This is a genomic window from Nonomuraea sp. CA-143628 (assembly GCF_050942315.1).
GTDB lineage: Bacteria > Actinomycetota > Actinomycetes > Streptosporangiales > Streptosporangiaceae > Nonomuraea.
Window position 1 is genome coordinate 5,906,228 of record NZ_CP192072.1, and the last position, 115,343, is coordinate 6,021,570.

Here is a 115,343-nt window from a genome sequence, read left to right on the forward strand (position 1 = left end):
GTCCTCAGCCCGCAGCGGCCGCAGCCCGAGCCGGCGGATCCGCCAGGCGGGCAGGTACCAGTAGATCAGCCCGGCCACCAGGAAGAGCAGCGCGAGCCCGCCGGCCACCCAGACGGCCTTGGCCTGCTCGTACGGCGCCACGCACGCGAGGAGCCGGCCGGCGACCGCCCCGATGTCCGAGCCCTCGGCCCCGGGCGCGACCTCCCAGCAGCGCGAGTAGACCCGCTCCTCGCTCGCGCCCTGCGGCGACAGGCTGAAGTAGAGGATGTTGAAGGCGAACACGCTCGTACCGACGATCGAGCCCATCAACAGCACGAACCGCAGCGCCGTCTGAGAGGGCACGGCGAAGGGATCGAGCGGTCGCTCGCTCATGCGCTGAGGCTTTCGGCCGGGCCGAGCGGGAGCCTGTTCATGCGCCCAGACTCCCGATGACGGCGTCGGCGAGCAGTTCGGCCTTGTCCTCCGGCAGGTCCATCTGGCGGGCCTTTTCGAGCGCCGTCATGCGCACCCGGGCGAGCTGCTCCGGCGTCAGTGGCGCGACCGGCGGCAGGGCGTCGTTCTCGGTTTCGGCGGTGCGGCGCAGCAGAGCGCGCATCGCCCGGCGCAGCCCGTCCTTGCCGCGATCGGTCACCACACGGGCGACGTCCTGCGCCAGCTGGTCCAGGATCGCCGAGACGACAGGGAGTACCACGGGCGTCAGCAGGATGACCGCCGACTCCAGCCCGAACCCCAGCATCTCGTCGCGCCCAGCCCGCCCGGCTGGGAGACGGCCGCCCCTGTCGAAGTAGACCGTCGCCACCATCGGGAAGAGCGGCAGTTCCTCAGGAGCGGCGCGTCTCACCGTTTCGCGGGCGATCTCCTGAAGCAGATCGCGGTCCGCGAGATCGAAATCACCGATGCCGTTCATCTCCGTTCCGGATTTCGCGTAGAAGTTTCATCTTTCGACCCCGGTGTTAGCAATCCTGAACGTAGCTATAGCCGCTCAGGACAAGGGTTCGATAGGGATAGCCAAAACCGGCCGGGTCCTGACAGCCCTGCCATGACCATGACTCCCGCCGAGGGGCGGTGTTGGGAATGTAGAAGGTCATCTGAGTTCGCTCGACGACGACCGTGCCCGCCCATCGCAGCCGGCCTTTGGCGATGATCAGATCCCCCTCGGGGCCGAGGGTGACCGAGCCGTAGGCGGTGCCGCCGGACGTTCCGCCGCTCCAGGTCCCCTGGAGCTCAGCGGGTACGGCCGACCTGGGAAACGCCTGCTCAGAGTCATGGGGAACGCTCGTCCGCAGTGTGGGGACGTTCGTCCGCACCGTGGGGACGTACGAGCCGCCGCCTCCGTCGCCGGGACCCCCGCAGGCGCTCGTCGCCAGTACGGCGGCGCACACGAGCGCCATGCCGAGCCGTACACCGTCGGGGTATCTGGACCGCCCCACGCGGAGTCGTACACTGTCGGCGCGCCCGGACCGCCCTGCGCTGAGCTCTACACCGTCGGCATGCCTGGACCGCCCCACGCCCCGCGCGTGAAACCCCTCAGAGTGGTCCATTTCAGCATTTAGGCGTATTTCTGGCGTCGCCCCTGATTTTCCGCTGAACCGCGACCGAATTGTCTGCCGCGCCATGATTCACCCTCCCCTTTCCCCATATTCTGCGGACCGGATCCGGTGCCGCGGAATACGCTCTTTGACGTAGCCCGAGGGGGAGGACGCGCACATGGGCCGCTCATTGATGAACCCCATGGAGCTGAGCTATCAACTAGGCGACCTGCCCGGCCGCGAGGCCTATTTGGCCGCCGCGTCCGCCTGCCTCATCTCCGCCCTCGACGGCGACGTCGCCGGCTGGAACAATCTCGACCTCCCCGCCCACTCGGTGGAGCTCTGGTTCGACCCGCCGGACGCCGAGATCTCGGTGGATCTGCTCGCCGCCGTCATGGACGAGCACCCTCTCGTCCGCCACTACCTCGACCACCCCGGAGACGTCTCCCCGAGGCGGATCAGCGACTGTCTCGCCGAACGCGCATGGAGGTCGCACCGCGTCTACCGCGAGCTGTTCGTCCCGATGCAGGCCCGGCATCAGCTCGCCATCGTCGTCGGTACGTGGCTGCCGTCGGGCGGCCGCGGATGGGCCGTCAACCGCTCCGGCCGCGACTTCAGCCAGACCCACGTGGAGGTGGCGCAGGCGCTCCAGCCGGTTCTGACACTGCTCGACCGGATCTACACACCGGGACCGCCAGGAACGCGGGGAACACCGGAAATGCCGGGCGCGCCAGGAACGCCTGGAGCAGTGGGAATGCCTGGAGCAGCGGGAATGCCTGGAGCGCCGGGGGCACTGGGAATACCCGGAATGCCGGGAATCGCGCCGGAATGGGACAGCGCCCAGCGCGACGAGGCGCGGCTGCGCGCCGGCCTGACCAGCCGCGAACTGGACATGATCACTCTCGTCGCGAGCGGGCTCAGCGCACAGCAGATCGCCTGCCTGCGCCGGATCAGCGTCCGCACCGTCCGCAAGCACCTGGAGAACGTCTACGGCAAGCTCGGCTGCCACGACCGAATGCTGGCCGTCAACCGCGCCCGCCACCTTGGCCTGATCTGACCCGTCGGCCGTCCCCGCGTCTTTCCATCCATGGCAGAATATTGTTCGGTAGTGTTGTTGCCTATGACGGACATATTCGACGACCTCAAGGCCGAGTACGAGCAGTTGGACGTCGTCCTCGCCGGTCTCACCCCCGCCGAGTGGTCGCACCCGTCGGCCGCCGAGGGCTGGACCGTGTCCGACGTGGTCCTCCACCTGGCCCAGACCGAGGAACTCGCCGCCGCCTCGCTCGCGGGCGAGGACGTCACGATCAGGCGCGAGCCCGCCACCGACGGCGAGCCCGGCCGGGAGTCCGGTAGAGGGGTGGATGCGGCGGCGGACGCCATGGTGGCCGCTCAGCGGGACATCGCCCCCGCCGATCTCCTGGCCCGCTGGCGCAGGGCCGCCTTCGCCACCCCCGCCGCCCTACGCGCCCAGCCCAAGGGCACCCGGCTGTCCTGGGTGGCCATCCCGTTGTCCCCGGCGACCCTGGCCACCACCCGGCTGGCCGAACACTGGGCCCATGCCTACGACATCACCGCGCCCCTCGGCATCCCCTATCCCGACACCGCGCGCCTGCGCCATATCGCCTGGCTCGGCCACCGCACCCTGCCGTACGCCTTCGACGTCGCCGGCGTCGAGGGCGGGCCCGTCTACTGTGAGCTGACCTCACCCGACGGCGAGCTCTGGCGCTTCGGTGACCCCGCCGCCGCCTCCACCGTCACAGGCCCAGCCGCCGACTTCTGCCGTGTCGGCGCCCACCGCCTGGCGCCCGCCGACTCGATGCTGAAGACGACGGGCCCGTACGGCGCCAAGGCGCTCGCCGTCCTTCGCAACTATGCCCTCTGACAGCTCCCGCCTGCAGCCGTGGGGGTGAACCGGGGGCGGTCTGGTGGGTGCGAACGTCCGATCGCGCTCCCCACACCCGTGGGGTAAACCGAGAGACCGGCAATCTCACACGACCCCGGGTCGGTGCTTCTCACACCCGGTGAGGGTGAACCTAAACCGTCTCCGGCGAACGCCCACGACCGGGACTGTACGGTTTTCGGCTCTGTCCCGTAATCGGTGGTGGCGTTAAGTGATCTTCACTGCAGCAGGATTCGGTGGCGCAGAAGGTCGAACCCGGCACGGCCGTGCATCTGTCGCATGATCCTCTTCGTGCGGGTGTTGACGCCTTCGGTGCGGCCGTTGTGGTGCGGAAGGGTGAGGGCGGCGTTCACCGCGCCGCGGTCGAGTTCGAGGCCGTTGGCGAAGCCGTGCAGGTGGGGCAGATCAGCTGCTCGGACGGTGGTGATCCAGGCGGTGAGCGTGGCGTCGTTGTCTGCGGCTGGGGTGAGGAGTGCGGCGAAGCTGCGGACATGGCGGGCGAGTTCGGTCAGTTCAGGGCAGGCGGCGGTGACTTCCTGCACCAGCTGGGTGTCGCTGTCACGCAGCCGGTCGGGGTGGGTGAGCAGGAGACGAGCCAGGCGGCGCGGGGTGGTGACGGGCCGTTCTCCTTCGGCTCGGCCTTGGGTGATATAGCGGTAGAGCAGGTTGAGGCTGCCGGTGTAGCCGAGCTCTTTGATCTCACGGAACAACTGCTGGACCGGAACGGCGGGGTCGCTGGCGCGCCGTTCACGCAGGTGATCGCGGTAGGGATCGACGAGAGTGGGTCGGTAGCGCGGAGCGCGGCGCAAGGCCTCGGGCTCGCGGGTGCGGGCGTAGCGTTTGACGGTGTTGAGAGACAGGTTCAGGCGGCGGGCGCACTCCAGGAGGCCGACGCCCTTATCTAGCAGGTCGTGGATCTGCCGCCAACGCTGGCGAGTGGTCTGTTCGCGGACGCCGGCGGGCCGGGCCGGGTTGACCGTGGCCCAGCAGGCGCTGTGGGAACGAACCTCTGCGAGGGTCTTGTCGCACAGGTTCGCCCACAGATGCCATCGGTCGCTGACCTGCACCGCGTCCGGCAGGGCGCGTCGAATCGCCTCGCCGTAGGCGCCCGACCCATCGCGGCAGACGATCTCAACCCCGGGGTGGGAGCGCAGCCACGTCTCCAGGACGTCAACACCGCGGCCGGGCAGCACATCGATCCGCTCGCCCGTCTCGGCGTCGATGAGGACGGTGGCATAACGATGACGGCGCTTGAGCGCGAAATCATCGACGCCCAGCACGCGCGGGGTCCGCAGTGACGGTAGCGGCAGCCGCATGAGCAGTCGCAGTGCCGTGGACCTCGAGACCGCGACGGCCAGGACCGCCGAGAGCCGAGCCCCTGCCCGGCCGGCCAGCTCTTTGACCACCTCGCCCAGTTGCCCGGTGAGCCTGCTTGTCCGACGCTGGTAGCGCTCAAGCAGCCCGGGCACCTGCTCACGGAACGTCTGCCGAGGGCATCCCCGCACCGGGCAGACCAGACGCCGTACCTGCAGCGACACCACCACCCGCCGCCCATCGACCGGGACATCAGTGACCGTCCGGCCGGCATAGCCGTGCACCCGACCGGTCGGCGCCCCGCACACCGGGCACGGCACCGACTCGCCGCGAGTACGGGCCATCACCCGGATGAGGTCTTCCTCGTCCTGTACATCCTCGATGACCAGGGCAGACAGCCCCGCAAACACCACACCCACAAGATCGTCGATCTTCAGCACGGCCCAGCCTGGCAGGTGAGCACTCAGCGCCACCACCGATTACGGGACAGAGCCGGTTACCTGGACAGGCCCGGTCCCCCCCCGCATAAGGCCAAGAAACTGAAGGGGCAGAAGCGGCATGTCGTGGTCGACACGCTCGGGCTGTTGTTGTGTGTGATGGTCACTGCCGCGTTGGTGCAAGACCGTGACGGCGCGCATCCGGTGCTGGCGCTGTTGTGGGAGAAGTTCTCGACCATCGCTCTGGTCTGGGCTGGCGGCGGCTATGCCGGCCGGCTGGTCACCTGGGCCGGGCAGGTCCTGGATCTGGCCGTGTCGATCGTCCGGCGCAGCGACGACCTGCGCGGCTTCGTCGTGCTGCCCCGCAGGTGGGTGGTGGAGCGGACGTTCGCCTGGCTGGTGCGCTACCGCCGCCTGGTGCGCATCTATGAGCGCAGGCCCGACCACCACGAAGCCCTCATCTGGTGGGCCACCGTGCACCAGATGACCCGCCGCCTGACACGCGAACTGGCGGGCCGGCCACCCAGCAGCCGCTGGGGCGACCCGCCACCGCTCCCGCACCTGTCCAGCCCTGACCGGCACGGCAAGGTCCTGCAACTGCTGACCGCTCAGCCCTGGCGGGCCTGGAAAGGAAGCGAACTTGCCGCCATCCTCGGGATCGAGAACGTCAACAGCTTCCGCGTCCAACTGTCCCAATGGTCTCACCAGGGCTACATCAACAAGATCGGACCGGCCCTCTACGGCCCCATGCTCACCAGCACTTAAGCCTTCGTCAGCAGGCTCTAAAAGAGGTACGCATGCCGCCACCTGGCATGAAGAGGGTGGCAGGTGCGGCCGTCCGGCGGTACGGCCGTCCATCATGGCCGAGGACCGTCTGGTGGCCGGTCATGATGTCTCCCCCTCCAGCGAAGCGTTACCGCGGTCCTGCTGGAGGAGCCAAAGATCGCGGAAGAGACCGGCTTGGGTCGTCAGCTGAGAAAACGTGCCCTCGGCAGTCACACGCCCACCTTCCATGACCACGATCCGGTCCGCGACGACCGTGTTGGCGAGGTTGTGCGTGACCAGAACGATCGCCCGGTCACGCGCAAGCTCGCGCAGCCCGGTGAACACCAGATGTTCGGCGCGGGCGTCGAGGTCGGAGGTGGGCTCATCCATCACCAGCAGACCGGCGTCTCGGTGGATGGCCCGAGCTCCCGCGATGCGCTGCCATTGGCCGGAGGACAGGGCCTGGCCGCCCCACCATTCGCGGGCCAGCAGTGTGCCCAGGCCGCTGCGCAGCACGTTGATGACCGCGTCGGCGCCGCTGGCGGCCGCGGCGCGATGGACGGCGTCGTCCCCGCCGGGCTGGGGTTGGCCGAGGTGGATGTTCTCGCGGGCGGTCATCGGCCAGCGGGCGAACTCCTGCGGAACGACCGCGCACTGCTTCCACAGGGCGTGCGGGTCCAGGTCGCGGGTGCTGACGCCGTCCCAGGTGACTACCCCCTCTGTGGGCAGGTTGAGCCCGGACAGCAGCTTCATGAGCGTGGTCTTGCCGGAGCCGTTCTCCCCCACCACGGCGACGATCTCGCCTTGACGCACCTCGAAGTCCACCTCGCGCAGGGTGTCGGCTTCAGCCTCGGGATATCGGTAGGTGACCTGGTGCAGCGCGACCTGCTTGGGGCGGTCCGGCACGATGGTGCCTCTGTCCAGGCGCTGTCCGGCGGTCTCCTGTATGAATGCCTCCCAGTCGTCCATGTATCGGCCGGTGCGCATCAGCTCCGAGCCGTACCCGACGATGCCGTGCAGCCCTGAGGAGGCCGAGCGCAGCGCGAAGACCAGCGTGCCGGCCGCCGCGGCGGTGATGGCCCCGGTGCCGAGCAGCAGCATCACCCCGGCCCACATCAGGGCCGAGGCCAGGCCGCCGATGGAGGACCCGATGAGGTTGATCTTGGCGCGTTTCCAGGCGGCGTCATCGTTGACCCGGTCCACCCGCACCCCAAACGCCCTGTACTTGGCGAGCAGGTGCGGGGCCAGGGTGTCCGTACGGATCTGATCGGCTTGCTCTTTGTGGGTCAGGTGCCAGCGCAGCATGCTCAGCATCCGGCGCTCCTGGAAGGTCTTCAGTATCGCCAGGTAGGCGACCCGCTCACCGGCGAGGGACGCCAGCGCCTGCGGGACGGTGGTCAGCGCAAGCAGCGGCAGCAGGACCGGCGCCAGTGTGGCGATCACCACCGTAGCGGCTATCAGGGTGGTCAGGGAGGCGACCAGGTTCTGCGACTCGCCGATCATGTCCTGGCTGACGCTGACTCCTCGGTCGGCCTTGTCACACCGGTCATCGAACCCCGGGTGATCGTAGGCGGCCATCTCGGCATTGGTGGCCGCCTCTAGGAGGCGGTACTCGGCTTCGCGACCGATGCGCGGGCCCAGCCGGTTCGATAGGCCTCCTACCGCGATGCCTAGGAGCGCGCGCAGACCGGCGGCCCCGGCCAGGACCACGATCGAGGGCAGGGCCTCGCGCAGGTGCGTGGGGTCATGGGCGGACTGGATCAGCGCGCCGAGGGCCGCGGTCGTGGCAAGCAGGCCGAGCGCCTCGGCCAGGCCGGAGATGATCTGGCAGACCAGCAGGACGATCACTGCGCGCCGGTCCACGGCCCAGGCCAGAGCGAAGGAACGGCGGACCAGTTGCGGCAGGCGCCTGGTGAGTTGCCTCCAGGTGAGGTGATCGGTCCATTCGGTGTCGCCGCCGTTGAAGTTGAACGTCAGCTCTTCGTCGTGCTGCTGTTCTTCGCCGTGCTGGTGCTGTTCGGCGGTGGGATCAGCGACGGTTGCCTTGTCGGGCACGTCAGCGGCTCCTTCCAGTGCCGGGGCGAACGGGGCAAGGCCGTTACGTGTTATGCGGTTCGGCGCGTACGGCCTGGACGTCACTCGACTGGCTGTCTCACCTCCCATCGACATCACGAAGAGTGGCTAAGCAAGTTCTGTGTGTAACCGTCTCAGGCGCCACCGACAATTCCGCCGCTCACCGTGATCGACTCCTTCCTTGCATGATCAGGGGAGGGCCTGGAGAAGAAGGCCAGGATGGCGGGGCCTGAGATCCCTCACGCACTTGGAGTTTCATCGGTGCCGGTGAGGTTGGTGGAGATAGGGTTTCCCGCGTCGATGACGCATGGGGCTCATGTGTCCTTGGGTGTCTGGCGTGTCGGTCTTGTCGAGCCTCCAGAGGAGGAGCTGACTGTGTCAGTGCTCGTCGCTCGCATCCGAGCAGTCGGTCACGAAGAACTTCGCTCTCGCGCTGGTATGGGGGTGTCCCGTGGCGATCAGTGACTCCGACATCTCGAGCGCGCTTTCCGCCTACCTTGAGCGCTACCCGGACGAGGCCGCGCTGCTGTCTGAGTCGGCGCACCTGCTGTCTCAAGGAGGGGATTTCGCCTCGCGGCGGAACTTTCGCATGCACGTCACTGTCGGTGCGCTGCTGGTCCGCGGCGGTGCCAAGGTCCTGCTTGTCGAGCACCTCGCGTACGGGATCGTGTTGCAGCCCGGAGGCCACCTGGAGCCGACCGATACCACGCTGATCGATGCGGCAGTGCGCGAGTTGACGGAGGAGACCGGGATTGACCCCGCAGAGGTCGTCCCAGCGTCGCAGACCCCCGTCTACATCGAGTACGGCGCGGTTCCAGCCCGGCCAGCGAAGGACGAGCCGGAGCACTATCACCTCGACATCGGATTCGCCTTCGTGACAGATGCGGACGTGGGGCGTATCCAGGAGTCCGAGGTGACGGGTGCCGCCTGGTACCCGCTTGCCGAGGCCGAGCGCCTTGTCGGAGACCGCATTGCACGAGCGGTACCGGCCCGGATCGGTTGACGGGACCCGTCGAACGCTTCCGATCGGCAGCGGCGCCGGATCACAATGCGCACCGGTCGCAGCCGCAGCCGACGTCGGTGTCAACTCACTGAAAGGACGGTTTGACGGTTCGGTCCCGGCTCCGCTTGAGCTCGAAGAAGCCGTCCGTCCCGGCGACCATGACCAGGCCGTCCCAGAGCCGACCGGCAGCTTCACCGCGGGGTGCCTGCCTGAGCACGGGGCCGAACAGGGCCGTACCGGCGATGCGGAGAACAGGCGTCCCGACATCGTGGCCGACCTCGTTGAACGCCTCGTCGTGCGAGTCCTTGATGAGCTGATCGAACTCCGTGCTTGTGGCGGCTGCGGCCAGCGAGTCGGGCAGGCCCGCCTCCGTGAGAGCTTCGGTGATAACGGTGGGATCATCGCGACGTCCTTGGTTGTGCAGCCGGATGCCGATAGCGGTGTACAGCGGTCCGAGGACGCCACGGCCACCGTGCTCAGCGGCTGCCGCGCAGACCCGCACCGAACCCCATGCCTTCGTCATCAGGTCCCGGTAGGCCTCGCTGAGCCCCTGGCCCTCGCGCTGGACGAGGTTCAGGTAGGCCAGCGACATGATCCGCCAATCGGCGCACACCGGCCGGACCTGCTCGACCTCCAGGAGCCAGCGCGAGGTGACCCACGCCCAAGGGCACAGCGGATCGAACCAGAACGGGACCTCGTCGCGGTCCGGCTCTTCTTTGATCGTCATGATGAGGGCCGTCCTCTCTCAGGCCGGTTTCGCATGTGCCCTCTCCCGCCGGCAGGTTAGATGTCGAACACTCCTTGGGCGGGCATATTGCACTTGGCCGTGCGGCCCGCGATTTTCACCAAAGCCGCGAGATCGCTGAGCTGAGCATCCTCGTCCGCGGCGCTGACGAGCCGGACGAACACCTGCGCGGTGACCTCGACGTCGGCGTAGGCCCTGTGGCGATCCGCCGGCTGCTTGATGGCGAAGTGCGCCAGCAGCGTGTCGAGTTTGTGATTCGGCAGGCCGGGGACGAGGTGTTTGGCCAGCGGGATGGTATCCAGAAGGTCAATGCGGGCCAGCGCCGTGCAGTGCTCGCGCTGGTTGTAGATGATGTTGGCTTCGGTGGCGGCGTGTTGAGCCACCAGTAGGTACTGCTTGCCCGCCGCGAACCGCCGATCCAGTGCGCCCAGCGCTTCGGCCGGACTTGGGGCCTGCCTCACCTGCTCGGGGGTCAGGCCGGTCTGGGCCGTAACGGCTGGCGTCACCGGGGCGAACGCGGGCGGCCGGATGAGAGACGAACTCGTGCCGACCGTCGTCCACGCGCCTTGCTCATAGCGGAGTGCGAGAGCGGCCACCTCGATGGGCTGGGCCGGGTAGCCCTTGGGGGTCGTCGCCTCGAAGTCGATGACCACGAACGTTGTCGCCAGGAAGGCGGGGTCGTTTGTCACACCCATGAATCCACCGTTCGCAGAGGTTTCGTGGCGTTGCTGGCCCACGCCCGCCTCATCGAGGAGAGCATGCCTGAGTGCCAGCCGTCGTGTGCCGTCATTGACCGATGAGGCGGGCAACGTCCTGCACGGCGGTCTGTAGGTCCGGCGCGTTCCAGAGGCGCTCACCCGTCCAGGTCTCGCTCAGGGACCGGTACAGGTTCGACATCACCGGCAGGAACGCGGGCGGGAGTCGTGCCGGTCGCGGCCACTGGCTCCTGGGTACGCTCTCGGCGATTAGCCTGCTGACTGGCACCTCGAACCCGTTGTCCACGTACCAGTTCCGCAGGACCTGCTTGCCGCAGTGCAGTCCGCCGCACAGCAGGCGGCTCTCGTCGGGCGTGCCGGGGCTGTCGGCCAGCACCACGTGGGCATCGCTCGACAGCAGGAACTCCGCCTTGCCGTCGCTGTGGCTCAGCCCGACCTCGCGGGCGTGCCCGGTCAGCACCTCGTTGACCTTGACAGCGGTGTTGCACATCGTCTGGAACTGTTCGTCGCTCAGGCCGGCGAGGCGCTGCGCCTCAGGCGCGCTGATGAACCGGTTGACGTCTTCCAGCATGGACGCGTATTCGATCAGCGGCTGCTGCAGCTTCTCGCCGACTGCGGGGATGCGGTCGAACCCGACCTCAGCCGGTGTCAGTTCACCGCTGGCGAGGCGGCGGTGAACCGAGCTGCCCTGTGGGAGCTCGTTGCGGAAGAGGACCTGCACGGGAACGAGGTAGTTCCTGGCGCCCGGAGTGAGCGGCCCGGTGCCCGGGCCTGGGACGCGCGCGAGGTCGAATTCGATCCGGTTCGGGGTGATGAACCGCCGGAAGTGGGTTCGCACACCGGCCGCCTCCAGCATCGTTAGATTGAATACGGCCATCCGGCAGATCGCCTCGCCCTTCCCGGGAATCGGGTCCGGCATCCGGCCGTAGTGGAAGACCGTGAAGTGGTCCGTGTACTCGAAGACCCCCACGCCCTCTCTCGTCGCCGTGGGAGGTTCGAGGATCTCCAGGTTCTTGGTCGAATTCAGGACGGGCATCATGCTCCCCTAGTCCGACGGCCTCACGCCGTCATCGGGTGGACTCTGCGGATCGTGCCGGTGTGGTGTCCGGCGCCGCAGCATGCGGTGCGGCCCCCGCCCTGGGGCGGAGCCGAAGCGCTCTGCTTCCTCCACGCCTTCACCGGCAGGGGCCAGGTGGCCGTCGACCACCGTGATCACGCGCATGCCAGCTGCGCGGGCGGCCGTGACGCCGTCGGGGGCGTCGTCGACGGCGAGGCAGCACTCCGGCGGGACGTCGAGGCGTTGGGCAGCCGCGAGGTACAGGTCGGGGGCCGGCTTGCCGTGCATGACGTCTTCTCGCGCGACGACGGCTGTGAACTCCCACCTCAGGCCCAGAACGTCGATCCCGGGACGGACGAGAAGTCGGCTGGCGCCCGACGCCACGGCGCAGGGCAGTCCAGCACGTCGTGCGGCGCGTAGGAGCGAGACGACGCACGCGATGGGGGTGATGCTGTGGAGCTTGGCCAGCAGGTGAGTGCGACTGGCTCGGATGATCTCGTCGTGGGGCAGTGACCGGCCGCCCGATAGTGCGGCCAGCAGGTCGTGGATGGACAGGCCGACGTGTCGGCTATACCAGTCGTGGTCCAGGTCGATGCCATGTGGCTGCAGCGCCGATCGCAGCGCGTGCTCGTGGCTGGGCGTCGTGTCGGCGAGGGTTCCGTCGAAGTCGAGGACCACAGCCTCGATGCCGTCGGGGATCGCGGGCACGCAGTTCCTCGCTGAAGACGGGCCCGGGCAGGTCGAGGGGTGGGCCGCCGTGTTCAGCGCCCGTACAGCTCGTGGCCGAGCTCAACGGCCGCGAGTACGAGCTCGCCGCCGGCGACCTCGAGATCAACATCGCGGCCACACTCGACGACCGCACCGCGTCGGCGCACATCGCCGGCGCGCTGCGCGACCTGCTCGCCGACCTCGTCGAGCAGCTCACCACCGAATACGAAACGGGGGACACCTTGACCACCGATCAGCCGATCAGCACATGCCGGATGGTCCTGTACCGCCACCACGGCACCCCGGGCGGCGAGTTCCCACCCAAGGACTCGCCCGCCCAAGTGACCGGCATCGTCGACGGCGACACGGTCTCGCTGACCGTGTTCACCTCGGACGGCGGGATCCACCCGCACAAGGCCGTACGGCACGACGAGGACCTCACCGGCGGAACTTGGCACTGGCCCCCCCGCGTGTCCGTCTCCCCGAGCGGCGCGGTCTCCGGGCCCCGCTCGGCCTACGAAGCTTCGCGGCGAACCGTACTGGTACCGCGGAACAGCGAGAAGGGAAGGGAGGAACCGACATGATCAATGTCCTGAACGACGTGCTCAACCACTTCGTGATCATGGTCGACGTGCTGTAGAGCGAACCAATCGACGACGCCTCTTTTGCAGCGTGCGGATGCGGAGGGGCGTCGTCGATCCACCTTCAGGGCGCAGACCCCATGCCACAGCAATGATCATTCAACCATTTTGGTCATCCATATTTCTTGGACCGATCCAATTTTAATTACTGATTCGCCAATTGCAGCAGCCTAATAAATTCCTGACTTTCACATAAGGTTAGGTTCGGCTCTCCTTGTCTGAGAGTTGTTATTTGTACAGACTGCACCCTTGTGTTTTACTGGAGAGTAAAGAGCGATCGATCTTCCCAGGGGGTGCTGTGAATCGGGTAAAAGGCGTCGCGTTAGGGGTCGCACTGAGTCTCGCCGCAGTGATCGCAGTGCCGACGGCCGCTAGTGCGGACGATGTTCCTCACATCACTGCAAAAGCCACTTACACCATCACTCTGGACATGAGTGAATGCGGGACGATGTATCTAGGAACCGTCGGAACCTGCATCGTAAGCCTTCAAACATGGATGAACTGGGCAACAGGGAGCAAGATTCGCATAAGCGGCGTCTATGATGAGGAGCTGCGCCAGGCGGTTATGACTTTCCAGCGCAAACAGACCGGTTATAAGTTCCGCAACATAGCCCACGACGGGCACGTCGCGGAAGTCACACGCGAGGCATTGCGCAACTGGTACGACCGTGCAACTAGCCACGGCCGGCACGCTCCATGCGGTCCCGGGATCAAAGCCGGTTGCGACTACGGGCAGGCAATACCGGGGTTGGGGTTGGGCGACAAGGGAAAGATCGCGAAGTCAGTGTTCTGCGCCGTAGTTTCGGACAAATTCCGGAGCCCCTGGTCCATGGCGACCGGGATCGCATGTGACATTCTGGCGGACTAGAGCCGACGGTGAACCACTCCGGCCGCTGCTCGCCACGGTCGCCACACCACACGCCCCCGACCTCGCACGTTGAGGCGGGGGCGTTGCCGTACCCTGACCTACAGATCGCCGTTTGAGCTATGGGCCGGGCGCCACACGTACCCGCGCGGAGGCCCGACGGTGGATCCGGTCACACTCCAAGATCTTTTGAAGGCTCTCGGCGACGCCGACAAGCTCGCCGCCCTGCTCGCCCGCGACGACCTCGACCTCGGCGCCCTTGAGACCGCGGCTCTCGAGATGTTCCAGGAGATCCGCGCACGTCAGGGCGAGGGCCTATCAGGCGAGGACGTCGCCGCGCTCGAGCAGCTCGCCGAGGGCGTCGAGGCGCTGCGCAGCGAGGGCGCTCGCCGCGACCAGGCGGCGGCCGTCGACGCGATCGCCGCACGCATCACCCCGCCGGCACCGGCCGACGAGCCCGCCGACGACGAACCGGCGCCCGTCGACGACCACGCGCCGACCGACGCACCGGTCGACGAGCCGACGCTCGAGCCGATCGCAGCGTCGGGCGGACGGCGCCGACCGCCGGTCGACCTGTCGGCGATCGCCGCGCGGTCGCGCAAGCCCGCCGGCGGCCCGAAGGACAAGGCGGGCGGCCCGGCGCTGATCGCCGCGGCGAACGTGCCGGGCATCGGTGCCGGCGCGCGGTATCGCGACGTGACGCACATCGCCGAGGCCGCGATCGCGACGTTCGCGAGCTACCCGACCCCGGGCGCCGACGGCCGCGCGTCTGGCCAGCTCGCCGTGATCCGTAAGGACTTCGAGGAGGGCGTACTCGCGAGCGGAGGAGAGGAGCAGATCGAGGAGGCCCTCAAGACCGCCGTTGATCAGAGCAAGCTCAAGGGCGGCTCTCTCACGGCCGCGGGTGGCTGGTGCGCACCGTCCGAGATCCTCTATGACCTGTGCGAGCCCGAGACCACGGCCGGCCTGATCTCCGTACCCGAGATCGTCGCGACCCGCGGGGGCTTCCAGTGGACCCGCGGCCCGGACTTCCGGACGATCTACAACCACACGGGCAACTTCATACAGACCGAGGCTCAGGCCGAGGCGGCGACGCAGAAGCCGTGTTTCGAGATCCCGTGTGCCTCGTTCAACGAGGTCCGCCTCGACGCCATTGGGTTCTGTCTGTCTGCGGGCATCCTCACCAACAGGGCCTATCCCGAGATGATCGCGAGGTTTATCCGCGGGGCGTTGACGGCTCACGCTCACAGGTACGCCGCCTCGACGATCGCTCGCATGGTGGCCGGCTCGACGGCGGTCGCGCTGCCGGCAGCCCCGTTCTCGGCCGCGGTCGACCTGCTCGGCTCGCTCGAGTTGCAGGCGTGGGACTACCGATACGGCCAAAGGCTCGACCCCGACGCGACGCTCGAACTGATCGCGCCGTACTGGCTGCTCGGCGTGCTGCGCTCAGACCTGGCCAAGCGCAACGGCTACGACAACGCGCTCGACGTCAGCAACGCTGAGATCAACCAGTGGTTGACACTCAGAGGGTTCGCTCCGCAGTGGGTGTACAACTGGCAAGATCGTTTCGTTGACGGTGCGGCGACGATCGGAGCTCCGACCGCGCCGACCGTGTGGCCGGCCTCGGTCAAGGTCCTGATCTACGCCGCCGGCGTCCGGGTGCGCGCGACCCAGGACATTCTGTCGCTCAATACGCTCTATGACTCGACGAACATCCGCCTCAACAGATACAACGCGATGTTTAGCGAGGAAGGCCTCGCGATGATGCAGCGCTGCTACGACTCGCGTGTCGTCACGATTCCGATCTGTGCCAACGGCGCCTCAGCCGAGCAGATCGCCGTCACGTGCCCGTCGATCTGACCCTGCCCAGACCCGGGGCCCCGTTCCCTGTCGTCCACTACACGGCAGGGAACGGGGCACCCGTTCTCAGAGAGGGGCCGCATCATGCCCATGTGCCCAAAGCCCATCGTGGACGCGCCGACCGTCGAGCCGGCCGAGTATGGGCTGTTCAGCGTCGCTCAGCGACCCGCCCCCGAGGGGGCGCACTGGCGATGCGGCGTGCGCTGGGAGCCGTACGCATGCGACGCCGGCGACGCCTACGGCGACCAGTGCGACGACTCTGAGCAGGAAAAGAGCATCCGCGACGGCGTGCCGCTGGCCGAGGCCGATTCGTTCAGCGTGCACGACGGCTATCTGTGCCGGCTCCCGGGTCGGCCGGATGAGGCCGAGATCCGCGACCGCGCCGAGACTCAGCTCAAGCTCGGCGAACAGCGGCTCGTGGAGCGCGTCGTGTGGACCGGCGAGGCTGGCACGCAGACGGTCGACCCTCACCTCGCCGATCCGGCGGCCGTCGTGCTCAACGCGGTGCCCGTGCCGACCGCGGCCGACGCGCTCTCGCTGCTGGCCGCGATCGCTGCGCTCGAGGCGTACCTCGGCGCGAACTACGGGGGCCGGGGCGTGATCCACGCGCCCCGTCTTGCTGGCGCGCATATCGCGCACGCGCAGCTCGCCGCGTGGGCGGGGGCGACGATTCGCACGCTGCTCGACAACGCGATCGCCTTCTACTCGGGCTCGCCGAACACAGGCCCCGACGGCTCGCCGGCGCCGGCCGGTACGGCGTGGCTGTACGTCACGGGCGCGGTGTTCATCCGCAGCGGGCCCGTGCTGATCATCCCGAACGCGGTCGTGGCCGGGTTCAACCGCGCCACGAACGAAGTGCTCATGATCGCCGAGCGTGAGTACGTCGTCGGCTGGGACTGCGTACACGCCGCGGTGCTCGCCGACCTCGACCTACCTGAGCCTGCCTGACCTGAAAGGATCATGATGTCTGAGACCGACACGCCGCCCGCCGAGATCGCCACCGATGAGACCGAGGTCGACCGGCGCAACGAGTGGGTGACCCTGCTCGTCGACGTAACCGAGCGCGCCGACGTCGCCCGCAGGCTGCTCGCCGCTGCGGTCGTTGACCCGTATGTTGTGCTCACCACGAGCCACGGGTTCCGAGTGCCGCGGTGGGTGGCCGAGGACGCCGACCTGTTGTTCGCCGAGGAGGTCGACCCGGACGCCGACGCTGTGGCGCCCTCGGGCGGCCCCGAGGATGCTCCGGGCTCGGACGTTGAGAGCCCCGGAGGCGAGGCCCTCCACATTGAGCAGCCGGTCGACGAACGGGTCGTCGGCGATGCGGATGCGTTGGGGGCAACGCGGCCGGCCCGCGGCCGACGGAAGTAGTGGACCGCGGGTATTGCGGGTTCATCCAGCTACGAGAATCGGCCGCGCCGCTTCGTGATCTTGTGTTGGTATTGCGCCACACCAACGTACGGAGCGTGATCGATGGACTACAAACCAATGCTGTTCAAAAACGGCGAATGGCTGGACGCCGCCGAAGCCCATGCCGAGATGACAAAGGCCTGCGAGGCCGCCAATGGAGACTCCGACGAAGGTCTGAGGGCGCTGGGCTTCGACGTCTGGACAAGGATCGGCGATACCGAGCTCGGTCTCGTCGATCCCATTGCGTTCACGATCTACAAGCGGATCTATGCCACGCCGACGTTCTACATCTCGATCGACGGCCAGGAGTCGAGCTACCCAGATGAGCTCTACGTCGAGTCGGTGATCGACCTCATGGATCTACTCGCCCGCTGGGCTCCCGGACTCCAGGCCGCGGCCGTGGTCTCTCGAGGACCCCGCGTGGAGACGTAACGTACGTACGACTCCCCCTGTGCGCCGCGACACCCCGTTCCCCGGTGCCGCGGCGTCCGGCGGTTACGCTGGCATCATCTGATCGCCGCTGAGCTATGGGCCGGGCGCCACTTTTCACAGAACGGGCGGCCCGGTGCCTGCAACTTGTTGGTCAAGCATCTACGGAAAAGTCCTTCGCCTGACGCGGCTCGACTCGTGCGGTGTTCCCGTGATCGGAGCCTGCTCGACCGTCACGAGCGACGGGTTCGTGTCGATCGCCTACGCGAGCGAGCTCAAGGAGGGCACGGAGATCGAGGTCGTCAAGGCCAATGGTGCGCTGTGCGTCAGCGACAAGGCGTGCGACGAGATCAAGTGGATCAACCTCACGGCGACCTTCTGCAACGTCGACCCTGACGCGTTCTCCCTCATGACTGGCAATCAGACGGTTCTCGACCATACCGGCAAGGCCGTCGGTAACCGCATCAGCAAGAGCGTGCTGTGTAACGGCGGGTTCGCCCTCGAGGTGTGGTCGGACATCTCCGGTCAGGACTGTTCGGAGACCGCGCGACTGTACGGCTACTTCCTCGCGCCTTGGGTCACCAACGCGGTTTTGACGGGCTTCACACTCGACAACGACGCCGCCAGTTTTGAACTGACCGCACGGACCAAGCTCGGCGGGGGCTGGGACGTCGGCCCGTACGACGTCGACCCGACCGCGGTCCCGGCCACGCCCGGGCCGCTGCTCACGCCCATCGGCCCGAACGACCATCTCGACCTGCACGCGACGACGGTCGCCCCGCCGGCGCCCGTGTGTGGCTGCGTCGCCCTGGCGGCGTAGAGCGGCAGGTCGCCCGCGATCATGTACGAGGTCGACGCGTGGCTCTCGGCCGTGAACCCGAACGGGCTGCGACAGGGCGCTCGCGTCTACTCACCGGACCGCCGGCCACCGCGGGTGCAGACATGGCCGTGAACCTAGACAAGATGGCGCTCGGGCTCGCGAACGCGCTGCTCGCCTGCTTCTGCTCGGCTCTCGAGGGCAGCACAGGCGGTTCGCCCTGTCACTGCTGCCTCGCGGTCGGCCCCCCGCCGGCCGACTTCTGCTGTGAGTGCCCAGCAAAAACCCAGCTCCCACCGGGCGGCTTCGCCTCGGGCGTACCCCGCCTGCCGGACATCGATCAGGTGGCCGATCCTCCACATCGGCACTCTTGTACGCCTGGCCGTCCTTGCTAAAGAACTCGGTGCTGCAAGCAAGCACCCGAGTATGTCCCGGGATCAAGCCCGACACGATGCCGAAAGCGCGCCTTGCGAGGTTGGAGTACGGAACGCGGCCAGCGGCGGGTTCGATCTGATGCCGAAGGGGTCTTCGGCATCCTTCACGGACTGCGCGGAATCTAGGCTCACGGCCACCCCCGTCTTGCTGGAGGCCGCCATGTCCGGGCCTGATCAACTGTTCGCCAAGCGGCGAGCCAGGCTAGCGCGGGCCTGGCTCTGGGTGCAGACGCTGATCCTGCTCGTAAGCCCTGGATCTTCAGGTGAGAGCCCCGAGGGCGGCGTTGCGGATGATCGCCGCACGCATGCCAGGGACGAGGTACGGCGGGGCGGCGTGGTCTGGCTGGCCTATGTCACTGCGGTGCGGTACCTGATCCGGCTCGCAGTGCCTGCCGTGGCGGTATTCCTGCCGATCGGCCTGTTCGCGGCGTCGGCGCTGATTTTCCTCGCGGACGGGTCGGCGGCGGTGGTCAACGGCGACTTCGAGCTGATCGGCGCGCCTGATACGTCCTTGCTGGTGTGGTCGGCGGCGGTGCTGGTCGTCTTGGTGGCCGGACAGGCGGTGGCGCTGCCCGCGACGGTGATGCTCGCCACCGGGCGACTGGTCGGCAAGGACGTCTCGACCTCCGACGCGATGCGGGCCGCGGCTCGGCGCTGGCCCGCGACGGCAGTACTCGTCCTGGTCGGCGTGGTGGCGCTGACGGCGGCTCTGGCGGCCGGGCTCGGCATTCTTGCGTGGACCGGGGCGCAGGTCACGGCTTACGCCGTAATGGCGGTCCTGGCCCTGTCCGCGATGCCGTGCCTGCTGGCCGTGGCGCCCATGGTCCTGGAGGGCCGGTCCGCGAGGGGCGCGCTCGCTCGCGCCTACCGACTGACGGCCGGCGCCTCCTGGGTGACACCACTCACGCTGGCCTTCGGCGTCGTGCTCTTACCCGCGCTGGCCGCGAAGGCGGTGAACTGGGCAGTGTCTGGGCTGCCCATCGTGCCGGTCGTGGCCGGTTACCTGCTGGCGCTGGTCACCGTGCCATTCCAGGCAGCCGTGATCGCCCGCCTGTTCCTGCACCGCCTGGGCATCAAGGGGACGATCACCGAGTTCGAGAAGATCGTCGACGGTCTGCCGGCGAGCCCGCGCCCGGCCAGTCGGATGCCGGTGCTTGCGGCGCTGCTCCTGCCCGGCCTGCTGTACGGCGCTGCGGTGCTGATCAACCCGTTCGGGTGGCTGGAAGTCTCCGAGACGGCCGTCACGGAGAACTGGCCACGCGACCCGAACTCCGAGGTGCCTGAGGATGTGCGCTCGAAGCCGGAGCTTGACAAGTGGGATCTGCAAGCACTGCATGCGGGGCAGGGCGGGCGCATGGTCATGCTCATGGACGGCTCCGCCGAGGCGAAGCTGCTGACCTGCATGGACAGCACCTGCACTCAAACCCGGTTCACCTGGGTCGAGCCGGTCGGCGTCGTTGGCGGGTACACAGCGGCCAGTGCCCGGTTGGCGGATGGCCGTCTCGTCGTGTCGACGTGGGCGGAGGAGGGCGTGGACGACGACGGGCTGGTACAGGACGACGAGAAATGGCGCGCCCGGCTCGGGCTGCTGATCTGCGACGCGACGGCCTGCGTACCGGCACCGGGCGGCAAGCCGATCACGGAGGTGACGTCGTCCCTCCAGCACAGGACGGTCGCCCTGGCGGCACGGCCCGGCGGCGGTCTGCTGGTCGCCCAGCTCCACAGGCTCCCCCGGAGTAAGCGTGACGTCGACGAGGAGGGGCTTTCGCTCACCACCTGCGATGATCCGGCCTGCACCCGTCCACGCACCAAGGAGCTCGCCAAGTTTCCCGCCGACCGATACATGTTCGACAGGGCCGGCCTGGTGGCGGGTGTGGGTCCCGACGACCGTCCCGTTATGCTGCGCTTCGACCGCGACACCGGCTCGATCTTCGTGATCTCCTGCGACGATCCCGCCTGCGCCCAGGCACGCGTAGGACAGCCCGTCCGGGAAGTTTCGCGAGATTACTCCGGCCGCGCCCACCGATACGACACCGCCATGGTGGTCCGGGCTGACGGCCTGCCGCTGATCGCTTACCGGGACGTGAGCGACGGCGCGATCAAGCTGCTGGACTGTCACACCCGCGAGTGCACACGGGCCGACACGGCCACGCTGTCCGAACCCGGTCACGGTCACAACACGGCGTCGGCAATGGTGCTGGACCGGGACGGGCGGGCGCTGGTGGCCTATCAGGATCTCGACCGCGAACGGATCGTCATCGCCGCCTGCACGGGAACACGCTGCATGCGTACTCCGGTCACGACGATCCGGCGCGGCGGTGGTGACGGCCTGGCTATGGCGCTGGACGGCCACGGTCGGCCGGTGATCGCCTGGATGGACGTCTGGAACGACTGGGACCTGGTCGTGACCACGCCGCTCAATCTGCCCTGACCCGCGACAGCCGACACCCGTCAGCCCCGTTGAGTGAGCACGGCGATGGCGATTCCTCAGCTGATGCCGGGCCAGACCATTTACGGCGGGTTGGAAGCGAACCGTCCAAACGCCATGTCACCGTTTCACCCGTGATCTCACTGCCGTAGGTGATCTCGATGGAGCACGTTGAACGATTGCGCAAGGACGGTGTGCCGTTCCGGGGCTATCTGGATGCCGGGCGGCATCTGGTGCGGCTCGCGTTGCCCGGTGTGCTGGTGCACGTGCCGCTCGCCGCACTGTCTCTGCTGGCCCTAACAGTGGCGGCCGGCGACTCGGCGGCGCTAGTCAACCAGCGGTTCCAGCTGATCGGGACGTCCGATGCCCCGCTGCTGATCTGGACGGTCCTGCTGGCGGTGGTTGCTCTCGCCGGGGAGATCGTGGTGTTCCCCGCGACAGTGATCATCGCCACGGGACACCTGGTCGACCGGCACGTGTCGCCCGTTGAGGCGCTGCGAGTGACGGTACGACGGTTGCCGTCCCTGCTCGTCCTGCTCCTGATAGCTGTGCTGGCGTTCGGAGCGACCGGGGCCGTGGGGGTTGGCGTGCTGATGGCGACTGATCAGCAGTGGCTGGCCACAGTGGTGTTGGTGGTGGCTGCGTACGCGGCGATGCCGGGCCTGCTGGCCGTGCCCGGCATCCTGCTGCACGGCTGCTCGGGGCTGGGCTCGATCCGCCGGGCCTACCGCTTGACCAAGCTGAGTTTCTTGCCGACCGCGTTGACGATGGCCTTTGGGGTCTTCCTCGTGCCCGGCGCCGCGACGTGGGCTCTCGAGTCAGGGCTGCGCCTGCTCCCCGGCCCGTTCGCGACCCTCGGATGGGGCCTGGCCGGAACCGTGCTGGCATTGGCCATCACGCCTTTCCAGGCAGCCGTGGTCGCGCGCCAGTTCCTCCACTGCATGGCTTGGCGCACCGAGATGAACGACTCGGACCTGGCCCACGGTCTGCCCAATGGCCCGCCGTCGCGCCCGGCCAGGCATAGTCTCCTGCTGGCAGCGTTGCTGCCTGGGCTGCTGTTCAGTGGAGTCGTGCTGGTCAATCCGTTCGGCTGGCTGGAGATCGCCGAGACCAACATCACCAAGTCGTGGCGGCCGGCGGACCGCTCCGGCCGCTCCGACAATGAGCCTGAGTTGCGCCCCTTCGACCTGCGGGATGTGCACCCTGGCCGCAGCACGGGCCTGATCATGGTCATCGACGGCTTCGAGGACTATGCCAGCCTGCTGGCCTGTGCCGACGCCTCCTGCCGGACGCCGACTTTCACGTGGGCGGAGCCGCTTGGCGCCAACACGGACGGGGCTCCCGGCGCGGTCAGCGTACGCCTGCCCGACGGGCGGCTCCTGCTGACCACCTGGTCGCATCAGGCACTCAGACTACTGACGTGTGAAGCGGACAAGTGCGTACCAGCCCCCGGCAACTGGAACATCGCGAGGGCGAACTATCCGGCGGAGTACACCGGGGTGGCGCTGGCCGTGCGGCAGGGCGGCGGCCTGGTCGTCGCCTTCGCCGACAAGGAGCGGGTGAAGGGTGACACCAGTCCGACCAAGGACATCGTCTCCATCATCTCCTGCGCGGACATGGGCTGCTCGCGCCCGGAGCCGAGACAGGTCGCGCGCCTGGACGCAAGCGCGTACCTGCCCGATGTGCATAATCTGGCCGTCGCGATGGCGCCCGGCGACCGTCCCGTCGCCGCCCGGTTCGACACCACCAGCGGTCAGATCCACGTCATCTCCTGCGCAGACACTGCCTGCCTGCAGCCACACGTGACCAGGCCCATCCCTCCCTACCCGACGAGCGTCAACGATCGGATAGGCCGGGAGACCGGCCTGGCCCTGGCGGTACGAACGGACGGCCGGCCCGTGATTGCCTATCGCGACATGAGCGACCGCGCGACCAAGCTTCTCGACTGCCGCACGTCCGACTGCGCCCAGGCGGACGTGATCACGCTGGCCGCTGGAGGTCCGAACCGCGCCACCCCGGCGCTGGTCCTGGACCGGGTTGGGCGGCCGCTGCTCGCGTATCAGAGCCAGGACGGGACCCGGCTCATGATCGCTACCTGCACCGAACGTCGCTGCGTGAGCACTGCGGTGGCCAGGATGCGGGGCGCTGGCGACGGCCTGGCCATGACCATGAACGGTCAAGGAAAACCGACGATCGCCTGGATCGACGACGGCGGCTCGTTGTTCGGCGGTGAATGGGCCGTGATGCTCACTACCCCGCTGAGCCCCATCGCCAACTGAATCGCTCCTCTGTGGATTCGACGACTGAGTTTGAGAGCGAGCCTGGTGGAGCCTATGGCTGCTTCCAATCCTCCACCACGGCGATGACGTCCTTGCGCCCGATGGTGCCGCCGCCGGCCTTGTCCCTCTGGTACCGGGAATCGAGAGAAACACGCCGGTTGTCGCTCATGATCCAGATGCGGTCCTGCGGCACCTTGACATCGAACCACAGGTCCGAGGCCGGACCGCGCGTCACGAACGGCTCGTCCAGCGGCGCGCCGTTCACCTGGAGCCGTGCCTTCGGATCGTCGCAGCACGCCACCCTGTCTCCCGGCACGCCGATAGCCCGCGAGATATAGGTGTTACCCGGAGTGAGTTGGGACCAGTCATCAGGCGCGCGATAGACAACGATGTCGCCGCGGCGTGGGACGTAGTCGCCATCGGTCCGCCGCGCCGACACACGTGCACCTTTCTTGATGGTCGGCTCCATGGACTCGCTCGACAAGGTGAGGGTAAGTCTGCCGAGGGGCTTGTCGACGGGCCCGCAACCAGCAGTCGGCATCAGGAACAGGAGCAGGGACACGACGGTCAGGCGTCGACAGATCACCAGGGCATTGTTTACGGGGGAGTGATCGGTTCCGTCATAAAGGGATCACGGTCTCATCACCGAAGGGATCTGGCCGGTGGTGATAGCGTAGACCGGCGTCGGCAGCGATTCCGGCTCGGAACTGGTCATCGCCGGCCACGCAGTGAGCGCAGCAGGAGCACAGGCTTGAGCTGTCGGGCGAACTCCGCCGCGTCGGCCGCAGAGTCCCTTGCCGGATCGCCGTCTGGCAAGTAAACGGTGAGAAGCCTGCCGCCGTTCGGCGTCCACGTCCAGGCTCCGGTCTCCTCGCTGAAGCCCGGCAGAGCGTCCTCCGGCAGGGGGTCTTGCGAGGCCTGGAGGTCCCGCAGGCGACGCAGGGTGAGCCCGGACGGGTCGTGAGCCTCGATCCGCAGATCGACGTGGCTGTCCGGCCGGGAGAGAACGGCACAGGCGAACGTCACGTCGCCGTCGTTGTCGAAGGGTCTTCTGCGGACGACGAAGAACCGCAGGCCCAGGGCGCGTTCGACGGCCCGGCGCGAGATCACGTCGCACACCTTCGGCCCGTCGCCGAGGACGTCCAGCGGTTCGACGGGGCGCTCGGGTGGGCGTGGAGTGGACGAGGACGACAGCACGGCCAGGCACGCCGCCAGCAGCAGGGCGAGCGTCACGCGGGCAGGCCCTGTCATCTGCTCTTCTCCGGGGTCAGCATGATCGGCTTGAGGTAGCGGAACAGCTCGACGGCGTCGGCCTCGGAGTCGCGTGCCGGCCCCAGGACGATTCGGATCGACAGGAGCCGTTCGTGGCCGGGAGTCCAGCCGTACACGTAGGCGAAGGCCGGTTCCTTTCCGTCGGGCACGGTGGCGCTGTACCCGGGGCCCAGCTCTTCCGGCAGGGGACGGCCCTTGTCGAAGGCCATGGTGTCGGACAGTTCCCGGGGGGTGCCACGGAACGGATCGGCCAGGCCGACGTACAGCGCCCATTCGCGTGCGTCGGCCACCTTGACGGCGCACGAGGTGTAGCGGCGGCCCTTGGGCAGGTGCTTGTCGGGCAGCCCAGTGGTGGTCGTCAGGATGGGGAGCGCGCCGACGACGATGCGTAGGGTTCGGGCGGAGATCAGGCCGTCGCAGGCCAGCGGCTCCGCGGTCATGGCGCCCAGTGGCCGCGTGTCCCTCGGCGGCGACGGCGGCGCGGAGGAGCAGGCGGCGGACACCACGAGCAGCAGCACGGCGGTGAGCACGGGTCCTGTACGACGCATGGTGACCGCCTCAGCTCGGCGCGCCACTCGCGGGCGGCCGGGATGGAGTCGGCGCGGCGCTCGCGACGGGTTGGGACAGGTGCGGCCGGGGAAGGGCGGATCGGCAGGGGCAAAGCACCGCGGCGAGCATCAGCTGCCAATTGCCCTCATGAAGGTCACCCGTGCCGTCACTCCAGGCGATCATCAGTCGCCCCCACGCGGCGAGGACCACCGTCGCGGGGAACACGACGACTTGCCCGGTAGTCCAGGCCACCAACGCCGCGGCGCCCCAGACCCCCAGCGGCACAGACGCGGCGCCAGCCAGCTTCGGCCGCCCATCGACCACCACCAGCGCGTCACCGGCCAGCGGGATCACGCCCAAGGACGCGACCACGCCGGTCGGCAGGAGCAACAGCACCCCGGGCGTTGCCAGCCGCAGCACGGGGCGCAGTGCTGCCGCGTAGCACCACTGCGACACCCCGTCGCGCAGCAGCCACTCCACACCCCCAGACGTCCGGCATGTCCATGGTCTTCATGCCACGACTGTCCCAGGGTCTGTTTCGCACTGTCCCGGCTTATGCCAGAACGGCTATCCCCCAGCCAGATGCTGCCGACTTCCGGAGACCATGCCATGGGTGACCAGGAGCCGAGCCGACGTCCTGAGCGCAGCCCGAACGATGAGCACCGGGCCACGATGAAGACAGGAGCCGCACCGACGTGCCCCATGATCAATGTGCCGCCAGCATGCCCCACCTGGGCAGCGAGGACGTCACTTGATCCATACATCTCTCAGAGCCTCGATGCCGACCGCGAAGAGGCGCGCTGTCGCCCGCGCGTGCACCGGCGCGGCTGGCGCCGCTGGACCAGGCGGCAAACCTTGCGCATCGTGCGGCAGCCGGTGCGCAGCGCCCAGGTCAGCTCGCGCCGCAGCCCCCCGGCATGGAGGCGTGTCAGCTAGTGAGGAGCAGGTCCCTGCGGGCTTGTTCCAGGTCTTTGGCCCAGCTCCACAGCCGGTGCGGGGGCGGCACCTGGTGGTAGCCGTACAGGCTGACCTCGGTCAGGGTCGCAGTTCCATGCACGCGCGCTGGTAGGCCTCGGCGATCGCGTCCGCGGGGTAAGCCAGGTTGTGGGTGCCGAGATGGAGTACGTCCGCGAGGGAGTCGACGACCGGCGCAGGTCAGGCGCTGGTCCAGGCAGATGGGTGACGCTGGCCGTCGTGGACCTTCCATAAGCAGCTGGCCCACAGAGGGCTCTACCGCGTGGCTCGACCACTATCTCGACCACGCGGATCTGGTGGTCGAGATAGGTGGCGGGGTCGGCACTCTCCACGAGTTGGCCGCGGCGTTCTACTATGCGGGCACCATTCGCCCCGTCTGGTCTTGCTCGCCGGGCCAACCGCGCTCGCCTGCCGGCCTTCTTGCAGGAGGACGAGTGGCTGTTCGAGACGTCGACCCGGCCGCTGGGCTCTCTCACCCCGATCGCCTCGGCGGCGGAGTTCGCCACCGAACTCAGCACAACGGGTTTCAGCTCAGGCACAGCTACGACAGTCCAGCGGCCGACGCCGCATGACCCGAGAGGAGATTCACGCCGTGATGACCGCACTCGGAGACCTCGTCAAGGTCATCAAGGAGGCTGATCCGTTGGACAAGGCGGATCCCTATGCCCAGATCGGGCTACGCCTGACGTACAGGCCTCAGAAAAAGCTAGTGGAGGCTCAGGTTGTCTCTGGCCCCCACGTGTGCAAAAGGTATGTGTCCGAGGACGGAGTCTGGGGGAGGGCCGCACGGTGGACGGAGTCTGGGACGAGGGCCGCCGCACTGCTGACGGAGTCTGGGAGGAGGGCTGCCGCACCGTAGGCGGATCAGCCGAACGTGGTCGACAGTTCGTCGGCGAGCCGCTCGATCGTCTCCCGGCCCTCCAGCGGTCGTGACCACGCGGCCGGGAACGCGGCGGTCCCGTGCACGGCGCCCAGGAGGTTGCCGCAGACCGAGCCTGTGGAGTCGCTGTCTCCCGAGTGGTTGACCGACAGCAGCATCGCCCGTTCCACCGACGGCTCCACCAGCGCGCAGTAGACCCCGATGGCCAGCGCCTCCTCGGCCACCCACGCCCCGCCGAGCGACTCGACCGCCTCAGGCGTGTGCTCGCCGCCGCGGGCCAGCTCGACCGCGGCGTGGAGCGCGCCTGTCGTCTCCTCGTGCCGCGGGTAAGTTGACGTCAGATCCAGGGCATCCTGTACGGCGTGCGCCAGCGGTCGCCCCGCCGCCAGGAGCGCGACGATCGCCGCGAATGCCCCGGCGGCCAGGTAGCCGGTCGGATGCCCGTGGGTGATCTGCGCGCAGGCGGCGGACAGCTCGAACGCGGCCCGAGGGTCCCTGACGGCCAGGCCGAACGGGGCCGAGCGCATGACCGTTCCGCACCCCTTGGAATCGGGGTTCACCGGGCCTGGCTCGCCGAGGGGCGCCGGCCCGGGGAAGTGCCGGTGCAGGCCCGACAGGCAGGCGTTGCCGGGTGCCCGCCGGGAGTACAGCCAGCCCTCCTCGCGCAACCGGCCCGTACGATGCGGAGCGTCCGGCGGCGGAGGCGCGTGATGGTCCTGGGTGTCCAGCCAGCGCTGGTACGCCTGGCGTACCGACTCCACGGCGTCGGCCGGGGACTCGGCGCGGGTGAGCCCCTCCACGGTGAAGAGCGTCATCTGCGTGTCATCGGTGACCAGTCCGCTTTTGCCGCGCCAATCGGTGACATGCCCGGAAATACCGTCTTTGCCGTGATGCTTGCGGATCTCCCTGAGCGACTGGAACTCGATCGGCGCCCCCAGCGCGTCACCGATCGCCCCACCGAGCAGGCAGCCTCGAACTCGATCCCGGAAGTCCATGGGAAGATCCTGCCACTTCCTGCCGCTTCCTCCCGACCGGCCTCCCGGCAGACGGCGGACCGGCGAAGCGGCAGACCGGCAGACCTGTGAGGTCACCCACGGTCGTCGCAAAACCCCTCAGGTGGTGACGAAGTCCGCGATGACCACCGTCGCGTCGTCCTTCGGCTCCACGGCGGCCATCTCGTCGAACACCCTGTCCAGGCAGGCGGCAGGAGACGGACCGCCGGCGAAGAGTTCCGTCATCCGCGAGGTGCCGAGCGCCCGGATCGCCCCGTTCGTGATGATGACGACGCGGTCACCAGGACGGAGGGACACGGTGCCGACCTGCGGAGACAGACCGGTCGCCAGGCCGAGCCCGCGCTGCGGCGACCCGTCTTCCAAGGAGCGCGGCGATCCGTCCTCGAAGGAGTGCGACGTGGTGAGCCGCTGCGGCCGCGCGCTCTTCGGGCAGTGCCAGATCGCGCCGTTCCCGACATGAGCGAAACGCAGGCACGGGCTGTCCGCCGCGTCGAGGATGATCAGATCCAGGGTGTTGACCAGGCCGGACGTGGCGGGGTCGAGCTGGGCGGCGGTGCGCACGGAGTGGTGTACCGCCTGGGCCCAGCCGTTCATGTCCACCTTCCGCGCCCCGCCGTACCGGGGCCGGGCGGCGACCACGGCACCCAGGGCCACGGCGGCGGCGGAGACGTCGCCGAGCTGCCCGCCACCCCGTCCGCCGAGATGCCCGCCATCCTGCCCACCATCGTGGCCGCCGAGCTGCCCGCCGCTGGCCGTCGCGATCAGCCGCTCCTGGATGACGTACGCGTCGGACGGCCGGCCGTGCGAGCCCTCGTACGTACCGCCGACCGCCGACAATCGCGGCCGTGCCACCGGCATCCCGGGCGGCCAGGTCCCTCGCTGACCACGGATCGCCATCACGGTCAGGCAGGTGATCAGGATCGCGATCACGATGAAGGTCATGAGGTCCCCTCCGCGACATGTGCCCCCGTAGCCGCGGTCATCGCGACACGCGCCCCAGTACACGCTCGCGCGCGGTGATACGACTGACGGCCGATCGGCCGTCATGCGGCGCGGTGGCCGCGGGTTCAGGGTGCGTAGGACGCGGTGCATCCCGTAGTAGAGCCGGCCCGAGGAAACAGCAATGCGGACCCATGACCCCATCCGCCGCCACGACCGGAGAAAGCCGTTCCAGGTGCGTTATCGTGAGAGCCGTTTTGTGCTCCCATCGCGAGCGGACGGCGCATGGCTCTCCCCGGTTCCACGAGGTACGACTCGGCGGCCAGGCAGTTGGAGCAGGCCATCGCCCGTACAGGAGCGGCGGCCCGTGTCGCCGTGGGCCTGGTGGCGGTCGTCGCCGCGGCGCTCGGCGCGGTGCCGCCGGTCTCCGTCGCGTGGCTGGTGCCGATGCTGGCGGTGGACCTCGTGTGGACGGCGCTGTTCGCCCGGCTGGTGTGGCGCGGGGAGCTGCTGCCCAAGTGGCTGGCGGCCGGTGACGTGGCCATCACCATCACGTTGTGCCTCTCGCAGCGCCACCTCGTGGCCAGGGAGGCGCTCGAGGACGGAGCGAGCTGGATCGCGGGGCTGGTCACGATGACCATCGTCGTCGCCGGGGTCGCCTGGCCGCCCAAGGTGGCCGTTCCCACCGGCCTGGCCGTGTCGGGGGCGTACCTGGTCGGAGCCCGGCTCGCCTCCCCTCCCCAGGACGTGAGCATCACGCTGGGGACGCACGTCGTACAGATCCTCTCGATCGTGGTGCTGATGCTGCTGCTGCGCCGCTCGGCCGCCTCGGCGGACGCCTTCCTGCGGGAGAGCGCGCGCAGGGAGATCACGCTCATGGTGGAGCGGCTGCGGCGCGAGGACGAGCTGCGGCAGGTCGGCAGCATCCACGAGACGTCGCTGCACACGCTGACCATGGTCGGCCTGGGCACCTATGACGAGCCCTCGTCCACCCTGCGCGGTCAGGCGGCGAGCGACCTGTCGGCGCTGGAGAAACTGCGGGACACCCCGCGCGCCGCCGCCGGTTCCATCGCCCTGGACGCCCTGCTGGACGAGGTGGCCGAGCGGGTGACGGGCTTGGAGGTCCATCGGAGCCTGACGCCGGAGACGGTGCCGGGGGAGGTCGCGGAGAGCTTCGCCCGCGCCGTCACCGAGGCCCTGGCGAACGTCGCCCGGCATTCCGGCGTACACCAGGCTGAACTGCTCTCCAGCAGGCGCGACGGCGAGATCCGCGTGGAGGTCGCCGACGAGGGCCACGGGTTCGACCAGGACCGGCTGCCGCCCGACCGGTTCGGTGTGCGCGGCTCGATCCTCGACACGATGCGCTCCCTGCCGAACGGCGGCGCCGAGATCTCCTCCGGCGGCCAGGGCACCAGGGTGAGCCTGTGGTGGCGGCCGTGACCGAAGAGATCGAGCAGGTCGCGCAGCGCTATGCCCGCTACACCGCGATCGGTGCCGTGATGATCGCCCTGCTCTGGCACACCGGCTACGACCTCACGGTCACGATCACCGGCTGGTACGACTTCCGCTACCCGCTGGTCGCGGCGGCGGCCTGGCTCCTCTACACCGCGATCGCCGTGCTGGCCGCGGTGGCCCTGCTGCGTACCTCCAGCGGCCCGGCCCGGGGACGCGAGCTCGCCGTGCCCGTGCTGGCCCTGGACATCGCGGTGATCGTGGCCTGCTACCCCAAGGACCTGATCGGCCCCATCAACTGGGGCTGGGGCTCGGTGGGCTGGCTCGGCGTCATGCTCCTGTGGAACCGGCCGCGCGGGCGGGGCGAGCTGTTCGTCTTCCTCGCCGCCAACGCCGGCATCATGCTGGCGGCGATGGCCGCGACCGGGACACTTGACCGTGTCTCCATCGCCAAGTACCTGATGGTCGAGGTCGGCAGCATCACCCTTCAGCTCGGGTATCTGGCCGGCTGTCACACGCTGCGCGTGCGTGCCGAGGACGCGGTGCTGCTGGCCCGCCGGCTCGCCGCCGACGACGCCTGGCGGGTCTCCGCCCGGCGCATCCACGCCGACCGGCTGCGCAGGTACGACGCCATCCGCGACGTGGCCGAGTCGCTGCTGAAGCAGCTGGCCGACGGCGCCGATCCCGGCGATCCCCGCGTCCGCGCGGACTGTACGGCCGGCGCCATGCGGCTGCGCCGCCTCATCACCGAGCGGGAGGACGTGCCCGACGCGCTGGTGTCGGCGCTGCGCGAGCGCATCGACGCGGCCGAGCGGCGCCAGGTCCTGGTGACGGCGCCGCCGTTCGGCGAGAACCTGCCCGACCTGCCGGAGGGCGTACGCGAGGACCTGCTCAGAGCGCCGATCCGGGCACTGGACGGCGCCAGGTCGCGAGCCAGGGTCACCGTGTCCGCGATGTCCACCATGATGAGTGTGGCGGTCGTGGCCGACAATGATGATCTGCCCATCAGCACCACCCCGGTACACGAGCCGAGCGGCGTCGTCGTCACCTATCAGCGGCAGGGAGGGGAGTTATGGGTCAACAGCATCTGGCAGGGCCCGTGACCGTCGCCCTGGTGGAGGATCACCAGGTCGTGGTGGACGGCGTCAGGTCGTGGTTCAGCCCGCCGGGCCCGGTGTGCCTGGTCGCCCAGGGATCCACGATCGAGTCCGTCCGCGACGTGGCCGCCGACGTGCTGATGCTCGATCTCAACCTCAACGGCACCCTGGTCGTCGACCGGGTCGCCGAGTTATGCGGGGGCGGGCAGCGGGTCATCGTCTTCTCCGAGCACGAGGAGCCGGAGATCGTACGCGCCGTGCTGGACGCCGGGGCCTCGGCGTTCATCGGCAAGGGACGGGCCACGCGGGAGTCGTGCCTGGAGACCATCCTGGAGGTGGCCGCCGACAAACCGAGCATGACGCCGCCGATGGCGCAGGCGATCGCGACCGACGAGGGCCCGCACCGGCCGCAGTTGTCGGACAAGGAGCGGGCCGCGCTGCTGTTCTGGTTCCAGTCGATGTCCAAGGCGTCGGTGGCCGCGCGGATGGGGATCAAGGAGCGGACCGTACGCCAGTACATCGACCGGGCCCGCGTCAAGTACGCGGCGGCGGGGCGGCCCGCGCCCACCAAGGAGAAGCTGCTCATCTGCGCCATCCAGGACGGTCTTGTCCGTCCTGACGAGGTGACCGTCTACACCTCCCTGGCCGCGCGGTCTGGAGGGGAACCGCGCGGCCAGGAGAGGTGACCTAGGAGAGCCGTACGGGACCCCTTCTCGACGGGGTGATGCCGTTGCACCATCGAGAACATGCCCGCCCTTGTTCCCGGCGACCCGCGCCAGCTCGGTGAATACTGGCTCGCGGGCCGGCTGGGGGAGGGCGGCCAGGGTGTGGTCTATGAGGCGTACGACCCCGCCGGGCAGCGGGTGGCGATCAAGGTGCTGCATCCGGGTGCCGGGGCCGAGTTGCGGGACCGGTTCGCCAAGGAGGCGGCGGCGACCCGGCAGGTGTCGGCGTTCTGTACGGCCCGGGTGCTGTCGGTCGAGCTCGACGACCCCCGCCCGTACATCGTCAGCGAGTACGTCGGCGGCCCCAGCCTGCGCCGGGCGGTCGCGACCGCCGGGCCGTACCGGCCGGACGACCTGCATCGGCTGGCCACCGGCATCGCCACCGCGCTGACCGCGATCCACGAGGCCGGGGTGATCCACCGCGACCTGAAACCCGACAACGTCCTGATCGGCCCCGACGGCCCGCGAGTGATCGACTTCGGGATCGCCAGAACGTCGGAGATGTCGCTCACCCCGACCGGCCAGGTCGCCGGGACGCCGGCGTTCATGGCCCCGGAGAGCGTCATCGGCCAGCGCGCGAGCCCGGCCGTGGACATCTGGGCGTGGGGCGCCGTCGTCCTGTACGCGGCGACCGGCCGGGACCCCTTCACCGGCGAGAACCTGGCGGGGCTGCTGCACCAGATCCTCGCCGCCGCCCCCGACGTGTCCGGCCTGGCCGAGCCGCTGCGCGCCCTGGTCACGGCGGCCCTCGCCAAGGACCCGGGCGAGCGCCCCAGCTCCCGGAGCCTGCTGCTGGCCCTGGTCGGCGGCCGGGACGTCGTCTCACGCGCCGGTGGCGCGGATGTCGTCCCGCGTGACGGTGACCGGGATGTCGTCCCGCATGAGGACGGCGGGACGCGGGCGCTGCTGGCCGAGGGCAGCCGGGCGGCCGACGTGATCCGGCCGCCCGCCCTGCTCGCGCAGCCGCCCTTGGAGCTGGTGGCCGAGCAGATCTACCGGCGGCTGCGCGGCACCGACCAGGCGGTGGTGCCGCAGATCATGCTGCGTCTGGTCACCCCCGGCGAGGGCGCCGAGGACATGCTGCGCAAGGTGCCGGCCGGCGAGCTCGACGACGGGGTCGTCGACCCGCCCATGCTGGACCGGGTGCTGCTCGGGTTCACCCGGGCCGAGCTGGTGGTACGCGACGGTGACACGGTGGCGCTGGCCAACGCGGCCCTGCTGCGCGCCTGGCCGCGGATGCGCGGGTGGATCGACGCCGACCGGGCGGGGCTGCGCGTCCACCGCAGGCTCGGCGAGGCCGCCCAGAGGTGGGACGCGCACGGCCGCCGTACCGGCGACCTCTACCAGGGCGGCTCCCTGGAGGCCGCGCTGAGCTGGGCCGCGACGGGCCGTCAGCACGTGACGCTGAACCTCGTCGAGAACGCCTTCCTGGAGGCGGGCCTGGCCTACAGCCGGGTCCGGGCCCGTCGCCGGCGGCAGGTCATGGCGGCGCTGGCCGCCATGCTGGTCGTCGCGCTGGCCGCCACGGGCGTGGCCGCCGGGCAGCGGGCGGCGGCCGTACGCGAAAGGGACATCGCGGTGGCCCGCAAGACCGCGATGCTCGCCGAGACGCTCCAGACCTCCGACCCCGTCAAGGCCATGCTGCTGAGCGTGGCGGCCTGGCGGATCGCGCCGGTCCAGGAGGCGCGGGCCGTGCTGTACAGCGCGCTGGCGCAGCGCGAGCTGACCGTGCTGCCGCCCCCGGCCGCCGGGGCGGACGCGCGGTTCGACCTCAGCACCGACGGCCGTGTGCTGGCGGTCGCCGACGCGGGCCGGGTGACCCTGCGCGAGGCCGGCCGGACGATCCGCACGGTCGACGGCGTGGGTACGGGCGTCCGCGTGATCGCGCTGAGCGGTGACCGGACGAAGGTCGCGGTGTGCGGCCCCGACGGCGTCCGCGTCTGGGACGTCGCGACGGGCCGGGCGGGCCCGCGCATCGCCGGGACCGCGCTCGGCGCGGTGCTCAGCCGCGACGGGCGGCTGCTGGGCCTGGCGACGGCCGAGGGCAGGGGCGAGGTCCGGGACACCCGCACCGGCAAGCTGGTCATGGGCACCCGGGACGAACGGATCGACCGGATCACCCTCTCCGACGACGCCCGCTACGCCGCCGCCACCTTCACCGACTCCCGCTACGAGCTGTGGGAGCTGGGCTCGCGACGCCGCATCGGGGGAACGGGCGGCGCGGTCGCCTTCGGGCCAGGCACGGCCGCGATCGCCACAGGCGGTGAGATCCGGCTGTGGGACCTGGCCACCAGACGGTTCCGTCCGGACTCGCTGGTCGACGGCATCACGGCCGCGTGGCTGTCCTTCAGCGCGGACGGGCGGCTGCTCATCTCGTACGACCGCACGGCGATCGCCGTCTGGGACGTCGCGACCGGCGAGCCGACGCTGCACTACCCGCTGACCGACACCTCTGGCATGCCCTCGGCCCGGCTCGACGCCGGACACACGCGGCTCAGCTACCTGCTGGGCAGGGGCGCGGTGGCGGTGCTCGACCTCACGGCGGGCGTCCATGTGGCCCGTGCGGCCGGCGCGGCGGCGTTCGACCCCGCCGGACGGATCGCCGCGCTGCAGACCCCCGGCGGCCTGGTGCTGTGGGACGTCACCGCTGGCCGGTCACTGGGCACGCTCGGCCATCCCCATCCCACCGCCGACCACGCCGAGAACATCGCCGGAGCGCCCGAGCACGCCGAGAACACCGACGCCGTCCCCGACCACGCGGAGAACACCGCTGGAGCGCCCGAGCACGCCGAGGACACCGACGCCGTCCCCGAGCACGCCGAGAACACCGACGCCGCCGCCGACCACGGCAAGGACGCTGACGACGCCGACGGCGCGTACGCCCTGGCGTTCAGTCCCGACGGCCGGACGCTGGCGGCCGGATCGGCCGGTTCGACCACGGTGACCTTGTGGGACGTGGCGAGCCGGACCGAGATCGCGCGCCTGCCGGCGGGCGGCCGCCAGTACATCGACGGCCTGGCCTTCAGCCCCGACGGCCGAACCCTGGCCGTGTCCCCCGCCGAGGGCCGGGCCGAGCTGTGGGACGTCAGCAGTCACCGGCGGCTCGCGGACCTGCCGAGGGCCGGGTTCGACGCGATGGCCTTCCGGCCCGACGGCAAGACCCTGGCGATCGGCGGCAGCGACGCCGCCCTCATCGACCTCACCGCCGGGAACGTCCTGCGCGACCGGCCGTTCGGCGGCAGCGTCGACGGGGCGAGGTCGCTGGCATACGCCCCGGACGGCGCGACGATCGCGGTCGGCTTCCGACAGCTCGGCGTCGACCTGTGGGACGGGCTCGGCCGCCGTCAGCTGGGGCGGCTGGCGCCGGGACGCGGCGAGTTCGACACGGTCATGGCGATCGCCTTCCAGCCGGGCGGCGCCATCCTGGCCACCGGCGGGAGCAGCGGCCGCGTCCAGCTGTGGGACGTGGCGGCCCGTACCTCTCTGGGCGATCCGTTCAAGGCGCACGCCGGCGGGGTGCTGGCCCTGGGATTCTCCGCCGACGGCCGGCGACTGCGCAGCATCGCGGCGGACGGCACCATCCACGACATCCCCGTCGACCCCGCCCTGGCCGTGACCCGGATCTGCGCCCGCGCGGGCGCAGACCTGAGCCCGGCCGAGTGGGCCAGGTTCATACCCGAGATCCCCTTCAGAGAGGTGTGCTGACCATGGCGACCCTGAGGACCACCCCGCGGACGATCCTGTGGAAGCTGCTGCGTGACGACGGGATCATCGAGTCGATCGACATCACGCCGGCCCCGGTGATCTCCGGAGCGCCGCTGGTCGTCGAGGTCGCGACCGCCGGCGTACGCCGCCTCGACGGTCTCCTGTACGGCCCCGGCGGGGAGCGGGAGCGGCTCGCGTTCGAACATGTCGAGAGCGGCGAGTTCGGCGATCTGTGGCGGGCGGAGGCCGTGGTGAAGACCGTGGGGGTCTGGCGGGCGCGGGTCAGCGCGCGCGGTGACGCCGTGGAGGACACCTTCACGGTGGCGACCGACGACCAGGCGGGCGTGGCGACGCGGATCGACGACTTCCGCCTGGCGCCCGATCCGGTGCCCGAGGGCGACGAGCTGACCTTCACCGGGGTCCTGCGAGCAGACGACGCGAGACTCGGCGGCCGGCCGATCCTGCTGGAGTTCCGCGCCGACCAGGAGCTCGCGTGGACCGAGATCACCCGTACGGAGACGGGAGAGGACGGGAAGTTCAGCGCGGTCGTCATCGCCCAGAACTCCGGCTTCTGGCGGGCGGAGTTCCCCGGCTCTGGGAGGCCCGACTCCGGGACGCCCGGCACGGGGAGGGGTCTGTTCGCCGACGCCGACGCCGAGGCACTGCGCGGCTCGCGCAGCGCCCAGCAGCACTCGGAGGTGGAGAAGAAGGGCCTCTACCAGGTGTCCCACACGGTCAGCGGCCAGTCGGTCCCGAAGAACAGCACCGTCCGGCACACCGGCACGGTGCAGAAGCGTGACAGCGTCAACGACCCCTGGAGCACGCTCAACAACGAGACGGCCGAGCTGTTCTTCAAGGGATCCGGCACCAACCGCAAGAGCGTCACCAAGGGCAAGGGCAGATACCTGATCAAGGCCAAGGCGGTGAGCAGCGGTGCGTGGGGGGTGAAGATCTCCAGTTCCGCGAACGAGTTCGCGGAGATCAGGGTGACCGTCAACTGAGCCCCTCGCTTACTGACACCCACCCGGGGCGGTCCGGTGCGGCCACATCGGCCGCACCGGACCCGCACCGGCTGAGCGGGATCAGTCGCGATAAGTCCTGACGTAGTCGAACTGGGCCACGGCGCCTGACTTGTTCATCGAGACCAGCCCGATCTTGAGTCGCTCCTTGGCCGGCAGCGTCCACACGCCGTTGTGGACCCAGTGCTCGCCGTCCCTGCTGGTCGCCGCGCGCACCTCGGTCTCGCCGTGCGCGGTGTCGGCGTGGTGGGACAGCCGCAGCCACATCGTGTCGGCGGCCGGGCCGCCGAACATGGGGCCGTTGAAGACCGCGGTCGGCGGGGTGGTCGTCGGCCGCTCTCCTTCCTTGGCGAACTCGCTGAGCTGGACCACCGCCCCGTTGCCCCGCTGCAGCGGGACCACCGAGTGCACCATCTTGAAGTACCGGTCGTCATTCTCGTACAGCAGGATCCCGGCCTGCTGCCCCGCTTGCGCAGGCGCGAAGTCGATCTTCGTCTCCACCGTGTAGTCGCCCTCCGGCGCGTCCCGCAGCAGCACCGAGGCGGTGTTGGTGCCTTGGTACAGCTCGGCGTTCTGGGTCGGCCAGGACAGCGCGCCGCCGGTCATGGTGACACCGGCCGCCGGGCCGCGTACCCACTGCCACGGCGAGCCGGGGACGGTGTCGCCGTTGAACTCGTCGCTGTAGGCGGGCAGCAACGGACCCGGCCGGGGGTCGGGCACCCGCTCGGTGACGGGGGTGTACAGCTTCGCGGCACCGACGTTGTCGGCATCGGCGCCGCCGCCGCGCGCGACCGCGCCGACCGAGCCGTGACGGGCCGCGGCCTTCGGCAGGCGGCGGGTCTGCTCGGCGACCGGGTCACCGAGCTGGTCGGTGCTCACCTTGACCGTCAGTTGGGTGCCGCGCAGCTCGGCCACCACGGTGTGCCAGGTGCCGAAGTCGAACCCGGCCGGCAGCGCCGTCACCGACCTGCCGCGGCTCCTGCCGCCGATCACCACGTCGGTGACCAGCGCGCGGCCGTCGCGGTCCAGCCAGGCCACGACGTTGTTCTCGCGGTTGGCGTAGGCGAGGGTGAGGCCGACGGCGCCGTCGGTGACCCGCAGGTCCGCCTGCGCCCGTACGTCGGCGGTGGGGGCCTTCTTCGCGGAGACCAGGTACGCGGTGGCGCTTCCGGCGTGGCTCGCGTACCCCCGCGCGTCCTGATCGGTCCGCACCGACCAGCCGCCCTCGGCCCGCCAGCCGGTCAGGGAGCCGTCCTTGAACGCGCCGCCGGCGGCGAAGGAGGTCACCGGCGCGGGCTGGGCGCCTTCGGACGGTCCGGCTCCGGCGCGTACCACCGGCCAGCCGTCGATCCAGTCCAGCCGGTCGATCAGCAGCGGGCGCTTGCTCAGGCCCGCGAGCCGCCCGCCGCCGATCGGCGGGAAATCGGGGTCGGCCGTCGAGATGCCGTGGTAGACGAGCCAGTCCTGGCCGGACAGGTCGGTCTGGAAGCCGCTGTGTCCCGGGCCGGCCCAGCGGTTGCCGTTGGCGCCGACCACGATGGCGCCCTTACTGGTCAGGTCCATCAGGTTGACGCCCTCGTCGTCCACGAACGGGCCCGACGGGGTGGTGGCCCGGCCGACCTTGACCTGGTAGCCGCTGTAGGCGCCCTGGCAGCAGCCGGCGTCGGAGTAGAAGAGGTAGTAGAAGGCGTCATGCCGGACGACGTACGCGCCTTCCATCCGGCGCCCCCTGGCCACCTGGGTCGCCGCGCCTTCGACGCGGGTGGCGTCGGCGTTCATCTTCGCGACGCAGATGACCTCGTAGCTTCCCCAGTACATGTACGGGGTGCCGTCGATGTCGGTGAACTGCGCCTGGTCGATGTTGCCCGTGGGGCAGGTGGTCGAGGACGGCAGCACGTCACCCGCGTCGGTCCACGGCCCGGTCGGGGTCGGTGCCGTTGCCAGCCCGAGATCACCCCCGTTGGAGGACACCGAATAGTAGAGGTAGTACTTGCCGTTGATGTACCTGACGTCCGGAGCCCACAGCCGCGCGGCGTTGTGCCAGGCGGGCTGGGTCTCCGGGGTGAAGACCTGCCCGGCGTACTCCCAGCGCACCATGTCCTTGGAGCGCAGGATCGGCAAGATCCGCTCGCCGTCCTCGCCCTTGCTGTTGAACACCGGGTTCTGGGTGCCGTAGGCGTACCAGAACCCGTCCTTGCCGTGGATCATCGTCGGGTCGGGGAAGGTGTCGACCACGCCCGCCGATACCGGGTTGGCGTACGTGCTCGGCGCCTGCGCCGCCGCCGGCGGGCCGATGACCAGGCCGGACAGCAGGACGGTGAGGCCGAGGGCCCGGCTGAGCCGCGACAAACGATCATGGGGTTGGGACATGCCGCAGAGTCTGTCGACGCCGTATTTTTCCGTCAATAAACCGGAAAAATAGGCTAGACGCGCTCTGCGGGCCGGTCGCGGATCACCTGCTGATTCCGGCGGTCATGCCGTCGACGATGCGGCGGCCCAGCCAGAGGTAGAGCACGATCATGGGGTAGACCAGGATCACGATGCCCGCGAACATGCCGCCCCAGTCGGAGCTGTACTGCATGCTGCTGTACAGACCGAGGAGCGCGGCGGGCAGGTTGCGTTCCTCAGGGAGAGGAGCGATCAGCAGGGCGAGCAGGGTCTCGTTCCACAGGCCCATGACGTTGAGCACGAACACGGTCGTCAAGCCCGGCTTGGCCACGGGCATGATGACCTGAACGAACGCCCGGAGCGGGCCGGCGCCGTCGATCTCGGCCGCCTCCTCGATCTCGTGCGGCAGCGAGCGCATGTACCCGGTGAGCACGAACACCGCGAAGGGCACCGACAGCGCCACCTGGAAGACCAGCAAGGTGATGCGGTTGTCCCACCAGCCGGTGACCCAGTCCTCCATGAAGGTGTAGACCGACAGCTTGATCACCACGATCGGCACCAGGATCGTCTGGATCGGGATGCTCAGCCCTATCGCGAAGTAGTTGATCGCGGGGCCGGCGACGCGCCGGCTTGAGCGTGCCAGCACATAGGCGGCGGGGGCGGACACCGCCACGATCAGCACGGACCCGAGAAGGGTCAGCACCACGCTGTTCATGGCCGCGGCGGAGAATTCCGCCGCCTGCCACGCCGAGCCGAAGTTGTCCCAGCGCAGGGTCTTCGGCAGGCCGAACGGCTCCTGCCACACCTCGCCCGAATCCTTCAGCGACTGGATGCCCACCCACCCGATCAGGGCGAGGTTGAAGGCCACCCAGACCCACAACGCGATCGCCGTGGCCCGGGGCAGCAGGATGTCCCCGATCAGACGTCTCATGACAGCTCCACTCGATCACGTCTGGTGATGCGCCGGGTCAGCACGATCAGTACGGCCGTCACGAGGAGCGTCATCACGCCCATGGCGGCCGCGCTGCCCAGCTCCGGCAGGCCGGCGCCCTTCACCACGATGTACTGCTGCACCGCGATCGTGCGGGCGGGGATCGGCGGCGCGGCAGAAGTGCCCGCGGTGGTGAAGGCCAGCACGATGTCGAAGATCTTCAGGCTGCCGACCACCCAGAGGACGGCGGCCACGGCGAGGACGTCCCAGGTCAACGGCAGCGTGATGTGCCGGAACTGCTCCCATTTGGTGGCCCCGATGAGCTGGGCGTCCTCGTACACGTGTGTCGGGATGGCGTCGGCCGCCGACATCATCAGCGCGACGTAGAAGCCGGTGCTCGACCAGACCAGGCCGCCCACGATGCAGCGGAAGACCATGTCGGGGCCGAGCCAGGGCCGCGGATCCAGGCCGATCCACTCGAGCACGGTGTTGACCGCGCCCTCGGGGTTGAGCAGGAAGCCCACCGCCGCGCCGATCGCGATGATCGAGATCACCATCGGCAGGAAGACGACGGCCCGGATGAAGGCCCGCCCCTTGAGCTGCCTGAGCACGACCATGGCGAGGAAGGTGAAGCCGAAGACCAGGGCGCCGCCGACGGTCGCCATGACGAAGGTGTTGGTGAAGGCCGTGACGAAGACCTCGTTGTGCAGCAGCGCCACGTAGTTGTCCAGCCCGCGCCAGGTCATCTCCGAGCCGGGCCCCGACCATTTGGTGAAGCCGACCCAGATTCCGAACAGCGAGGGCGCGACGAACAGCAAGGTGTAGATCAGGAGCGCGGGCAGCAGAAAGGGCCAGAAGGCCCGTTCATAGGTTTTCATCCAGTCGCCAGGTGCTCGGCTGTGCTCTTCTTGCCCTCGCGGACGAATGTGGTCGCGTCGATCTTGCCGGACAGGAGCTTGTCGCTCAGCGGCAGGAACATGTCGGCCCACCAGGTCTTGTCGGCGCCCGCGTAGTCGTAGCTCAGGTGCGTCTCCTTGGCCTGCAGGACCGCCTTCTGCACGTTGGCCATGTGCGCGGGCGCGGGCACGTCGCCGCGCGAGGAGATGTTCAGCGCCACGGTCGAGAACTGCTCCATGTACTTCTTCTGCAGCGCGAAGGCCAGGAACTTCTTGGCCGTGGCGACGTTCTTGCCCTTGGCGTTCACGCCCCAGCCGAGGGTGCCGACCTCGATGGACTTCTTGCCGCCGGTGGGCACCTGGAACGAGGCGATCTTGAAGCCGGGAGCCAGCTGGGGCTGGACCTCGCCGGCCAGCCAGGTGCCGTTGAGGTTCAGGTCGTACGTGCCCGCCGCCCAGGCGTTCTGCGCGGCGGGGAACTTGGTCGCCATGAAGTCCCGCTGGAAGTAGCCGCCCTTGGCGAGCTGCTCGACCTTCTTCGCCGCGTCGAGCACCTGGGGTTTGTCCCAGTTGGCCGGGTCCTTGGCCAGCTCGGCGAGGCTCCCGGCGCCGTTGGCGCCCACCAGCAGGCTGTAGAACCAGAAGACGTTGTAGAGGGCGATGGTGCCGTCCTGGCCGATCGGGGTGCGGCCGGCCTTCTTGGACTCGTCGAGGAAGGCGATGAACTCCTCCCAGGTCTGCGGGTTCAGCCCGGGGTGCTTGGCCGCGTCGTACCAGATGGCGGTGGAGATGATCGTGTGCGGGATGTAGGCCAGGCCGTTCTTGCCGGAGGAGGCCCGCCGTACCGGCTCGGGGAGCACGTCCTTGACCGTCTCGCCCTCGCCGGGGATCTGCGCGTTCTCCACGTCGTCCATGGGGCCGATGATCTGCTGGGCGGTCAGCGTGTCGATGTCGCCGGTGGTGGTGTCGAACAGGTCGGGGCCTTGGCCGGAGGCCATCTCGGCGTTGAGGTTCTCGTTGCCGGTGCGGCCGACGAACTTCAGGTCGACCTTGGTGCCCGTCTCCTTGGCGAAGTCGTCGAAGATCGTCTTGATGATCTTCGCCTGGGGTTCCGCCGCGCCCCAGGTCGAGCGGTACGACAGTGACTGCTGGGCGGGTTCGCCGCTGTTCTTCTTGCCGCAGGCGGCCAGGCCGAGGGCGCCGATCAGGAGGACGGCCGTCATTTTACGCATGCTGGGGGGCCTTTTCTATCGAGACGACGGTACGGGTGTGCCTGGCCTGTTCCGCGGCCCAGACCACCCGGTGGGTGGCGAGGCTGGCTTGCGCGTCGGTCGAGACCAAGGCCGGGTCGTTGTCGCGGACGGCGGCGAAGAACGCCTTCAGCAGCGCCCCGTCACCCCCTCCGTGCCCGGAGGCGGCCGAGGCGTCCGCTCCGGCGAGGGCGTCGATCACCGACACCTCATTGGTGAGGAAGTCGTGCACGCGCAGCGTCTCGCCGTCGCACTCGATCGAGCCGCGCGTGCCGAAGATCCTGGTCTTCCTGTGCTCGAGCGCGCCGAACGCGGTCACGGTGCAGGTGGCGCTCGTGCCGTCGGCGAACTCCATGATCACCACCTGGCTGTCGACCACGTCGTTGTCGCAGGCGTAGACGCATCTGCCGTACGGGCCCTCACGCAGGGCCGTGAGCACGCCGTCCTCGGTGAAATCCCGGGTGATCGCGCCGAGCGGCCAGATGCGCCGGTTCGGATCGGCGAGGGAGTCCAGGTACAGCCGCTTGGCCGAGTAGGGGCAGGTGGGTTCGAGGGAGCAGTCCAGGCATCGGTCGGCGGCCCCTGCGGGCTTGTTCTCCTTGGTGAAGTGGACCAGCTTGCCGAAGGAGGAGACTCGCTCGGGCACCTCGCCCTTGATGTGCGCGATCCAGTCAAGATCATGGCACGCTTTGGCGAGGAGCATCGGGGCCGACTCGGCCTCGTTCCGCCAGTTCCCCCGCACGAAGGAGTGTGCCTGGTGCCACCAGCCGACCTGCTCCAGATGCTGGATGTTCATGATCTGGCCGATCCGGCCCTCGTCGAGAAGCTCCTTGAGCCTGGTGGTGTAGGGCGCGTAGCGCAGCACATGGCAGACCGCCAGGATCACGCCGTTGCGGTCGGCGGCCGCGGCGATGGCCGCGGCATCCTCCTCTGTCGGCGCCATCGGCTTCTCCAGCAGGATGTGGTAGCCCAGCTCGGCCGCGCGTACGGTCGGTCGGAGGTGCAGGCGGTCCTGTGTGGCCACGATCACCGCGTCGGCCAGCCGCTCTTCGGCCAGCAGGTCTCGCCAGTCGGCGAAGGCGCGCTCGGCCGCGATGCCGTGCTCCGCCGCGAACTCCGCCCGCCTGGCCGGGTCGGGCTCGGCGACGGCCACGACCTCGGCCCACCCGGCTTCGCGCGCCAGCCTCGCGTAACCCGCGCCGCGCAGGCCCGCTCCGATCACGGCAAGAGTGACCATCCACATCCCCTATAGTGAGACTTACTAATGAAGGATGTTTTTATTTCTGCCGCATAGCATCTGTCAAGGGGGCAAGCATGACTATCCGCGGCGGCGACACCTCGCGGCTTCGCCGGATCAATCTCGTGACGACGCTCCGCACGGTCCGGTCGCGGGGGCCGCTCGGACTGACCGACCTCGCAAAGGAGGCCGCGCTGTCCAGGCCGACCGTGGAGGGCCTGGTCGAGGAGCTGCTGGCGGCGGGCTGGCTCAAGGAGCTGCCGCCGGAGAGCGGCCAGATGGGGCGGCCGGCCAGGTTGTTCGCGTTCCACGCGGCGGGCGGTCACGTGCTCGGGATCGACATCGGCTCCTTTACGCTCCGGGTCAGCGTCGCCGATCTGGAGGGCACGGTCGTGGCCGCGCACGACGAGCGGACCACCGCCGCCGCCGGCCGCGCCGAGCGCCTGGCCGGACTCAGGAGGGCGATCGCGGGCGCCCTGGAGGCCGCCGAGCTGACCGCCGACGGCATCGCCGCCGTCTGCGCGGGCACCACCGGTGTGGTGACCCCCGAGGGCGTGGTGAAGCTGTCGGTCGTCCTGCCCGAGTGGACCGGCCTCGATCTGGCGGGTGAGCTGCGGGCGAGCTTCGACTGCCCCGTGCTGGTGGAGAACGACTGCAACCTGGCCGCGCTCGCCGAGCGCTGGCGCGGCCAGGCCCGCAGCGTCGACGACCTGGTGTTCGTGTTGTCCGGCGTGCGCACGAGCGCGGGCATCCTGGTGGACGGCAAACTGCTCAGAGGAGCCAGGGGCGGCGCGGGCGAGATCGGCGCGCTGCCGTTGATCGGCTGGCACCGCGCGCCCGTCCATCTGACCGGTTTCCAGGGCTTGCCGCCCGGCACGGCGCCACAGGACGCCGCCGCCCAGGTCTTCGCCGCGGCCAGGTCCGGCGACTCGGCCGCGCTGTGGGCGGTCGACCAGTACGCGCGCGACCTGGCCGAAGGGATCGCCGCGCTGGTGCTGACCGTGGATCCCGAGCTGGTGGTGATCGGCGGTGGCGTCTCGCGCTCGGGCAACGTGCTGCTCGAGCCGGTGCGCCGGCACCTGGACCCGTTCTGCCTCGAACCTCCCGTGGTGGCGATCTCCGATCTGGGGGAGCAGGCCGCGGTCCTGGGTGCGGTACGGCGCGCGCTCGATCACGTCGACGCCCGCCTCTACGACTTCGACGCACCCCTCCCGAAGCCATCCGCATGACGATCACCGCCCGTCCCCCTGGTTCGGCGACGGGCGGTGATCTGGTGGCTACCCCGTCTTACGCGAAGCCGGCAGGTTGTAGAGCTCCAGCTCATAGACGGCGTACATGCTCCAGCGGGTGTAGTTCGCGTCGTTGATCTTCAGGCGCAGCTTCCTGACGCCTTGCAGGTCGGGAAGATCGGCGGCCGCGTACTCCATGACCCCGTCGTCATCGTCGTGCGTCCACCGGAACGCGGCGCCCCGCACGGCGGTCGTCCAGTCGGTGCCGTTGGCCGAGACCTCGACGTCGACATCGGTCAGGCCCTGTGGAATGCCGCCACGGGTCGCGAGCACGAGCGTGTTGAACGCCTTCGGCTCGTTCCAGTCCAGCACGATCTCGTGCGGGAACGGGTTCGCGTCGGTGTAGCCCATCTTGGCGGCGAACATCGTGCCGTAATCGCCGTCGACCATCTTCTGCGGGCCGTACTGCGCGCCGCCGTCGCCATCGCGGGCCGCCGAAGCGGACACGGCCGAATAGCTGCGGGCGATGTTGGCGTCCGCCGTGTTCACCGCGCCCTTCACGAGGGTGAGCGCATAGGTCTTCGCGGTCTTGCCATCGCTCGCCAGCGTGCGGATCTCGACCTTGTTCTTGCCGTTCGCCACGTTGACGTCGACGCTCGCGCCATTGGCGACGGGGCTGCCGTCGACGGTCATCGTGCCGCCGGCGTCGGTCAGCGCCGGGGTCAGGCCGACGGTGCTCTTCCCCTCGTTGACGAGCAGCGTGTAGTCACCGCGATATCCCTCGAAGGAGAATTCCGAGACGTTGGTGAGCTTGAGATCCTTCAACGTCGCGTCGAAGTGCCGCTGCCCAGGTGCGAGTCGCACCCGGAATCCGTCGAACCGCACCTCCCTGTTCTCCAGGTTGGTGATCTGTATCCGGTGCCTGCCTGGTGTCAGCCCGGTCTTTCGATAGGCGGTGAAGCGGTCGTACTGGACCGCCTCATAGAGATCGAGCACTGTCCCCGGCCCGCCGTCGACCGACACGGACACCTTTCCGGTCGTCGTGTTCTTCTCGAAGAACGCGTCGATACCGGTGCCCTCGAACTCGTAGGTCGCCTTGTCACCGGCGCTCTTGCCGATGTGCACGCTGCCGAGGTACGCGGACTGCCGCTGCCGGGGCGCCCAGCCGGCGGAGTAGCCGACGCTGTTGTCGGTGTTGTCGACCAGGAAGGTGTTCGGGACGTCCTGGCCCTCATAGGGGCTGGTCGGCTGGGGAATGGCGCCGACAGGATCGCCCGCGGCCGCCCGCACGAGGTAGCCGTGCAGAGCGTCGAGATAGGCCGGGTCGAGTGTGTAGCGCCGCGGGTCCTCGGGGCTGATCGCGCTGTCGACGATCCGCTTCGCCAGAGCCGGGTCGCGCTTCTTCAGGATGTAGAGCAGCTCGTAGTCCTCCAGACCATCGCGATGCGCCTCGAAACGCAGGCTGCTCTTCACCGTCAGGTTGGCCTTGTCGGGATAGACGATGTAGGAGTCGCCCTTCCAGGGACCCACGTACCACGCGTTCCACGCCCAGTGCAGATGACCCTGCACGCCCTCGCGCTCGAGGTCCCAGAACAGCATCCGGCCGGTCATCGTCGGCTGCGTCCAGAAGCGGTTGAGCCACGGGGGAGTGTTGACCTCACACGTGTAGACCCACAGGTCCTGACCCGCGGCCTGTTGCGCCTGGTAACCGGCCTTCTTGCGCTCGAACGCCGGCGTCAGCGGAACCCAGGTGTCGACATAGGGCTTGGTCTTGTCGTCGAGCAGGATGCCATCGGGATCGGCGTCCATGGTGCGGAAATCGGCGCCGATGTCGGCATTGATCTGCTTGATCTTGCGCGCGACATAGGTCCAGAGGTTGCGCTGGTCGGCGGTGATGGGCTCGTCGCGGATGTGCTGGTACCACGTCAGGCCGTTCGTCCAGCCCTTGCTCTTGAGGTGCTGGTGCAGTGCGGTCAGATAGTTGGTCAGGAAGGCGTCGGTGACCGGCAGGCTGTCCGGCAGCTTGGCGTTCCAGCTGTCGTCGGGCTTCTCGTTGTCCGGCATCTTGTTCAGCGCGTGAACGAGATGCTGGTTGGCGAAGTTGGTGATCCCGTGCCGCTTGAACGTCTCGACGTAGCGGTCGAAGTTCGTCCAGTCGATGTCGCCCGGAATCCCCTTGACGAAGTCCGACAGCTCCGTGCCGGTGGACTGCAGGAACAGGTCAGTGCGGAGCCAGACCATGTTGGTGCGATATTCGGCGAGCTTGCGGGCGAACTCGTCCATGAGGCGGAACCACGCGTCGCTGTAGGTCTCGACGCCGTAGTAGTACTTGCCGACGTCATAGGCCTGGCCGGCCGCACCGTTCCAGCTGAAGCCGTCCCAGGTGAAACCGTTCGTCATCGTCCATTGGTAGTTGGTGAACGGTGACTTGTCGATCGTGGGGACCTCGACGGCGTGCACGCTGAACGTGATCGGGACCGGGTAGTCGCCCCGGGTCGTCTCGACCGTCGCCGTTCCTCGATAGGTGCCGGGTGCCGTGCCGCGTGGCACGAACCCGGTGACGAAGACCGGCTGAGTCTGGCCGGCCTCGACCCAGGTCTCCTGGTCGTTGGAGAGCGGGTCCGGCATGGCCGACTCGGGATAGAGCGGGTCGCTCTCACGGTCGGGGAAGAACGGGTTCGCCGCGACCTTGCTGTCGTCCTTGTAGGCGACGAAGTGGTAGCTCAGGTTGGCTCCCGCGATCGGCCGCCTGCCGCCCGAGGTCAGGTCGCCGAATCGGACGCGCTTGATGCGCAGGCGCTCTTTCGCGCGTACGGCGATCTGCGCGCTCTCGTACTCACCGCGGGCGGCTACGAGGCTGATGGAGGTGCTCGGACTCTGCGGGAGAGTCGTCGTGCGGTAGACGGTCTTCTGCGGGCTCTCGACCCATAGCTGTGCGGCCTTCGGACCAGCCATGGCAGCTGGAACGAAGGGTGCGAATGGGGCGAGCAGCAGGGTAGCGAAGAGTAAGGGGATGGCTCGACGTCGCATGGCCACTTATCATGGGTTCTTGTGTAAGTCTGGGTCAAGAGGGTGAAATGCGAAAAATCTCCCCCGGCATGGGGTTCGGCGTCCTCCGTCCGGATAGCCAGGAGTTGGGGGATGCGAATGTGGGAACGCGATCGGGAATGGCACTGTGTCGAGAGCCTGCTGCGCACGATAGAGGGTGGCGCGGCCGGGACGCTGCTGGTGGACGGCGAACCCGGGGCAGGCCGGACCCGCCTGCTCACCGAAGCCGCCCGCGCCGCGGGCGAGCGCCACATCAGCGTGCTCCAGGGCGGCCCAGGGGAGCTGGGCGAGCTGATCCCCTGCGGAATGCTGTACCAGGCTCTCGACCTGCGCTTCGAGCCCGCCGCCTGCGGTGATCCGGGCGACTCGCGGGCGCGTACCCTCGAACGCCTGAGATCCGGCCTCGAGGAACGGGCCACGGGACCGGTGCTGGTCGTACTCGACGACCTGCACTGGGCGGACCCGATGACGCTGATGGTGCTGCGCGCCCTGCACCACGTGCTCGCGTCCCGGCCCATCGGCTGGCTGCTGAGCCGATCCACCGCCGTGGAACAGGGCCAGGCCGCTTTCCTGTTCGACCTCCTGGAGCGAGAAGGGGCCGCCAGGGTCGAGCTCACGCCGCTCTCGCCGGAGGCGGTCGCCGGGCTGATGACGGAGACACTCGGGGCGCCACCCGAGCCGGCCCTGCTGGCACTGGCGGGCGGCGCCGGCGGCAACCCGCTGCTGATCAGCGAGCTGCTCGCCGGTCTCCGGGACGAAGGGCGGCTGGGAGCCGGAACCGTCCTGCCGCATGGGTACGTTCCCCACCGGCTGCGGATGGTCGTCCGCCACTGGATCGACCCCCTCAGCGCAGGTGCCAGGAATCTGGTGGAGACCGTCGCCGTGCTGGGCCGGTCCTTCTCGCCGGAACAGGCCGTGTCACTGCTGGGCACCACACCGGCCGCCCTGCTTCCGCTGGTCGAGGAGTGCATGGCGGCAGGCATCCTTGCCGCCACCCCGCAGGGCCTCACCTTCCGGCACGAACTGGTCAGGTTCGTGGTCGCCACGCGGGTCCCGCTACCGGTACGGCACGCGCTGCTGGACCAACTCGGCGTCCGCACCCACGCCGAACCGGCGAGCCGGCCACCGGACGTCTACCTCGAACCGGCGAGCCGGCCACCGGACGGCTACGCCGGGCCGACAAGTCAGCCACCGGACATCTCCCGCCTCGGCTCCGGCCATAGCCCCGGCCCCGATCCGCGCCACAGCCCCGGCCACCTGGTCGCCCTCATTGACACGGCGATCGCCTGGGGGCGGTTGCAGGAGGCCGAGCAGTTGGTCAACGGGGGCCTGGCCGATCGCGACCCGGCGGACGACACGGCCGAACTGCGCTGCCTCCTGTCGGACATCATGTATCTGACCGGCCGAATCGAGGACGCCCTGCGGCAGGCCGAGACGGTGCTGGCCGTGCCCGACCTGCCCGGCCACGTGCGCGATCGGGCGGTCCTGGTCAGGCTGTACGCCCTGACGCGCCTGCGGGATTCGGGCACGTCCGCCCGGGAGTACGCGTGCGAGATCCTGGACGGCGGCACCCGGTACGGTCCGTCGGCCCAGGTCGCGGCCCTGGTGGCGCTCGCGGTCACCGAGTGGGAAGAGGGCCGCCTCTCCGAGGCGCTGGCGTTCGCCGAGGACGCCCGGCGACTGGCCGGGACGGACGAGCCGCCCGCGCATCGCTATGACCCTGTGCACCGCTACGACCAGCTGCTCGTCTCCGCCGCGCTGCTCATAGACATCCACCGGCTCGACGAGGCCCGCGCGATCCTCCGGGAGGCTCGTGCGGACATGTCCGCCGACGGCCAGCTGCCCTGGACCGCGGACGCCTCCGCTCTGGAGGCGCGGGCCGAGCTCGCCGCGGGCCGTTTCGCCGATGCCGTCACCGAGGCGGAGAGAGCCCTGGACCTGGCCACCGGCTTGGGCACCCCGCTGCCCGCCATGGTGGCCAACGCCGTCCTCGCCACCGTCGCGCTGCGTCGCGGCGACCTGCGCGCGGCGTCGCGGTACGTCGCGGAGGGAGCAGGCGGTCCACTCGACGGCCATCCACGGCACACCCTCCTGACGGCACAGGTCGCCGAGGTACGCGACGGACCGCTGAGCGCGATGACGCTGCTCACGGCCCTTCCCGCCCCGCTCGGGCTCGCGGACTTCCCCGCACCACTCGGGCGGCTGCGTTCGATGCTCGCCGTGGAACCCACGGCGGGCGCGTGGATGGTCCGCGTCGCCCTCGCCGCCGACGACCGTCCGGCGGCCGAGGCGGTCGTGGCCATCGTGGAGGCGCTCAGCAAGGGCAACCCGGAGTTCGCCGCGCTGGTCGCCTCGGCCGCGCACGCCCGTGGTCTGCTCGACGGCGACTGCGACGCCCTCGCCCGGGCCGCCGAGCGGACGGACGACACGTGGGCGCGGGCCTCGGCCGTGGAGGACCTCGGCATGGCGCTCGTCGCGGCCGGACGGCATGAGGAAGCGGCCGGCAGCCTGGATCGCGCCCTCGAGATCTACCAGGACCTCGGCTCCGTCAGGGATTCGGCGCGCGTCCGCAAGCGGCTGCGTGGCATGGGCGTCCGTCACCGCCACTGGAGCTACGCCGAGCGGCCGGTCTCCGGCTGGGACAGCCTCACCGAGACCGAGCGGAACATCTCGCTGCTCGTGGCCGACGGATGGACCAACCGGCGGATCGCCGAGCAGACCTTCATCAGCGTGCACACGGTGGCCTTCCACCTGCGGCACGTCTACCGCAAGCTGCAGATCAACTCCCGCATCGAGCTCGTCCGTCTCGTGGTTTCGCAGGGAAGGGTCGAGTCCGGCCCGTCCGGTGTGGCGGGAGCCTGAGCGGACCCGCCTGTATGACCAAACAGACGGTGATGACTACACATCTGGGGGATGTGGCGGCTGGATGCCGGGAGAAGCCTCGAAAGCGTACGCGACTCGAAGGTGTGACGCACCCGAAAGCGTACGCAGAGGTATCCCGCCTGAAAGCGAGGAGGAGCCGTGTCTCTAGCATCTCCGGGCCCGATCACCGCGAACCGGGTCCCGGTCGCCAGTTATCCGACGTACGCCGAGGCCGAGAAGGCCGTCGACTTCCTGTCCGACCACGGGTTCCCAGTACAGGGCACGCTCATCGTAGGCGTGGGACTGCGCTCGATCGAGCGGGTGGTCTCGCGCATGACGTACCTGCGCGCCGCCGGATTGGGCGCCTTGTCCGGGGCCTGGTTCGGTGTGCTCATCGGCCTGTTCCTGGGGATCTTTTTCGCGCCCAGGCCCTCGGCCATGGTCGGCCTGCTGCTGTGGGGCCTGTTGTGGGGGCTGATCGCCGGAGCGATCTACGGCCTGATCTCGCACGCGGTGCACGGCGGCCGCCGGGACTTCGTCTCGGAGAGCGGGCTGGTAGCCGACAAGTACGACGTTCTCGTCGAATCCGAACACTTGGCCAGGGCCCAGGAACTGCTCGGCAAGACAAGCGGCTAGGGGGAGCTCGCCATGGCGAAAGCAGTCGGTATCGATCTCGGTACGACCAACTCGGTGATCGCCGCCACGGAGGACGGTCAGCCCACGGTCATTCCCAACGCGGAGGGGTCACGGACGACACCGTCGGTGGTGGCGTTCACCGACCAGGGCGAGCGGCTGGTCGGCCAGCTGGCCCGCCGGCAGGCCATACTCAACCCTAAGGGGACGATCTACTCCGCCAAGCGGTTCATCGGCCGCCGCTACAACGAGGTCGAGAGTGAGATCCACGCGGTCTCCTTCGACGTGGTGGAAGGGCCGGACGGATCGGTACGCTTCCAGGTCGGCGACAAGCAGTACGCGCCGGAGGAGGTCTCGGCCCTCGTGCTGAGGAAGCTGGCCGCCGACGCGGCGAAGTACCTCGGCGAGAAGGTGACCGAGGCCGTCATCACCGTCCCGGCCTACTTCAACGACGCCCAGCGCCAGGCGACCAAGGACGCGGGCCGCATCGCCGGGCTGGAAGTCCTGCGGATCATCAACGAGCCGACCGCCGCCGCGCTGGCCTACGGGCTGGACAAGAAGTCCAACGAGACCGTGCTGGTCTTCGACCTGGGCGGCGGCACCTTCGACGTCAGCATCCTGGACATCGGTGAGGGGGTCGTCGAGGTACGTTCGACCTCCGGCGACGGGCACCTCGGCGGCGACGACTTCGACCGGCGGATCGTCGACTACCTGGCCGACGAGTTCCAGAAGGACCAGGGCATCGACCTGCGCCGCGACCCGCAGGCCCTGCAGCGGCTGTTCGAGGCGGCGGAGAAGGCCAAGGTCGAGCTGTCGGCGGTGACCCAGACTACGATCAGCCTGCCGTTCATCACGGCGGACGCCTCGGGGCCGAAGCACCTCAACACCACGCTCATGCGCTCCACGTTCGAGCAGATCACCGCCGACCTGGTCGAGCGCTGTGTCCATCCCGTGGAGCAGGCGATGGAGGACGCCAAGCTCAGGCCGTCGGACATCGACGAGGTGATCCTCGTCGGCGGGTCGACCCGCATGCCCGCCGTGCAGAACCTCGTACGCAGGCTCACCGGCGGCAAGGACCCCAACATGACGGTGAACCCGGACGAGGTCGTGGCCATCGGCGCGGCGATCCAGGCCGGCATCCTCAAGGGTGAGGTCGAGGACGTCGTCCTGCTCGACGTCACACCCCTGTCGCTGGGCGTCGAGACGCTCGGCGGCGTCATGACCAAGGTCATCGAACGCAACACCACGATCCCGGCCCGCCGTACCGAGACCTTCAGCACGGCCGACGACAACCAGAGCGCCGTCGACATCGTGATCCTGCAAGGGGAGCGGGAACGCGCGGCCGACAACCGGGTGCTCGGGCGCTTCCGGCTGGAGAACATCCGCCCCGCGTCCCGGGGAGAGCCGCAGATCGAGGTCACCTTCGACATCGACGCCAACGGCATCCTCAACGTCACCGCCCGCGACAAGGACACCGCTGCCGAGCAACGGATCACCATCACCGAGAGCTCCAACCTGGACAAGCAGGACATCGAGCGGATGGTCGCCGAAGCCGAGCAGCACCGCACCGAGGACGCTCGGCTCCGGGAGGCGATCGACGCCCGCAACGAGCTGGACTCGGTCGCCTACCAGGTGGAACGCCGCCTGCAGGAGCTCGGCGACGGTGTCCCCGTCCACGAGAAGGCGCGTGCGGAGCAACTCGTCCAGGACGCCCGGCAGGCGGTCAAGGAGGAGGCGCCGCTCGACCGGCTGCGCGGCCTCAGCGGCGAACTCCAGCAGGTCTACCACGGGCTCGCGGTCAGCGGGCAGGCCGTACCGCCCCAGGGCAGGACGGAGGCCGCTTCCGGCCGCGACGAGGACGTGATCGACGCTGAGTTCACCACATCCGACTCGGAGTGACATGAACGGCCACGAAGACCGGACGGACCAGGCCGTTGCCTCCGCGGAGACCGACGCCTCCGCGGAGACCGACGCCTCTGCGGAGACCGACGCCTCTGCGGAGACCGACGCGAAGCTGGCCGAGCTGGAGAACCGCTGGCTGCGTTCGGTCGCCGAACTGGACAACGTCCGCAAACGCATCGCCCGCGACGCCGAACGGCTGCGGGCCGAGGAGCGGGACAGGGTGGCGGCCGAGTGGTTGCCCGTCCTGGACAACCTGGAGCTCGCCCTGGGCCACGCGGCCGGTCAGAAAGGCGAGGCGCAAGCCATCGCGGAGGGGGTGCGGGCCGTACGGGACCAGGCCCTGGCGGTGCTGTCCCGCCTCGGGTACGCCCGCCACGACGAGAGCGACGTGCCCTTCGACCCGGTCCACCACGAGGCGGTGGCCACCGTCGAACGAGATGACGTCGCGCCCGGCACCGTCGTCGAGGTGGTGCGTCCCGGCTATGGCGACGGTCAGCGGCAGCTGCGGCCCGCGGTGGTGGTCGTGTCGAAGAAGGCGGAGTGATGGTCGTCCGGCGGGACTTCTACGAAGTGCTGGGTGTCGACCGGAAGGCCGACCAGGACGAGATCCAGCGGGCCTACCGCAAGCTCGTACGCGCCAACCATCCCGACGTCAACAAGGATCCCGGGGCGGAGGACCGGTTCAAGGAGATCTCGGAGGCGTACTCCGTACTGTCCGACCCCCAGACGCGCCGCAGATACGACGCGTTCGGTCCTGATTTCCGCCAGGTGCCGCCCGACGTGGACCCCGAGCAGTACGCCCGCGCCCGGGGCGGCCGTCAGTGGCGTCCGGCGGGGGGAGAGGGCTTCGAGGGCGGCATCGACATCGAGGACCTGCTCGGCGGCATGTTCGGCGGGCGCGGGCGGAGTTGGGGGCCGGTGCCCGGCGCCGACCAGGAGGCCGAGCTGACGCTGACGGTCGAGGAGGCGTACAAGGGCGGGCGCCGCTCCATCACGCTGCCCGGCGGCCGGCGGCTGGACGTCACGATCCCCCCGGGCGTCACGAACGGCCGGCGCGTCAGGCTCGCCGGTGAGGGCGGCCACGGAAGCGGCGACGCGCAGCGGGGCGATCTCTTCCTCATCGTCCGGATCACCGACCATCCCCGTTACCGCGTCGAGGGACGCGACATCCATGCCGTACTCCCGCTGGCGCCCTGGGAGGCAGCGCTGGGTGCCACGGTCGCCATCGACACGCCGGGCGGCGAGGCGAAGCTCAAGGTGCCGCCGGGCACCTCGACCGGGCGCCGTCTGCGGCTGCGCGGGCGCGGCATGCCCGACCCGCGTGGCGGTGGCGTGGGCGACTTCTTCGCCGAGGTCCGCGTCATGGTGCCGCCCCGGCTCACCGAGGAGGAGCGGCGGCTGTTCGAGCAGCTCGCCGCCGTCTCGGCCTTCGACCCGAGGGGGCGTTCATGACCTACGCGCTCGTACGGCCGGCGCGCCTGGACCTGAACTCCTACGCGCGCGCCACCGGCCTGCACCCGGAGGCCGTCCGGCGGCTCGTGGCGCTCGGCCTGCTCGAACCGGTCAGGGACGCCAGGGGAGAGCTGTGCTTCTCACCCGCCCAGGTGGCCGTGGCCGCCCGGATCCAGCGGCTGCACCACGGCCTGTCGATCAACTACGCCGCCATCGGCCTGGTGATCGACCTGCTCGACCGGATCGAGGAGCTGGAAGCAGACCTGCGGCGCTTGTCTGAACGACACTAAGGGGGCAGGAGTGGACCCGAACCGGATGACGCAGAAATCGCAGGAGGCCCTGCACGACGCCCAGACCAAGGCCGTGCGCTATGGGCACACCGAGGTCGACGCCGAGCACCTCCTGCTGGCCTTGCTCGAACAACCGGAAGGGCTGGCACCCCGGCTGCTGGCGGCGGCGGGGGCGAACACGGACAGCCTGATCACCGACCTGGAGGCGGAGCTTTCGCGAAGGCCCAAGGTCAGCGGGCCGGGGACGACACCTGGCCAGGTCTTCGTCACCCAGCGGCTGTCCCGGCTGCTCGACAGCGCGGAGCGGGAGGCGAAACGGCTCAAGGACGAGTACGTCTCCGTCGAGCACCTGCTGCTGGCCATGATCGAGGAGGGTACCTCGGGCGCCTCGGGACGGCTGCTGCACGGCCAGGGATTGACCCGCGACCGCTTCCTGGAGTCGCTCACCGCCGTCAGGGGCAACCAGCGGGTCACCTCCGCGATGCCAGAAGTGGCCTATGAGGCGCTGGAGAAGTACGGGCGCGACCTGGTCGCCGAGGCCCGCGCGGACAAACTCGACCCGGTCATCGGCCGTGACTCGGAGATCCGCCGGGTGATCCAGATCCTCTCCCGCAAGACCAAGAACAACCCCGTCCTGATCGGTGACCCCGGTGTCGGCAAGACGGCCATCGTCGAAGGGCTCGCCCAGCGGATCGTGCGCGGTGACGTCCCCGAGGGACTGCGCGACAAGACGATCTTCAGCCTGGACATGGGCTCGCTGGTGGCCGGCGCCAAGTACCGCGGGGAGTTCGAGGAACGCCTCAAGGCCGTGCTGAACGAGGTGAAGGCGGCCGAGGGCCGGATCCTGCTGTTCGTCGACGAGCTCCACACGGTGGTCGGGGCGGGGGCGACCGAAGGCGCCATGGACGCCGGCAACATGCTCAAGCCGATGCTCGCGCGCGGCGAGCTGCACATGATCGGCGCGACCACGGTCGAGGAGTACCGCCGGCACATCGAGAAGGACGCGGCCCTGGAGCGGCGCTTCCAGCCGGTGCTGGTCGAGGAACCCTCCGTCGAGGACGCCATCTCGATCCTGCGCGGGCTGCGCGAGCGGCTGGAGGTCTTCCACGGGGTGAAGATCCAGGACAGCGCGCTCGTCGCGGCGGTGAATCTGAGCCACCGCTACATCGCCGACCGGTTCCTGCCGGACAAGGCGATCGACCTGGTCGACGAGGCGTGCGCGATGCTCCGTACCGAGATCGACTCCATGCCCGCCGAGCTCGACGAGCTGACCAGGCGGGTGATGCGGCTGGAGATCGAGGAGGCCGCGCTGGCCAAGGAGGACGACGCGGCGAGCCAGACTCGCCTCGCCGACCTGCGCAAGGAGCTGGCCGACCTGCGCGCCGAAGCCGGTGCGATGCGAGCGCAGTGGGAGGCCGAGCGCTCGGCCCTGCGCAAGGTCCAGGCCCTGCGGCAGGAGATCGAGTCCGTACGGCGGGAGGCGGAGCTGGCCGAGCGTAACTACGACCTCAACCGCGCCGCCGAGCTGCGCCACGGCAAGCTGCCCGAGCTGGAACGGCGGCTGCGTGGCGAGGAGGAGCGGCTGGACACCCGGCAGCACGGGCACCGGCTGCTGCGCGAGGTCGTGACCGAGGAGGAGATCGCCTCCATCGTCTCGCGCTGGACCGGCATTCCGGTGAGCCGGCTGAAGGAGGCGGAGCGCGAGAAGCTGCTGCGGCTGGACGAGATCCTGCACGAGCGCGTCATCGGCCAGGAGGAGGCGGTGCGGCTGGTGGCCGACGCCGTCATCCGGGCCCGCGCCGGTATCAAGGACCCCAGGCGCCCCATCGGATCCTTCCTCTTCCTCGGGCCGACCGGTGTCGGCAAGACCGAGCTGGCCAAATCGCTCGCGGCGGCGTTGTTCGACACCGAGGACAACATGATCCGCATCGACATGAGCGAGTACCAGGAGCGTCACACGGTCAGCCGCCTGGTCGGCGCCCCTCCGGGCTACATCGGGTACGAGGAGGGCGGCCAGCTGACGGAGGCGGTGCGGCGCAAGCCGTACTCGGTGGTGCTGTTCGACGAGATCGAGAAGGCCCACGCGGACGTGTTCAACACGCTGCTGCAGGTCCTCGACGACGGGCGGCTGACCGACGCCCAGGGCCGTACGGTCGACTTCCGCAACACCGTGGTCATCATGACCTCCAACATCGGCTCCCAGTACCTGCTCGACGGGGTCACCTCCGACGGCGAGATCAAGCCCGAGGCGCGCGAGCGGGTGATGGGGGAGCTGCGCCGCCACTTCCGGCCCGAGTTCCTCAACAGGGTCGACGACATCGTGCTGTTCAAGCCGCTGACCGAGAACGAGATCGAGCAGATCGTCGACCTGATGTTCGACGACATCAGGCGGCGCCTGGCCGACCGGCGGCTCACCCTGGAGGTCACGGAGGCGGCGCGGCGGCTGATCGCCAACCAGGGGTACGACCCGGTCTACGGCGCCCGGCCGCTACGGCGCTTCATCTCCCGCGAGGTCGAGACCAGGATCGGCCGCGCGCTGCTCAGCGGCGACATCCTCGAGGGCTCGACGGTCACGGTCGACGTCGACAAGGGCGAGCTGACCGTCACCTTCCACGGATCAGGGGGGTGAGCCGGCGGTGTGGTCCTCGTCGTAGATGTCGGACGCCGACCTGACGATGAGCGGGTCCGGCGTGCCGACCACCTCGTGGTCCTTGTTGTCGTAGTCGAAGCGGCTCAGCACGTGGCGCATCGCCTCCAGGCGCCCGCGCTTCTTGTCGTTGCTCTTGATGACCGTCCACGGCGCCTCGCGGATGTCGGTGTTGAGGAACATCTCCTCCTTGGCGCTGGTGTAGTCGTCCCAGCGGTCCAGCGAGGCCAGGTCCATCGGCGACAGCTTCCACTGCCGCACGGGATCCACCTGCCGGATGATGAACCGGGTGCGCTGCTCCGAGCGCGTCACCGAGAACCAGAGCTTGACCAGGTGGATGCCGTCGCGCACCAGCGCCCGCTCGAACTGCGGCACCTGCACCATGAACTCCCGGCACTCGGCCTCGGTGCAGAACCCCATCACCCGCTCGACCCCGGCGCGGTTGTACCAGGAGCGGTCGAACAGCACGATCTCCCCGGCCGCGGGCAGATGGGCGATGTAGCGCTGCAGGTACCACTGGGTACGCTCCCGCTCGGACGGCTTCTCCAGCGCAACCACGGTGGCCCCGCGCGGGTTGAGATGCTCCATGAACCTCTTGATCGTGCCGCCCTTGCCCGCCGCGTCACGCCCCTCGAAAAGGATCACCAGGCGCTGCCCGTTGGCCTTGACCCAGTACTGCAGCTTCAGCAGCTCGATCTGCAACAGCCGCTTGTCGTGGTCGTACTTCTCCCGCGGCAGCCGCTCGGGATAGGGATAGTGCTCACGCCAGGTGTCGACCCGGCTGCCGTCCGGCCGCAGCAGCACCGGATCGTCGTCGTCGCTGTCGTCCACCAGCAGCCCGGGGGTGGAGTCCAGCAGAGAAACCCGCTCCATAACAACCGACTTGCCCAAAAAACGCCCGGTAAAGCGGTGTGTGCGAGGCGGACAGTTGAACGCTTGATGTCCGTCCGAGGTCGCCCATCCGACCGCCAGGGGATCAATCGCGGCGGCGGGCGCTCAGGCGGTCGGGGTCCGGCCAGTGCACGCCGTAGGCCCAGCCCGCCAGCTCGAACCACCGGATCAGCCGGGCGCTGGGGTCGAGCTGCCCGCTGAGCACCCCGTGCCGCGCGCAGGTCGGCTCCACGTGGTGCCAGTTGTGCCAGCCCTCGCCGAGCGTCAGCAACGCCACCCACCGCACGTTCGACGAGCGGTCCCGGGTACGGAACGGGCGATCACCGAAGGTGTGCGCGATGGAGTTCACCGACCACGTGACGTGGTGCACCACGGCGTAGCGGACCAGCCCGCCCCAGAACAACGCCGTCCACGCGCCCGCCCACGACATCGACCACAGCCCGCCCACCGCGGCCGGCAGCGCGAACGACAGCGCCGCCACGGCCGGATAGGCGGCGTCGAACCGCCGTACATCCGGGTCGGCCAGCAGGTCGGGCACCCAGTGCCGCCGGCTGGAGCGGTCGCGCGCGGTGTAGAACCAGCCGATGTGGGCGTGCGCCATGCCGCGCAGCAGGGCCAGGCCACTGTCGCCGTAACGCCACGGCGAGTGCGGGTCGCCCTCGCGGTCGGCGTACTTGTGGTGACGGCGGTGCTCGGCCGTCCACAGGGTGACCGGGCCTTCGACCGCCATGCCGCCGGCCAGCATGAGCGCGACGCGCAGCGGCCGGTTGCACCTGAAGGCGCGGTGGGTGAAGAGCCGGTGGTAGCCGATGGCGATCCCGAAGATGCTGACCAGGTACATCACCACCGCGATCACCACGTCACGCGGTCCGACGCCCCATCCCCAGGCGGCGGGCACGGCCAGGACGGGAAGCAGCACGGGCAGCACCACCAGGACGATCAAGTAGACGGTCCGGCGACCGGTGGTGGCCGTCACCGTCTCCGCCGTGCCCGAATCCGGCTGCGGGGCTGATGACGAGCTCACGCTACCTCCCATGATCGGCGAGGACGATTGGGCTCCTCATTCAACGGCCGCGTCCCCAGCGCGCGGCAATGACCTGGAAGTGACGACTCCATCACTCAGAGGAATCAAAACACTCCATACGGTAGCCATCAAGAAATGGGTATCGCATGCCTAGTTGCGGCTACAGACCGTAATGATCTTTGTTCGCTCCGGCGTCGGACAGAAGGGCCATACGGCATGGGTGCTGTCGATCAGACAACCACGGGCGGCCATCTGGAGAGATACGACGAGGCGCTGGCGCGTGATCCGATCTCCGCGTTCGGCCTGGTCCGTGAGTGGTTGCGCAGCGACTGGCGAGCCCTGTTCGCCGAGCTGCGCGAGCGACGCCCCATCTTGGTCACGCCCGCCTTCACGGTCGTGACCCGCTTCGCCGACGTCACCGAGGTGCTCTCCCGCGAGACGGTCTTCTCCGTACGCGCCTTCGGCCCCCGTCTCGACGCCGCGCTGGGCGGCCCCTTCATGCTGGGCCGGGACGCCACCCCGATGAACTGGCGGGACAAAGGGCTCATGCAGGTCATGCTCGACCCGCGCGACGTGGCCGGGGTGCGCGAGCTGGCCGGGCGCCTGGCCGACGAGCGGCTCGACATCGCCTGGCCGTCCGGCGGCGTCGAAACGGTCCACGGGCTGTTCCGCCCTGTCGCCCTGGGCGTGTCCGCGACCTACTTCGGCTTCCCCGGCCCCGACGCGCAGACCCTGTCGCGGTGGACACGGGCCATCGTCACCGACGGCTTCGCCAACTTCCTGGGCGATCCGAAGATCCAGGCCGCGTCGGTCCGCGCGGGCTCAGAGATGATCGCCTACCTGCGCGAGCGGCTCACCGAACGCCGGGCCGCGCTGCGGGCGGGACGGCGCCTGCCCGACGACGTCTTCACCCGGCTCGCCGCCACCGCCCTGCCCGCCGAGATCGGCGTGGACGACGAACGCATCCTGATCAACATGGCCGGCCTGCCGCTGGGGTTCGTGGAGAGCGCGCCCGGAGCCATGGTCGAGGCGGTCGAGCAGCTTCTGCTGCGCCCGGAGGTGCTGGCCCAGGCCATCGAGGCCGCCGGCGACCCCGACCCCGCCCGCTTCGATCGCTATGTCTGGGAGGCGCTGCGGTTCAACCCGTTCTTCAAGCTGCTGCCCCGGCTGTGCGAGCGCGACTACGTCCTGGCCGCCGGCACCCCCCGCGCAACGATGATCCCGGCGGGCACGCTCGTGCTCGCCGCGCCGGCCTCGGCCATGTTCGACGCGGACGTGGTGGCCGAGCCCGAGGAGTTCCGCCTCGATCGGCCGGGCCACCATCAGCTCTTCTTCGGTTTCGGTCAGCACGCCTGCCTGGGCGTGCATCCGGCCAAGGTCGTCATCTGCGAGGCCGTACGCCGCCTGCTGCTGCGTCCCGGAGTGCGCCTGCTCCCGCCGCCGGAGGGGCGGGTCGTCCGCGCCGGCGGGATCTTCCCCGACCGGTTCGTCCTCGGGCTGGGCGCCGAAGGATGACGGCGGCCAAGGGTAGGACGACGGCGCGGAGCATCGCCACCGACGGGGCCGTCAACCGGCTCAGGTTCCTGGCGCTGACCAACGGCCGGCCGTTCTGGGATCTCGTCCAGTCCATCCGGCCCGTACGACGGCGCCTCAACGCCCTGCTGATCGACCAGGCGGTCCGCGAGATGCCGCCACGGCCGGAGCCGCTGAGCACGATGGCCGACTACACCTCATGGGCCTCGCTGACCGACCGTACCTACAGCGGCAGGCACCTGCCCCCGCTCGTCGTGCCCGAGAGCGCCCGGCCCACCCCCGAGAAGGCCGCCGACCTGTTCACCCGTGGCGAGAGCATGATCCCGTGCCCGCGCTCCACGGTGCTGTTCGCCTACTTCGCCCAGTGGTTCACCGACGGCTTCCTGCGCGGTGACGTCCACGTCCCCCGCGACCCCCGCAAGAACAGCTCCAACCACCACATCGACCTCAACCAGGTCTACGGCCTGCACGAGACGGCGACGGCCGCACTCCGTACCTTCCATGGCGGGCTGCTCAAGAGCCAGTTCATCAACGGTGGGGAGTTCCCGCCCTACCTGTGCGAGAACGGCAAGGTCAAACCGGAGTTCGCCGCCCTGAGCGTCATCCGCTTCGCCGAGCTCACCGACCAGCAGCGCGACACCCTGTTCGCGACCGGGAGCGACCGGGGCAACATCCAGCTCGGCTTCACCATGCTGACGGTGCTGTTCCTGCGCGAGCACAACAGGGTGGCCCGCCTGCTCGGCCAGCTCTGCCCGCGCTGGGACGACGAGCGCCTGTTCCAGACGGCGCGCAACATTCTCATCGTGCTGCTGATCAAGCTGGTCGTCGAGGAGTACATCAACCACATCACGCCCTACCACTTCCGCTTCACCCTGGACTCGCGGCTGTCGGCGACGCTGGCCCACGTGCCCTGGCACCGCGAGAACTGGGCCTCGGTGGAGTTCAACCTCGTCTACCGCTGGCACAGCCTGATCCCCTCCCAGCTGTCGGTGGGCGGCCACGACCTGCCGATGGCGCGGACGTTGCTCGGCGGCGCGCTGATCCCTGAGCACGGCCTCGGCCGGCTCTTCGAGGACGCCTCCCGCCAGCGCGCCGGCCGCGTCGGCCTGTTCAACACCGACCCCCTCCTGAGGGAGGTGGACGTGGCCAGCATCGCCGACTCGCGCACCCTCGGCCTGGCCCCCTACAACAGCTACCGCCAACACTGCAGGTTCCCCCGGGTGCGCGGTTTCGACCAGGTCTCCGGCGACGAGCGGGTCAGCGGCGCGTTGCGGGAGCTCTACCGCAGTGTCGACGACCTCGACCTGTACGTCGGCCTGTTCGCCGAGGAGCCCGGCAGCCCCGACGCCATCCTGCCGCCGCTGCTCACGAAGATCATCGCCATCGACGCCTTCTCCCAGGCGCTGACCAATCCGCTGCTGGCCCCAAGGGTGTCCAACGCCGCGACCTTCACCCCGCACGGCATGCGGATCATCACGAGCACGCGGACGCTGTCGGACGTACTGCATCGCAACGTCCCGGAGGATCCGAGCCCTCGCTTCGTCAGCATGACGCGACGGACGGCCCGATGAGCGGCCTTCCGGGCGGTCCGGTGAGCGGCCCTTCGGACGGCCCGATGAGCGACCAGGCCGCCGGGCCGCTGCGTGCCGCGGCCCGGGAGCTGGTCGACATCGGGGTCACGATCCGGGAGACGGCGGGCCACGCCACGGCCGCGCTCACCGACGGCGCCCTGCTCCGCGCCCTGCCGCACGCCCCCTCGGCGGGCTACCTGGCCCACCGCGCGCTGCTGCGGGCCATCACCAATGGCGCGGGCCTGGGCTACGCGCTCACCGGCGGCCCGCTGGGCACCCTGGCGGCCAAGCTCGGCGGCATGGCGGGCGCGGAGAGTCTGGCCGTACGCGTGCTGGCCACCTCACTGCGGCTGCGGATCGCCGCCGTCGCCCTCGACCACCCCGAGCTGAGCGCCGACCCGATGCTCGGCCGGCTCATCGAGGCCGCCGCCGCCGACCGCGACCTGGAGGCCGTCCGCGCGCTGCGCGCTCTGCTCAAGGACCGCGGCGCCGTACGCGCGCTCAGCGCCCTCGCCCCGATCTTCGGCGAGGTCCTCGCCCTGCGGGCGCTGCTCGACGAGAACCCGCTCAACGACGGCACCGCCTGGCTGATCGCGACGGGCAAGGGCTACGCCACCGCCGACCCGATCACCGGGATGAGCAACAGGATGGTCGCCGTCCTCGACACGGGGGAGGGGGCGGCACGCCGGGTCGACCTGTCCGCGGCCGAAACCGCGCGGCTGAGCCCCCAGGGTTCGCTGCTCGGCTTCCTGCGCAACATCAGCGTGCTCGGTACGACGGGACGGGTGCTCATCCAGAGCGTGGCGGGCCTCGACGGAGCGGTACGTCACGTCGTCCAGGCGCCCGGCATGCGGGCGGGACGGCTCGACGGCGACTCGCCCCAGGACCTGCTCGGCGCCTTCAGCAGCGCCGTGCTGGACAGCAGCCCCTACAGCCGCGCGCTGGCCAAGGCCATCGACGACTACGGTCTGCCCCAGGGCGCCGAGCTGGCTCTCATCGGCCACAGCGCGGGTGGCGCGGCCATCATGAACCTGGCCCAGGACGCCGAGTTCTGCGCCCGCTACACCGTCACGCACGCCGTCGCGGTCGGCTCGCCCGTCGACTTCAAGCGGCCCGCCGACCCGCGCACCTGGGTCGCCAGCGTCACCAACCAGCACGACATCGTCCCCACCCTCGACGGGCAGGGCGCGGGCACCTGCTTCGACCCGCATCCCGACTGGTACGTCGTGGACTACTTCGACGCCACCCACCTGTTCCCGCTCTGCCACAGCATCGAGCACTACATCGCCAACATCGCCGACGACCTGCCCGAGGCCCGTCGCCGGATCGACGGGCGGCTCGGGCCGTTCCGGGGGCAGGTCGTCCGCTCGCAGGCGTACCGGCTGTCCGACCGCGCCCCCCGCCCCGCCGGGTCGCCCTTCCTCACGGTGCCCACGTACGCCATGGACGGGGTCGAGCTGCCGATCAGGTGCCACAACGGCAGCGGCCTCACGGCCTACTTCGCCGCGGACCCGGCGGAGGCGGCGACGCTGCTGGAGGGGACCGGGTTCGGGCCCGCCGTACGGGTCGGCGGGCGCGCCTTGGTCGCCGTGCACGCCTCCTGGGACCGGCGCACCAGCGCGGGCGCCTACCGCGAGCTCCACCTCGGGATCGTCGTACCCGGTCCGTGGCGGTCGAGGTCGCCGCTCGTCTGGCTCGATCTGCCGCGCGGGGCCGACCGGCGGCGCTCGGGCAGCTTCCTGGCCGGCTCCGTGATCGACGCAGCCGCCCTCGGCACCGTGGCGCCGCGGCTGTGGGGTGGCGAGCCGTACCTGGTGCCGCTGGAGTTCGAGCTGACCACCGGCTACGCGCGCATCGCCGTCGGCGGCCTCGACGACCGGCTGCTCACGCTGAGCGGGGTCCTCGGCCCCTGGCTGCCGGTGAGCGACCGCGACCTGGTCGGCTACGCGCGGGCGGCGGAGGGCGGCGCGCTGCGCGCCTGCGTACGGACCCGCGGCCTGGCCCGCCTGCATCCCGTGCCACGGCTCCGGCTGACCGTGGCGCCGGGGTCGGCGCACCCACTGGCCCGCCGGCTTCGGGAGCTGGGCCTCGACGGCGCCCGCCCGCTGCTGTGCCTGTCGGCCACCGCCCGCCAGACACTCCGCGACGCCGCCGTCCCGCTTCCGACTCCCTGAGCCAACGACCGCCTGAGCGGCTGACCTTCTCCGAGCTGCCGCCCCGCTGCGCTATCGCCCCTCATGCGTTGTCCGATCCCCGAGCTGACAGCCCCAGCGCTACCGACTCCCTGAGCGGCCGACCCCCCCCGACCGGAGGACCGATGACAGCCGATCCCGCGGCGATCGCCGCCCACGCCGCACTCCTGCAGGCCGACATCCGCGCGCTGGCCGACTGCGCCGTACGCCTGCGCGAGATCGAGGCCAGGCTGGCGACCGGCGGGGCGCCGCCATGGCTGCGCGAGGCGATCGACGCCCACCTCGCCGCCTGCGCCGAGGCCGCCGCCGACCTGACCACGGCGGCGGCGCACCTGCGCCGCTACGCCGAGCGGGCGCGCCACTGACGCGCCCGCCGCCCGACGAACAACGCCGAGCGGGCCAAGGAAGCGGATCAACCCTCGTCGAAGGCGGTGCGGAGGGCGGGCAGGTTGTCCAGCAGGGTGCGCACTCCGAGCCGGTCGGCGGTGGCCGAGGCGTAGACGAACTGCACGTCGACCCGCCAGTTGCCGAACCGTAGCGGCAGGAGCACAGTGTCGCCGTCCCGGATCGATCGTGCGGCGACGAAAGCGGGGACTATGGCGACGAAGCCGGCGTCGACCGCCATCCGGATCGCGGTCGACGGCAGGCCGGTTGTGTGGATCGGGGCGTTGAGCCCTCGGTCCGGATGTTCGAGGGAGGCGGCGAGTTCCTGGGCGTCGCGACCCCACCGGTAGACGATGACGCCGGTTCGGCTGAGGTGTTCGATCGTGAGGCGTCTGCGATCGGCGAGAGGATGGTGCGGAGGGCACACCGCCACCAGCGCGGATCGGTTGATCGGCTCGGACCGCAACCCGCGCAACGGCACCTTGGGCATCACGAATCCGGCGTGGACGCTACCGTCGACCAAGCGGCCGACCACCTCACCGCTGTGTGCGACCCGGCAGTGCACGGCGATCGGTTCGCCCGCGACAGCCCGCAGTACGGCGGGGAAGACGACGTCGCCGAGGCTCGCGGGCGCGGCGAGTACGAGCCGTTGGGTCTCCTGCTTCGCCACGCCGATGGCCGCCTCGTCGAGAAGGTCGAGACACCGCTGTGCGTAGTCGTTCAACCGCTCGCCGGCCGGGGTGGTGACGCTGCCTCGCGGACCTCGCACGAACAACGCGGCACCGAGTTTGCGCTCCAGGGCGGCTATCCTGGCGCTTACCGACGGCATCGACAGCCGTAGTTCGGTCGCCGCGGCGCCGAGGCTTCCCATGCGTGTCACCGTGGTGAACACGACCAGATCCATTGTCTCGATCTTGTGACCGGGGCCACCGAAGCCGGTGACAGTCATAGGCACAGCCTAACCCTGGCCCCAGGCATTTCGGGTCTACCTCCACGATTCAGACATCATCGATAGTTCAGGGCATGAATGAGACATCGACGGGCGTTTCGCCGGGCGAAGATCAGCGCCTGCGGCGCGGGCTCGGCACTATATCCCTTTCCCTGATCACTTTCTCCAGCGTCATCGGCTCGGGCTGGCTGCTCGCGCCGTACACCGCGGCCAAGGCGGCCGGGCCGGCCGCCTTTCTGTCCTGGACGATCGCCTCGGTCGCTACCGCTCTGGTATCACTCGCCTTCATCGACCTGGCCTTCCGCCATCCGATGTCCGGTGGCAACGTCCGTTGGCCGCAACTGGCGTCGGGCCCGCTGGTCGGCAGCGTGGTCGGCTGGGCGGTGTTTCTCCAGGCGGTCAGCGCCGGGCCGAGCGAGTCGACGGCGGTTGTGCAATACGCGGCCAAGTGGCTGCCGTGGGTGATGTCCGGTGAGTCGTTGAGCTGGGCGGGACGGCTGATCGCCGCCGGGCTGCTCGTGTTCTTCTGCACGCTCAACCTGTTCGGGATCAAACTGCTCGCCAAGGTGAACAACGTGGTCGCCACCATCAAGGTGGTGATCCCGGCACTTACCGTGATCCTTCTGCTGGCCAGCGGCTTCGACACGACCAACGTGGCGACCGGCGGCGGGATCGCACCCTACGGCGTCTCGGCGGCACTCACCGCGGTGGTCGGCGGCGGGCTGGTGTACTCGTTCACCGGAATCAACGCCGCGGCCGTGATGTCCGGCGAGGCGAAGGACCCGCGCCGCACCGTGCCGAGGGCCACGCTGATCGTGCTGGCCGGGACGGTCGTGCTGTACATGGGCCTGCAAGCCGTGATGATCTTCTCGTTGCCCAGCGGGCTGCTCGGCAGCGGCTGGCAGGGGATCAACCTCAATTCGCCGCTCGCCTCGCTCGCCACCCTGCTCGGCCTGTCCTGGTTCGCCACCGTGCTGCTCGCCGACGCGATCTTCTCCCCCTCCGGCAGCCTGCTGATCGGCATCGGCGTCAAGGGCCGCTACACCTACGGCGCCGCGCAGAACGGCCTGCTGCCCGCCGCACTGACAAAAGTGGACTCCCGGTTCGGCATTCCCCGGCGCGCGCTGCTGCTCAACGTCGGCATCGGCTCGGTCATCGTGCTCACCTTCGGGAACTGGAAATCCATCGCCAGCTCGCTGAGCTTCTACTACGGACTCTCGTACGCGGCCGTCTCCGTCGCGGTCACCGTACTCGCGGCGACGACTCCGCTGGAGAAGGGCTGGCTCCGGAGGTGGGCGATTCCAGTCGGCTTCGCGTCCTTCGTGCTTTCCGGCCTCATTCTCTACTGGTCGACCTGGGAAAAGGTCCGGGTCGCCGTGCCGTTGCTGCTGATCGGCTTCCTGATCTACCTCGTCCGAACAAAGAAGATGCGAGTGGCGGGCGGCTGGCTGGTGGGCTTCATGCTCATGCTCGCGGTGCTGTCCGCGCTCGGCTCCTTCGAAGGTGCCGGCCTCATCGCCGCGCCGTACGACTCCATTCTCGTCGGTGTGTTCAGCGCGGGAATCTGGTGGCTCGCGCACCGATCCGGCCTGCGCCACCAGCGATCACTGGCAGAAGTCGCGACCTCACAAGAGGTAAGGAGCATGGCTTGACCGAGATGGCGATCGACCTCGACTGGGACCTTGAGCGATCCCGCGCCCGGCGGAACAAGCGATGGTCTCAGTACGGCCGGGACATCATCGATCTCACCGTCGCCGAGATGGACCTGCCGGTCGCCGGCCCCATCCTCGCCGCCGTTCAGGACGACGTGCGCCGGCAAGCGTTCGGCTATCCGCTCGCCGACGAACTCAGCGAGGTTCCCCAGGCGGCCGCCGAATGGCTCACCGAGGTGCACGGTCTCACGGTCGGCCCGGACCGAGTGCGGCTGCTGCCGGAGCTGATGCGCGGCGTGACCATGTCGATCAGGCACCTGACCAGGGCGGGTTCGCCGGTGGCCGTGCCGGCCCCCACCTACGGCCGGTTCTTCGACGCCATCCGGATCGCCGGTCGCGAGGCCGTCGAAGTTCCGATGCGTATCGGAGAACGAGGCCACGAACTCGACCTCGACGGCATCGACCGGGCACTTCGAGCGGGCGCGGGCAGCGTCCTGCTCTGCCATCCCAGCAACCCGACGGGCCGCTTGTTCGATCGCGACCAGTTGCGAGGCCTGGCCGAACTCGCCGCGCGGCACGGGGCGCGAGTGATCAGCGACGAGATCCACGCGCCGCTGCGCTATCACCTCGATTTCATCCCGTACGGCTCGATCGACGACAACGCGATCACTCTGATCAGCGCGACCAAGGCGTGGAACTTCCCCGGCCTGCGGTGCGGGCTGATCGCTTTCAGCAATCCGGACGACGCGCGGCTCTGGCAGAGCCTGCCGAGGGCGGCGGTCGGCGGCATGAGCCCGCTCGGCATGACGGCCACCGTCGCCGCGCTTCGCGACGGCGGGCCGTGGCTGCGCGAGGCCGTCCGGTTCCTGGACGGCAACCGGAAGCTGGTCACCAACATGGTCGCCGACTTGGACATCGGATACATAGAGCCGGACGCGAGTTTCCTGGCCTGGCTCGACCTGCGCCGGTTCGGGCTCGCCGACCCGGCGGCCCACCTGCTGGACCGGACCGACGTCGCCACCACCTCGGGCGCCGACCACGGAGCGTCAGGGAACGGCTTCGTCCGGCTCAACTTCGCGACTCCGCCTGACGTACTCACGGATGCCCTTGATCGAGTCATCGACTGTCTGCTCGGCCGCTAGGTAGGACGACGCGCTCATCGGGGGCGCGTGGTGACTCCAGTGGTTCGCTCAAGTCGGACCGGGCCGCCCCGTCGTGAATCGCGGAAGCGCGCGGTGCTTCCGCGATTCGCACCGGCTGTGCTCAGCCCGCCTCGTGTACGGCTCGGGCCGCGCTGAGCCCCGACTCCAGGGCGCCCTCGATCCATGCGTGCCACAGTGAGCAGTGCTCGCCGGCGAAGTGCACGCGGCCCTCCGGCGCCATGATCGCGTCATGCAGACTGCTTTGCTGGTGCGGCTCGAACAGGGCGAAGGCGCCGGCCGCGTAGGGGTCGTTGTACCAGGCGTGCGTGACGCCGAACTCGAAGTGGTCGTAGATGTGGGGATGGATCTTGGCGACGTCCTCCAGGGCCTGGTCGATCCGCTTCTGCGAGGACATCGCGCCCCAGCGCAGCGCGTCCTGGCCCCAGGTGTAGCTGGCCAGCAGGATCGAGCGTTCGTCGGGGACGGGATGCGAGGGATAGCAGATGCGCCGGATCGGCAGGTCGGTGACCGTGGTGCCGCCGACGATGCCGTCGGTCTGCTCCCAGAACGGCCGCCGCACCTGGAAGAGGATCTTGGTGGAGGCGTTGTAGTTGAGCTCCCGGATGGCGCGCTGCTTGCGGCGGGAGAACGCGGGCCGGGTCTCGACGTCACGCAGCACCGAGAACGGGATCGTGCAGATGGCGTAGTCGCCGGTGAGCGTCGTACGGCCCGATCCGGTCTTGAGGTGCAGGGTGACCGAGTGGTCGTCCTGCTCGATGGCGGAGACCTCGTGACCGAACCGGATGTGGTTCCTGAGCTCGTGGTAGAAGGCGGTCGGCAACCGGTCGGCCCCGCCTTCGATCTCCTGCATGTCCTCGAACGCCCGCCCGATGATCTCGCGGAACTGCTCGATGACCGCCGCGTTGAGGTTGGCCTCCCGGAAGCTCATGACGCCGTAGAGCTCGATGGCCCCCTCGGAGAATCCACGCTCGCGAAGGAAGCTGCGGATGGAGTAGCGGTCGTATTCCGCGCAGATGCGGTCGAGCGCGTTCTCGCCCTCCTGCGCGTAGAGGTCGTGGATCTCCTGGGTGGCGGTGCGCCACAGGTCCTCGTAGGTGCGGCCGTGCTCGTGCTCGGCCAGGCCGAAGTCGATGATGTCGGGGTTGTCGTTGAGCTCCTTGATCGTGGTCCTGACGCCCTGGATGTAGGCCAGGGCGCGGGGGTTGCCCATGACGAACGGCCGCAGGGTCAGCCCGAACCTCTCGCAGTAGGCGAGTGTGAGGTCGTGCACGCGCGGGATCCGCATCGCGCCCGCCTCGGCGTACAGGCCGGGCGCGAATCCGCGCAGGGTGAGCACGCGCCCGCCGACCCGCTGCTGGGCCTCCAGGACGATGGGCTCGTGCCCCTGTCGCATCAGCTCGTAGGCGGCGACCAGACCGGCCATTCCACCACCGATGATCAGTACGCGTTTGTTCGGCCGGCCGCCGGCGGCCAGTCCGTGCTCGGCCGCCGCGACCAGGTCCGCGGGCACTCTGAGGTCGTGACTCGGTCGGGGCGCTCCGGCGGCCATCAGCTCCGCGGGCATGGCCGAACCGAGCGCTGTCGACGGGTTCTCTTCCAGGGCGTCACACTCCTTCGTCATCACCTAAAGCACACTTATGATCGCTTTAAGTGACGATGATCGCCAGGGGTGAGTTCGTACGGCAGCGGAGGGCCGGGTCCACACCTCGTAGACATATCGCTGGATATATGGGCAAACTAACAGTTGTTATATTTTGCAGCGGACAATAGTTCGTCGTGGAGGGAAGTGGTGAAGGAGGTGGATCGATGAACGCGGCCGCATGGGGCTTGGGCGCGGCGGTGCTGCTGGCCTCGATCGTGGAGATGGTGGAGGCCCTGACGATCGTGATGGCGATGGGCGTGACGCGGAGCTGGCGCTCCACGCTCGCGGGCGTGGCCGCGGCCCTCGTCGCGCTGGCCGTCTTCACCGCCCTCGCCGGGTACGCGCTCACGACCTGGTTGCCGGCGGCGGCGCTCCAGCTCGCCATCGGCGGCCTCCTGCTGATCTTCGGCCTGCAGTGGCTGCGCAAGGCGATCCTGCGCTCGTCCGGGCGCAAGGCCATGCACGACGAGGACCAGATCTTCGCCGAGGAGGTGGCGGCGGCCGAGAGCGCGGGCGCGGTCACGACCAGGGGCCTCGACTGGTTCTCGTTCATGATCAGTTTCAAGGGCGTCTTCCTCGAGGGCGTCGAGGTGGTCTTCATCGTGATCACCTTCGGCCTGAGCGCGGGCGACATGCCGGTGGCGATCGGCGCCGCCGTCATCGGTGTGCTCCTCGTCCTCGCCGTGGGCATCGCTGTCAGGGGACCGCTGTCGAAGGTGCCGGAGAACACCATGAAGTACGGCGTCGGCCTGCTGCTCGCGGCCTTCGGCACCTTCTGGTCGGTCGAAGGGCTGGGCATCTTCACCGGCAGCCGCCAGAGCCTGGAGTGGCCGGGCGCCGACCTGGCGATCCCGGTGCTCATCGCCGCGTGGTTCGGGCTGTCGCGGCTGATGATCCACGCCCTCCGGCGACCCGCCGTCCCGAGCACGTCTGGCTAGGAGCGGAGCATGGGTTTCATCCGAGGATTCGGGCAGTTCTGGTACGACCTGATCATCGGCGACGACTGGAAGATCGCCGTGGCCGTCGTCACCACGCTGGCGCTCGGGACAGGGGTTTTGCTGGCGTTCGCGGTGCCGGGGCCGGTGCTGACGCCGGTGATCGGCCTGTGCCTCATGGCCGCTTTCGTCATCGCCCTGCGGATCGACACGCGCGACTAGAAGCCGGCGCTGTCAGAAGATGGCGCTGTCCTCGGCCTCGTAGACCGAGGTGGCGAACTCCTCCAGCGTCTTCGCGCAGTCCTCCAGCGCCTGGATCACCTCTTCGGCCCGCGAGGCGCCCAGGACGTCACGCGCCTTGACCTTCTCGTACCAGCCTTTGAGCTTGGTGAGGTCTTCCTCGTTCTCCTCCAGCTCGCCATAGGTGAAGTGCCGCGCGGTCACCTCTTTGGCCACGCCCGCGTGGAAGTCGACGCACTTGTCGAGGATCTCCTCGTATTCGTCATCGCGGGCGGCGTTGTAGAGGGCGACCAGCTCGCTCTCCCCGATGATCGAGGAGGTGCTGACCAGGAACGCCTGGCCCGACATCGACTCGACGATCTCGTTGCGCAGCGCCCGCAGCATCCGCTCGCTCTGCGGCGTCCGCGGTGCGGCGGCCGCGGAGTTCTGCAGGTAGACAGCGCCGAGGTTGCGCAGCCGCCGCCAGACGGCCGCGCGCAACCGGGTCGGCTCGCTGGGCACCCGGTAGATCAGCATGAGCCAGGTGACCGGCTTGGCGGCCTCCTGGCCTTCGGGAGTGTGGCCGGTCTTCGGCCTTTCGGTGCCCGGCACGACCCGCCTCCTCCGCACAGCTCGACGAGTCGATCGTAGCCGCCCTCACGGCACCCGCGACCGGCCGCGTCGTGGTCAGGGGCGGATGGCGCCGAGGAGGCGGGCCCGCCAGTAGTCGTCGAGGTCGACCACCTTGACGACGTCCCCGGTCTGCGGCGCGTGGACCATCTTGCCGTTGCCCGCGTACATCCCCATGTGGCCCAGCCCTCTGCTGAAGAGCAGGTCGCCGGGCCGCAGGTTGTCGAGTGACACCCGACGGCTCGCGCCCCAGCTCCACTGGGTGTAGGTCGTGCGGGGGATCCCGACCCCCGCGGCCCGCCAGGCGGCCTGGGTGAGGCCGGAGCAGTCGTAGGAGCCGGGGCCCGTGGCGCCGTACCGGTACGGCTTGCCGACCTGGGCGAAGGCGAACTGGAGCGCGGCGAGGGCGTTGCCGGAGGCCGGCCCGGTGTACTTGATGCCGGTGCTGTTGGGGTTGCCGTTCTGGAAGGCGCCCAGCTTGCGCAGGATCTTGGTCTGTTCGGCGATGAGCTTCTCGACCTCCGTCTTCTGCCCGCGCACCTTGTCGCGCGCCGCGTCGGTCTCGGCCAGGACGGTCTTGGCGTCGTCGCGCCGATCGCGCAGGTCCTTGGTGGTCGCCTCGTAGGCGCGGAGTTTCGCCGCCCTGTCCTGCGCCATCTGGTCGAGGGCGGCCATGCCGCCCAGGGTCGCCTCGGGGGTTCCCTCGACGACGAAGCGTTGCCAGCCCGCGAACTCGCCGAACTGATAGTTGCTCACCGCCACCGCGGCGAGGTCCCTGCGCAGGGCGTCGGCCTGTACGCCCTTGCGGCCGACTTCGGCGTTGAGGGCGTCGTACTTCTTCTTGGCCTTCTGGTAGCTCTCGGTGGCCTGGTTGTACTCCTCGACCACCTTGTCGGCCTGCTCGTTCAGTTTGACCAGCTTGGCCCTGGCCTTGGCCTTGGCCTGCGGGGTGGGCGCCGGTGCGGCCAGGGCGCTGCCCGGGGCGGCGGCGGCCCATGCGAGCGACGCCAGCGCCGCCGTCAGTGCCATCCGCCCAAGCCTTGTCGGCACGGCCACTACGATGCCTCCTCGTAACAGTCCACCGTTGGCCGGAACCGTACAGAAGTGATGGCCTGTTCGGCGCGGGGATGGCCTGCGCGGTTCCGTACTAACGGCGATAGGGGTGTGGTGCGCCGACCCATGAGGAGATACGCGCGCGGACCCCGGGACAGTTCAGTGGGCAACCGAGCGGACATGAATGCGCCCCGGCATCGCGGGTGCGATGCCGGGGCGGTAGGTGCTGCCGTCAGGAGTGGGACTTGACCCGGAAGGTGTCCTCGATGCCGCAGGACGGGCCGTTCTGTCCGTCGAAGCGGACGGAGTCGAAGAAGTCGCGGTAGGTGGAGAAGAAGTTGCCCTTGCCGCCCGGAGACGTCACGGCCGAGCAGCCGCCGTAGTTGGCTTCGGAGTAGAGGTGGATCCAGGAGCTTGTCCGGTTCCAGTCGGACTTGCCCCGGTTGGCCATGTTCAAGGCGGCCAGATCCGGCGTGTCACTCTGGATCTCGATGATGTCGCCCGTGCCGTCGAGGCCGGAGAACATGCAGTAGTTGCCGTCATGGCAGCGGTCGTAGCCCGTGGCGGCCTGGGCGGGAATGGTCGGCAGGATGGCCAGCGCGGCGGCTGCGATCGGTAGCGCGAGCATCTGAAGCTTCTTGCCCATTGCCCCTCTTCACGTGAAACTTTCCTTCGATGACGGGTCGAACATACATGATGCGATCTTCCCGACGGAAGGGTTGCGATTCACAGAAAGGCCGTGTCACACGGGCATGCGCGGCTCCGGCGTCACGGGCCGGGGTGTCTCCGGGGCCGCGAGGTCGGCCAGCCGCCCGGCAAGCAGCGCGGCCAGGATCACCCCTCCGGTGACGAGCATGAACACCCAGAACGGCGTGCCCCAGAGCGCCAGCTGCGCCTGGACCAGCGACAGGAACAGCACCGCGAGCACGGTGCCCGCCACGCCGCCCCGCTTGCCGTGCACGCTGATCCCGCCCAGCAGGACCGCGGCCAGGGCGATCGTGGTGGTGGTCCAGCCCGAGGCGGGGCTCGCCGCGTGCAGGCGGGTCAGCAGCGCCACTCCGCCCAGGGCGGCGAGCAGGCTCGACCCGCCCAGCCCGACGATGGCGCCGAGCCACACCGACTTCAGGCGCAGGGCGCTCCAGGCCAGCGCGCCGCCCAAGGACACGATGACGAACAGCACGAACCACACAAAGCCCGGAATATCACCGCCGGGCTGGAAGAAGACGGTCTGGCCGTCCGCTATCGCGATGACCACCGCTTCGCAGGCCACGGCCGCGCCGAGAGTCACGGCCCACGCCGGAGCCGAGAGCGCGGCGACGAACAGGCCCAGCACGAGCCCGCCGACTGTGGCGAGCACGATCGCGATGATCGCCGCGGTCCAGCCCAGTCCCTGCGTCGCCAGCGACGCGGTGACCATGCCGGTGAAAGCGGAGATCGACCCGACGGCCACATTGGGCGTCCCGGCGCGGAACGAGAGTGCCAGCCCTGTCGCCACCAGCCCCAAGGGCCCGGCCTGTGCCAGCACGTTGACCAGATGCACGCTCGGCGCGCTCAGCAGCGCCACCACGATCATCCCGATCGTGGCGAGTCCGAGCAGACCTTCCCAGACGAGAACGACAACTCGCATAGGGGCGATCATCCTCGTGTGTATGACCGCATTCAAGAGCATTCGGACGGGTTGCGGGGGAGGACAGCCGCGTCGGCGAGGGCCGTCACGGGCAACGCCACAGCTCGACGCTCCGGCCGGCGACCGCGTCGGGGCTGAAGGCCACCGATTGACGTGCTCCTCCACATGAATGAATGTGGAGGGTTCCTGTGCTGCTTACGCAGCAGCTCGCAGCGCGGGTGCGGGCGAGGCTGTGGGACAGGATGCTTGACGCTTCACAGGCCCCGCTATCGCGGAGTCTCCACGTCCTGTGACCGCCCATCCGGCGGCAGAGTTGTACCGATGAAGCTGGTTTCGGGCGGCGTTGGTATCAGCGTTGCCGATCCATCCGCACGCCAGGTTCTTGCACGCGAACCGCGACTGCGTCTCGCGAGATCCCGCAGTGGTGATGTGGCAGCGGTGGCACTCTTGGCTGGTGCCGCGCGGGTCGACCTTGGCGACCAGGCCACCGCGGTCGGCGGCCTTGTAGGTCAGCAACTCCACCGTTCGGCCCCACGCCTGGCTCGCGATCGAGCGGTTCAGGCCGCGCTTCTGGGCGACGCCCCGCCCCGGCTCCTGCACGGTCCCGGACGCCGAGGCCATCATGTTGGTGATTTTCAGGTCTTCGACCACGATCGCGCTGAATCGCCGCGCGAGGTCGGTCGTGCTCTGATACTGCCAGTCGACGGCTCGGCGCTTGGCTGTCGCGCGGAGCCGGGCGATCTGGCCGTAGGTGCGGCGTTCCCGGTTGGAGACCGGGCTGCCCTTCTTGCGGGTGGCACGCTGACGGGCGCTTTTGCGCTCCAGACGCAACAGCCACTCACTCTCCCCGCTCGTGAGCCACGGACCGTGCCGAAGGTGCTCCCCAATGGACAGAGCCAGCGGGACCGTGATGCCTCGATCCATGCCGGCCTTCGGCCCGGTGTGCGGCACGGGTACGGAGACGAGCAGCTCGGTACGGAAGACGATGTTCCACCCGTGGGCGTCTTTCACCAGGCGAGCCCCGGTGATCCTCCCGGATGGTCCGCCCTTGGTGAGGCCGGGCAGGTCTTTTGTCCAGCGGAACTTCACCCGCCCGAGTTTGGGCAGGTTCACCGCACCCCACCTGCGGTTGATCCGGGTGATCCGCAGGTCGCGGGCCTGGGGGACGTCCACGGCCATCCGGGACCGCAACCGGTCCTTGAACGTCGGCTGCTCGGCCGGGTGGTCGGGGTTGAAGAAGTTCGCCCACGCCTGCCGGTAGGTCTTCAGTACGGCTTGCGCGGCCTGAGCGGGCAACTGCCCCATCCACTCGATCTCGTGGCGGGCTTGCCGGATCGCCGCGTCGCACTCCTTCAGGGACGCGAGGCGGCCCTGGCGGAAGGTGGTGAACTCGTGGAGCAGGTTCCACAAGGCACGCACGGTGTGGGCTTGACCGTCCACGACGGCCTCCTGGGCCGGGTTGAGGTCGAGTCGCGCCACGTGGGCACGAGGCTGCTTCACCTTCTCCACGCACTGATCATATCTTTTGGTTTATGTCGCAGCGATGGAATTCGAATCCCGATGCGGGAAGGGGCGGCATGTCGTTTATAATCTCCGTGCCCATTTGGTCTTCGTGACAAAGTATCGGCGTGGGGTGTTCGCCGAGGAGATGCTGATCTGCTGCGAGGAACTCATGCGCGAGGTATGCGCCGACTTCGAGGTCGAACTGCGCGAGTTCAATGGCGAGCACGACCACGTCCCCCTGCTGGTCCACTACCCGCCCAAGGTTGCCCTGTCCAAACTCGTCAAATTCACTGAAGGGACTCTCGCCCGGATGCTTCGCAAAGGGATACGGCGCATATGTCCGCACATGCCTCTGGGGTGGACATTTCTGGTCTGGTTCCCATTTCTCCGGGTCGGTCGGCGGGGCGCCGCTCACCGTGCTCAAGCAGTACATCGAGCAGCGACCGCGCTCCTATGTCCGGTCCACCTCACCCCTCACCTGCGACGCTCGGGTCGGGCGGGTTGAGCGGATTCGGTCGTTGTCTGAATCTCGCGAGCCGCCGCTCGGCGGCCTTCTCGCTCAGGCCGGTCTCGGCAGTGGCCTCTCACTGGGTATAACCAATGGCTCGAAGCCCGATGACGCGGCGTAAATCCCGATTCTCCATCGACCTGATCGCGCGATGTACCAGATCCCCCATTACGGGCATTTTCCTCGGGATCGACCGTCCTTAACTGGACCGACACTGCGCTGTGGATCGGTTTTCGGCACGGTCGGCGGGGTATCTCCGGGCCGGTCTCGGCCGGGCGAGGTCGCTGATGGCCATGGGGCTGGCCACGTTGTCCTGCCAGAATTCCAGCCCTACAGCCCGGAGCGCGGCGGCAGATAGCGATGCTAGGCGCTGAGCGCCCTGAGGATCATTTCCGTAAGTCTGTCGAGATAGTCCGGTCCCGGCTCCACGGCGCGTACGGTGAGCCGCCAGTAGATCGGCGCGGCGAACAGATCGAGGGCAAGATCCACGTCCGCGTCCGCGGGCAGTTCGCCGCGCTCGATCGCTCGCTGGAAGATCACCATGGCCCGATCCCGCCTCGGCACGCCGACCATGGCCTTGACGACGTCGCCGAGTTCCGGATGACGGGCCATCTCGGCCACCAGATCGGGCAGGATTCGCGAGAACCGGGGATGGGTCAGCCATTCCATCAGCGCGTCCAGAGTCTCGCGCAGGTCGCCCCGCAGTGAGCCGGTGTCCGGGACCGTGGCCCGCGCCACGCTGAACTCGGAGATCACCGACATCGCCATCTCCTGCTTGGCCGGCCAACGGCGGTAGAGCGCGCTCTTGCCCACTCCTGCCCGTTTGGCGACGGCTTCCATCGACAGGCGTGCGTAGCCTTGCTCGGCCAGTTCGTCGAGTACGGCTTCGGTGATGGCCTTGGTGATCCCCGGTTGCAGCACGGCTGCGCCGGTGGGGGTGCGACGACTCATGCGGCGAGTCTAGCGATTGGACGGTACGGGACCGTCCCGTGTACTTTGGACAGAACGGTCCTGTACCGTCCAAACGTAAAGGATAGCCCGATGAACCCCCATGAGCTCGTCAAACACGCACTGAAGCTCCTGGTATCCAAGGACATGTCGGCCTTCGCCGGACTGTGGGCGGAGACCGGCGCGATGGAGTTTCCCTTTGCGCCGCCCGGCTATCCGCAGCGGCTCGAAGGCCGCGCCGCGATCCAGGAGTACCTGCGCGGTTACCCGGACATCCTTGACATCAGGGAGATCACCGAACAGGTGGTGCACCAGAGCGTCGATCCCGAGGTGGTGATCGCCGAGTTCACCGCCGCCGGGATCGTGGTCGCCACCGGGCGGCCGTACTCCCTGCGCTATATCGCCGTCATCACCGTGCGGGACGGTGAGATCCAGCACTACCGCGACTACTGGAACCCGCTAGCCGCGGCCGAGGTGATGGGCAACTCGGACGAGTTGCCCACCGCGTTCTCCGGTGGTGCGCATGACTGAGGTCCTCGTCCTCGGCGCGACCGGCACGACCGGCTCCAGAGTCGCCGCCTTCCTGGCCGAGCGCGGTGTCCCGGTCCGCCCGGCGACACGCAAGCCACATTCCGCCACGCAGGTGCGGTTCGACTGGGCGGACCGGGACACCCACGCACCGGCACTGCGGGGGGTTTCGGCGGTCTATCTCGTCGCTCCCGTCGGTGTGTCCGATCCCGTTCCGCTGGTGGAGCCGTTCCTCGAAGAGGCCGTCCGCCAGGGCGTCAGGCGCGTCGTGCAACTGAGCTCGTCCGCACTGCCGGAGGGCACGCCGGGACTCGGCGCGGTGCACAGTCTTGTCCGTACGACTATGGCCGAGTGGACGGTGTTGCGGCCGTCGTGGTTCATGCAGAACTTCACCGGTGAGCATGTCGTCGCCCAGGGCGTGCGGAGCGGTGAGATCATCACCGCGACGAAAGAGGGCCGGGTGGCCTTCATCGACGCGACGGACATCGCCGCCGTCGCCGGGCACGCGCTGGTCGACGAGGTACCGCACAACACCGAGCACATCCTGACCGGCCCCGAGGCGCTGAGCTACGCCGATGCTGCGGCGATCATCGCCCGGCGGATCGGCCGGCCGATCCGCCATCGGTCCATCACAGCCGACGAACTCGCCGTGCGCCTTACCGAACACGGCATCCCTCCGGAATTCGCCGCGATGCTCGCCGCACTCGACGAGGACATCAGCGGTGGCTCGGAAGACCGGGTCACCGGCACCGTCGAGCGCGTCACCGGCCGACCGGCCCGCAGTTTCCGGATGTTCGCTGAGACGGAGCTGCCAGGGACCATCTAGCTGGAGAAATGCAGGATGACGTACTCGTACTCGCCCGGCGACGCTCGTTTGAAGGTCCCGTCTCCGTCCAGGTCGATGAAGACGGTCAGATACAGATCCTTCTGCTGGGCGGCCAGGAGCGTCGCGGCGCCGTCCTTGAAGACGCTGGAGAACAGGACCGAGTCCTGCGAGGCGGAGCTGTGCCCGACCCGGTCGCCGATCAGGTAGTTGTGGCCGCGGTTGTTCAGGTACAGCGTCCCCGACCCGTGCTCGTAGTCGGCGATGCCGGTCCCCGGCCTGAAGCAGGGATGGTCGGCCACCTTGCCGCCGTCGTCCACGGAGAAGACCGAGTCGTCGGTCCACGCGCAGACCTGGGCGGCCGTGTCCTTGGGGAGGGTAGGGAAGCGCAATTCGAACGGGCGGCGCTTCATGGTGACGGTGGTGACGGGCCGGTCGAGGTCGCTGATGGCCATCGGGCTGGCCACGTTGTCCTGCCAGAATTCCAGCCCCAGGCGCGGTGAGCGGGCCACCTGCGCCGCGGGGCTGGGTGTGGCCGTGGCCGTGGCACTACCCGTCGCGGTCGGGGACGTCACCGAAGCCGATGGGCTGGAGGGGGTCTCCGGTGTCCAGCCCCGGGTGATGGCGACGGCCGCGGTCACCGTGAGGGCGATCACGAGGGCCCCCGCGAGCGCCGCGCCGGCGATCACGCCGCCGCGCGCACGGCCCGGGTTCGTCGGAGCGGGCGTGTCGGGCTGCGGCGTGACCGGCCAAGGAGGACCCTGCCGGGGCGCCGGTGGTGACCCCTTCGGCGGTGATGTGCCCAAAGGCGGTGAGGTTCCGTACGAAGCGGGAAACGGTGTCCCGTACGAAGGGGGACCCGGCTGCTTGTTCATCAGGCCCAGCAGCACCTGCCGGGCGGTCGGCCGCCACGACGGGTCCTTGTGCAGGCAGGCGGCGACGAAGCCGCGTAAGGTCCCGGTCAGCAGGCCCAGATCGGGCTCGGCGTTCAGGATGCGGTTGATCACGGCGGGCAGCGGTTCGTGCCCGAACGGCGGCCGGCCGTTGGCCGCGAACGCGATCGTGCACCCCCACGCGAACATGTCCAGGGGTGGACCGGCGGGGTGGCCGGACAGTTGCTCGGGCGACATGTACGCCGGTGTGCCCACGACCCCGCTGACCGTGGCGGCGGTGGCGTCGATCGGGCGCGCGATCCCGAAGTCGATGACCCGGGGACCGTCGGCGGCCAGGAGCACGTTCGCGGGCTTGAAGTCGCGGTGCACCACCCCCGCCGCGTGGATGGCGCCCAGCGCTGTGGCGGTCGCGATGGCCAGCCGGTCCAGGTCCGCGCCGCCCAGCAGCCCGTTGTCGCGCACCGCGTCCTGCAGCGACGGGCCCTCGATGTACTCGCTGATGACGTACGGGGGGTCGGCGTCGGGATCGGCCCCCAGTACGCGGGCCGTGCAGAACGGCGCCACCCGCTGCAGGGCCGCCAGCTCCCGGTGGAAGTGCCGCCGGGCGTCGAGGTCGTGGCCGAAGGGGGCGTGCAGGAGCTTGACGGCCGCCTGCTGCCCGCTGGGGGACGTGCCCAGGAACACCGTGCCCTGCCCGCCCTGGCCGAGCCGTCCCCGCAGGACGTATCCGGCGACTTCCCGGGGATCGTTCGAGCGGAGAGGTCGCATCAGGCCCTCTCGTGCGTGTGCATAGAGCCGATTGTGCCGGATCACGGTGTTGTGTGCCCATGCCCCCTCAGCGCCACGAGATCGGGGGAGTGCCGCGCGCCACATCCACTCGAGACGTCATTTCCGCGTAACCCGTATATGTCATGATCCACGGGATCTTGTGGACCTTGTGACAGGAGAAGGATGATCGCACTGGCACGTCGTACGCTGCACGCCGTTCTCGCGGGCGGCCTGGCCGCCGCGGCGGTCTGGACGGCGGGCGCACCGGCGGAGGCGGCGGTGGCCGCCACCGTCTCGGTGGACTTCACCCGGCCGATCCGGACGATCGCCCCCACCGACTTCGGCATCGGGATCACCGGGTACGGCGAAGGCTCGTACATCACCAACGACACCCAGCACCGCGACCGGCTGCGCGCTCTCGGGGTCGGCCGGATGCGGATCGAGCTGCACTACCAGGAGCCCGGAAACCATGACAGCTCGATCGTCTGCGGCGGCTACAAATGCGCCACGGAGGTCTCGGGGGACGCCTGGATCACCGCCATCCGCGACCTCGGCGCCGAACCGGTCGTCATCCTCCAGGTGGACGGGCGGCAGAGCGCGGAGGTGAACCGCGGCGACGCCGTGGCCCTCTACAAGCACTTCGCGGCGACCGGTAAGCCGGTCCAGCGGTTCATCCTCGGCAACGAGCTCAACTGCACGTGCACGCCCGAGAAGCCGGCCATGACGGCGGCGGAGTACAGCAGCCGCTTCAACCTGATCGCCGACGCACTGCGCGCCGAGAACCCCGCGGTCAAGGTGGGCGGCGCCGCCACGGCCTGGAACGACCTGCCCTACATCAGGACGTTCCTCGAAGGCTCCCGCGACCGGGTCGACTTCGTCGACTACCACGACTACGGCAACGGCTCCGACCCGATCACCGACGAGGAGCTCCTCGGCGGCGTGATCCGCGCGTACGAGAGCGACATCAAGGAGGTCAGCGCCCTCGCCGAGTCCGTTCTGGGGCGGAAGGTCGACATTCAGATCGGCGAGTTCAACTCCGACTTCGACGACCCCGACGGCCACCGTACGCTCACCCACTTCAACACGCTGTGGGGCGCGGCGGCGCTCGGGCAGATGCTGCACGCGGGCGCCGCCGCCTACCAGTACGGCGACAAGAACGGGCAGCTCGGCCTGACCAGCACGAAGGGCGAAGGCGGCATCCCGCGCAGCGAGCCCCTGCCCATCTACCACGGCATCGGCATGTACACGGGTGAGGGGCTGTTCCGGCCCTTCGGCAAGACCGTCGTCCAGGCGAGCGCGGACAACGACAAGCTGCACGTCTTCGCCTCGGACCAGAGCAAGAACGTGGTCCTGGTCAACGTCGGCGCGGACCCGATCGACGCCGCTCTCGCGCTGACCGGGCTGACGACGGGGACGGCCGCGATCTGGCAGAGCACATCGGACGCCTGGACCCCGCACCAGACAGGAAGCGCCACCATCGCCGGCGGCAAGGCCACGGTGACGCTCCCGGCCGGCTCGGCGACGACGCTGGTGATCGACCAGCAGGGGCTGTCGGCGACGTACTTCGACAACGCCGACCTCACCGGCGCCACGGTCACCAGAATCGACCCCACCGTGAACTTCGACTGGGGCTCGGCCGCACCGGCCCCCGGCATCGGCGCCGACACCTTCAGCGTGCGCTGGACGGGGAAGGTCGTGGCCGACAAGGCGGAGACGTACACCTTCATCACCACCAGCGACGACGGGGTGCGGCTGTGGGTGGACGGCAAGCCGCTCATCGACAACTGGACCGACCACTCCAAACGCGACGACACCGGCCAGATCGCCCTGACGGCGGGGGCGCACGACATCAAGATGGAGTTCTACGACGGTGGCTACGACGCCATCGCCGAACTGCGATGGGAGAGCCCCGCTCTGCCCCGCCAGATCATCCCGACGGAGAAACTGCTCGCCGGATAGGCCAGGCCGCGCCCACCCGCGTAGGGGTGGGCGCGAACCGGCTGGTGTCGGACCGGCTTCTTCCTCCGGCGGGGTGTCCCTCCTGAGGGATATCTGTCACGACGGGCGGTCTTCTTCCTCGCTCCCGTAGGGGGTGGCCGTCCTTGGCGGCGCGCGGCCCCCTTGCTCGCCTCCGTAGGGGGTGTCCGTCCTGGGGGTGCCCGCCACGATGGGCGGTCTTCTTTCTCGCCCCCGGAGGGGGTGTCCCTCCCGAGGGACGCCCGCCACGATGGGCGGTCTTCTTTCTCGCCCCCGGAGGGGGTATTCCGCCCGAGGGACCCCAGCCGCCACGGACCGTCACAGGGGCCGAGACGGTCGTGTGACGAACCATCCGGAGGTCACCGCACTTGACACCCTGTTCCCGGGGTAGGGATTTTGCTGCCCCGGAGGAGAGGTGCCCGGATGATCAACAGCTTGACCCGGCTCTGCGGCCTCGGTGTCGAGGCCGCGGAGACGTTCGCCCGCAACGGCCTGCTCCGCCCCGTGCCGCCCGCGAACCTGGCGCGCATGATCGAGGCGTTCCGGCACTTCCACGTCACCCCGGCCACGGGCGTGGCCATGGCCGCCGCGCGCTGGCCGGATCGCCCCGCCATCCACGACGAGGACGGCTCACTGACGTGCGCCGAGCTGGACGCGCGGGTGGCGGCGCTGGCCTCGGCCCTGTACGGCCGGTTCGGCGTACAGCCGGGTCAGACCGTGGCGATCATGTGGCCCAACCACCGCGGCTTCGTCGAGGCGCTGGCGGCCGTCTCGCGGCTGGGCGCGGACCTGCTGCTGCTCAACACCGGCCTGGCCGGCCCGCGCCTGCGTGAGGTGCTGGAACGCGAGGACGTACGCACCCTGATCGCCGCGCCGGAGCTCCCCGCGGTGGACTTCGCCGGGGCCCGAGTCAGCGACCTGGACGAGCTGATCGCGAGCGCCGACTGGCCCGAGCCCCGGGCACCGCGCCGCCCGGGACGGCTGGTGCTGCTCACGTCCGGGACGACCGGCGTGCCCAAGGGCGCGCCGCGCCGGCTGTCGCTGACCGCGCTGGCCGAGCCGTTCACCTCGATGCTGGCCACCGTGCCGCTGCGCAGCGGCGAGCCGATCCTCATCGCGCCGCCGCTGTTCCACGGTCTCGGCCTGCTCTGGTACGGCGTGGCGCTGGTGCTCGGCTGCCCGGTCGTGCTGACGCGGCGCTTCGATCCCGAGACGGTTCCGCGCGTCCTCAGACGTCATCGGGCCACGGCCATGGTGGCCGTGCCCGTCATGCTGAAACGGCTGCTCGCCCGCGGCGGCGTCTCGTCGCTGCCGGATCTGCGGCTGGTGGTCTCCGGCGGGTCGGCGCTGCCGCCGGATCTGGCCACCGCGTTCATGGACGCCTACGGTGACGTGCTCTACAACCTCTACGGCTCCACCGAGGTCGGCTGGGTCACGCTGGCCACCCCCGCCGACCTGCGTGCCGCCCCGGACACCATCGGGCGCCCTGTGCGCGGGACCAGGGTCCTGATCGCCGGCTCGGACGGCCGCGAGCTGCCCCCGTACGAGGTGGGCCGCGTGCTCGTGGGCGGCGGCCTCACCTTCAGCGGATACTCGGGCGGCGGCGGTCGCGGTGACGGCGGGATCGAAGCTGGCGAAGCGGGCGGAGCCAACAAGGCCGACGGGGCCGCTGGGGAAGCCGGTGGGTTGCTGAGCACCGGCGACCTCGGGCATCGGGAGGGGCGGGGGCTGCTGTTCATCGACGGCCGCGAGGACGACATGATCGTCTCGGGCGGTGAGAACGTGTTCCCCCAGGAGGTGGAGAACCTCCTGGGCCGCCAGCCGGGCGTCGCCGACGTGGCCGTCCTGGGCGTACCGGACGAGGAGTTCGGCCAGCGCCTGGCCGCCTACGTGGTCCGGGCGCCGGGCGCGAAGCTGTCGGCCGATGAGCTCAAGCAGGCGGTCAAGTACGAGCTGGCCGGGTTCAAGGTGCCGCGCGACATCGAGTTCGTGACCACTTTGCCCCGCAACCAGACGGGGAAGGTGGATCGGCGGAAACTGGCCGGTGGCACGATGAGCTCATGACGATCCCATCGCTCGGTCTCGACGAACTGCTCACCACCACCCGAAGCGTGCGAAAGCGTCTCGACCTTGACCGCTCCGTCCCCATCGAACTGGTGCGGGAGTGCCTGGAGATCGCGCTGCAGGCGCCCAGCGGCGGCAACCGCCAGGGCTGGCACTGGATCGTGGTCACCGATCCCGAGCTGCGCGGGCGGATCGGGGACTACTACCTGCGCTCGGCGCAGGTGTACTTCTCCTCCGCGAGCGTGACCGCGAGCATGGCCCAGGACGATCCGGTCCGCGCCGAGGTGCAGCAGCGCGTCGCGGCGAGCGCCGTCCACCTCGCCGAGCACATGGGGGAGGTGCCGGTGCTGGTGATCCCGTGCATCCAGGCGTCCCGGCTCCCCGAGGGGAACCAGGCCGGCCTGTGGGGGTCGCTGCTGCCCGCGGCCTGGAGCTACATGCTCGCGGCGCGGTCGCGCGGGCTGGGCACGGCGTGGACCACCCTGCACCTGGCCTATGAGCGGGAGGTGGCCGAGCTGCTCGGCCTCCCCGACGACATCCGGCAGGGCGCGCTCATCCCCACCGCCTACTACACCGGGGACGGCTTCAAGCCCGCCTCGCGCCTGCCGCTCGACGACGTGCTCCATCTGGATCGCTGGAGCGGGCCGGGCACTCAGACCGGCTGACGCGAACCGATCTGACGCCCTCAGAAAGGGCGTGTACAACAGTGCGTATGTCAGAGGGGAATGTGGATCAGGGGAGCCGGGAGGACCTGTCCGCCGTCGTCGCGGCGGTTCTCACCGGCTCGCGCCTGCTCGTCGCCATCGCCGTGCGCTCGCTCGGCGCGGTCGGGGACAAGGTCACGCTGCCGCAGTTCCGCATGCTCGTGGTGCTGGCCGGGCGCGGGGCGACCAAGCTCGTCGCCATGGCCGAGCTGCTCAACGTCAACCCCTCCACGGCCATGCGGATGGCCGACCGCCTCGCCGCCGCCCGGCTGATCGTGCGCGAGGCCAACCCGCGCGACCGCAGGGAGAGCCTGATGAGCCTGACCGCCGAGGGACGGCAGATCGTGGACCAGGTCACCGCCCGGCGCGGTGCGGAGATCGCCGCGATCGTCTCGCGGATGCCGGCCGAGCAGCGCCGGGCGCTGGTCGCGGCGATGACGGCCTTCAACGAGGCGGGCGGTGAGCCGCCGGAGAGCGCCCTGCATCCGCTCGGCTGGCCGGACGTCTGAGAGAAAATCTTTGCTCAGGGCAAAAATTGCATCCTGCTATGAACGTCACCGCCCGCGCCCGCGTACCTCCTTGTGAACAGTCCAGACCCAAAGGGGGTGACGGCGTGCGACTGCGACACCGCCGTCCCGTTCTCGTCATCAGTGGCGTCGCCATGCTCCTGGCTCTCGGCGCGTGCGCCGGTCTGCCCGGCGCCCAGATTCCCAGCGCGACGGTCGTGCCGACCGTCGAGAGCGCGCCGCCCGCCGCGGCCGCGGTGGTGAAGGACGAAAGTACGTGGGCGACCAAGTGGGGCCCGTTGTCGGCGGCCGACCGGGAGCTGATCACCAAGGTCCGGCTCGCCACCCTGTGGGAGATGACCATGGCGCAGCAGGCCCAGACGCGGGCCAGCAGCGCGCGGGTCCGGCAGGTCAGCAAGGAGATCGCCGCCCAGCACAGTGTTCTCGACGAGCAGGTCCTCGCTCTCGCGGCCAAGCTCAAGGTGCAACTGCCGATCAAGCCGACCGACCTGCAGAAGGAATGGATGGACGACATCTCCAGCCGGTCCGGCAAGGAGTACGACTCGACGTTCGTGAAGTGGCTGCGCCTCGCGCACGGCCAGATCTTCGCCCTCATCGGCGCCGTACGCGGCAGCACGCAGAACACCCTGGTCCGGCCCTTCTCCGAGAAGGCCAACGCGGCGGTGCTGAACCATCAGCGGCTGCTGGAGAGCACCGGCCTGGTCCAGCCCGACGCCTTCCCGTCCCCGCCGGCCACCTGAGCCCCCGGTCAGGGCAGGCGCCCGACCTGGGTGGGCGCCTGCCCCGGCCGGGTCACGCAGGTAGCCGACCTGGGCGAGCGCCTGCCCCGACCGGGTTACGGCAGGCGGCCGACCTGGGCGAGCGCCTGCTTCAGCAGCACTCCCTGGCCGCCCGTCATCTCCTGCTGGACCAGCGGGGACGCGGCCTCCTCCGGCGTGAACCAGACGAAGTCCAGCGCGTCCTGGCGGGGCCGGCAGTCACCGGCGACCGGGACGATGTAGGCGAGCGACACCGCGTGCTGGCGCGGGTCGTGGTAGGGCGTGACACCCGGCGTCGGGAAGTATTCGGCGATCGTGAACGGCTGCGGCGACGCCGGGACCTGGGGCAGCGCCGTGTGGCCGAGGTCCTTCTCCAGATGCCGCAGGAGCGCGTCGCGGACCCGCTCGTGGTGCAGCACGCGTCCCGAGACCAGCGCCCGGCTGACCGTCCCGTCCGAGGCGATGCGCAGCAGCAGGCCGACGCGGGTCACCACGCCGGTTTCGTCGACTCGCACGGGCACGGCGTCGATATAGAGGATCGGCATCCGCCCCCGAACCGACTCCAGTTCCTCCGGAGCGAGCCAGCCGGGCACAGTTTCGGTCTTTTCGGTCATCTGCCGATCGTACGTCCCAGCGTCCCTTGATCCACGCGGACTCGCCAAGCTTCGGTAAAGCGTATGGCCGCAGGCGTCAGACGCGCGACCGTCCGGTAATGAATCTGTCCATGAGGGATGTGTGGCGCCGGACCCCGATCAGCGCCGACGGCGCGATCGGCGCCGCCGCCGAGCACCCGGGGCGGTGTGATTCGCGCTACCTCGCCCGGCGCCAAGCGTTCGCCGAACTGGCCCGCGGCCACCGGGTGGGGGACCCGTCGCCGCCGGTGGACTACACCGAGAGCGAGCACGCCACCTGGCGCCGGGTCCATCGGGCGCTCGACGTCGCGCACCGGGCTCACGCGTGCCGGGCCGTGCTGGAGGCGCGGGAGGAGATCCGGGTCCCCGCCGACCGCATTCCGCCGCACGCGGTGGTCGGCGCCCGGCTGCGGCGGCTGACGGGGTTCGACTTCACGCTGGCCGGGGGAGTGGTGGAGAACAAGCGCTTCCTCGGCTCGATGGCCCGGGGCTACTTCCACGCCGTGCAGTTCGTCCGCCATCCGGCCGTGCCGCTGTACTCGCCGGAGCCGGACATCATCCACGACGTGTTCGGCCATGGCATCCACCTGGCCGCGCCGGAGTTCGCCGCGATCTACCGGCTGATCGGCAACGCCGCGACGCGGGTGGAGACGGAGAATGCCCTCCAGATCATCAGTGATCTGTACTGGTTCACTCTGGAATATGGGGTTCTGGAGGAGGGCGGGGGTCCGAAGGCGTACGGGGCGGCACTGCTGTCGTCGTACGGCGAGATCGAGCGGGTCGGCCGCAGCCGGATCCGCGACCTGAACCCGCTCGACGTGCTGGCCACCTCCTACGAGATCTCCGGATACCAGCCCGTGCTGTTCCGCGCCCGCTCCCTGCCGCACGTCGCCGACACCCTCGCGGCCTTCCTCGACACCTTCGACGACGACACGGCCACGCGACTGCGACCGCGGGGCTGACCTCACGCTGTGGCGTGGACCAGAGGCAGGAACACCTCGTCCACGATCTCGACGAGCGTGCCGTCGGAGACGGGGTGGCGGGCGAACATGATCTCGTGGCGCAGCAGGTTGGTCGCCACCGAGACGACGCGGGGGCTCAGCCGGGCGGAGGCGATCTCACCGCGCCGGGCGGCCCGTTCGAGCACGCCGCTCATCACCTCGCTCATGACGGCGAACGGGCCCGGGTCGAGGTCGGGGGCGTCGGCCAGGAGGCCGTGGATGACGTCCTGGCCGATGTCGCGCTGCCGCTCGACCATCCGGCGCAGCACGGCGAGGACGTCGCCGCGTAGCTCGCCGGTGTCGGGCGGCTGGTCGGCGATGGATCCGGTGCTGTGGCGCATGGCGGCGACGACGAGCTCGGCCCGGTTGCGCCAGCGGCGGTAGAGGACCTGCTTGCCGGTGCGAGCCCGGGCGGCCACGCCTTCCATGGTCAGGCGGGCGTAGCCGACCTCGGCCAGCTCTGCCCAGGCGGCCTCGAGGATCGTCTCCTCCAGCGCCGCGCCGCGACGGCGCTGGTTGGTCTGCTGCGGCACCAGAACCTCCGTTAGAGACGTTGCGTCTCCTGTCATGCCGAGCTTATCGTACGGATTGGAGACGATGCGTCTCTAATCGATGCGTCTCTAATCGATCCGGGGAGACCGAACATGACCACCACCACCTCCGAACGGCTGGACCCCGCGGTGCTGAAGCTCGCCGGGATCCTCGTGCTCGGCGCGCTGGCGCCCCTGCTGGACAGCACCATCGTGAACGTCGCCCTCCACACCCTGGGCCGCGACCTGGACGCGCCGGTGTCGGCCGTCCAATGGGTGAGCACCGGCTACCTGCTCGCGCTGGCGATGGCGATCCCGATCACCGGCTGGGCCGTGGACCGCTTCGGCGCCAAGCGGATGTGGGCGGCCTCGCAGCTGTTGTTCCTGGCGGGCTCAGTGCTGTGCGGCGTGGCCTGGAACCTCGGCTCGCTCATCGCCTTCCGCGTGCTGCAGGGCGTCGGCGGCGGGCTGATGCTGCCGATCCTGCAGACCGTGCTCATGCGGGCGGCGGACGGCAGGCGGCTCGGCCGGCTGATGGCCGTCGTCAGCCTGCCCGTCCTCGTCGGCCCGATCCTCGGCCCGGTCGCCGGCGGCCTGATCGTGGGTCACCTGAGCTGGCGCTGGATCTTCTACGTCAACGTCCCCATCAGCCTGCTCGCGGTGCTGCTGGCCTGGCGCGGCCTGCCCGCCGACCCTCCGCGCGACGGTCACCGCCTCGACGTGACCGGCCTGCTCCTGCTCTCGCCCGCGCTGGCCGCCCTCATGTACGGGCTGACGCGGGTGGGCGCCGAAGGCGGGTTCGGTCACGCGGCGGTGCTCGGCCCGCTGGCGGCCGGGGCACTGCTGCTGACCGGCTTCGCCTGTCACGCGACGCGTACCGAGGACCCGCTCATCGACCTGCGGCTGTTCCGCACGCGGGCGTTCGCCGTGTCCTCGGCGCTGCTGTTCCTGTCGGGGCTGGCGATGTTCGGGTCGATGCTGCTGCTCCCGCTGTACTACCAGCAGGACCGTGGCGCGAGCGTGGTGGCCGCGGGGCTGTTATTGGCGCCGCAGGGGCTGGGCAGCCTCCTCGCCAGAGGGCTGGGCGGCGTCACCGACCGTGTCGGCCCCCGGCCGGTCGTCCTGGCGGGCATCGCCATGACGGCGCTGGGCACCCTCCCCTTCGCCTTCGCCGACCGGCACACCGGCGGCCTGATCCTGGGCGCCGCGCTGGTCGTCCGGGGTGCCGGGCTGAGCGCGGTCAACATGGCCATCATGGTCGGCGCCTTCCGCGGACTGGACCGGGCGCGGATTCCGCACGCCAGCAGCACCACCCGGATCATGCAGCAGCTCGGCGGCTCGTTCGGCACCGCCGTGCTCGCCGTCATCCTGCAACGCCAGCTCGCTGACCATCCGGGGGCCGCGTTCGGCCACACGTTCGCCTGGGCGTTGGCGTTCACCGCCCTCGCCGTCGTACCGGCTCTCTGTTATCAGCGCACGTGACGGGTGTCACGGCAGCTGTTTGTCGTACAGCCACGACGACAACAGCGGCCCGACGGGCAGGGAGGTGTGCCGCCGCATGTGCGCGACGAAGGCGTCGGTGGAGACGTTCCCGTGCCGGTGAGCGGTGGTCCAGTCCCGCAGGTGCCAGAAGAACGCCTGGTCGCCCAGCGTCCGCCGCAGCGCGTGCAGGGTGAGGGCCCCGCGCTTGTAGACGCGGTCGTCGAACATCACCGCCGGCCCCGGGTCGGCCAGCACGAAGTCCTGGGGGAGCACCTCCAGGCGGCGGCGCCAGCGGGCGGCCAGCTCGTCGGCCGTCTGCCCGCCGGACGCCTCCGACCACAGCCACTCGGCGTACGTGGCGAAGCCCTCCTGCAGCCAGATGTCGTTCCAGGCGGCCACGGTCAGGCTGTTGCCGAACCACTGATGGGCCAGTTCGTGCGCGACCAGCCGCTCGTGCCCGCGCCGGCCGTCGACGTGGTTGCGCCCGAAGATCGCCATGCCCTGTGCCTCGACCGGGATGTCGAGGTCGTCGTCGGCCACCACGACGGTGCAGGTGGCGAACGGGTACGGGCCGAACCGGTCGGTGAACAGCGCCATCATCTGGTCCTGACGGCCGAAGTCGTGACGGGCGCGCGTACCGAGCCGGGCGGGGTGGGCCAGGCGCGTGCGGCCCACATCCGTGAACTGGTAGCGCCCGACCTGCACGCTGGCCAGGTAGCTCGCCATGGGCTCGGCCTGCTCGTACACCCAGGTGGTGGTGCCCGCCGACCGCGATTTGCCGGCGAGCACGCCGTTGGCGACCACCTGGTACGGCGAGGCGGTGGTGACCGTGATCCGGTAGGACGCCTTGTCGTCGGGCCGGTCGTTGCACGGGAACCAGGAGGGCGCGCCGATCGGCTGACCGGCCACCAGCGCGCCGTCGCTCAGCTCCTCCCAGCCCAGGCCGCCCCATGGGCTCCGTACCGGCCGGGGACTGCCGGTGTAGCGGACCTCCACCGTGGCGGTGTCCCCGGCGTGCAGCCTCGCGGGCAGGCCGACGCGCAGCTTGCCGTCGCGATGCGTGCAGCGGACGCTGACGCCGCCGACGGTGACGCCGACCACGCGGAAGGTGCCGAAGTCCAGGTCCAGGCCGTCGAGCGGCTCGTGCGCGAGCACCGACAGCCGGGCCGTGCCGTCCAGCCAGTTGGTCGACACGCGGTACTTCAGTGCCAGTTCGTAGTGCGCGACGCCGTACCTGGCGTCGCCGTGCGAGGGAAAGTACGACGTCATCGCCAGGCCGCGATGGGATTGCCGAACCATCGGGAGCCGTCGGGAACGCCCTCGCCGCGCATGACCAGCGAGGCGGGGCCGATCGTGGCGTCGGCGCCGACCCGCGCGGCGGGCAGGATCACGCCGTGCGGGCCGAGTGTCGCGCCCCCGTCCAGCGTGACGGTGTCCATGCTCATGACCCGGTCGTGGAACAGGTGCGTCTGCAGCACGCAGCCCCGGTTGACGCTGGCGCCGTCGCCGACGCTCACCAGGTCCGCCTCGGGCAGCCAGTAGGTGTGAAGGGTGACCCCATGCCCGATGCTTGCCCCGAGTGAGCGCAGCCACACGTTCAGGGGCGCTGTTCCCAGCCACGGTTCGGCGAACCAGGGCGCCGCCAGCACCTCCACGAAGTTGTCCGCCAGCTCGTTGCGCCAGACGAACGAGCTCCACAGCGGCCGGTTGCTCGCCGCGATCCTGCCCACCAGCGCCCATTTCGCGCCGGTCGCCACGGCCGCCGCGACCACTCCGGCCGCGAGGAACAGCACGCCGCCGAGCAGCGCGGCCACCACGAAGCCGTACGACGCCGCGAGCCACTCCACCGCCCCGGCGGTCAGTACGGCCAGCGCCACCGTGCCCATCGCGGGCACCACACGGCAGAGCTCGACCAGCGCGCGGGCCACCTTCAGCCGCGCGGGCGGGTCGTAGGTGCGGCTCCGGTCGCCTTCCTCGGTGGTCCGGCGCAGCTCGACGGGCGGCATGCCCAGGTACGACGAGCCGGACTTGGCCTTCTTCGGCGTCGCCGACAGCACGCCCACCAGGCCGTCCTTGGGCACCTTGCGGCCCGGCGCGGTCATCCCCGAGTTGCCGAGGAAGGCCCGCTTGCCGATGCGCGCCGTGGCGATGTGCATCCAGCCGCCGTCGAGCTCGTACGGGGCCACCATCGTGTCGTCGGCCAGGAAGGCGCCGTCACCGACGGAGGTCATGGTGGGCAGCGCGAGCACGGTCGACAGCTCCACGCCCCGGCCCACCTTCATGCCGAGCGCGCGCAGCCAGGCCGGCGTCAGCACGCTCGCGTACAGCGGGAACAGCCAGACCCGGGCCGCGGACATCAGCCGGCCCGTCGCCCACGCCTGCCACGCCTGGCGGCTGTGCACCGGATGGTGGCCGGGGCGCAGGCGGATGCCGAGCAGCCGCACGCTCACCAGCGTGACCAGGGCGAACACCGTCATTCCGACGATCGTCGCGAGGGGCACGCCGATCAGCGCGCCGGTGAGCGCCTCGCCGAGGGTGCGCGCGTCCCCGGCGTAGCGGGCCAGGACCGCCAGGCCGGACACGATGGCGACCGCGGGCAACAGGCTGAGCACCACGGCCGACAGGCCGTACACCAGCACCCAGCGCCGGGAGCGGACGGCCCGGTCGGACGGCCGGGACCGGCGCGACTTGCCCTGCCGGGAGGCCGGGGCCCCGGCCCAGCGCTGCCCGGCCGGTACGGTGCCCGCGACCGCCGAGCCCGGGGCGATCTGCGCGTTCTTTCCGATCTTGGTACCGGGCAACAGCGTCGACCGGGAGCCGATCGTGGCGCCCGCGCCGATCCGGATCTCGCCGACGCGCACGACGTCGCCGTCGTACCAGTAGCCGCTGAGATCGACCTCCGGCTCGACCGAAGCGCCGCCGCCCAGCCGGAGCAGCCCGGTCACCGGGGGAGCGGAGTGCAGGTCGGCGTCGGGGCCCACCTGGGCGCCGAGCATCCGGGCGTACAGGCCCATCCACGGCGCGCTGGCCAGGTCGGGGACGCCGAGCCTGGCGGCCAGCTGTTCGGCGAACCACAGCCGCAGGTGCACGCCGCCGCCGCGCGGATGGCGGCCGGGCCGTACGCCGCGCAGCAGCAGCCGGGCCGACCCCGCGGCCAGGCCCATCCGTCCCGGCGGGGTGACGAAGACCAGCCAGCCCAGCGCCACCCACCACCACGACAGGGCAGGCGCCCAAGGCGGCGCGAGCAGGTTGCCGAGCGTCGCCAGCAGCACGATCCAGCGCATGGCGCCCGCCGTGAGCAGCGGCACCATAAGCGCGGCCTGCGCCACCGAGGCCCGCACGGGCATCGGCGTCACCGCCCGGCGCGCCGACTTGGCCGGGCCGCGCGTGACCAGCAGCTCCGCCAGCCCGGCCAGCGTCGGGTGCGCGTAGACGTCGCCCACGGCCACGTCCGGGTAGTCGATCCGCAGGACCGACACGAGCCGGGCCGCGGCCAGGCTCGTGCCGCCGTCGGTGAAGAAGTCGGCCTCCGGCCCGTCCGGCGCGACGCCGAGGACGTCGCTCCACCGCTCGGCCAGCCAGGTCTCGATCGGGCTCAGCTCGCCGGGCGCGCCGGCCGAGGTGCCCGGCTCGGTCAGCGGCCAGGGCAGCGCGTCACGGTCGATCTTGCCCGAGGTACGCGTCGGAAGCGCCTCGACCATCGCCAGCCGGGGGACCAGCGCGGCGGGCAGCGATTCCGCCAGTAGCTCGCGGGCCTCCGCGAGGTCGAACCCGTCGCCCGCGACGAGGTAGCCGACGAGCAGCTGGTGGCCGCCACCGGCGGTCCGCACCGCGGCGGCGGCGCCCGTGACGCCCGGCAGCGCCTGCAGCGCGGCGTCCACCTCGCCCAGCTCGATCCGCCGGCCGCCCAGCTTCACCTGGTCGTCGGCCCGGCCGAGGAAGTAGAGCCCTTCCGGCTCGGCGCGTACGAGGTCACCGCTGCGGTAGGCGCGTTCCCAGCCCAGTGACGGCAGCGGTGTGTATTTCTCGGCGTCCTTGGCCGCGTCCAGGTAGCGGGCCAGGCCCACGCCGCCGATGATCAGCTCTCCGGTCTCGCCCATGGCCACCGGGTCGCCCGACTCGCCGACCACGGCCAGATCCCAGCCGTCGAGGGGCAGCCCGATGCGTACGGGCTCCGCGCCGGTGAGGCGCGCCGCGCACGCGACGACCGTCGCCTCGGTGGGGCCGTAGGTGTTCCAGACCTCTCGTTCCGGTACGGCCAGCCGCTCCACCAGCTCGGGCGGGCACGCCTCGCCACCGAAGATCAGCAGCCGGATGCCGTCGAGCGACTCGACCGGCCAGAGCGCGGCCAGGGTCGGCACCGTCGAGACGGCCGTGATGCCCTGCGCGGCCAGCCAGGGGCCCAGGTCCATGCCGGTACGCACCAGCGACCGGGGGGCGGGCACCAGGCAGGCGCCGTGCCGCCAGGCCAGCCACATCTCCTCGCAGGAGGCGTCGAAGGCGACCGACAGGCCCGCGAGCACCCGGTCTCCGGGACCCAGCGGGCGGTCCTGGAGGAACAGGCCGGCCTCGGCGTCGACGAACGCGGCGGCGGAGCGGTGCGTCACGGCGACGCCCTTGGGCTTGCCGGTGGAGCCGGAGGTGAAGATGATCCAGGCGTCGTCGTCCGGCTCGGGCGCGCGGTCGTCGTGGGCGGCCGGCGACTCGGGCGACATGGTCCGTACGACCAGTCTGCCGGTCAGCTCGTCCGCCGGGTCGTCCACCGGCTCGTCGGCCGGGTCGTCGCTCGCCCTGCCGGTCACGATCGCGGAGACGGCGGCCTCGGTGAAGACCAGCTCGGCGCGCTCCTCGGGGTCGTCGGCGTCAACGGGCACGTACGCGGCGCCGGCCGCGAGCACGGCGAGGATCGTGACGTACAGCTCGACGGTGCCGGACGGCACGCGTACGCCCACCCGGTCGCCGCGGCGGACCCCGGAGGCCGTGAGCTCGTCGGCCACCCGCGCCACCTCGGCGCGGAGCCGACGGTAGCCGAATCGGGTGGTGCCGTCGTCGAGCGCGGGTTCGTCCGGGTGGAGGCGCGCGGTCTCGTCGAGGATGTCGAGCAGGGTGCGGGGTGCCGCCGCCAACGGGCCCGCCGGATAAACGGCGCGTGAAGCTATGGTTAACGGTGCGGTACGCTCGGTATGGTCAATCTGCAGGAGATCGGCTGCGTATGGGCGCAAATACTGCTCCTCAAGTCAGGCGGAGCCGACCCTGCCGCATCCTGCCGCCCCTGAAGGGGCTCTGAAGGGCACACGCTGCGTCCGCCGCCTTTGTGGCTTTTGCGCCACCGCGATACCAACAGTCGCGCATCGGCCGTCTATTCCTATCCGCCCGCGTCTGCGAGCGCGCGCGGATAGGAGTCTACTTTGTAAAGGCGTCGGCCGATATGCCCAGCGGAAGATCACGCCCGCCGGGCGATGGCGGTGATCCACGGCTGGACCAGCCGCGCCGCCAGCGGCCCGAACGCGGCCAGGATCAGCACATATGCCGCGGCCAGCGGTCCGAGATCGGGGTGGGCACCGGCGCCCACCGCCAGCCCGGCGATCACGATGTTGAACTCGCCGCGAGGGATCAGCGAGATTCCCGCTCTGGCCCGTCCGGCCTTGCCGATACCGGCCCGGCGGGCGGCGTAGAAGCCGGTCAGCAACTTGGTGACCATGCTGACCACGGCCAGCAGCACGGCCAGCCCGGCCACCGGGCCGATCTTCGTCGGGTCGGTCTGCAGGCCGAAGAAGACGAAGAAGACGGCCGCGAACAGGTCACGCAGCGGGGCCAGCAGCGCCTGGGCGTCCTCCGCCAGCTCCCCGGACAGCGCGATGCCGACCAGGAACGCGCCCACCGCGGCCGACACCTGGAGCTGCTGGGCCACGCCGGCCACCAGCAACGCCAGACCGACCACCTTCAGCAGCAGCACCTCGGAGTTGGGGCTGCGCACGAACGCCTCGATGAAGCGGCCGTAGCGCAGCGCGACCAGGAGCACCACGCTGACCGTGCCCAGCGCGATGGCCACCGTGATCGCGCCGCCCACCAGGCTCAACCCGGCCAGCAGGGCGGTCAGGACGGGCAGGTAGACGGCCATCGTCAAGTCCTCGAAGACCAGGAGCGACAGCACCACCGGTGTCTCCCGGTTGCCGATCCAGCCCAGGTCCGACAGCACCTTCGCGGTGATGCCGGAGGAGGTGGCGTAGGTGACCCCGGCCATCGCCACCGCCGCCACCGGGCCCCAGCCCAGAAGTAAGGCGCAGATCGCGCCCGGTGCCGCGTTCAGCACCAGATCCACGAGCCCGGCCCGGGCGTTGCCCTTCAAGCTGGTCACCAGCTCGTCGGCGTTGTACTCCAGGCCGAGGGTGAGCAGCAGCAGGATGACGCCGAGCTCGGCGCCGACAGAGATGAACTCCTCGCTGGTGGCCAGCGGCAGAATGCCGCCGGTGCCGAAGGCGAGTCCGGCGATCAGATAGAGGGGGATCGGGGAGATGCCGACGCGCAGGGCCAGTGCTCCCAAGATGCCGAGCCCCAGCAGAACCGCGCCGAACTCCAGGAACAGAATCGCCGTGTGATGCACTCGCGGCCCTATCCGTTGGTAAAGATGTCGGCTACCGCGGAGGTGCTGTCAGCGCTGCCCACCACGACCACGACGTCACCGGCCGCCAGGGCGAAGTCCGGGCCCGGGCTGACCAGCACCTGGCCGGCGCGTACAGCGGCCACGATGGAGGCGCCCGTACGGGTGCGCACCCGCGCGTCTCCCATCGGCCGGCCCGCGTACGGCGAGTCCTCACCGATCGGCAGCTTCTCGCTGACCAGTCCCTCGACCTCGCGATGCAGGTCGTTGAGCCGCTGGATCACCCGCGGCGCGCCCAGCAGCTCGGCCAGCGCGTCGGCTTCCTCGTCGTTCAGCTTGACGGTCTCACACGCGCGATCGGGGTCGGCGGGATCGTAGATCACCAGGTCCCGGCGGCCGGTGCGGTGTGAGACGATGCCTATCCGCCTTCCGGACCGCGTGGTGAACTCGTGCCGCAGCCCGATCCCTGGCAACGCCGTCTGTTCGATCTCCACCGCTACCCCATCCGGTCAAGATTTCGATTACTAGGTCAAACCGTATCAATCCTGCGTGTTGACGGCGGGGCGTCGTCTGGGGGGAGAAGCAGGCGGGACGGCATCAACGCCGTGTTATGGTCCCACACCTGACAGTTGCCGATAGACCATCCGGGGGAGCCATGGAGCGCAGGTTCGCCGCGCGTGAGCAGCTGACGGGTGTGGCGCGGGCGGCCTTGGGGGCCGAGCGCCGGCTGGCCGATGTGACGCGCCTGAGAGGTGGCACGAAGAAGGGCGTGTACCGGCTCCTGCTCGACGACGGGTTAACCGCCATCGCCTATATCTGGGACGCGGCCGAGAACTACTGGCCCGGTCTTCAGGTCGACGATCCCGCGGACCCGTTCTCGCCCGCTTCCGGTCTGGAGTTGTTCGAGGCCGCTCATCGGCGGCTGGACGGCGCCGGGGTGCGGGTGCCACGGGTCTATCTGGCCGACCGGAGCAGGGAGCTCTATCCGGCCGACATCGCGGTGGTCGAGGACGTGCCGGGCGGGACGTTGGAGACGCTGCTCCAGCGTGATCCGCGGGCGGCGGCTCCGGTCCTCGCGCGGCTGGCCGAAGCGCTCGAGGAGATGCGGGGTCAGGTGGCGCCGGGCTTCGGCAAGGTGGCCTGGGTCGACCGTGGCGGGGTCTCCGTGGGCCGGTCGTGCGAGCAGTTGGTCTTCGACCGGGCGCTCGTCGACCTCGAGGACGGGGCCGCTCGGGACGGGCGGCTCGCGGCGGCCCGTGATCGGCTGGAGGGTGTGGTCCGGGAGCTGGCGGCGGGCGTGCGGCCGCGCTCGGCGCACGCGCTGGTCCATGGGGAGCTGGGGCCGGACCACGTGCTGGTGGACGACGCGGGGCGGCCGATGCTGATCGACATCGAAGGGCTGATGTACTTCGACGTCGAGTGGGAGCACGCGTTCCTGCGCCTGCGCTTCCACGAGCACTACGAGGCGCTGCGCTGGGAGGGGCTGGATGAGCGGCGGTTGTCGTTCTACACACTGGCGATGCGTCTGTCGCTGGTGGCCGGGCCGTTGCGGTTGATCGAGGGTGACTTTCCGGGGCGCGAGTTCATGCGGGGGATCGCCGAGCACAATCTGCAGCAGGCGCTGACGTTCGTCGGCGGGTGAGCCGTCAAGCCGACTTGCCGTGGCGTTCCGGGCGGCGGCTGGGGTGGTCGTGGGGCACCAGGGTGGGATTGACGTTGTTGAGTACGGTGTCGCGGTCGATGACGATCCGGGCCACGTCGTCGCGGCTCGGCATCTCGTACATGAGATTGAGCAGTGTCTCTTCGAGGATGGCGCGGACGGCCCTGGCGCCGGTGCGGCGCAGGAGCGCCTGGTCGGCGATGGCGGCGAGGGCTTCGGCGGTGAATTCGAGGTCGATGCCGTCGAGGGCGAAGAGCCGCTGATACTGCCTGATGACCGCGTCGCGGGGTTCGGTGAGGAGCCGGATGAGGTCCGCGCGGTCGAGTGGGCGCAGGGTGGAGATCACCGGTAGCCGGCCGACGAGCTCGGGGATGAGACCGAAGCTCAGCAGGTCGGCGGGCGTGACGTGAGGTCGCGGGCCGGTTGTCCGGGTGGGGGCGTATCCGGCGGCGCCGCGGCCGGTGCGTTGGCCGATGAGGTCGTCGAGGCCGGTGAAGGCGCCACCCGCGATGAACAGCACATGGGTGGTGTCGATGTGGATGACGTCCTGGTGGGGGTGTTTGCGGCCGCCTTGGGGTGCGACGCCGACTGTGGTGCCTTCCAGGATCTTGAGCAGTGCCTGCTGGACGCCTTCGCCTGAGACGTCGCGGGTGATGGAGGGGTTGTCGCTCTTGCGGGTGATCTTGTCGATCTCGTCGATGTAGACGATGCCTGTCTCGGCCTTCGCGATGTCGTTTCCGGCGGCCTGAAGGAGTTTGAGGAGGATGGTCTCGACGTCTTCGCCGACGTAGCCGGCTTCGGTCAGCGCGGTGGCGTCGGCGATGGCGAAGGGCACGTCGAGCATTCTGGCCAGGGTCTGGGCGAGGTGGGTCTTGCCGCTGCCGGTGGGCCCGATGAGCAGGATGTTGGATTTGCCGAGTTCGAGGTCCTCGGTGTGCCGGACGCGTTTGTAGTGGTTGTAGACGGCGACGGCGAGTGTTCTTTTGGCGGCGTCCTGGCCGATGACGTAGTGGTCGAGGCGTTCGTGCATGTCCCGTGGTGTGGGCAGGTCAGGGGGCGGGGTGTGCTCGTCGGCCTCGATGAGTTCGGTGCAGAGTCCGATGCATTCGTCACAGATACAGATGCCGGCGGGGCCGGCGATGAGCTTGCGGACCTGCCGCTGGGTCTTGCCGCAGAAGGTGCATGTCGGCTGGTCGCGGACCACTGAGGTGTCTCCTTGGCGATCGAGGTTGACGATCAGAGGGTGACGGTGAGGGCCGCCAGGCGCCAGGTGCCGGGGTCGGGGGCGCGCGGGGCGGGCTCGGCGAGCGCGAGGCCGGGGTGGCGGCGCAGCAGGGTGGTGAGGGCGACTTCGGTCTGTACGCGGGCGAGGGCGGCGCCGACGCAGAAGTGCGGACCGTGGGCGAAGCCGAGATGCCCGGGCTGTCCGGCGGGCCGGGTGATGTCGAGGCGGTCCGGGTCGGTGTAGGCGCGGGGATCGCGGTGGGCGGCGGCGATCGAGGCGGTGACGGCGTCTCCCTTGGCGATGGGGATGCCGCACAGCTCGGCGTCTTCGCGGGCGTAGCGGGGGATCGTCAGCAGGGTCGGGCCGCACCAGCGGATGAGCTCTTCGACGGCGCCCGGCATCAGGCCGGGGTCGGCGCGCAGCGCGGCCATTGCCCGGGGTGGGTGAGCAGGGCTTCGACGGCGTTGGCGATGAGGTTGGTGGGGGTCTGGCCGGCGATGACGAGATGCCAGATGAGGGTGACGAGCTCGGTGTCGCTGAGCCGGTCGCCGTCTTCCGCCTGGGCCTCGACGAGGTAGGAGATGAGGTCGTCGGCGGGTTCGGCCCTGCGGCGGGCGACGGCCGCCTTGGCGCCATCGATGATCGGGGGTATGGCGGCGGCGAAGGCGGGACCGGCGCCGGTGACGACGGTGGCGCCGTACTCGCGCCAGCTGGGGCGGTCGGGCGCGGGGATGCCGACGAGCTCGCAGATCACGTCCATGGGCAGCGGCCGGGCGAAATGGGTCATCAGGTCGACGGGGCCGTGACCGGGCAGATCGTCGAGGAGGGCCTCGACGATGGGCGCGACGCGCGGGGCGAAGTCGGCGGCGCGGCGGGCGGTGAAGGCGGGGGCGGCCAGCCTGCGCAGCCGCAGGTGCTCGGCGCCGTTCATCTCCGACATGGTGCGCATGTACGGCCGGTAGTCCTCGGGGACGTCGGGCCGCATGAAGCTGTCGCTTCTGATCTCGAACCGGGGGTCGCCGAGCATCGTCTTGATGTCGGCGTGGCGGGTCACGACCCACATGGGGCCGAAGCCGGGGGCGCCCACGCGGGCGATAGGGGAGAGCTCGCGGGCGCGGCCGTAGGCGGTGAAGGGGTCGCGATGCACGTCGGGGTTGGTGAGGTCGATGTGCGGTACGTCGCTGGTCATGTGCACTCCACGTTGAATTTCGGATGATGTCATCATACGAGTGGTGAAGGTATCTTGATGATGGATGTTCGGCAAACGCCGGCAGGTCGCGCAAAATCGGTTGCCCGGCCCGGCGGCCGTCTGTTGTACTCCCTCCCGGCAACCAGTCCACCCAACCCGAGGAGCACGCCGATGAGGCCAGCGTTCTTGTCCCCCGCGACGGCAACAGCCACCTATCCAGAGGACAGAACGCTTGAAACGCACGCTGAACTTGGGGATCTTGGCGCATGTAGACGCCGGTAAGACCAGCCTGACCGAGCGGCTGCTCTACGCCGCCGGTGTCATCGACGAGATCGGCAGCGTCGATGACGGCAGCACCCAGACCGACTCGCTGGCCCTGGAGCGGCAGCGCGGCATCACGATCAAGTCCGCCGTCGTCTCCTTCGTGATCGGCGACGTCACGGTCAACCTGATCGACACGCCCGGCCACCCCGACTTCATCGCCGAGGTCGAACGCGTGCTGAGCGTGCTCGACGGCGCCGTGCTGGTGATCTCCGCCGTCGAGGGTGTGCAGGCCCAGACCCGCGTGCTGATGCGCACGCTGCGACGGCTGCGGATCCCCACCCTGCTGTTCGTCAACAAGATCGACCGCCGGGGCGCCCAGGACGACGGGCTGCTGCGGTCCATCGCCGAGAAGCTGACGCCCGCGATCGTGGCGATGGGCTCGGTGCGCGATCCGGGCACTTCAGACGCGGCCTTCCTTCCGTACGGACCCGGCGACGCCGCCTTCACCGCGCGGCTGACCGAGCTGCTGGCCGACCACGACGATGCCTTCCTGGCCGCGTACGTCCATGACGAGACGGCCGTCTCCTACCGGCGGCTGCGGCGCGAGCTCGCGGCGCAGACCGGGCAGGCGCAGGCGCACCCGGTGTTCTTCGGCTCGGCGATCACCGGCGCGGGCGTGGACGCGCTGAGCGCCGGCATCGCGCGGCTGCTGCCCGCCGCCCAGGGCGAGCCCGGCGACCCCGTCTCGGGCACGGTCTTCAAGGTCGAACGCGGCCCGGCGGGGGAGAAGATCGCTTATGCCCGGATGTTCGGCGGAACGGTACGCGTACGGGACCGGCTGCGGTTCCACGATGGTCAGGGCGAGCCCCGCGACGACCAGAAGGTCACCGCGCTGAGCGTGTTCGAGCGCGGCGCCGACGTCCAGCGCCTCTCGGTCGCGGCGGGCCAGATCGGCAAGCTGTGGGGCCTGGCCGACATCCAGCTCGGCGACACGATCGGCGAACCGCGCGAGGACGCCGGCCGCCACCACTTCGCCCCGCCCACCCTGGAGACGGTCGTCGTCCCCGCGCGCCCCGCCGCGCTGGGCGCCCTGCGCGTGGCCCTCGCCCAGCTCGCCGAGCAGGATCCGCTGATCGACCTGCGCCAGGACGACATCCGGCAGGAGATCTACGTCTCGCTCTACGGCGAGGTGCAGAAGGAGGTCATCCAGGCGACCCTGGCCGCCGACTTCGGCCTCGAGGTCGGCTTCCGCGAGACGACCACGATCTGCGTCGAACGGCCGATCGGCGCCGGCGCGGCGGTCGAGTTCAACGGCAAGGCGCCCAACCCGTTCCTGGCCACCGTCGGGCTGCGCGTCGAGCCCGCCCCGGTGGGCACCGGCGTGCGCTACCGGCTGGCGGTCTCGCCCGGCGCGCTGCCGCTGGCCTTCCACAAGGCGGTCGAGGACACTGTACGGGAGAGCCTGAACCAGGGCCTGTACGGATGGCAGGTCACCGACTGCACGGTCACCATGACGCATTCCGGCTATTCGCCCCGCCAAAGTCACTCCCACGCCGTCTTCGACAAGAGCATGTCGAGCACCGGCGCGGACTTCCGCCACCTGACGCCACTGGTGCTGATGAACGCGCTACGGCAGGCCGGCACCAGGGTGCACGAGCCGATCCACCGCTTCACCCTGGAGGTCCCGGCCGACACGATCGGCGGCGTGCTGCCGGAGCTGGCCCGGCTGCGGGCCGTCCCCCGCGCACCGGCCATGCGGGGCGCTTCCTGCCTGGTCGAGGGGGACATCCCGGCGGCCCGCGTACATGAGTTGCAGCAGCAGTTGCCGGGGCTGACCCGCGGCGAAGGCGTGCTGGAGTCGGCCTTCGACCGTTACCAGCCCGTCTCCGGCACGGCACCGGCCCGGCCGCGCACGGACCACAACCCGCTGGATCGCAAGGAATACCTGCTGCACGTCATGCGGCGGGTCTGACCGGAGGGCGATGCTTTCGGCGGATCGGTGGGGACAAAGGGGTAGATGTCGCTATTGTTAGGCCCGCGCGCCTCAGAGTCACCTCCGGCGCCTCTGGTAACCACGGTCACCGAGGCAGAGCCCGAGAGACAGGCGAACGGGACAGCCACGGGGAAAGGCGCGCTGCACGGCGTCCCGTCCGTCGAACGGGGACAGGGACCGGGTCGCTTGTCGCATGCGGCGATCCATGAAGGACGGGATTGGTCATGGCCACGCGGCGCGAGCGTCTTCGCTATTGGTTCGACAACACGATGTCGAGGGGCACTCCGGCCCTGATCGGCTGGCTCGCGTTGGTGACCGTGGTCATGGTCGGCAGCTTCGGCGTGCTCGTCTATGTGCTCGCGGGGGACGACCTGCCGCACAAGAGCTGGAACGAGGCTCTGTGGGGCATGCTCATGCGGGCGATGGACGCCGGCACCGTGGCGGGCGACAACGAGGGCAGCGCGCTCTTCACCATCCTGGGGTTCACGATCACGATCGGCGGCCTGCTCATCGTCAGCAGCCTCGTCGGTGTGCTCACCACCGGTCTGGACAACAAGCTGACGGAGCTGCGTAAGGGCCGCTCCAAGATCGTGGAGTCCGGGCACACGACGCTGATCGGCTGGTCGGACCAGATCTTCACGATCATCCCCGAGCTGGTGGAGGCCAACGAGAGCGAGTCGAAGTCCTGCGTGGCGATCTTGGGGGACCGCGACAAGCTGGAGATGGAGGAGGAGCTGCGCGCGCGGCTGGGCGGCACCGGCAAGACCCGGGTCGTCATCCGCTCCGGCAGCCCGACCGAGCCGACCGACCTCGACCTGATGAGCCTCGACACGGCACGGGCGGCCATCGTGCTGTCCCCGGCCGGTGAGGATCCCGACGCGCACGTCGTCAAGACGCTGCTGGCGCTGACGAACCGCAACTGGCGCCGGCGCCGCCCGCCGATCATCGCCTCCGTCACGGACACGACCAACCTGGTGGCCGCCGAGCTGGCCGGGGGCGGCCACGCGCAGGTGGTCGACACCGACGACATCGCCTCCCGGCTCATCGTGCAGTCCTGCCGCCAGTCGGGCCTGTCGGTGGTCTGCACGGACCTGCTGGACTTCGGCGGAGACGAGATCTACCTGCGGGCCGAGCCGAAACTGACCGGCTTCCCCTATGGCGAGGCGCTGTTCGCCTACGAGACCGCCTCGCTCATCGGCATCCGGCACGGTGACGGGTCCGTGGTGCTCAACCCGCCGATGAACACCGAGATCACGCCGGACGACCAGATGATCGTGGTCGCCGAGGACGACTCCGCCATCCGGCTCGTCCGCAGCTTCCCGCCGATCGTCGAGGGCGCGATCACCCGCCCGGTCCGCCAGGCGACGCCGCCGGAGCGGACGCTGCTGCTGGGCTGGAACAGTCGCGCCCCGAAGATCGTGCAGGAGCTGGACCACTACGTCTCGCCCGGGTCGACCCTGCACGTGGCGGCCGGCGCCGTCGAGGAGAGCGACACCCTGGACCGGGCGAAGGTTGCCCTGCGCAACCTGGCGGTGAACGTCAAGGAATGCGACACCACCGACCGGGTCACCCTGGAAGCGCTGGACGTGGGCACCTTCGACCACATCATCGTGCTGGCCGACGACCGGCTGGATCCGCAGCACGCCGACTCGCGCACGCTGGTGACGCTGCTGCACCTGCGCGACATGGCCTCGAGGTCCGGGCAGCGGTACGCGATCGTCAGCGAGATGAACGACGACCGCAACCGCCGGCTGGCCCAGGTCACCAAGGCCGACGACTTCGTCGTCAGCGACAAGCTGATCAGCCTGCTGATGACCCAGCTGTCGGAGAACCCGCACCTGGGGCAGGTCTTCCGCTTCCTGTTCGACTCCGCCGGGTCGGAGATCTACCTCAAGCCGGCCACGGACTACGTCCAGCCCGGAGTCTCGGTCAGCTTCGCCACCGTGATCTACTCCGCGCGGACGCGCGGCGAGACCGCGATCGGCTACCGCGTGCTGGCCGAGGCCGCCTCGCCACCCGCCTACGGTGTCGTACTAAATCCGGGTAAGTCGTCCGCTGTCACGTTCGGCCCCCGCGACCTGGTGATCGTCCTCGCCGAGGACTGAAGTCATCGGATGAGTTGACCGCCCGGAGGGCGGTGTTTCTTGACTCTGGGCTCTGTCTCGTGTATTCGTCGGATGTCTGAGAGATCAGTCTTGTTGGCGTTACCCCCGTCAGCCCAACGAGAGAGCGATCGCCATGCAGCGCCGCACCCCCTCCAGAGTCTTGTCCGCCTGCGCCGCCCTCCTTCTCGCCCTGACCGCCTACATCGTCGGCGCCCCAGCCGCCGGCGCGGAGGTCGAGCACCCGCGGCAGCAGTGGCTGCGCGACTCGACCGCAGGGCTCTTCCTGCACTGGGGCATGTTCACCGCGCCCCGCCACCTCGACTGCGCCGCCTGGGAGCGGGACGTCACCGGCGGCGGCTGGAGCCCTGACTACTGGGTCGACGAGGCCCGCAAGCTGGGCGCCTCCTACATCGTGCTGGCCACCTTCCACAGCCGGCTCGGCTACGCCCGGCCGTGGCCGTCGAAGATCCCCGGCAGCTGCGCCACCCAGCGCGACCTGCTCGGCGAGCTGGTGAAGGCGGGCCAGGCCAAGGGCGTACGGGTCATCCTCTACATGACCGACGACCCGCAGTGGCACAACGAGCAGGGCGTCGAGACGCTCGACTCCGCCGCCTACTCCGCCTACAAGGGCCGCTCGGTCGGCCTGACCACCAGGAACGGGTTCGGCCAGTTCAGCTACGACCTGTTCTTCGAGGTCATGGAGAACTATCCGGACCTGGCCGGGTTCTGGATCGACAACGACAACGAGTACTGGGAGCAGAACCAGCTTTATGAGCAGATCCGGCAGAAGCGCCCGTCCTGGTTGCTGAGCAACAACAACGAGGACACCCCGATCATGGACACGGTCAGCAACGAGCAGAAGACCGGCATGACGCCGTCCTACGACTACCCGCAGGCCGCCTTCACCCCGATGCCGCGCCTGACCGAGGCCGACTACAAGCTCCCGACCACCGGCGACTGGTGGTACGACGGCGGCAGCCACCCCGTCGACTTCCGCCTCAGCACCGGCCGCTACGTCACCAACGCCGGCTCCTCGATGAAGTCGCTGATGGCCGAGACCCCGATGGTCAACGGTAAGTTCCCGCCGCAGCAGGAGGAGTTCAACAACTTCATGGCCGGGTGGGTGCCGCCGATCCGGTCGTCGCTGCAGGGGACCGAGGGCGGCGGCTACATGTACGGCGGCATGCAGCCGGGCTTCTGGAACGACGGCGCGCACGGCGTCGTCACCGTCGAGCGCGGCGCGAAGGTCCAGTACGTGCACGTGGTCACCCGGCCCAGGACCGATCAGGTGCGGCTGCGCGACAACGGCTACCGCGTGTCCGCGGTGAGCGATCTGCGTACGGGCGAGCGGATGCGGTTCGCCCAGTCCGGCGGTTACCTGACGATCCTCGGCATCACCAAGTGGGACGACTACGACACCGTGTTCAAGGTCGAGACTCGCGGCCAGGAGCACTTCTATCCCCAGAGCGCGCTCAAGGCCACCGCCACGTCCACCCGCGCGGGTCACCCGGCGAGCGCCCTGGTCGACGGCAGCTTCCAGAACTACTGGGACGGCGACGCCACGCTGCCCGTCTCCCTCACCCTCGACCTCGGCAAGCGGCGCGAGGCCGCCTACCTGGCGGTCAACCAGCGCGAGGGGTCGCCGACGTACGCCCGCGAGTCGTTCGGCCGTCCCGAGGACTCGGCCCGGATCAAGGACTACCGGGTCTACGCCAGCGACGACGGCAAGCACTGGGGCAAGCCCGTACGTTCCGCCGCGATGCGCAGCGCGCGCGGCGCGCAGTTCATCGACCTGGGCGGCACCCGCGCCCGCTACCTCAAGCTGGAGGTCCTCAACACCTGGGGCGGCCCGCAGGCGCCGCGCTTCTACCAGGAGCTCCAGATCGATGAGATCAAGGTGGCATCGGCCTACCCGGTGGGCCTCGGGGCAGCGATGCCGCTGGAGGCGGAGCGGGCGGCCAGAAGCGGCTCGGCCCGGCCGGACCTGTGCCAGGCCTGCTCCGGCCTGGCCAGGGTGACAGGGCTGGGCGGCGGCCCGCGCAACGCGGTGACCTACCGCGATGTCACGGTGCCGGCGGCCGGGACGTACCGGCTCGAACTCAACAACACCGCCGCCGCGGCCACCTCATTGTCGGTCAGTGTCAACGGCGCCGCGGCGGTGGAGGTGCCGGTGAGCGGCGACAACGCCGACGTACCCGCCGCCACGGCGCTGGCGGTGCCACTGAACGCGGGCGCCAACACGATCACGCTGTCCAGTACGGCCCGGCAGGGCCCCGGGCTCGACCGGATCGCCGTCGCGCCGATGCCGCCGGCCTCGGAGATCCCCAAGACGACGATGACCGTGGACCCGTCCGGCCTGCAGTGGGTCGGTCCAGGACAGCAGTCGATGAAGGTGTCGACGAAGCTGCGGCTCGACGTCGACGACGCGCTCGACCAGGTCAACCTGGCCCCGGTGGTGCCGGCCGGCTGGACGCTGACGGGCGCCGCCGCGACGGCCGCCACCCTGCGGCTCGGTCAGACGCTGGAGGGCACCTGGACCCTCACCTCGCCGCCCGGCCAGGACGTCACCGCGGCCGACATCCCCATCACCGCCTCCTTCCAGGTGCTGGGCCGCGCCAACCAGGTCACCAAGCAGCTGCGAGTGCGGCCGCGCCCGGCCGACCGGGTGTTCGTGCGGGAGGCCGAGGACTCGCGCAACCGGCTCGGCAGCGCGGGCATCACCAGCTGCTCGCTGTGCTCGGGTGGGCAGAAGGTGCGCAACCTGGGCGGGGCGGCGGACGCGTACGTGCTGTTCGAGAACGTCACCGTCGACACGGCCCGCCAGTACACGCTGTTCATCGACTTCACGGTCAACGGCGACCGCTCCTACTTCGTCACCGTCAACGACGCCGCGCCGATCGAGGTGAAGGTGAGCGGCGCCGGCAACAGCACCCCGTACACGACGTCCGTGCCCGTCACCCTGCGGGCGGGCGCCAACACCATCAAGATCCACAACGACAAGGAGGCCGCGCCCGACCTGGACCGGCTGTCACTCGGCTGAGGCCGGTGCCCGCCCCGTGCCGCCGGGCTCCCCGGCGGCACGGGGCGGCTGCCAGGGCCAGCGGCCGTCCAGCTCGACCTGGAGCGAGACGCTCAGGAACGTGCGGACCGCCACGATGATGGCCAGCACCCCAAGGCTCTCGAAGGTGGGGGAGACCGCGACGGTCTTGATGATGTCGGCCCCGACCAGGAACTCCAGCCCCAGCAGGATCGAGCGGCCCACGTTCCGCCGGTAGGCCTGGTAGAGACCGGCCACCTGGCGGGACCGGGCCAGCCTCACGCCGTACGTGATGGTGGCGATGACCAGACCGGCCGCGATCACGGCCACGCCCGCGATGTCCAGCACCGTGCCGATGAGCTCGATGACGTCCTTCACCTGCACGCTGTCCCTCTCCCCGGCCCGCCGATACGTCCGGATCATGGTCGCATACGCCACTTGGGCGCGCTGGCGTCATCCCGGATGTACCCACCAGCGCTTGGCCGGGGACCTGCCCGGACGGGAGCAGCGGCGCCGCCGCCGGCCGCCCGCACAGGTGCTAAGGGTGGGCGGCCAGCAGGCGGGCGCGGCTGTTGCTCAGGTGGACGCGGGTCGCGGCGCGCGCGCCCTCGCCGTCCTGGCGTTCGATGGCCGCGTAGATGTTCTCGTGCTCGGCCACGATCTGCTCGAAGTGCCCCTGCCCGGCGGGCGACAGCCGGTCGCGCGGCACGATGATCATGGAGGGGCCGAACGACGTGATCAGGTCGGCGAAGTAGCGGTTGCCGGTCGCCAGCGCGATGCGCAGGTGGAACTGGAAGTCGGCGTTCACCGCCGTGCTCGGGTTGTCGGCGCTCGCGGCGAACCGGTCGAGCGCCGCCCGCAGGTCGTCCAGGCGCGGCCCCCCGCCGCGACGGGCGGCCAGCGCGGCGGCCTCGACCTCGAAGGCCATGCGGAAGTCGAGCAGGTCGACCACGTCATCGACGGTCAGTTCGCCGCTCTGGCCGAACTCGAACCTGGCCGAGCCCGGCCGCGCCAGGACGAAGCTGCCGCGGCCGTGCTGGGTCTCGACGAGCCCGGCGGCCTGCAGCCGCGAGATGGCCTCGCGGACGACCGTCCTGCTCACGCCGTACGTCTCCACCAGGCTGCTCTCGGTCGGCAGCTTGTCGCCGGGGTGGATGACGCCTTCCTGGATGCGCGCCGTCAGGTCGTCGACGAGGGTCTGGGTCAGGCTCGCCATCGGTGGTGTCAGTCCTTTCTGGTGCCGAACTCGCACTGGTCCGCGGTCCACTTGGCGGCCTGCTCGCTCGGGGTGAGCCCGAGGCCGGGGCGGTCGGGCACGATCATCCTGCCATCGCGGATCTCCAGGCGCTCCTCGAACAGCGGCTCCAGCCACTCGAAGTGCTCGACCCAGGGCTCCAGCCCGTAGGCGGCGGCCAGGTGCAGGTGGATCTCCATCGCGAAGTGCGGGGCCAGCTGCAGGCGGTTGTGCTCGGCCAGCGCCGCCAGGCGCAGGAAAGGCGTGATGCCACCGATGCGCGGCGCGTCGGGCTGGATGACGTCGGCGGAACCGAGGCGGATGAGCTCGGCGTGCTCGGCGACGCTGGTGAGCATCTCGCCGGTCGCGATCGGCGTGTCGAGCGAGGCGGCGAGCGCCGCGTGGCCGGCGCTGTCGTAGGCGTCCAGCGGCTCCTCGATCCAGACCAGCCCGAACTCCTCCAGGGCCCGGCCCATGCGCTGGGCGGCGGGCCGGTCCCACTGCTGGTTGGCGTCCACCATGAGGGGTACGCCGTCGCCCAGGTGCTCGCGCACCGCGCCGACCCTGGCCAGGTCGATCCGGGAGTCGGGGTGGCCGACCTTGAGCTTGATGCCGCCGATGCCGCGTTCGAGCGCGGCGCTCGCGTTCTCGATGACCTGCTCGATCGGGGTGTGCAGGAAGCCGCCGGAGGTGTTGTAGCAGCGTACGGAGTCGCGGTGGGCGCCCAGCAGCTTGGCCAGGGGGAGTCCGGCGCGCTTGGCCTTCAGGTCCCACAGCGCGACGTCGAGGGCCGCGATGGCCTGCGTGGACAGCCCGCTGCGCCCGACCGAGGCCCCCGCCCAGACCAGCTTCTCCCACAGGCGGGCGATGTCGCTGGGGTCCTCGCCGAGCAGGTCCGAGGCGATCTCCCTGGCGTGCGCGTACTGGCCGGGGCCGCCGGCGCGCTTGGAGTAGCCGAAGCCGAAGCCCCGATGCCCGCTCTCGGCGCCGATCTCGGCGAACAGGAAGGCGATCTCGGTCATCGGCCGCTGCCGCCCGGTGAGCACTTTCGCGTCACTGATCGGGGTGGCGAGCGGCAGATAGACCGAGGAGAGGCGGACCCAGGAGATGCGGTCGGAGGAAGTCATGGCAGTCATCGTACAACTCGCCATGTCGTCATACAACTATGAGAACTCGCTGGTCCCGGACAGGTCCATGGGGGCCATGCGCTCGATGGCCAGCCTCGTGCGCTCCATCGCCTCGGTGATCTCCTTCGTCCGTTCCTCGGTGAGGTTGGCGATGGGCACCGAGCAGCTGATGGCGTCGGTCGGCGGGCTGGTGTAGCGCAGCGCGAAGCCGAAGCACATGACGCCGGCGTAGTTCTCCTCGTCGTCGATGGCGTAGCCGCGCCGGCGCGTCAGCTCCAGATCCCGGGTCAGGGCGTCGCGGTCCACCAGCGTCTTGGGCGTCAGGGGAGTGAGCTGCGCGGGAATCGGCACCTCCAGGCCGGTGCCGAGCCGCTCGGCCAGCAGCGACTTGCCCATGGCCGTGCTGAAGGCGGGCAGCCGGCGCCCGACCCGGCTGAAGGGGCGCAGATACTGGCTCGACTCCTTGGTGGCCAGGTAGACGATGTCGCCCCGGTCCAGGCGGCCGAAGTGGATGGTCTCGTCGAGCAGCGCACTGAGGTCGTTGATGTGCGGCTGGACGATGCGCAGGTAGGGATCGGTGTCGAGATAGGTGGTGCCCGCCAGCAGGGCGCGGATGCCGATGCTGTACAGCGTCCCGCTCGCGTCGGTGCGGACCCAGCCGCGCTCGACCAGCGTGCGGATCAGCGCGTAGATGCTGCTGCGGGGCGCGCCGAGCGCGTCGCTGAGCTCGCGCAGCCGGGCCGGCCGATTCTGTCGTGAGGCCAGGAGCTCAAGGAGTTCGACGGTGCGGGCGGCGGACTTCACGCCCCGCACGCCGCTCTGCGCCGCGCCCTCGGCCTCGTCTAGGGGGAGTGTCATCGCACCTCATCTGTCGGGAACGGCCTGTTGACACATTACCAATTTTGGAGCGAGACTGCTCGCCACGTAACAGGCATCTACATATGGAGACAAGGTGACCGCTACGTATACAAGTGACGATGTACGCGCCAGGCTTCGGCGGGGCATGGAGACGGGCGTTCTGTCGTTCCCGCTGACGCCGTTCGACGCCGACGGGGCCCTGGACATCGACGCCTTCCGCGCCTACCTCCGCGGCCAGATCGCGGCCGGTCCCGGCGCGGTGTTCCCGTGCTGCGGGACGGGGGAGTTCTTCTCCCTGGCCGAGGACGAGTACGAAAGGGTCGTCACGGCCGCGGTCGAGGAGGCGGCGGGAGCGCTGCCGGTCGTCGTGGGGGCCGGCTACGGCTGGGCCCAGGCCGCCCGGTTCGCCGCCATCGCCGAGCGGGCCGGTGCCGACGCGTTGCTGCTGATGCCGCCCTATTTGGTGGAGGCGCCCCAGGAGGGCCTGGTCGAGCATGTACGGCGGGTCGCCGCCAGTACCTCGCTGCCGGTGATCGTCTACCAGCGCGCCCAGGTGAAGGTGGCGGTCAGCAGCATCGCCGGGCTGGCCGCGATACCGAACGTGATCGGCCTCAAGGACGGTCACTGCGACCTCGACCAGTTGCAGCGGCTCAGGCTGGCCGCGCCGCCGGAGTGGCTGTTCTTCAACGGCGCGGCGACGGCCGAGATGCAGGCCCGCGCCTACCGGAGCATCGGCGTGCCCGCCTACTCCTCCGCCGTGCACGCCTTCGCCCCCGAGATCGCCAAGGACTTCTTCCGCGCCTTCCACGCCGACGACCACGAGCGGGTCGACCTGCTGCTGAGCCGCTTCTACGTCCCCCTGGTCGAGCTGCGCGACAAGGGCATCGGCTACGGGGTCTCGCTGGTCAAGGCCGCGGCTAAGCTGCGAGGACTCCCCGTGGGCCCCGTACGCGCCCCGCTCGCCGACCCACCGCCCGAGCACCTGGAACAGCTCCGCGCCCTGCTGGACACCGGCCTCGACCTCGTCCGGTAAGGAAGGAATCCCCATATGTCGCAACCCATACCTCGGATCGTCAAGGCGACCGTCACGCCGATCCTGATCAGCGACCCGCCGCTGCTCAACGTCCTCGGCGTGCACCAGCCGTACACCCCGCGCACCATCGTCGAGTTCGAGACCGACAGCGGCGCCACCGGCGTCGGGGAGACCTACGGCGACACCGAATACCTGGAGGTGGCGCGCAACCTCGCCAAGGCCGTCATCGGCAAGCCGCTCACCGCGCTGAACGGACTGCATCAGCTGGCCTACGACTCGGCGGGGCTGACGCCCGGCACGGTCAACGAGTTCGACCCGGCCGGGCTGCGCGGCAGCCGTACCAACGAGAAGATCGTCCGCAGCGTGGTCTCGGCCTTCGAGGTCGCCAGCCTGGACACCCTCGGCAAGACGCTGGGCCTGCCCGTGCACGCGCTGCTCGGCGGGAAGGTGCGCGACCGGGTCGACTACAGCGGCTACCTGTTCTACCGCTGGGCCGAGCACCCGATGGAGGACGCGCCGCGCGACGACTGGGGCGCCGCCCTCGACCCCGAAGGCGTCGTACGCCAGGCGCGACGCTTCACCGACACCTACGGATTCCGCTCCTTCAAGCTCAAGGGCGGCGTGTTCCCGCCCGAGGAGGAGATCGCGGCCATCAAGGCGCTGGCCGAGGCCTTCCCCGACCACCCGCTGCGCCTGGACCCCAACGGCGGCTGGTCGCTGGAGTCGAGCGTGCGCGTCGCCGAGGAGCTCGACGGCCTGCTGGAGTACCTGGAGGACCCGACCACCGGCATCGACGGCATGGCGCAGGTACGCGCCAGGACCGGCGCGCTGCTGGCCACCAACATGTGCGTCACCACGTTCGGCGAGATCCCCGAGGCGTTCGCCAAGGACGCCGTCCAGGTGGTGCTGTCCGACCACCACTACTGGGGCGGCCTGCACGCCACGCGTGAGCTCGCGGCGCTGTGCCGCACCTACGGGGTCGCGCTGTCGATGCACTCCAACACCCACCTCGGCATCAGCCTCGCCGCGATGACCCACGTCGCCAGCGTCATTCCGGACCTGGAGTACGCCTGCGACAGCCACCGGCCCTGGCAGACCGAGGACGTCATCACCCAGCCGCACCGCTTCGCCGGCGGCGCCGTCGAGGTGTCCGACGCCCCTGGCCTCGGGGTCGAACTCGACCGTGACGCCCTGGCCACCCTGCACGAACGCTGGAACAAGCTCAGCGGCTTCCGCGACAGAGACGATGTCGCCGCCATGCGCGCGGCCGACCCCACATGGGTCCAGCCCCCGCTTCCACGCTGGTGAAAGAGAGAACACTTCGATGAGAATGTCATCCACGATCGGCCTGCGCATCGGTGGCGCCCTGCTGGCAGTGGTCGCCATGTCCGCCTGCTCGGTCAAGGGCGGCGGTGCCGGCGACGGCGCCGCCTACCCCAGCAAGGCCGTGGAGTTCACCGTCCCGACCGAGCCGGGCGGCAGCACCGACCTGGTCACCCGCGCCCTGGCCAAGAGCATCGAGAAGCCGCTCGGCAAGCCCGCCGTGGTGGTCAACAAGCCGGGCGCCAACGGCAAGATCGCCGGTAAGGACGTCTTCAGCAGCAAGCCCGACGGCTACCGGGTGGCCGTGATGCCGCAGTCGCTGTTCGCCATCGGGCCGCTCATGGTCCAGGACCCCGACGCGATCAAGCTCGAGGACATGACCTTCGTCAAGGGGCTGGCCGTCGAGGACTACGCCCTGGTCGTGCCGGCAAGCTCGCCGTACAAGTCGCTCAAGGACCTGCTCGCGGCCGACGGCATCAAGTACGGCACCACCGGCGCGGGGACGGGCAGCCAGCTGTCGCAGGCCCTGCTGTTCGGGGTGGCGAAGGTGAAGGCGACGCCCGTGCCCTTCGACGGCGGCGCCCCCACGATCACCGCGGTCCTGGGCGGCAAGGTCGACGCGGCGTCCGTGCAGATCGCCGAGGCCGCCAAGCACGTCCAGTCCGGCAAGCTCCGGGCGCTGGCCGTGTTCGGCACCAAGCGCGTCGAGGCGCTGCCCGACACGCCGACGGCCACCGAGTCCGGCTTCGACGTCGTGGTGGACCAGCGCAGGTTCGTGGCCG

Annotated in this window: 97 protein-coding genes and 1 pseudogene (2 of these 98 running past the window's edge); 52 read left to right on the forward strand and 46 right to left on the reverse strand. The window is 69.8% G+C overall.

Annotated features, from left to right (window positions below; translation table 11 throughout):
- The 3 genes in view from ACQP2T_RS26975 to ACQP2T_RS26985 are tightly spaced (at most 46 nt apart) and all read right to left on the reverse strand, a layout consistent with a single transcriptional unit that may run on beyond the window.
- A protein-coding gene (locus ACQP2T_RS26975; RefSeq protein WP_433518828.1) for a M48 family metalloprotease crosses the window boundary here: on the reverse strand, positions 1–372 show its start. 2,253 nt of this gene lie to the left of the window's left edge; the window shows 372 of its 2,625 coding nt (coding positions 1–372); its start codon is at positions 370–372; its stop codon lies off the left edge, out of view.
- Between the two features lie 37 nt (positions 373–409).
- Positions 410–907 (reverse strand): hypothetical protein, encoded by a 498-nt coding sequence (locus ACQP2T_RS26980; protein WP_433518829.1) that lies wholly within the window; start codon positions 905–907, stop codon positions 410–412.
- 46 nt (positions 908–953) lie between these two features.
- Positions 954–1,430, reverse strand: a complete 477-nt coding sequence (locus ACQP2T_RS26985; RefSeq protein ID WP_433518830.1) for a hypothetical protein — start codon at positions 1,428–1,430, stop codon at positions 954–956.
- Between the two features lie 277 nt (positions 1,431–1,707).
- Between ACQP2T_RS26985 and ACQP2T_RS26990 the strand changes: the two genes are divergently transcribed.
- Both ACQP2T_RS26990 and ACQP2T_RS26995 read left to right on the forward strand, forming a co-directional pair.
- Positions 1,708–2,586, forward strand: a complete 879-nt coding sequence (locus tag ACQP2T_RS26990) for a LuxR C-terminal-related transcriptional regulator (RefSeq protein ID WP_433518831.1) — start codon at positions 1,708–1,710, stop codon at positions 2,584–2,586.
- Positions 2,587–2,649: 63 nt separating this feature from the next.
- On the forward strand, positions 2,650–3,414 hold the full coding sequence (locus ACQP2T_RS26995) for a maleylpyruvate isomerase family mycothiol-dependent enzyme (protein ID WP_433518832.1): 765 nt from the start codon (positions 2,650–2,652) through the stop codon (positions 3,412–3,414).
- Between the two features lie 236 nt (positions 3,415–3,650).
- Here the strand turns inward: ACQP2T_RS26995 and ACQP2T_RS27000 are convergent, their stop codons facing one another.
- The gene (locus ACQP2T_RS27000; RefSeq protein WP_433519836.1) at positions 3,651–5,186 is read right to left on the reverse strand and encodes an ISL3 family transposase; all 1,536 of its coding nucleotides are present in this window, start codon (positions 5,184–5,186) and stop codon (positions 3,651–3,653) included.
- Between the two features lie 123 nt (positions 5,187–5,309).
- Here ACQP2T_RS27000 and ACQP2T_RS27005 point away from each other — a divergent pair, with 123 nt between their 5' ends.
- Positions 5,310–5,948 (forward strand): transposase, encoded by a 639-nt coding sequence (locus ACQP2T_RS27005; protein WP_433518833.1) that lies wholly within the window; start codon positions 5,310–5,312, stop codon positions 5,946–5,948.
- A gap of 120 nt (positions 5,949–6,068) precedes the next feature.
- Here ACQP2T_RS27005 and ACQP2T_RS27010 read toward each other — a convergent pair whose 3' ends face one another.
- Entirely contained in the window at positions 6,069–8,003 is a 1,935-nt protein-coding gene (locus ACQP2T_RS27010) for an ATP-binding cassette domain-containing protein (protein ID WP_433518834.1), read from the reverse strand.
- Between the two features lie 469 nt (positions 8,004–8,472).
- On the opposite strand from ACQP2T_RS27010, the gene ACQP2T_RS27015 reads away from it, so the two are divergent.
- The gene (locus tag ACQP2T_RS27015) at positions 8,473–9,024 is read left to right on the forward strand and encodes an NUDIX hydrolase (protein ID WP_433518835.1); all 552 of its coding nucleotides are present in this window, start codon (positions 8,473–8,475) and stop codon (positions 9,022–9,024) included.
- A gap of 85 nt (positions 9,025–9,109) precedes the next feature.
- Here the strand turns inward: ACQP2T_RS27015 and ACQP2T_RS27020 are convergent, their stop codons facing one another.
- Genes ACQP2T_RS27020 through ACQP2T_RS27035 form a run of 4 tightly spaced genes read right to left on the reverse strand, consistent with a single transcriptional unit; the run spans position 9,110 to position 12,250 of the window.
- Positions 9,110–9,751, reverse strand: a complete 642-nt coding sequence (locus ACQP2T_RS27020) for a mycothiol-dependent nitroreductase Rv2466c family protein (RefSeq protein ID WP_433518836.1) — start codon at positions 9,749–9,751, stop codon at positions 9,110–9,112.
- A gap of 56 nt (positions 9,752–9,807) precedes the next feature.
- Positions 9,808–10,506, reverse strand: coding sequence for a 3'-5' exonuclease (locus tag ACQP2T_RS27025; protein ID WP_433518837.1), 699 nt, complete (start codon positions 10,504–10,506; stop codon positions 9,808–9,810).
- Positions 10,507–10,555: 49 nt separating this feature from the next.
- A complete protein-coding gene (locus tag ACQP2T_RS27030; protein WP_433518838.1) occupies positions 10,556–11,524 on the reverse strand; it encodes a phosphoribosylaminoimidazolesuccinocarboxamide synthase in 969 nt (322 codons plus the stop codon).
- A 6-nt stretch (positions 11,525–11,530) separates the two neighbouring features.
- A complete protein-coding gene (locus ACQP2T_RS27035) occupies positions 11,531–12,250 on the reverse strand; it encodes an HAD family hydrolase (RefSeq protein ID WP_433518839.1) in 720 nt (239 codons plus the stop codon).
- 71 nt (positions 12,251–12,321) lie between these two features.
- Here ACQP2T_RS27035 and ACQP2T_RS27040 point away from each other — a divergent pair, with 71 nt between their 5' ends.
- The 9 genes from ACQP2T_RS27040 (at position 12,322) to ACQP2T_RS27080 (ending at position 23,410) form a co-directional block, all read left to right on the forward strand.
- Entirely contained in the window at positions 12,322–12,834 is a 513-nt protein-coding gene (locus tag ACQP2T_RS27040) for a hypothetical protein (RefSeq protein ID WP_433518840.1), read from the forward strand.
- Between the two features lie 406 nt (positions 12,835–13,240).
- Positions 13,241–13,759: a peptidoglycan-binding domain-containing protein gene (locus tag ACQP2T_RS27045; protein WP_433518841.1), complete on the forward strand. Its 519-nt coding sequence runs from the start codon at positions 13,241–13,243 to the stop codon at positions 13,757–13,759.
- Between the two features lie 159 nt (positions 13,760–13,918).
- Positions 13,919–15,616, forward strand: coding sequence for a major capsid protein (locus tag ACQP2T_RS27050; RefSeq protein ID WP_433518842.1), 1,698 nt, complete (start codon positions 13,919–13,921; stop codon positions 15,614–15,616).
- A gap of 84 nt (positions 15,617–15,700) precedes the next feature.
- Positions 15,701–16,564: a hypothetical protein gene (locus tag ACQP2T_RS27055; protein WP_433518843.1), complete on the forward strand. Its 864-nt coding sequence runs from the start codon at positions 15,701–15,703 to the stop codon at positions 16,562–16,564.
- 12 nt (positions 16,565–16,576) lie between these two features.
- The gene (locus ACQP2T_RS27060) at positions 16,577–16,984 is read left to right on the forward strand and encodes a hypothetical protein (protein ID WP_433518844.1); all 408 of its coding nucleotides are present in this window, start codon (positions 16,577–16,579) and stop codon (positions 16,982–16,984) included.
- Between the two features lie 102 nt (positions 16,985–17,086).
- Entirely contained in the window at positions 17,087–17,455 is a 369-nt protein-coding gene (locus ACQP2T_RS27065) for a hypothetical protein (RefSeq protein WP_433518845.1), read from the forward strand.
- Between the two features lie 208 nt (positions 17,456–17,663).
- A complete protein-coding gene (locus ACQP2T_RS27070) occupies positions 17,664–18,272 on the forward strand; it encodes a hypothetical protein (RefSeq protein ID WP_433518846.1) in 609 nt (202 codons plus the stop codon).
- A 591-nt stretch (positions 18,273–18,863) separates the two neighbouring features.
- Positions 18,864–21,134: a hypothetical protein gene (locus tag ACQP2T_RS27075; RefSeq protein ID WP_433518847.1), complete on the forward strand. Its 2,271-nt coding sequence runs from the start codon at positions 18,864–18,866 to the stop codon at positions 21,132–21,134.
- Positions 21,135–21,292: 158 nt separating this feature from the next.
- The gene (locus ACQP2T_RS27080) at positions 21,293–23,410 is read left to right on the forward strand and encodes a hypothetical protein (protein ID WP_433518848.1); all 2,118 of its coding nucleotides are present in this window, start codon (positions 21,293–21,295) and stop codon (positions 23,408–23,410) included.
- A gap of 52 nt (positions 23,411–23,462) precedes the next feature.
- Here ACQP2T_RS27080 and lepB read toward each other — a convergent pair whose 3' ends face one another.
- The 5 genes from lepB to ACQP2T_RS27105 form a co-directional block, all read right to left on the reverse strand.
- A complete protein-coding gene (gene lepB / locus ACQP2T_RS27085) occupies positions 23,463–23,996 on the reverse strand; it encodes a signal peptidase I (RefSeq protein WP_433518849.1) in 534 nt (177 codons plus the stop codon).
- 125 nt (positions 23,997–24,121) lie between these two features.
- Positions 24,122–24,661 carry a hypothetical protein gene (locus ACQP2T_RS27090; RefSeq protein WP_433518850.1) on the reverse strand — a complete coding sequence of 180 codons (540 nt, stop codon included), beginning with the start codon at positions 24,659–24,661 and terminating at the stop codon, positions 24,122–24,124.
- Entirely contained in the window at positions 24,658–25,230 is a 573-nt protein-coding gene (locus ACQP2T_RS27095; RefSeq protein WP_433518851.1) for a hypothetical protein, read from the reverse strand. The genes ACQP2T_RS27090 and ACQP2T_RS27095 overlap by 4 nt, the downstream gene beginning before the upstream one ends.
- A 10-nt stretch (positions 25,231–25,240) precedes the next feature.
- A complete protein-coding gene (locus tag ACQP2T_RS27100) occupies positions 25,241–25,711 on the reverse strand; it encodes a hypothetical protein (RefSeq protein ID WP_433518852.1) in 471 nt (156 codons plus the stop codon).
- Positions 25,712–26,159: 448 nt separating this feature from the next.
- Positions 26,160–26,288 (reverse strand): hypothetical protein, encoded by a 129-nt coding sequence (locus tag ACQP2T_RS27105; RefSeq protein ID WP_433518853.1) that lies wholly within the window; start codon positions 26,286–26,288, stop codon positions 26,160–26,162.
- Between the two features lie 510 nt (positions 26,289–26,798).
- Here ACQP2T_RS27105 and ACQP2T_RS27110 point away from each other — a divergent pair.
- A complete protein-coding gene (locus ACQP2T_RS27110; protein WP_433518854.1) occupies positions 26,799–27,065 on the forward strand; it encodes a hypothetical protein in 267 nt (88 codons plus the stop codon).
- Positions 27,066–27,070: 5 nt separating this feature from the next.
- Here the strand turns inward: ACQP2T_RS27110 and ACQP2T_RS27115 are convergent, their stop codons facing one another.
- Both ACQP2T_RS27115 and ACQP2T_RS27120 read right to left on the reverse strand, forming a co-directional pair.
- Positions 27,071–28,081, reverse strand: a complete 1,011-nt coding sequence (locus ACQP2T_RS27115) for an ADP-ribosylglycohydrolase family protein (protein WP_433518855.1) — start codon at positions 28,079–28,081, stop codon at positions 27,071–27,073.
- Positions 28,082–28,198: 117 nt separating this feature from the next.
- Entirely contained in the window at positions 28,199–29,041 is an 843-nt protein-coding gene (locus ACQP2T_RS27120) for a SpoIIE family protein phosphatase (RefSeq protein WP_433518856.1), read from the reverse strand.
- Positions 29,042–29,323: 282 nt separating this feature from the next.
- Here ACQP2T_RS27120 and ACQP2T_RS27125 point away from each other — a divergent pair, with 282 nt between their 5' ends.
- The 5 genes from ACQP2T_RS27125 to ACQP2T_RS27145 are packed head-to-tail and all read left to right on the forward strand — an operon-like array spanning position 29,324 to position 37,018.
- On the forward strand, positions 29,324–30,478 hold the full coding sequence (locus tag ACQP2T_RS27125; protein ID WP_433518857.1) for a sensor histidine kinase: 1,155 nt from the start codon (positions 29,324–29,326) through the stop codon (positions 30,476–30,478).
- Positions 30,475–31,593, forward strand: a complete 1,119-nt coding sequence (locus ACQP2T_RS27130) for a hypothetical protein (protein WP_433518858.1) — start codon at positions 30,475–30,477, stop codon at positions 31,591–31,593. The genes ACQP2T_RS27125 and ACQP2T_RS27130 overlap by 4 nt, the downstream gene beginning before the upstream one ends.
- Positions 31,563–32,273 (forward strand): DNA-binding response regulator, encoded by a 711-nt coding sequence (locus tag ACQP2T_RS27135; protein ID WP_433518859.1) that lies wholly within the window; start codon positions 31,563–31,565, stop codon positions 32,271–32,273. Before ACQP2T_RS27130 ends, ACQP2T_RS27135 begins: the two co-directional genes overlap by 31 nt.
- 60 nt (positions 32,274–32,333) lie before the next feature.
- Positions 32,334–36,017, forward strand: coding sequence for a WD40 repeat domain-containing serine/threonine protein kinase (locus tag ACQP2T_RS27140; RefSeq protein WP_433518860.1), 3,684 nt, complete (start codon positions 32,334–32,336; stop codon positions 36,015–36,017).
- A 2-nt stretch (positions 36,018–36,019) separates the two neighbouring features.
- Positions 36,020–37,018: a hypothetical protein gene (locus tag ACQP2T_RS27145; RefSeq protein WP_433518861.1), complete on the forward strand. Its 999-nt coding sequence runs from the start codon at positions 36,020–36,022 to the stop codon at positions 37,016–37,018.
- An 81-nt stretch (positions 37,019–37,099) separates the two neighbouring features.
- On the opposite strand, the gene ACQP2T_RS27150 is transcribed toward ACQP2T_RS27145, so the two are convergent.
- From ACQP2T_RS27150 to ACQP2T_RS27170, 5 genes are all read right to left on the reverse strand, one after another.
- Positions 37,100–39,406: a family 43 glycosylhydrolase gene (locus ACQP2T_RS27150; protein ID WP_433518862.1), complete on the reverse strand. Its 2,307-nt coding sequence runs from the start codon at positions 39,404–39,406 to the stop codon at positions 37,100–37,102.
- A gap of 82 nt (positions 39,407–39,488) precedes the next feature.
- Positions 39,489–40,355, reverse strand: a complete 867-nt coding sequence (locus tag ACQP2T_RS27155; protein ID WP_433518863.1) for a carbohydrate ABC transporter permease — start codon at positions 40,353–40,355, stop codon at positions 39,489–39,491.
- Positions 40,352–41,233 (reverse strand): carbohydrate ABC transporter permease, encoded by an 882-nt coding sequence (locus ACQP2T_RS27160; RefSeq protein ID WP_433518864.1) that lies wholly within the window; start codon positions 41,231–41,233, stop codon positions 40,352–40,354. The genes ACQP2T_RS27155 and ACQP2T_RS27160 overlap by 4 nt, the downstream gene beginning before the upstream one ends.
- Complete coding sequence (locus ACQP2T_RS27165) at positions 41,230–42,474, reverse strand: ABC transporter substrate-binding protein (RefSeq protein WP_433518865.1); 1,245 nt, start codon at positions 42,472–42,474, stop codon at positions 41,230–41,232. Before ACQP2T_RS27165 ends, ACQP2T_RS27160 begins: the two co-directional genes overlap by 4 nt.
- A gap of 1 nt (position 42,475) precedes the next feature.
- The gene (locus tag ACQP2T_RS27170; protein ID WP_433518866.1) at positions 42,476–43,738 is read right to left on the reverse strand and encodes a Gfo/Idh/MocA family protein; all 1,263 of its coding nucleotides are present in this window, start codon (positions 43,736–43,738) and stop codon (positions 42,476–42,478) included.
- Positions 43,739–43,815: 77 nt separating this feature from the next.
- On the opposite strand from ACQP2T_RS27170, the gene ACQP2T_RS27175 reads away from it, so the two are divergent.
- On the forward strand, positions 43,816–44,967 hold the full coding sequence (locus tag ACQP2T_RS27175; protein ID WP_433518867.1) for an ROK family protein: 1,152 nt from the start codon (positions 43,816–43,818) through the stop codon (positions 44,965–44,967).
- A 48-nt stretch (positions 44,968–45,015) separates the two neighbouring features.
- Here ACQP2T_RS27175 and ACQP2T_RS27180 read toward each other — a convergent pair whose 3' ends face one another.
- Positions 45,016–47,922, reverse strand: a complete 2,907-nt coding sequence (locus tag ACQP2T_RS27180; protein WP_433518868.1) for a glycoside hydrolase domain-containing protein — start codon at positions 47,920–47,922, stop codon at positions 45,016–45,018.
- Positions 47,923–48,108: 186 nt separating this feature from the next.
- On the opposite strand from ACQP2T_RS27180, the gene ACQP2T_RS27185 reads away from it, so the two are divergent.
- The 7 genes from ACQP2T_RS27185 to clpB all read left to right on the forward strand — a co-directional run bounded on the left by ACQP2T_RS27185 (position 48,109) and on the right by clpB (position 57,783).
- On the forward strand, positions 48,109–50,877 hold the full coding sequence (locus ACQP2T_RS27185; protein ID WP_433518869.1) for an AAA family ATPase: 2,769 nt from the start codon (positions 48,109–48,111) through the stop codon (positions 50,875–50,877).
- 159 nt (positions 50,878–51,036) lie between these two features.
- Positions 51,037–51,513 (forward strand): general stress protein, encoded by a 477-nt coding sequence (locus ACQP2T_RS27190; RefSeq protein WP_433518870.1) that lies wholly within the window; start codon positions 51,037–51,039, stop codon positions 51,511–51,513.
- Between the two features lie 12 nt (positions 51,514–51,525).
- On the forward strand, positions 51,526–53,409 hold the full coding sequence (gene dnaK, locus ACQP2T_RS27195; RefSeq protein WP_433518871.1) for a molecular chaperone DnaK: 1,884 nt from the start codon (positions 51,526–51,528) through the stop codon (positions 53,407–53,409).
- 1 nt (position 53,410) lies between these two features.
- On the forward strand, positions 53,411–53,956 hold the full coding sequence (locus tag ACQP2T_RS27200) for a nucleotide exchange factor GrpE (RefSeq protein ID WP_433518872.1): 546 nt from the start codon (positions 53,411–53,413) through the stop codon (positions 53,954–53,956).
- On the forward strand, positions 53,956–54,864 hold the full coding sequence (locus ACQP2T_RS27205) for a DnaJ C-terminal domain-containing protein (RefSeq protein ID WP_433518873.1): 909 nt from the start codon (positions 53,956–53,958) through the stop codon (positions 54,862–54,864). Before ACQP2T_RS27200 ends, ACQP2T_RS27205 begins: the two co-directional genes overlap by 1 nt.
- Complete coding sequence (locus ACQP2T_RS27210; protein WP_433518874.1) at positions 54,861–55,154, forward strand: chaperone modulator CbpM; 294 nt, start codon at positions 54,861–54,863, stop codon at positions 55,152–55,154. Before ACQP2T_RS27205 ends, ACQP2T_RS27210 begins: the two co-directional genes overlap by 4 nt.
- Before the next feature lie 25 nt (positions 55,155–55,179).
- On the forward strand, positions 55,180–57,783 hold the full coding sequence (gene clpB / locus ACQP2T_RS27215; protein ID WP_433518875.1) for an ATP-dependent chaperone ClpB: 2,604 nt from the start codon (positions 55,180–55,182) through the stop codon (positions 57,781–57,783).
- Here the strand turns inward: clpB and ppk2 are convergent.
- Both ppk2 and ACQP2T_RS27225 read right to left on the reverse strand, forming a co-directional pair.
- Entirely contained in the window at positions 57,772–58,674 is a 903-nt protein-coding gene (gene ppk2, locus ACQP2T_RS27220) for a polyphosphate kinase 2 (RefSeq protein WP_357954165.1), read from the reverse strand. The two genes, clpB and ppk2, sit on opposite strands and share 12 nt — an antisense overlap.
- Before the next feature lie 103 nt (positions 58,675–58,777).
- Positions 58,778–59,728: an acyl-CoA desaturase gene (locus tag ACQP2T_RS27225; RefSeq protein WP_433518876.1), complete on the reverse strand. Its 951-nt coding sequence runs from the start codon at positions 59,726–59,728 to the stop codon at positions 58,778–58,780.
- 204 nt (positions 59,729–59,932) lie between these two features.
- Here ACQP2T_RS27225 and ACQP2T_RS27230 point away from each other — a divergent pair, with 204 nt between their 5' ends.
- The 4 genes from ACQP2T_RS27230 to ACQP2T_RS27245 all read left to right on the forward strand — a co-directional run bounded on the left by ACQP2T_RS27230 (position 59,933) and on the right by ACQP2T_RS27245 (position 65,377).
- The gene (locus ACQP2T_RS27230) at positions 59,933–61,231 is read left to right on the forward strand and encodes a cytochrome P450 (RefSeq protein ID WP_433518877.1); all 1,299 of its coding nucleotides are present in this window, start codon (positions 59,933–59,935) and stop codon (positions 61,229–61,231) included.
- Positions 61,228–62,820 carry a peroxidase family protein gene (locus ACQP2T_RS27235; RefSeq protein ID WP_433518878.1) on the forward strand — a complete coding sequence of 531 codons (1,593 nt, stop codon included), beginning with the start codon at positions 61,228–61,230 and terminating at the stop codon, positions 62,818–62,820. Before ACQP2T_RS27230 ends, ACQP2T_RS27235 begins: the two co-directional genes overlap by 4 nt.
- The gene (locus ACQP2T_RS27240; protein ID WP_433518879.1) at positions 62,817–64,994 is read left to right on the forward strand and encodes a hypothetical protein; all 2,178 of its coding nucleotides are present in this window, start codon (positions 62,817–62,819) and stop codon (positions 64,992–64,994) included. The genes ACQP2T_RS27235 and ACQP2T_RS27240 overlap by 4 nt, the downstream gene beginning before the upstream one ends.
- A 143-nt stretch (positions 64,995–65,137) precedes the next feature.
- The gene (locus ACQP2T_RS27245; RefSeq protein WP_433518880.1) at positions 65,138–65,377 is read left to right on the forward strand and encodes a hypothetical protein; all 240 of its coding nucleotides are present in this window, start codon (positions 65,138–65,140) and stop codon (positions 65,375–65,377) included.
- 47 nt (positions 65,378–65,424) lie between these two features.
- Here ACQP2T_RS27245 and ACQP2T_RS27250 read toward each other — a convergent pair whose 3' ends face one another.
- A complete protein-coding gene (locus ACQP2T_RS27250) occupies positions 65,425–66,345 on the reverse strand; it encodes a LysR family transcriptional regulator (protein WP_433518881.1) in 921 nt (306 codons plus the stop codon).
- Positions 66,346–66,419: 74 nt separating this feature from the next.
- Here ACQP2T_RS27250 and ACQP2T_RS27255 point away from each other — a divergent pair, with 74 nt between their 5' ends.
- Positions 66,420–67,997: an APC family permease gene (locus tag ACQP2T_RS27255; RefSeq protein ID WP_433518882.1), complete on the forward strand. Its 1,578-nt coding sequence runs from the start codon at positions 66,420–66,422 to the stop codon at positions 67,995–67,997.
- Positions 67,998–68,002: 5 nt separating this feature from the next.
- Positions 68,003–69,139 (forward strand): MalY/PatB family protein, encoded by a 1,137-nt coding sequence (locus ACQP2T_RS27260; protein ID WP_433519837.1) that lies wholly within the window; start codon positions 68,003–68,005, stop codon positions 69,137–69,139.
- Positions 69,140–69,260: 121 nt separating this feature from the next.
- Here ACQP2T_RS27260 and ACQP2T_RS27265 read toward each other — a convergent pair whose 3' ends face one another.
- On the reverse strand, positions 69,261–70,781 hold the full coding sequence (locus tag ACQP2T_RS27265; RefSeq protein ID WP_433518883.1) for an FAD-dependent oxidoreductase: 1,521 nt from the start codon (positions 70,779–70,781) through the stop codon (positions 69,261–69,263).
- Positions 70,782–70,966: 185 nt separating this feature from the next.
- Between ACQP2T_RS27265 and ACQP2T_RS27270 the strand changes: the two genes are divergently transcribed.
- Together ACQP2T_RS27270 and ACQP2T_RS27275 are read left to right on the forward strand one after the other, a co-directional pair.
- Positions 70,967–71,740 (forward strand): COG4280 domain-containing protein, encoded by a 774-nt coding sequence (locus ACQP2T_RS27270; protein WP_433518884.1) that lies wholly within the window; start codon positions 70,967–70,969, stop codon positions 71,738–71,740.
- 9 nt (positions 71,741–71,749) lie between these two features.
- Positions 71,750–71,959, forward strand: a complete 210-nt coding sequence (locus ACQP2T_RS27275) for a hypothetical protein (protein ID WP_433518885.1) — start codon at positions 71,750–71,752, stop codon at positions 71,957–71,959.
- A gap of 12 nt (positions 71,960–71,971) precedes the next feature.
- On the opposite strand, the gene ACQP2T_RS27280 is transcribed toward ACQP2T_RS27275, so the two are convergent.
- The 5 genes from ACQP2T_RS27280 to ACQP2T_RS27300 form a co-directional block, all read right to left on the reverse strand.
- Positions 71,972–72,568, reverse strand: a complete 597-nt coding sequence (locus ACQP2T_RS27280) for a Chromate resistance protein ChrB (protein WP_433518886.1) — start codon at positions 72,566–72,568, stop codon at positions 71,972–71,974.
- Positions 72,569–72,643: 75 nt separating this feature from the next.
- A complete protein-coding gene (locus tag ACQP2T_RS27285; protein ID WP_433518887.1) occupies positions 72,644–73,636 on the reverse strand; it encodes an NlpC/P60 family protein in 993 nt (330 codons plus the stop codon).
- Positions 73,637–73,871: 235 nt separating this feature from the next.
- Complete coding sequence (locus ACQP2T_RS27290; protein ID WP_433518888.1) at positions 73,872–74,285, reverse strand: peptidase inhibitor family I36 protein; 414 nt, start codon at positions 74,283–74,285, stop codon at positions 73,872–73,874.
- Positions 74,286–74,381: 96 nt separating this feature from the next.
- A complete protein-coding gene (locus tag ACQP2T_RS27295; protein WP_433518889.1) occupies positions 74,382–75,266 on the reverse strand; it encodes an ABC transporter permease in 885 nt (294 codons plus the stop codon).
- 195 nt (positions 75,267–75,461) lie between these two features.
- On the reverse strand, positions 75,462–76,775 hold the full coding sequence (locus ACQP2T_RS27300; protein WP_433518890.1) for an RNA-guided endonuclease InsQ/TnpB family protein: 1,314 nt from the start codon (positions 76,773–76,775) through the stop codon (positions 75,462–75,464).
- Between the two features lie 34 nt (positions 76,776–76,809).
- On the opposite strand from ACQP2T_RS27300, the pseudogene tnpA reads away from it, so the two are divergent.
- Positions 76,810–77,218 (forward strand): annotated as a pseudogene (gene tnpA / locus ACQP2T_RS27305) (IS200/IS605 family transposase); the annotation flags it as partial.
- Between the two features lie 422 nt (positions 77,219–77,640).
- Here the strand turns inward: tnpA and ACQP2T_RS27310 are convergent.
- A complete protein-coding gene (locus tag ACQP2T_RS27310; protein WP_433518891.1) occupies positions 77,641–78,228 on the reverse strand; it encodes a TetR/AcrR family transcriptional regulator in 588 nt (195 codons plus the stop codon).
- 90 nt (positions 78,229–78,318) lie between these two features.
- Between ACQP2T_RS27310 and ACQP2T_RS27315 the strand changes: the two genes are divergently transcribed.
- Both ACQP2T_RS27315 and ACQP2T_RS27320 read left to right on the forward strand, forming a co-directional pair.
- Positions 78,319–78,756 (forward strand): nuclear transport factor 2 family protein, encoded by a 438-nt coding sequence (locus tag ACQP2T_RS27315; protein ID WP_433518892.1) that lies wholly within the window; start codon positions 78,319–78,321, stop codon positions 78,754–78,756.
- Positions 78,749–79,579 carry an NAD(P)H-binding protein gene (locus ACQP2T_RS27320; RefSeq protein WP_433518893.1) on the forward strand — a complete coding sequence of 277 codons (831 nt, stop codon included), beginning with the start codon at positions 78,749–78,751 and terminating at the stop codon, positions 79,577–79,579. Before ACQP2T_RS27315 ends, ACQP2T_RS27320 begins: the two co-directional genes overlap by 8 nt.
- Here ACQP2T_RS27320 and ACQP2T_RS27325 read toward each other — a convergent pair.
- Positions 79,576–81,237, reverse strand: a complete 1,662-nt coding sequence (locus ACQP2T_RS27325) for a serine/threonine protein kinase (RefSeq protein WP_433518894.1) — start codon at positions 81,235–81,237, stop codon at positions 79,576–79,578. The genes ACQP2T_RS27320 and ACQP2T_RS27325 overlap by 4 nt on opposite strands.
- Positions 81,238–81,420: 183 nt before the next feature.
- On the opposite strand from ACQP2T_RS27325, the gene ACQP2T_RS27330 reads away from it, so the two are divergent.
- The 5 genes from ACQP2T_RS27330 to ACQP2T_RS27350 all read left to right on the forward strand — a co-directional run bounded on the left by ACQP2T_RS27330 (position 81,421) and on the right by ACQP2T_RS27350 (position 87,249).
- Complete coding sequence (locus ACQP2T_RS27330; protein ID WP_433518895.1) at positions 81,421–83,196, forward strand: PA14 domain-containing protein; 1,776 nt, start codon at positions 81,421–81,423, stop codon at positions 83,194–83,196.
- Positions 83,197–83,637: 441 nt separating this feature from the next.
- Positions 83,638–85,278 (forward strand): AMP-binding protein, encoded by a 1,641-nt coding sequence (locus ACQP2T_RS27335; RefSeq protein ID WP_433518896.1) that lies wholly within the window; start codon positions 83,638–83,640, stop codon positions 85,276–85,278.
- Positions 85,275–85,943 carry a nitroreductase family protein gene (locus ACQP2T_RS27340; RefSeq protein ID WP_433518897.1) on the forward strand — a complete coding sequence of 223 codons (669 nt, stop codon included), beginning with the start codon at positions 85,275–85,277 and terminating at the stop codon, positions 85,941–85,943. Before ACQP2T_RS27335 ends, ACQP2T_RS27340 begins: the two co-directional genes overlap by 4 nt.
- A 47-nt stretch (positions 85,944–85,990) precedes the next feature.
- Complete coding sequence (locus tag ACQP2T_RS27345) at positions 85,991–86,491, forward strand: MarR family winged helix-turn-helix transcriptional regulator (protein WP_433518898.1); 501 nt, start codon at positions 85,991–85,993, stop codon at positions 86,489–86,491.
- 104 nt (positions 86,492–86,595) lie between these two features.
- A complete protein-coding gene (locus tag ACQP2T_RS27350; protein ID WP_433518899.1) occupies positions 86,596–87,249 on the forward strand; it encodes a DUF4142 domain-containing protein in 654 nt (217 codons plus the stop codon).
- 95 nt (positions 87,250–87,344) lie between these two features.
- Here ACQP2T_RS27350 and ACQP2T_RS27355 read toward each other — a convergent pair whose 3' ends face one another.
- Entirely contained in the window at positions 87,345–87,881 is a 537-nt protein-coding gene (locus ACQP2T_RS27355; protein ID WP_225296815.1) for an NUDIX hydrolase family protein, read from the reverse strand.
- Positions 87,882–87,991: 110 nt separating this feature from the next.
- Here ACQP2T_RS27355 and ACQP2T_RS27360 point away from each other — a divergent pair, with 110 nt between their 5' ends.
- Positions 87,992–88,861 carry a phenylalanine 4-monooxygenase gene (locus ACQP2T_RS27360; RefSeq protein ID WP_433518900.1) on the forward strand — a complete coding sequence of 290 codons (870 nt, stop codon included), beginning with the start codon at positions 87,992–87,994 and terminating at the stop codon, positions 88,859–88,861.
- A gap of 2 nt (positions 88,862–88,863) precedes the next feature.
- Here the strand turns inward: ACQP2T_RS27360 and ACQP2T_RS27365 are convergent, their stop codons facing one another.
- Complete coding sequence (locus ACQP2T_RS27365) at positions 88,864–89,433, reverse strand: TetR/AcrR family transcriptional regulator (protein ID WP_433518901.1); 570 nt, start codon at positions 89,431–89,433, stop codon at positions 88,864–88,866.
- A gap of 111 nt (positions 89,434–89,544) precedes the next feature.
- Between ACQP2T_RS27365 and ACQP2T_RS27370 the strand changes: the two genes are divergently transcribed.
- On the forward strand, positions 89,545–90,912 hold the full coding sequence (locus tag ACQP2T_RS27370; protein WP_433518902.1) for an MDR family MFS transporter: 1,368 nt from the start codon (positions 89,545–89,547) through the stop codon (positions 90,910–90,912).
- 6 nt (positions 90,913–90,918) lie between these two features.
- Here the strand turns inward: ACQP2T_RS27370 and ACQP2T_RS27375 are convergent, their stop codons facing one another.
- From ACQP2T_RS27375 to ACQP2T_RS27390, 4 genes are all read right to left on the reverse strand, one after another.
- Entirely contained in the window at positions 90,919–92,181 is a 1,263-nt protein-coding gene (locus ACQP2T_RS27375) for a M1 family metallopeptidase (protein WP_433518903.1), read from the reverse strand.
- Entirely contained in the window at positions 92,178–96,038 is a 3,861-nt protein-coding gene (locus ACQP2T_RS27380; RefSeq protein ID WP_433518904.1) for a Pls/PosA family non-ribosomal peptide synthetase, read from the reverse strand. Before ACQP2T_RS27380 ends, ACQP2T_RS27375 begins: the two co-directional genes overlap by 4 nt.
- A gap of 317 nt (positions 96,039–96,355) precedes the next feature.
- Complete coding sequence (locus ACQP2T_RS27385; RefSeq protein ID WP_433518905.1) at positions 96,356–97,516, reverse strand: cation:proton antiporter; 1,161 nt, start codon at positions 97,514–97,516, stop codon at positions 96,356–96,358.
- A gap of 8 nt (positions 97,517–97,524) precedes the next feature.
- On the reverse strand, positions 97,525–98,007 hold the full coding sequence (locus tag ACQP2T_RS27390) for a cation:proton antiporter regulatory subunit (RefSeq protein ID WP_433518906.1): 483 nt from the start codon (positions 98,005–98,007) through the stop codon (positions 97,525–97,527).
- A gap of 161 nt (positions 98,008–98,168) precedes the next feature.
- Here ACQP2T_RS27390 and ACQP2T_RS27395 point away from each other — a divergent pair, with 161 nt between their 5' ends.
- A complete protein-coding gene (locus ACQP2T_RS27395; RefSeq protein ID WP_433518907.1) occupies positions 98,169–99,155 on the forward strand; it encodes a phosphotransferase family protein in 987 nt (328 codons plus the stop codon).
- Positions 99,156–99,159: 4 nt separating this feature from the next.
- Here ACQP2T_RS27395 and clpX read toward each other — a convergent pair whose 3' ends face one another.
- The 3 genes from clpX to ACQP2T_RS27410 are packed head-to-tail and all read right to left on the reverse strand — an operon-like array spanning position 99,160 to position 101,587.
- Positions 99,160–100,377: an ATP-dependent Clp protease ATP-binding subunit ClpX gene (clpX, locus tag ACQP2T_RS27400; protein ID WP_433518908.1), complete on the reverse strand. Its 1,218-nt coding sequence runs from the start codon at positions 100,375–100,377 to the stop codon at positions 99,160–99,162.
- 32 nt (positions 100,378–100,409) lie between these two features.
- Positions 100,410–100,829 (reverse strand): cytochrome P450, encoded by a 420-nt coding sequence (locus ACQP2T_RS27405; RefSeq protein ID WP_433518909.1) that lies wholly within the window; start codon positions 100,827–100,829, stop codon positions 100,410–100,412.
- Positions 100,799–101,587 carry a hypothetical protein gene (locus ACQP2T_RS27410; protein WP_433518910.1) on the reverse strand — a complete coding sequence of 263 codons (789 nt, stop codon included), beginning with the start codon at positions 101,585–101,587 and terminating at the stop codon, positions 100,799–100,801. Before ACQP2T_RS27410 ends, ACQP2T_RS27405 begins: the two co-directional genes overlap by 31 nt.
- A gap of 232 nt (positions 101,588–101,819) precedes the next feature.
- Here ACQP2T_RS27410 and ACQP2T_RS27415 point away from each other — a divergent pair, with 232 nt between their 5' ends.
- The 3 genes from ACQP2T_RS27415 to ACQP2T_RS27425 all read left to right on the forward strand — a co-directional run bounded on the left by ACQP2T_RS27415 (position 101,820) and on the right by ACQP2T_RS27425 (position 108,989).
- A complete protein-coding gene (locus ACQP2T_RS27415) occupies positions 101,820–103,823 on the forward strand; it encodes a GTP-binding protein (RefSeq protein ID WP_433518911.1) in 2,004 nt (667 codons plus the stop codon).
- Between the two features lie 245 nt (positions 103,824–104,068).
- Positions 104,069–105,949, forward strand: a complete 1,881-nt coding sequence (locus tag ACQP2T_RS27420) for a CASTOR/POLLUX-related putative ion channel (protein WP_433518912.1) — start codon at positions 104,069–104,071, stop codon at positions 105,947–105,949.
- A gap of 133 nt (positions 105,950–106,082) precedes the next feature.
- Positions 106,083–108,989: a CBM35 domain-containing protein gene (locus tag ACQP2T_RS27425; protein ID WP_433518913.1), complete on the forward strand. Its 2,907-nt coding sequence runs from the start codon at positions 106,083–106,085 to the stop codon at positions 108,987–108,989.
- Here ACQP2T_RS27425 and ACQP2T_RS27430 read toward each other — a convergent pair.
- The 4 genes from ACQP2T_RS27430 to ACQP2T_RS27445 form a co-directional block, all read right to left on the reverse strand.
- Complete coding sequence (locus ACQP2T_RS27430) at positions 108,978–109,409, reverse strand: DUF1622 domain-containing protein (RefSeq protein ID WP_433518914.1); 432 nt, start codon at positions 109,407–109,409, stop codon at positions 108,978–108,980. The genes ACQP2T_RS27425 and ACQP2T_RS27430 overlap by 12 nt on opposite strands.
- A gap of 115 nt (positions 109,410–109,524) precedes the next feature.
- The gene (locus ACQP2T_RS27435) at positions 109,525–110,202 is read right to left on the reverse strand and encodes a FadR/GntR family transcriptional regulator (protein WP_433518915.1); all 678 of its coding nucleotides are present in this window, start codon (positions 110,200–110,202) and stop codon (positions 109,525–109,527) included.
- Between the two features lie 8 nt (positions 110,203–110,210).
- Positions 110,211–111,347 (reverse strand): L-talarate/galactarate dehydratase, encoded by a 1,137-nt coding sequence (locus ACQP2T_RS27440; protein WP_433518916.1) that lies wholly within the window; start codon positions 111,345–111,347, stop codon positions 110,211–110,213.
- A gap of 36 nt (positions 111,348–111,383) precedes the next feature.
- The gene (locus ACQP2T_RS27445; protein WP_433518917.1) at positions 111,384–112,205 is read right to left on the reverse strand and encodes an IclR family transcriptional regulator; all 822 of its coding nucleotides are present in this window, start codon (positions 112,203–112,205) and stop codon (positions 111,384–111,386) included.
- 94 nt (positions 112,206–112,299) lie between these two features.
- Between ACQP2T_RS27445 and ACQP2T_RS27450 the strand changes: the two genes are divergently transcribed.
- The 3 genes in view from ACQP2T_RS27450 to ACQP2T_RS27460 are tightly spaced (at most 16 nt apart) and all read left to right on the forward strand, a layout consistent with a single transcriptional unit that may run on beyond the window.
- On the forward strand, positions 112,300–113,238 hold the full coding sequence (locus tag ACQP2T_RS27450; RefSeq protein ID WP_433518918.1) for a 5-dehydro-4-deoxyglucarate dehydratase: 939 nt from the start codon (positions 112,300–112,302) through the stop codon (positions 113,236–113,238).
- Positions 113,239–113,253: 15 nt separating this feature from the next.
- Positions 113,254–114,546 (forward strand): glucarate dehydratase family protein, encoded by a 1,293-nt coding sequence (locus tag ACQP2T_RS27455; RefSeq protein WP_433518919.1) that lies wholly within the window; start codon positions 113,254–113,256, stop codon positions 114,544–114,546.
- A 16-nt stretch (positions 114,547–114,562) separates the two neighbouring features.
- Positions 114,563–115,343, forward strand: partial view of a Bug family tripartite tricarboxylate transporter substrate binding protein gene (locus tag ACQP2T_RS27460; RefSeq protein ID WP_433518920.1) — the 5' portion only. It continues 215 nt past the right edge of the window; the window shows 781 of its 996 coding nt (coding positions 1–781); the start codon lies at positions 114,563–114,565; its stop codon lies beyond the right edge, outside the window.

Excerpts from the sequence above, each read along its gene's own strand:
- ACQP2T_RS26980 (WP_433518829.1), bottom strand. The coding sequence starts at position 907 with ATGAACGGCATCGGTGATTTCGATCTCGCGGACCGCGATCTGCTTCAG.
- ACQP2T_RS26990 (WP_433518831.1), top strand. The coding sequence starts at position 1,708 with ATGGGCCGCTCATTGATGAACCCCATGGAGCTGAGCTATCAACTAGGC.
- ACQP2T_RS26995 (WP_433518832.1), top strand. The coding sequence starts at position 2,650 with ATGACGGACATATTCGACGACCTCAAGGCCGAGTACGAGCAGTTGGAC.
- ACQP2T_RS27020 (WP_433518836.1), bottom strand. The coding sequence starts at position 9,751 with ATGACGATCAAAGAAGAGCCGGACCGCGACGAGGTCCCGTTCTGGTTC.
- ACQP2T_RS27030 (WP_433518838.1), bottom strand. The coding sequence starts at position 11,524 with ATGATGCCCGTCCTGAATTCGACCAAGAACCTGGAGATCCTCGAACCT.
- ACQP2T_RS27055 (WP_433518843.1), top strand. The coding sequence starts at position 15,701 with ATGCCCATGTGCCCAAAGCCCATCGTGGACGCGCCGACCGTCGAGCCG.
- ACQP2T_RS27060 (WP_433518844.1), top strand. The coding sequence starts at position 16,577 with ATGATGTCTGAGACCGACACGCCGCCCGCCGAGATCGCCACCGATGAG.
- ACQP2T_RS27065 (WP_433518845.1), top strand. The coding sequence starts at position 17,087 with ATGGACTACAAACCAATGCTGTTCAAAAACGGCGAATGGCTGGACGCC.
- ACQP2T_RS27075 (WP_433518847.1), top strand. The coding sequence starts at position 18,864 with ATGTCCGGGCCTGATCAACTGTTCGCCAAGCGGCGAGCCAGGCTAGCG.
- ACQP2T_RS27080 (WP_433518848.1), top strand. The coding sequence starts at position 21,293 with ATGGAGCACGTTGAACGATTGCGCAAGGACGGTGTGCCGTTCCGGGGC.
- ACQP2T_RS27090 (WP_433518850.1), bottom strand. The coding sequence starts at position 24,661 with ATGACAGGGCCTGCCCGCGTGACGCTCGCCCTGCTGCTGGCGGCGTGC.
- ACQP2T_RS27095 (WP_433518851.1), bottom strand. The coding sequence starts at position 25,230 with ATGCGTCGTACAGGACCCGTGCTCACCGCCGTGCTGCTGCTCGTGGTG.
- ACQP2T_RS27115 (WP_433518855.1), bottom strand. The coding sequence starts at position 28,081 with ATGGACTTCCGGGATCGAGTTCGAGGCTGCCTGCTCGGTGGGGCGATC.
- ACQP2T_RS27120 (WP_433518856.1), bottom strand. The coding sequence starts at position 29,041 with ATGACCTTCATCGTGATCGCGATCCTGATCACCTGCCTGACCGTGATG.
- ACQP2T_RS27125 (WP_433518857.1), top strand. The coding sequence starts at position 29,324 with ATGGCTCTCCCCGGTTCCACGAGGTACGACTCGGCGGCCAGGCAGTTG.
- ACQP2T_RS27135 (WP_433518859.1), top strand. The coding sequence starts at position 31,563 with ATGGGTCAACAGCATCTGGCAGGGCCCGTGACCGTCGCCCTGGTGGAG.
- ACQP2T_RS27140 (WP_433518860.1), top strand. The coding sequence starts at position 32,334 with ATGCCCGCCCTTGTTCCCGGCGACCCGCGCCAGCTCGGTGAATACTGG.
- ACQP2T_RS27145 (WP_433518861.1), top strand. The coding sequence starts at position 36,020 with ATGGCGACCCTGAGGACCACCCCGCGGACGATCCTGTGGAAGCTGCTG.
- ACQP2T_RS27150 (WP_433518862.1), bottom strand. The coding sequence starts at position 39,406 with ATGTCCCAACCCCATGATCGTTTGTCGCGGCTCAGCCGGGCCCTCGGC.
- ACQP2T_RS27155 (WP_433518863.1), bottom strand. The coding sequence starts at position 40,355 with ATGAGACGTCTGATCGGGGACATCCTGCTGCCCCGGGCCACGGCGATC.
- ACQP2T_RS27160 (WP_433518864.1), bottom strand. The coding sequence starts at position 41,233 with ATGAAAACCTATGAACGGGCCTTCTGGCCCTTTCTGCTGCCCGCGCTC.
- ACQP2T_RS27165 (WP_433518865.1), bottom strand. The coding sequence starts at position 42,474 with ATGACGGCCGTCCTCCTGATCGGCGCCCTCGGCCTGGCCGCCTGCGGC.
- ACQP2T_RS27170 (WP_433518866.1), bottom strand. The coding sequence starts at position 43,738 with ATGGTCACTCTTGCCGTGATCGGAGCGGGCCTGCGCGGCGCGGGTTAC.
- ACQP2T_RS27175 (WP_433518867.1), top strand. The coding sequence starts at position 43,816 with ATGACTATCCGCGGCGGCGACACCTCGCGGCTTCGCCGGATCAATCTC.
- ACQP2T_RS27180 (WP_433518868.1), bottom strand. The coding sequence starts at position 47,922 with ATGGCTGGTCCGAAGGCCGCACAGCTATGGGTCGAGAGCCCGCAGAAG.
- ACQP2T_RS27185 (WP_433518869.1), top strand. The coding sequence starts at position 48,109 with ATGCGAATGTGGGAACGCGATCGGGAATGGCACTGTGTCGAGAGCCTG.
- dnaK (WP_433518871.1), top strand. The coding sequence starts at position 51,526 with ATGGCGAAAGCAGTCGGTATCGATCTCGGTACGACCAACTCGGTGATC.
- ACQP2T_RS27200 (WP_433518872.1), top strand. The coding sequence starts at position 53,411 with ATGAACGGCCACGAAGACCGGACGGACCAGGCCGTTGCCTCCGCGGAG.
- ACQP2T_RS27205 (WP_433518873.1), top strand. The coding sequence starts at position 53,956 with ATGGTCGTCCGGCGGGACTTCTACGAAGTGCTGGGTGTCGACCGGAAG.
- ACQP2T_RS27210 (WP_433518874.1), top strand. The coding sequence starts at position 54,861 with ATGACCTACGCGCTCGTACGGCCGGCGCGCCTGGACCTGAACTCCTAC.
- clpB (WP_433518875.1), top strand. The coding sequence starts at position 55,180 with ATGACGCAGAAATCGCAGGAGGCCCTGCACGACGCCCAGACCAAGGCC.
- ppk2 (WP_357954165.1), bottom strand. The coding sequence starts at position 58,674 with ATGGAGCGGGTTTCTCTGCTGGACTCCACCCCCGGGCTGCTGGTGGAC.
- ACQP2T_RS27225 (WP_433518876.1), bottom strand. The coding sequence starts at position 59,728 with ATGGGAGGTAGCGTGAGCTCGTCATCAGCCCCGCAGCCGGATTCGGGC.
- ACQP2T_RS27230 (WP_433518877.1), top strand. The coding sequence starts at position 59,933 with ATGGGTGCTGTCGATCAGACAACCACGGGCGGCCATCTGGAGAGATAC.
- ACQP2T_RS27235 (WP_433518878.1), top strand. The coding sequence starts at position 61,228 with ATGACGGCGGCCAAGGGTAGGACGACGGCGCGGAGCATCGCCACCGAC.
- ACQP2T_RS27240 (WP_433518879.1), top strand. The coding sequence starts at position 62,817 with ATGAGCGGCCTTCCGGGCGGTCCGGTGAGCGGCCCTTCGGACGGCCCG.
- ACQP2T_RS27245 (WP_433518880.1), top strand. The coding sequence starts at position 65,138 with ATGACAGCCGATCCCGCGGCGATCGCCGCCCACGCCGCACTCCTGCAG.
- ACQP2T_RS27250 (WP_433518881.1), bottom strand. The coding sequence starts at position 66,345 with ATGACTGTCACCGGCTTCGGTGGCCCCGGTCACAAGATCGAGACAATG.
- ACQP2T_RS27255 (WP_433518882.1), top strand. The coding sequence starts at position 66,420 with ATGAATGAGACATCGACGGGCGTTTCGCCGGGCGAAGATCAGCGCCTG.
- ACQP2T_RS27260 (WP_433519837.1), top strand. The coding sequence starts at position 68,003 with ATGGCGATCGACCTCGACTGGGACCTTGAGCGATCCCGCGCCCGGCGG.
- ACQP2T_RS27265 (WP_433518883.1), bottom strand. The coding sequence starts at position 70,781 with ATGACGAAGGAGTGTGACGCCCTGGAAGAGAACCCGTCGACAGCGCTC.
- ACQP2T_RS27270 (WP_433518884.1), top strand. The coding sequence starts at position 70,967 with ATGAACGCGGCCGCATGGGGCTTGGGCGCGGCGGTGCTGCTGGCCTCG.
- ACQP2T_RS27275 (WP_433518885.1), top strand. The coding sequence starts at position 71,750 with ATGGGTTTCATCCGAGGATTCGGGCAGTTCTGGTACGACCTGATCATC.
- ACQP2T_RS27290 (WP_433518888.1), bottom strand. The coding sequence starts at position 74,285 with ATGGGCAAGAAGCTTCAGATGCTCGCGCTACCGATCGCAGCCGCCGCG.
- ACQP2T_RS27295 (WP_433518889.1), bottom strand. The coding sequence starts at position 75,266 with ATGCGAGTTGTCGTTCTCGTCTGGGAAGGTCTGCTCGGACTCGCCACG.
- ACQP2T_RS27310 (WP_433518891.1), bottom strand. The coding sequence starts at position 78,228 with ATGAGTCGTCGCACCCCCACCGGCGCAGCCGTGCTGCAACCGGGGATC.
- ACQP2T_RS27315 (WP_433518892.1), top strand. The coding sequence starts at position 78,319 with ATGAACCCCCATGAGCTCGTCAAACACGCACTGAAGCTCCTGGTATCC.
- ACQP2T_RS27320 (WP_433518893.1), top strand. The coding sequence starts at position 78,749 with ATGACTGAGGTCCTCGTCCTCGGCGCGACCGGCACGACCGGCTCCAGA.
- ACQP2T_RS27325 (WP_433518894.1), bottom strand. The coding sequence starts at position 81,237 with ATGCGACCTCTCCGCTCGAACGATCCCCGGGAAGTCGCCGGATACGTC.
- ACQP2T_RS27330 (WP_433518895.1), top strand. The coding sequence starts at position 81,421 with ATGATCGCACTGGCACGTCGTACGCTGCACGCCGTTCTCGCGGGCGGC.
- ACQP2T_RS27335 (WP_433518896.1), top strand. The coding sequence starts at position 83,638 with ATGATCAACAGCTTGACCCGGCTCTGCGGCCTCGGTGTCGAGGCCGCG.
- ACQP2T_RS27340 (WP_433518897.1), top strand. The coding sequence starts at position 85,275 with ATGACGATCCCATCGCTCGGTCTCGACGAACTGCTCACCACCACCCGA.
- ACQP2T_RS27345 (WP_433518898.1), top strand. The coding sequence starts at position 85,991 with ATGTCAGAGGGGAATGTGGATCAGGGGAGCCGGGAGGACCTGTCCGCC.
- ACQP2T_RS27355 (WP_225296815.1), bottom strand. The coding sequence starts at position 87,881 with ATGACCGAAAAGACCGAAACTGTGCCCGGCTGGCTCGCTCCGGAGGAA.
- ACQP2T_RS27360 (WP_433518900.1), top strand. The coding sequence starts at position 87,992 with ATGAGGGATGTGTGGCGCCGGACCCCGATCAGCGCCGACGGCGCGATC.
- ACQP2T_RS27370 (WP_433518902.1), top strand. The coding sequence starts at position 89,545 with ATGACCACCACCACCTCCGAACGGCTGGACCCCGCGGTGCTGAAGCTC.
- ACQP2T_RS27375 (WP_433518903.1), bottom strand. The coding sequence starts at position 92,181 with ATGACGTCGTACTTTCCCTCGCACGGCGACGCCAGGTACGGCGTCGCG.
- ACQP2T_RS27395 (WP_433518907.1), top strand. The coding sequence starts at position 98,169 with ATGGAGCGCAGGTTCGCCGCGCGTGAGCAGCTGACGGGTGTGGCGCGG.
- ACQP2T_RS27405 (WP_433518909.1), bottom strand. The coding sequence starts at position 100,829 with ATGGCCGCGCTGCGCGCCGACCCCGGCCTGATGCCGGGCGCCGTCGAA.
- ACQP2T_RS27410 (WP_433518910.1), bottom strand. The coding sequence starts at position 101,587 with ATGACCAGCGACGTACCGCACATCGACCTCACCAACCCCGACGTGCAT.
- ACQP2T_RS27420 (WP_433518912.1), top strand. The coding sequence starts at position 104,069 with ATGGCCACGCGGCGCGAGCGTCTTCGCTATTGGTTCGACAACACGATG.
- ACQP2T_RS27425 (WP_433518913.1), top strand. The coding sequence starts at position 106,083 with ATGCAGCGCCGCACCCCCTCCAGAGTCTTGTCCGCCTGCGCCGCCCTC.
- ACQP2T_RS27430 (WP_433518914.1), bottom strand. The coding sequence starts at position 109,409 with ATGATCCGGACGTATCGGCGGGCCGGGGAGAGGGACAGCGTGCAGGTG.
- ACQP2T_RS27435 (WP_433518915.1), bottom strand. The coding sequence starts at position 110,202 with ATGGCGAGCCTGACCCAGACCCTCGTCGACGACCTGACGGCGCGCATC.
- ACQP2T_RS27440 (WP_433518916.1), bottom strand. The coding sequence starts at position 111,347 with ATGACTTCCTCCGACCGCATCTCCTGGGTCCGCCTCTCCTCGGTCTAT.
- ACQP2T_RS27445 (WP_433518917.1), bottom strand. The coding sequence starts at position 112,205 with ATGACACTCCCCCTAGACGAGGCCGAGGGCGCGGCGCAGAGCGGCGTG.
- ACQP2T_RS27455 (WP_433518919.1), top strand. The coding sequence starts at position 113,254 with ATGTCGCAACCCATACCTCGGATCGTCAAGGCGACCGTCACGCCGATC.